Source organism: Micromonospora sp. MH99 (genome assembly GCF_021442385.1).
Taxonomy (GTDB): Bacteria; Actinomycetota; Actinomycetes; order Mycobacteriales; family Micromonosporaceae; genus Micromonospora.
The window spans coordinates 1-115,095 of the sequence record NZ_MUZA01000015.1 but is presented as its reverse complement, the minus strand read 5'-3'; the positions used below and the strand labels follow the sequence as shown (position 1 = coordinate 115,095).

Here is a 115,095-nt window from a genome sequence, read left to right as displayed (position 1 = left end):
GCCACCGCCTCCGCGCGCTGCGCCGAGCCGGCCTGCAGGCCGTGGTCGACGGTCACCAGACCGGCGGGCCGACCCAGCCGGGGCGCCACGAACACGGCCGCCGCCGCCAGGGCCAGCGAATCGGCCCCACCGGAACAGGCGACCAGCACCGGGCCGCCGGCCGGCAGCTGAGTCAGCGCGCGACGGACCGCCACCCGGATCGCGGCCACCGGCGGCGCGAGCGCGCCCATCGACTGACGGTCAGCCGGCGGCCGGTACGGTGCCGGCCGGCCCGTGCACGCGCTCCACCCAGGCGTCCGGGTCGCCCAGCTCGGACAACCGGGGCAGGGTGAGCGGCGAGTTGAAGATCGAGTTGAAGCCCGGCATGCCGACCCGCTCGACCACACCGTGCACGAACTTGCGGCCCTCGGCGTACTGACGCATCTTGACGTCCACACCGAGCAGCCGACGGATCGCCTTCTCCAACGGGTTACCCGCCTCGCGACGCCTGTTGAACGACGACCGGATGCGCTCCACGCTCGGGATCACCTGCGGGCCGACGCCGTCCATCACGAACTCGGCGTGCCCCTCCAGCAGGGTCATCAGGGCGGTGAGCCGGTCGAGGACGGCCCGCTGCGCCGGGGTCTGCACGATGTCCAGCACGCTCGTGCGGCTCTCCGGGTCACGGACCGCCTCGGACAGCGTCGCCACCCCGCGTCGCAGCCGCTCGACGAGATGCTCGCCGCCGCTGGACGAGGCGTCGACGAACGCCTGCACCTCGCTGAGGAAGTAGGCCCGCATCCACGGCACGGCGGTGAACTGCGTCCGGTGGGTGACCTCGTGCAGGCACACCCACAGCCGGAAGTCCCGGGGGTCGGCGCCGAGCTTGCGCTCCACCTCGACGATGTTCGGCGCCACCAGCAGCAGTTGGCCCGGGTCGGCGGAGAAGACCTCGTACTGGCCGAGCACCCGGCCGGAGAGGTAGGCCAGCACGGTGCCGGCCTGCACGCCGGTCAGCCGGGACCCGATCGCCTCGGTGAGCGCGCCGGGCGGCTTGTCACCGGACAGCCGGCTGACCAGCGGAGTGATCACCTCACGCAGCCCGGCGATGTTGGTGGCCGCCCAGTCCCTGCGGTCGACGACCCGCACCGGCGGGTGCGCCACCTGCGCCCGCAGCCCCGTGTAGTCGGCCACGTGCCCGGCCGCCTCCTCGGTCAGCCGACGCAGGTCGCCGACCACGTCGGTGGCCTCGGAGTACGACACCCGGGGGCCCGACTTGCTCAACGCCCCCGCGGTCGCGGCGGCCAGATCCCAGTCCACGAACTGCGCCATGAACCCACCGTACCCGCGTCGCGACACCCCGGCCCGGGCTCGCGTCGGCGATCGACGCCGGTCGCGGCCCCCGCACCGGCCGGGTGACCGGCCCGGACGAGGTCAGCGGTAGCCACGGCACGCCACCACCCCGCCCGGGGTGAGACCCGCCCCGACGCCCGTCAGCGGCAACCGCAGCCGGCCAGCGCGGCGGCGATGCGGTCCAGCGCCGGTTGGGCGGTGTCCGTCCCGCCGGGGACCTTGTCGGTGAGCACCGCGAACGTGAGCAGCCGGCCGTCGGCGGTGGTGACCAGGCCCGCGATGGCGTGCACCCCGGTCAGGGTGCCGGTCTTGGCGCGGACGGCGCCCGCCCCGGCGGCGGTGCCGGGAGCACCCCGGTACCGCTCGCCCAGCGTGCCGGACCAGCCGCCCACGGGCAGACCGCCGAAGACGCCGGCCAGCTCCGGGTGGTCCGGGCTGGCGGCCAGCCGGATCAGGTCGGTGAGCAGCGACGGGCTGATCCGGTTCTTGCGGGACAGCCCACTGCCGTCGGAGAGGGTGATCTCCTCGGCGGGCAGGCCCAGCGCCGCCACCTCGGCGTCCATCGCGGCGGCTGCGCCGTCGAACGAGGCCTTCTGGCTGCGGGCCAGCGCCACCTGGCGGGCCAGCGCCTCGGCCAGCAGGTTGTCACTCTCGCTGATCATGATGTCGACCAGCCGGATCAACGGCGGCGACTGCACCGCGCCCAGCTCCGTACCGGGAGGCGGGGTGCCACCGGCGGCGGTTGCCAGGGCCGGGGCCGTGCCCCGCTTGACGGTGCTGGTGGGTACGCCGAGCAGCCGGGCGAACGACCGGCCGGCGGCGAGGTCCGGCTCGGCGACCCGCTCGGCGCCGCCGGGCTCGGCGCCCGGGTCCTTGCGCGCACCGTCGGTCATCAGCGCGGTCACCGCGCCGCCGTACCCGCCGGTCGGGATGTCGTCGTCCCAGCCGGGGCCGTACACCGGGCCGGAGTAGATCGTGCCGTCGACGGTGACGCTGGTCGGGGCTGTGCCGCCGAGCGCGGTGCGCACCTGCGCGGCCAGGTCGTCCAGGCGTGCCGCGCCGGGGTAGTAGCCCTTCTTGTCGACCGCGAGCGTGGGGTCGCCACCACCGACGATCACCACCTCGCCGGGCTTGGCGCCGGCCACCGCCCGGGTGGGGATCCGGTACCCGGGTCCACGGGCTGCCAACACGGTCACCGCGGTCGCCAGCTTCGTCACCGAGGCGGGCACCGTCCCGTCGTCCGCCCCCTTGGCGAACAGCGTCTGACCGGTGGTCACGTCGGCCACCGAGACGTTCACCCGGTCGCCCAGGGCGGGCACACCGACCAACGGGTCCAGCGCGGCCCGTACGCCGTCGGGCGCGGGCAGCGGGGCGTTCGGGTCGGGCCCGTCCAGCACGTCCGCCGGGTCGGGTTCCGCGGCGGGGCCGGCGGCGGCCTGCGTGGACGCCGCCTCCTCACCCAACCAGCCGGCGACCGGGCCGGGCCGGGTCACCACGACACCGACACCCGTCAGCACGAGCAGCACCACCAGTGCCAGCACGGTCACCAGCCGCCGGCGGCGGCGTGGCGGGGACGGCGCCAGCGGCGGCTCGGCGTCGGCCGACGCCGGCAGCGCGGAGATCGGCGGGCCCAGCGGCGGTACGCCGGTCGGAATGCGGACAGTCGGGCCGTCACCGGACGGTGCGCCGGCCCGGGCCGGGCTGGCCGGGGCGGAACCTGCCGGGGCGGGGCTGGTCGGCGGTACGCCGTTCGGCGGGGCGCTCGTGGGACGGTCTCCACCGCCGAGGACCGGGAAGCGACCGCTGTTCGGCCCGGCGGAATTCGCCTCCGACGGGCGCCACGGCAGCGGCGGAGGCCGCTCGGGCACCGACTCCTCGGGCGGCCGGGGAAGGTGGGCGTCGGGCACCGGCACCCGTCCGGTGGCGCCGCCGGAGCCGGATCGTCCGGTACCACGCGCGGTGCCCCCGTCCGGGCGGTAGTGTGAATCTTCCCTCCCCACGACCCCCTCCTCCCCCAGCGAAAATCGGCTTGGGTGACACTACTTCGGTCCGAAGACTATGCGGCGGCCGGAGTCGGCGGGTGGGCATTCACCTGTCCGGAGGGTCGCCAGTGGTTCCGTTAGCCAGCGTGGGCAGACGAGGGAGCGTGCAGATGGATTTCGACGTGACGGTTGAGATCCCCAAGGGTCACCGGAACAAGTACGAGGTGGACCACAAAACCGGCCGCATCCGGCTGGACCGCACCCTGTTCACGTCCACCCAGTACCCGGCGGACTACGGGTTCATCGAGGAGACGCTGGGCGAGGACGGCGACCCGCTGGACGCGCTGGTGCTGGTCCCCGAACCGACCTTCCCGGGCTGTCTCATCCGCTGCCGGACCATCGGCATGTTCCGGATGACCGACGAGAAGGGCGGCGACGACAAGGTCCTCTGCGTGCCCTACGAGGACCCCCGCCAGGAGCACCTGCGCGACATCCACCACCTGGGCGAGTTCGACCGCCTGGAGATCCAGCACTTCTTCGAGGTCTACAAGGACCTGGAGCCCGGTAAGTCGGTCGAGGGCGCGACCTGGGTCGGCCGCACCGAGGCCGAGGCCGAGATCCGGGCCTCCTACCAGCGGGCCCGCGACGCCGAGGCGCGCGGCGAGTCCGCCCACTGACGAACGCTTACCGACCGGGCCCGGGAGCCGCTCAACCGAGCAGCCCCCGGGCCCGGTCGTACAGGTCGAGCACCGCGCAGGCGACCGGCACCACGGCGACCACCAGGGCCGTGTCGGTGAGGTCCGCGACCCTTGCGAGGTACGGCGAGACCGCTCGCCGGGCGTAGCCGGTGCCGGCGGCCACGGTCACCAGGCCCAGCGCCGCGCCACCGAGGACCAGCGCCAGCCGGCCGGTGTCGTCGGCCCGGTCGAGAAGCACCGCGCCCAGCACCGCGTAGCCGGCGAGTCCGGCGAGCACCGTCGGCACCCGGTGCCGCAGCGCCACGAACAGCCGCGAGCGCAGCAGCAGCACCGCTGAGACCACGGCCACCAGCACCGGGCCGGCGGTCCCACCGGCCACCCCGAGGATGACCGCCGCGCCCACCGCCAGCACGGCGTGCCCGAGCAGCATCCCGGTCAGCACCTCCTCGGTGCGGATGACGGCCGCGTGCACCCGACCCCGGTCCGGCAGGTCCCGGGGGCGCTCCGGCTCGGCACCCGACGCGGCGGCCGGCAGGGTGATCGGTGGTAACGGCAGCTTGCCCAACCGGATGGCGAGCAACGGGATCGCCCCCAGGGCGAACACCAGAGCGCTGAGCAGCACCGCCGCCGTGCCGGCGGGGGTCAGCAGCAGCGCGCCAAGCGCCGCGCAGGCACCCAGCAGACCGACAGTCACACCGGCCACGAAGACCCGCAGCCGGCTGGCCACCCCGAGCAGACCGACCAGCGCCACCAGCAGCAACGCCACCGAGCCGGTCAGCAGTTCGGGTGCGCCGACCCAGCGCACCGGCCCGAGCGGGCCGACCGGATCACCGGAGCCGATCGCGAGGGCGCCGGCGACGAAGGCGTACGGCAGGGCGTAGCCGCCGAGCGTCGCTCCCGCGGCGCCGTCGCCGTTGGCGCGGGAGGCGACCGCGCCGGCAACCGTGAGCAGCAGCGCCACCACCGCCGCCGCGAACCAGCCGCTGGGCAGCGTCGGACCGCCCGCGAGCAGCGCGAACAGCCCGACGGCGAGCGGCACGGCGGCACCGGCCAGACCGGCCACCCGGGTGGCGTCCGGTGACCACGCCCCACCCCGGCGGCGGGCGCCGTCGGCGATCGCCTCCACCACGTCGTCGTACTCCAACTCGGGCCAGTGGGCGCGGGCCGGCACCAGGTGCAGCACCTCGCCGTCGCGGACCCCCTGCGGCAGCAGCGCCTGCGCCGTCGCCAGCAGCGCCCCGTCGGTACGACGCAGCACCCAGCCGCCGTGCCGCTCGCCGTCGTCGGCCAAGCCCTCGCCGGCGTGTCGCAGCACGTCGGGCAGCAGCTCGGCCAGGGGCACCTGCTCCGGCAGTGCGACGTCGACCCGCCGTTGCGGCGCGCTGATGGTGACGCGGGCCAGCCCGGTTGTCATCGAGGGATCTCCATATCGACGGGGATCGGAGGCTGCGCGGACGACAGGACTTTACCTACGATGAGCCAGGCTCGGGTTACCCAGCGCTGTCAGGAGGCCGAGTGTCCACAGTCGTCATCAAGCGTCCGCCGCGCCGGCCGGCGCCGGAGATCCCCGTCGGCGAGCTGCCCGTCGAGGCGCCGCCGGAGATCCCCGCGGTGGCCGGCGGCCGGTGGCAGCAGATGCTGATGGTGCTGCCCATGCTCGGCGGCACGGTGGCGATGGCGATGATGTTCGGCCGAGGTGGCGGCGCCTACTCGTACGTGGTGGGCGGGATGTTCGGGCTCTCGTCGCTGGCGATGCTGGTCACCTCGTGGGGCAGCGCCTCGGGTACCCCGAAGAAGTCGGAGATGATGGCGGCCCGCCGGGAGTACCTGCGCCACCTGGCCACGCTGCGTCGCCGGGTCCGGCAGACCGCCGGGCAGCAGCGGGCCGGCCTCTACTATCGACACCCCGACCCGGGTCGGCTCTGGTCGACGGTGGACAGCCGCCGGGTCTGGGAACGCCGTCCCGCCGACCCGGACTTCGCGGTCGTACGCGTCGCCGTCGGGCCGCAGACCCTGGCCACCCCGCTCGTCGGACCGGTCACCCGGCCGCTCGAGGAGCTGGAGCCGATGACCGCCGGCGCGCTGCGCCGCTTCCTCGACGCGTACTCCGTGGTGCCGGAGCTGCCGGTGGCCCTGTCGCTGCGCAGCTTCGCCCGGGTGCACGTGCGGACCGCCGCCGGTGGTCCGGCCGGCGGTGAGCCGCCCATCGGCGACCGGGCCGCGCAGGCCCTGGCCCGGGCGGTGCTGACCCAGCTGGCCGTGTTCCACGCCCCCGACGAGCTGCTGATCGCGGTCTGCGCCGGCCCGGAACGCCGGGCCGACTGGGAGTGGGTGAAGTGGCTCCCGCACGCGCACCATCCCTCTCGTACGGACGCGCTCGGGCCGGTGCGGCTGGTGACCTCGTCGGGCGCGGAGCTGGAACGGCTGCTCGGCGACGTGCTGGCCAGCCGGTCCCGGTTCAGCCCTGCCGGACCGGCCACCGACGGCCCGCACGTGGTGGTGGTCCTCGACGGCGGTGACTTGACCGGCGCCACCGACCTGACCGGCGACGGCGGCATCGACGCGGTCACCGTGCTGGACCTGGACACTCCGCCGCCCCGCCTGCTCGACCGGTACGCGCTGCTGTTGGAGCTGCGCGGTCGGCGGCTGCACTCGTGGTCGGTGGAGGGGCACGCGGAGGTCGGCACCGCCGACCACCTCGACCTCGCCGACGCCGAGGCGGTCGCCCGGCGGTTGGCGCCGCTGCGGCTGGCCGGCGCGGCCCGCGGCCCGGACGCCCCGCTCCAGGTCGAGCTGGGTCTGCCGGAGCTGCTCGGCCTCGGCGATCCGGAGAGCTTCACCGCCGAGCAGGGCTGGGCGCCGCGCTCGGCCCGGGACCGACTGCGGGTGCCGATCGGGGTGGGTGTCGACGGCGGCGCCATCGAGCTGGACCTCAAGGAGTCCGCCCAGGACGGGATGGGCCCGCACGGCCTGCTCATCGGGGCCACCGGGTCCGGCAAGTCCGAGCTGCTCCGCACGCTGGTGCTGGGGTTGGCGGCGACGCACAGCAGCGAGCAGCTCAACTTCGTCCTGGTCGACTTCAAGGGCGGCGCCACCTTCGCGCCGTTCGACCGGCTGCCGCACACCGCCGCCGTGATCACCAACCTGGCCGACGCGCTGCCCCTGGTCGACCGGATGGTCGACGCGATCAACGGGGAGCTGGTCCGCCGGCAGGAGCTGCTGCGCCGTGCCGGCAACTTCGCCAGCGTGCGCGACTACGAGCGGGCCCGCGCGGCCGGCAGTCCGCTCGCGCCGCTGCCGTCACTGCTGCTGATCTGCGACGAGTTCTCCGAACTGCTCTCCGCCAAGCCGGACTTCATCGACCTGTTCGTGCAGATCGGCCGACTGGGCCGGTCGCTGGGCGTGCACCTGCTGCTCGCCAGCCAACGCCTGGAGGAGGGCCGGCTGCGCGGGCTCGACACCCACCTGTCGTACCGGATCGGGCTGCGCACCTTCTCCGCTCTCGAGTCCCGGACGGTGCTCGGTGTGCCGGACGCGCACGAGCTGCCCCGCTCGCCGGGCCACGGCTACCTGCGGGCCGGCACCGATCCGCTGGCCCGTTTCAAGGCCGCGTACGTCTCCGGAACGGTGCGCCGCCGCGCCGCGACGGCGGGGGCCTCGGCCGGCGGCGGCGCCCGCCTGCTCACGTTCACCACCCACGCCGTGCCGCTACCCGAGCCGGCCACCCCGGCCCTGACCATGGTCGCCGAGGACGAGGGCGATCGGGAGACCCTGCTCGACCTGCTGGTCGACCGGCTCGTCGGGCAGGGCCCGCCCGCCCACCAGGTGTGGCTTCCGCCGCTCGGCGAGCCACCAGCCCTGGACGAGCTGGTGGGCCCCGTCGAGGTGGACCAGGCGCGCGGACTCACCGTGGGCAACCCCGAGCTGCACGGCGCGCTGGGGGTGCCGGTGGCGGTGGTGGACCGGCCGTTGGAGCAGCGCCGGGACCTGCTCTGGCTGACCCTGGACGGCGCGGCCGGACACGTCGCGGTCGTCGGTGCGCCGCAGAGCGGAAAGTCCACCGTGCTGCGCACGCTGATCTGCGCGTTGGCGCTCACCCACACTCCGGCCGAGGCGCAGGTCTACTGTCTCGACTTCGGCGGCGGTGGCCTCGCGGCGTTGCGCGACCTGCCGCACGTGGGCGGGGTGGCCGGCCGCGGCGATCCGACCGCCGTGCGGCGCACGGTCGGCGAGATGACGACAGTGCTGGCCGAGCGGGAGCGCCGGTTCGCCGAGCTGGGCGTGGAGTCGATGGCCGCGTACCGGCAGCGTCGCGCCGCGGCAGGTACGACCAGCCAGCCGGGCACCGACCCGTTCGGCGACGTCTTTCTGGTGATCGACGGCTGGAGCACCGTCCGCGGCGAGTACGACGACCTGGAACCGCTGGTCACCGACCTGGCCACCCGGGGCCTGTCGTACGGGGTGCACGTGGTCGCCACGGCGCTGCGCTGGCTGGACTTCCGGCCGGCGATCCGGGACCTGTTCGGCTCCCGGTTGGAGCTGCGCCTCGGCGATCCGGCCGACTCCCTGGTGGCCCGGCGGGCGGCGGCGAACGTGCCGGAGCGCCCCGGCCGGGGGGTGACGGCGGAGAGCCTGCACTTCCTCACCGCGCTCCCGCAGCTCGCCGCCCCAGGCGGGGGCACCACCGACCTCGTCAAACGGATCGCCGACAGCTGGGCCGGGCCGGTGGCCCCCCGGGTCCGGCTCCTCCCGCCGGTGCTGCCGTACGCCGACCTGGACCTGGCCGCGACGACCGGGCTGCGGCTGCCGATCGGGATCGCCGAGGCGGACCTGCGGCCGGTGCTGCTCGACTTCGCGAGCGAGCCGCACTTCGTGGTCTTCGGGGACGCGGAGTGCGGCAAGTCGACGTTCCTGCGGGCGCTGGCCACCTCGATCACCACCCGGTTCGCGCCGGAGGAGGCCCGGGTGATCCTGGTCGACTACCGGCGCAGTCTGCTCGGCGCCATCGAGACGCCGCACCTCATCGGGTACGGCACGGCCGCCGCGCACACCGCCGACCTGGTCGAGTCGGCCGTCGGGTACCTGGAGCGGCGGGCTCCGGGGCCGGAGGTCACTCCGACGCAGTTGCGGGACCGGTCCTGGTGGTCGGGACCGGAGCTGTTCGTGCTCGTCGACGACTACGACCTGGTCGCGGCGGGGCCGGCGAACCCGTTGCGGGCCCTGGAGGAGCATCTGCCGCACGCCCGCGACGTCGGGCTGCACCTGGTGCTGGCCCGCCGCTCCGGAGGCGCGGGACGTTCCCAGTACGAGCCGATCGTGCAGCGGCTGCGGGAGCTCTCCACCGCCGGGCTGGTGATGGCGGGCAGCCCCGAGGAGGGTGCGCTGGTCGGCCCTGTGCGGCCCGGACCGCTGCCGGCGGGCCGTGGTCGGCTGGTCACCCGAAGGGAGGGCGTACGCCTCGTGCAGCTCGCACATCTGCCGCCACCATGACCTGTCTCCGTAGTTCCTCCCGTGACGGGTGGGGAAACCGGTAATCTCCGATCGTCGTGGTTCCGTCGGGATGAATGGCTGAGGATGTGACAGGGGTTCGGCACAGCGGTCCTGCAGTGGCCCGACGGGCCGGCCGGGCGCTGCTCGGTGTGGCGGCGATGCTCGCCGTCGCGGTCCCGGTCGCCGCACCTGTCGCCGCGCCCAGCAGCGGCGGGCAACTCGCCGGCGCACCGGTGGCGCTCGCCCCCGGTGACAGCGTGGCCCGCACCGACCAGGTCCGTGACGAGCAGTGGCAGCTCGACGAGTTGCGGGCCGACACGGCGTGGCGCAGCTCGACCGGCCGGGGCGTGACCGTGGCGGTGGTCGACTCCGGTGTGGACGCCAACCATCCCGACCTGGCCGGCCAGGTGCTGCCCGGCCTCGACCTGGTCGGGCCCGCTGGCGGCGCCGGTCCGGATCCGGTCGGTCACGGCACCACTGTCGCCGGCCTGATCGCCGGGCGTAACGACGACAAGCGGGGCGTGGTCGGCCTGGCGCCGGATTCCCGGATCCTCCCGGTCCGCGTGCTGGACGAGCGCAACAAGTACGACGACGCCCTGATCGTCGCGAAGGGTGTCCGCTGGGCGGTCGACAACGGCGCCCGGGTGATCAACCTGTCGCTGGGCGGCAGCGGGGACAGCCCGGCCCTGGCCGCGGCTCTGGACTACGCGTTCGCCCGGGACGTGGTCGTGGTCGCCTGCACCGGCAACCTGGCCACGTCGACCGACTCCAAGGTCTGGTACCCGGCTCGCGAGCCGGGCGTGATCGCGGTCGCCGGGCTGGAGCGCAGCAGCGACAACCTGTGGTCCGGCTCGATCACCGGCCGGGCGACGGTGCTCACCGCCCCCGCCACCGGCCTGGTCGGCGCCCGCCCGGCGGACGGGTACTGGCGGGTGCAGGGCACCAGCTTCGCCGCGCCGTTGGTGGCCGCGACCGCCGCGCTGGTCCGGTCCCGTTTTCCGGACATGCCCGCCGGCGAGGTGGTCAACCGGCTGCTGGCCACCGCCCGTGACCTCGGCCCGACCGGCCGGGACGACCGCTTCGGGTACGGGGTGGTCGACCCGGTGGCGGCGCTGACCGCGGACGTTCCCCCGGTCACCGTCAACCCGCTGGACGATCTGACCTCGCCGGGCGTGGTCGGCTTCGGTCCGGCCCCCGGTTCGGACGACAACGGCCCGGTCAGCGGCGCCGGCAGCGACCCGCTCGGTTTCACCGCCGGACGACAGCAGACCGGGTGGACGGCCCGACCGGCGGGCGCTCCGGCCGAATCCGCGCCGGAGCAACTGTGGACCGGTGTCGCGCTCCTCGCCGCCCTGGTGACCGGTGCGGCGCTGATGGTGCGCCGGTTCCGCCAGCGCAGTCGCTGAGCGTCGCGGACGGCAGGCCTGAAGGCGCGGCGGGTGGGGTAGAACCGTCCGCATGAGCACGCCCGCCGCACGTACCCTCGACACCGACCGGCGCCCGTCCTGGCGGCGTCGCCGCCTCGACCCGGACCACTCGTTGGGTCTGCGGCTGACCCTGGCGGCGACTGCGACGTTCCTGGTGCTGGTGCCGTTCGCCCTGCTCGCGCTGCTGGTGCTCGGTGCGTGGGGCCCGCTGCACCGGCTGGACACGACGATCACCGACGCGCTGCACGACCACGCGGTGCGCCACCCGGCCTGGGTCGCGCTGATGGACGTCTGGAGTGCGGTGTTCGCGCCCCTGCCGCTGCGGGTCGTGGCCCTGCTCGTGGTGATCTGGCTGCTGCGCCGCCGTGCCCGCCGGCTGGCCCTCTGGGTGGCCACGACGATGGTGGTCGGCGGGTTGATGGGTCCACTGCTCAAGTTGCTCGTCGGCCGGGACCGGCCGGAACTGCTCGACCCGGTGGCGCGGGCCGCCGGCTACTCGTTCCCCTCCGGGCACGCGCTGAACGCCACCCTGGCCGCCGGGGTGCTGCTGCTGGTGTTCCTGCCGTACGTCCGGCGCTGGGCCGCGCGGGTCGCGCTCTGGATCGCCGCACTGCTGCTCACCGTGGTGACCGGGCTGAGCAGGGTCGCGCTCGGTGTGCACTTCACCAGTGACGTGCTCGGCGGTTGGCTGCTCGGCGTGGCGGTGGTCGCGGCGACCACCGCCGCGTTCACCAGTTGGCGGGCGCACACCGGCCTCCGACCGGTCCGGCCGGTGCGCGACGGCGTCGCGCCCGAGGTCGAGCGGCAGCCGGACAAGACCTGAGGCGTGACGACGACGTCGATCGGGTATTGGCCGGCTCATGTCCGACACCGTGGTCCAGATCATCCGGCGGGTGCTGCTGCCGGTGTCCCTCCTGTTCGGTTTCATGGTGCTGCTCGGGGTGCTGATCACCCGCGTGTTCGAACGGACCTGGCCGTTCACCGTCGAGGACTCGGTGAATCGGGAGTTCGCGGGTGACCGCACCGGCGGCTGGAACGACGTCTCGCTGGTGTTCAGCACGCTGGCCAGCACCCAGATGATCGTCGTGGTGACCGTGCTGGTGGCCCTGGCGCTGCGGCTCTGGCTCAAGCGCTGGCGGGAGCCGCTGTTCCTGTGCGCGGCGGTGACCGGCCAGGCGTTGGTGTTCCTGTTCACCACGATGGTGATCGACCGGCAGCGGCCGGCGGTGGAGCACATGGACACCTCGCCGCCCACGTCGAGCTTCCCGTCCGGGCACACCTCGGCGGCGGTGGCCCTCTACGTCGGTATCGCGGTGCTGATGGCCCTGCGGGCGCGCAGCACCGGAGCGAAGGTCGCCTGGTGGACGCTGCTGCTGGTGCCGGTGGGTGTGGCGCTGACCCGCATGTACCGGGGGATGCACCACCCGAGCGACGTGGTGGCGTCCTTCATCAACGGCGGCACCTGCGTCGCGATCATGGCCCGGGCGGTGCTGGACCGGGGACTGCGCTGGGGACGCGCCAAGCTGCCGATGGCCGCCACGGCCCGGACCTGATCCGGCGCACCGCTCAGGTGCACTCGCCGGTGGCGACGGCCCGGTTGCGCTCGGCCCCGGCCAGCGCCACCGGCCGGGCCTCGGCGGCGGTCACGGCGAACCCGGTGTTGGGGTCGTCCGCCGCCGCCGCGAAGATCACGCCGAGCACCAGACCGTTGGCCGAGAGCAGCGGTCCACCGGAGTTGCCGCTGCGCACCAGCGCACGGATGGTGTAGATCTCCCGGGTGACGTCGCCGGATGAGTAGATGTCCGGCCCCTTGATCTTGTCGACGTCACGAACCCGGGCCGACTGCGCGTTGTACGGGCCGTCCAGTGGGAAGCCGAGCACGATGGCGTCCGAGCCGCTGCCCGCGTTGCCGGCGGCGAACCGCAGCGACGGGCCGGGCAGCCCCGGCACGAGCAGCACCGCCAGGTCGCGGTTCGGGTCGTAGACCACCACCTGACCGTCGTACCGCTCCCCGCCCAGCTCCACCGCCACCGAACGGGTGCCGGCGACCACGTGGGCGTTGGTCATGACCCGGTCGTCGGCGTACACGAAGCCGGAGCCCTCGATGCGGCGCGAGCAGCTGGGCGCGGAGCCGAGCACCTTGACCACCGAACGCTGACCGTTGACCACCACCTGCGAGCCGGCCAGCGCCGGGTCGGGCGGGTCGACCTGGCGGGCCCGGGTGGGCGTGAGACCACCGAAGACGTCCGGGAACCCGTCGGTGTCGACGGTGTCCTCCAGGGCGGTGGAGAGGCGGTGCGCCTCCTCCGGCAGGACCCCGTTCACCACGCCGATCAGCGCGCTGTTGCGCACGGCGGAGGCGAGCCAGGGCACCGACGACGACCCGAGCGGCACGGCGACCAGCCAGGCCAGCAGGAGCACCGCGAACAGTGAGACGAACGCCCCGCCGATGTCGTCGATACGCCGACCCACGTCGCTGGTGATCGTCTTGCGCAGGTGCGAGCCGAGCCAGCCGGCGAGCGCCTGCCCGATCACTGCCAACCCGAAGATCGCCACCAGTGAGATCAGCACCCGGGTGCCGGCGTCGACGAACTGCCGGGCGAACAGCGGCCCGAGTTGCAGGCCGAGCAGCAGCCCCAGAAAGAAGCCGGACAGCGACGTGATGCCGATGACGAAACCCTGGCGGTATCCGCTGATCGCGAACACGAGCATGAGCAGCAGCAGGACGAGATCCACGACGGACACGGGGTCCAGCGTACGGGCAGTGCGCCCGCCGGATGACCACCGCTTGCGGAAGGTGACCGCGTGGTCAGCGCAGGGCGGTCTCGTCGACGTCTTCGGTGCCGGCCGACGGCGCGGGAGTGGCCCCCGTGGGCGGCAGATCGACCAGCCGGCCGGGTGACCACGGGCGGGCCCAGCCACCCATGTCCAGCAGGGTCGCCAGCACTCCGGCGGTGAAGCCCCAGACGAGCATGCCGCGCGCCGAGAACGCCGGCCCCACCCAGCCGCTGGGATGGCGGACCCGCAGCCGGTTGGCGGGGTCGACCAGCTCGCGGACCGGCAGTCGCGCCACGTGCGCCACCTCGGCGGGCTCGGCCGGGTGCACCGGGTGCGGGTCGTGCCACCAGGCCAGCACCGGGGTGACCACGAAGTCGCTGACCGGGATCCACAACTTCGGCAGCTCGGCAAGCACGGTCACGCTGGCCGGGTCGAGGCCGACCTCCTCGTTCGCCTCGCGCAGCGCGGTGGCCCGGACGTCGGCGTCCTCCGGGTCGGCCGCGCCGCCGGGGAAGGCCGGCTGACCGGCGTGGTTGCGCAGGGTCGCGGCCCGTTGCAGGACCAGCACGTCGGGGCCGAGGTCGGGCTGCTCACCGAGGAGCACCAGCACGGCGCTCTCCCGGCCGCCCTCGGCGGGGGTGGTCAGCCGGGTGAAGTCCTCGGCGCGCGCGGTGCCCAGCCGGGTCAGCAACGGCTCGATCCATTCCGGCGGTCGGCGGGTCATGCCGGCACCGTCAGGCCGAGATGCTGGCGGACCAGCTTGGCGATCTGGGCGTCATCGAGAGCCCCGGTGGCGTCGATGTGCCGGATGCGGCCCTGCGCGTCGACGAAGAGGGTCAGCGGAATGGCGTTGCGCTTCAGTTCGCGCTGCAGCGCCTCGCCCTGGTCGACCAGGATCGGGAACCGGACGCCGAAGTCCTCGCCGATGGACTGGGCGCCGCTGCGGCTGTCCCGGCTGTTGACCCCGACCACCTGGAGCTGACCGGCGGCCCGTTCGCTGAGGCGTTGGAAAGCGGGCAACTCCTTGCGGCACGGCGGGCACCAGGAGGCCCACACGTTGATCACGGCCGGCCCGGCCACGTCGCGCAGCGCGACGGGCGCCCCGCCGGTGAAGCAGGAGAGCGTCAGCTCCGGCAGCTGCTGCCCGCCGGCGGTGGAAGTCGGCGTGCCGGGCGTGCCAGGGGCCGCTGTGCCCGAACCGGGCGACGCAGGGGTCGCCGGGCCGGAGCCGGGTGACTCGGCCGTGGGTGCCGTGCTCAGGGCGGCGCAGTCCCGGAACGGGGATGGCCGCTCGGCCGCGGCCGAGCGGGGGGCTGGTGCGTCGTCGGCCGGGTTGCCCGTGCAGCCGGCAACGGCCAGCAGCAGCGGCAGGACGGCGAGGGCGAGGCGGCGGTTCACGGCACCTCCGCGGCGACCGCCTGCGCCGGCACCAGCTCCGGGTCGACCCCGGCGGCCACCGCGAGGTCACGCGCGCGGGGGCCCTTGAGCAGCTTGGCGGCGGCAGCCGGCTCGGTCGGGCCGGTGCCGTACGAGGGGCACAGCTTCGCGAGCGTGCACGCCCCGCAGGCGGGCTTGCGGGCGTGGCAGACCCGTCGCCCGTGGAAGATGATCCGGTGCGACAGCATGGTCCAGTCGCGCTTCGGGTAGAGCGCGCCGATCGCGTGCTCGATCTTGACCGGGTCGGTCTCGGTGGTCAGCTGCCACCTGTGCACCAGCCGTTGGAAGTGCGTGTCGACAGTGATGCCGGGGACGTCGAAGGCGTTGCCGAGAATGACGTTTGCGGTCTTGCGGCCGATCCCGGGAAGCGTCACCAGGTCGACGAGCCGGCCGGGGACCTGACCGTCGTACCTGTCGACGAGAGCCTGCCCCAGCTTGAGCAGCGAGTCGGTCTTGTTGCGGTAGAAGCCGGTGGGCCGGATCAGCTCCTCCATCTCGCCCCGGTCGGCCCCGGCGTACGCGGGGGCGCTCGGGTAGCGGGCGAAGAGCTTCGGGGTGACCTCGTTGACCTTCTTGTCGGTGCACTGCGCCGAGAGGATGGTGGCGACGGCCAGCTCCAGGGCGTTGGAGTGGTCCAGTTCACAGTGCGCGTCGGGGTGCGTCTCGGCCAGCACCCGGCCGATCTTGCGGGCACGACGTGTGCGCCCGAGGTCGGTCTCGCTGGCACCGGGAGAGCTACTGGTCACGACGGTCAGCCTACGTCGCGCCCCGGACGTTCCTCCTCGGGTCAACCCGCCGTCGGCGCGGTGATCCTGCCCTGTCCGTCGAACCGGGCCCCACCCTTGGGGAAGTCGGCGCGGCTCAGCTCGGTGACCAGGCCCAGGCCGCGGTCGTCCGGGTCCATCGTCGGCTTGCCGGCGGAGTTCATGTACGTCGAGGTGAACGAGCCGCCGGCCCAGCTTCCGTCGGGCTTGAGCGACACCTTCAGCACACCGCCCCAGCCCAGCCGCCCGGTGTTGCTCAGCGAGTTGCCGCCACCGGCGAAGTTGCCCAGGCTGTACGCGATCAGGCGGCCCTGGTAGAACTCCATGCCGCGCAGCACGTGTGGCCCGTGCCCGACGATCAGGTCCGCGCCCGCGTCGATCATGGCGTGCGAGAACTTGACCGGGTCCCCCCGGTTCTCACCCAGGAACATCTCGGTGCCCGGCTTCACCCGGGTCTTGTCCGCTCCCTCGCCGCCCATGTGCACCTGCACCACGACCAGGTCGGCCATGGTGGCGGCCTTGGCGACCACCGTCTTGGCCGTGGCGATGTCGACCAGGCTGTTGGACCAGACGTACGACGAGAAACCCACCACGGCCACCTTGACGCCCTTGACGTCGACCACGGTGGTCTCGTCCGGGGCGCCGGTGTGCTTCAGGTCGTACTTCTCCAGCGCCTTCTGCGTGTTCTCGTAGCCCTTCGGCCCGTAGTCGTAGCCGTGGTTGTTGGCCTGGTTGAGCACCTCGAAGCCGGCGTCGCGCAGGTGCGCGGCGTACTCCGGCGGGGCCCGGAACTGGTAGCAGCGGGTGGAGTTGGCCCCGCACTTGCCGGTGCCGGTGTCCACCGTCAGCGGCTCCTCCAGGTTGCCCATCACCAGGTCGGCCTTGAGCGCCTGCTTGACCGAGTCGAAGAAGCCCTTGCCGCCGGCGGCGGGCAGCCGGCTCGGCGCGTTGCCCATGATGATGTCGCCGGTCGCGGAGAGCGAGATGGCGCCGCCCTCGCCCGACGCCGAGGCACCGCCGCTGGCCTTGGGGCCGGCCGTGCTCACCGGCGCTCCGGTGCCACCACCACCGGCGCCGGGCTGCCACACCGGGGCCTCCCCGCTGTCGGCACAGCCGGCGACGAGCAGGGCGGCCAGCAGCGCCGCGAGGCCGATGGCGACGCGGTGGAACGGGCGGGGCGCGAGGGGGGCGGAAGCGTACATCGTCCGCGACCCTACCGGCCGCTCAACGCGCCGACGAGGGCCGATCGGTCGGAAGTTCAGCCGGTCACCCGGTCCGACCAGGGCACGACCGGCCGGTCCCCGCCCGCGCGTACGGCGGCGTGCACGGCTCGGGCCAGCGGGGCGCCCCAGGTGGAGCGCGGCCCGCCGTACGCGGCCGGGGGGCCGTCCACCGGACAGAGCACGGTGACCGAGTCGGTGGGGGTGCCGGTCCCGGGCAACCCCAGCTCGAGGATCGCCTGCGTCTTCGCCTCGGTGGCGGTGGCGACGGCGTTGACCAGGGCCGAGTCGGCGAGCCGGGCCGGCACGTACACCACGATGTTGACCGTGCCCACCCGCTGGGCGAGGGCGGCCGGTTCCGGCGCGGCGGCGGGCACCGGGGTGCCGAGCCCGACCGTCGCCCAGACCCGCACGCCGGTGTCGGTCCGGGCGACCACCTCGGTCACGTCGACGCCGGTCAGCAGGCCCACCCCGGGCCCGTCGAGGGCCAGGTCCGCGGCGAGCGCGGTCAGGTGGGCGGCGGGGTCGTCCCGGTCGTACGACATGGGCACTGTCGCGTTCAGCACCCAGTGCCGGACGCCGACGCCACCGCCGAGCGGGCCGCTGCTGACCGCTCGCAGGGGCCTGTCGGCCCGCCAGACGAGCAGCGGAATGTGCCGCCCGTCTTCGGCGCGGCTGGTCAGGGTCGGGTCGCTCAGCACGTCGGGCAGGTTACGCCCACCGATCAAGATTCCAGGGCCGACCTCTGATTCGAGCTCACATGCGCCTAGACTTGGCGGCGCGCGAGGGGATCAGCGGACGGCGGCCCCGGCCGACGGACGGCACGCGTAACCGGAGGTGCGCGATGGATGAGGTACTGGCCCGCAGCGGGATCTTCCAGGGTGTCGACCCGGAAGCTGCCGAGGCGCTCGCCAAGGAGATGGAGACGATCGAGGTCCGCAAGGGCGAGATCGTCTTCAATGAGGGCGAGCCCGGCGACAGCCTCTATATCCTGCTGTCCGGGAAGATCAAGGTCGGCCGCCGGGCGGCGGACGGCCGGCAGAACCTGATTGCGGTGATGGGGCCGTCGGACATGGTCGGTGAGCTGTCGCTCTTCGACCCGGGTCCGCGTACGGCGACCGCCACCGCGGTGACCGACACCCGGCTGGTGCGGCTGCGCAAGCAGGCGCTGCGGCCGTGGCTCAACAACCGCCCGGAGATCGCCGAGCAGCTGCTCCGGGTGCTCGCCCGGCGACTGCGCCGGACCAACGACTCGCTCGCCGACCTGATCTTCACGGACGTGCCGGGCCGGGTCGCGAAGAACCTGCTCCAGATGGCCGGCCGGTTCGGCACGCGCGACGGCGGCGTGCTGCGCGTGACGCACGACCTCACCCAGGAGGAGATCGCCCAGCTCGTCGGCGCCTCCCGGGAGACGGTGAACAAGGCGCTCGCCGACTTCGCCTCGCGCGGCTGGCTGCGGCTGGACGGCAAGAGCATCATCATCCTGGACCCGGAGCGCCTGGCCCGCCGCGCCCGCGTCTGAGCGGTACGTCCCGTCCCCGCCTTCCATCGACGGGAGGCGGGGACGTTTCGTCTGCCCGGCGCAGAAATGCTGGCTCGCGGCGACCGAAGTGGTGAGGGTGGGGCCATGGTGAACAGAGTTGCGGTGCTCTCCGACATCCACGGCGTACTGCCCGCGCTGGAGGCCGTCCTGGCCGAGCCGGACGTCGCCGCCGCCGACCTCATCGTGCTGACCGGCGACATCGCGTCCGGTCCGCAGCCGGTCGAGGTGCTGGACGTGCTCGCCGACCTGGGTGACCGGGTCTGCTGGGTGGGCGGCAACTGCGAACGTGAGCTGGTCGACGCGCGGGCCGGCCGGCCCGCCGCTTTCGAGGTGTCCAACTGGGCGGCCGGGCAGCTCCGCGACGATCAGGTGGCCCGGCTCGCCGCGCTGCCGGCGACCGTGACGGTGGAGATCGACGGCCTCGGGCCGACACTGTTCTGCCACGCGACGCCCCGCGACGACGAGGAGGTGGTGCTCGTCGACTCCCGGATGGCGCGCTGGGAGGAGGTGTTCGCGGGCCTGCCCGCCGAGGTCGGGACTGTGGTCTGCGGCCACACCCACATGCCGTTCACCCGGCTGGTCGACCGGCGCCTGGTGGTCAATCCGGGCAGCATCGGCATGCCGTACGGGGGTGCGGGCGCGTGGTGGGCGCTGCTCGGGCCGGGCGTACAGCTGCGCCGCACCGCCTTCGACGTGGACGCGGCCTGCGCCCGGGTAACCGCGGATTCGGCGTACCCGGACGCCGCCGCCTGGGCCGACGAGTACCTGCGCTCCCAGCACAGCGACGCCGACGCCCTCGCCGTCTTCGGCCCGCGCGACGGCCGCTGACCCCCACCGATCCGACGCCGCACATCCCCTCGACCCCGCACGTCCCCTCGACCCGGCACATCCCCTCGACCCGGCACACCCCTCGACCGCGCACATAGCCGCGGATCCGGCGACTCAGCTGCGGCCGATGGACCTGCCCTGCTGCCTGTCGAGCTGCCCCAGGAGTGGGGCAGACCTGGGCGTCGCTGCCGCCCCACTCGTGGAGCAGCTCGACAGGGCACGGGTAGCGCAGATGGCGCACCGCCGCCGCCCCACTCCTGGGGCAGCTCGACAGGGCACGGAAGGGGCGGATGGCGCACCGCTGCCGCCCCACTCGTGGGGCAGCTCGACAGGGCACGGGGAGGGCAGTCGAGGTCGGCTCGACCGGAGCACGGCCGCCGACCCGGCTATAAAAAGTCAGTCTTGACTGTTTGTTTCGAAGGCCGCAGGCTGTTGCCGTGTCCGCCACATCAACGTCCGCCGCATCGACATCTGCCGGCGCGACGCGTGTTCCTCAGCAGGAGCGCAGTCGTGCCACCCAGGCCCGCCTGCTGGAGGCGACAGTCGACTGCCTGATCGATCACGGCTGGTCGGGCACCACGACCACAGTCGTGGCGGCGCGGGCCGGTGTCTCGCGGGGTGCGCAGCTGCACCACTACCCGACCAAGGCCGCGCTGGTCACGGCCGCCGTCGCCCATCTGGCCGAGCGCCGGGCCAACGAACTGCGCACCGAGGCCGAGGCGTTGCCAGCCGGCCCGCAGCGGCTCGACCGCGTGATCGACCTGCTCGGGGTGGCCTTCACCGGGCCGCTCTTCGTCGCCGCGCTCGAACTGTGGGTGGCCGCCCGCACCGACCAGGAGCTGCGCGACGCCCTGGTCCCGCTGGAGGCGACGGTCGGCCGGGAGATGCACCGACTCACCGTCGCCCTGCTCGGGGTCGACGAGCGCCGTCCCGGCGTCCGCGAAGCCGTGCAGGCCACCCTCGACCTGCTGCGCGGGCTCGGGGTGGCCAACCTGCTCAGCGACGACTCGGCCCGCCGCGCCGCCCTGCTCGCCACCTGGAAACGCCAGCTCGCCACCCTCCTCACGCCCTGACCCCGGCCACACCGGCCCAGCACCGACCGGAGGCATCATGGTCGACCTCAGTGACCTGCTCGCGGATCTGGCCGCCGAGTCCGCCGACCTGGACGCGTTGGTGGCGCCCCTGCCGGCGGCCGACTGGGCCCGCCCGACCCCGGCGGCGGGCTGGAGCATCGGGCACCAGATCGCCCACCTCGCCTGGACCGACCACGTGGCCCTGCTGGCCGCCACCGACGCCGACGCCTTCTACGCGACGGTGACGGCCGCGCCGGACCCGAACCGGATGGTCGACGCGGGCGCCGAGGCGTTCCTCGCCCCGCCCGCCGACCTGCTCGCCCGCTGGCGGGCCGGACGGGCGGCGCTCAACGACGCGCTCCTCGCGGTCCCGGCCGGCGAGAAGCTGCCCTGGTACGGCACCCGGATGTCGGCCGCGTCGATGGCGACCGCCCGGATCATGGAGACCTGGGCGCACGGTGAAGACGTGGCCGACGCCCTCGGTGTCGTCCGCCCCGCCACCGACCGCCTCCGGCACGTGGCGCACCTCGGTGTGCGTACTCTCGGGCACGGTTTCGCCGCCCACGGCCGACCGGCACCGGCGGCGCCGGTCCGGGTCGAGTTGACCGGACCCGGCGGGGAGACGTGGACCTGGGGCCCGGCGGACGCCGCCGACCGCCTGAGCGGTCCCCTCCTGGACTTCTGCCTGCTCGTCACCCGCCGCCGCCACCGCGCGGACCTCGCCCTGCTGGCCAGCGGCCCCGTCGCCGACGAGTGGCTCGACGTGGCGCAGGCGTTCGCCGGCCCGCCGGGCACCGGGCGCGAACCGTCGAGCCGACGCGGAGTCACGGCGTGATCCGCATCGGCAACGCTTCCGGCTTCTACGGCGACCGGTTCACGGCCTGGCGGGAGATGCTCGACGGCGGCGAGCTGGACGTGCTGACCGGTGACTACCTGGCCGAGCTGACCATGCTGATCCTCGGTCGGGACCGGCTGCGCGACCCCGACCTCGGCTACGCAAAGACGTTCCTGCGTCAGCTGGAGACGTGTCTGGGCACGGCCCTCGACCGGGGGGTGCGGATCGTGACCAACGCCGGCGGGTTGAATCCGGCCGGCCTGGCCGCCGCCATCGAGGCGCTCGCTGGCCGTCTGGGCCTGTCGGCCCAGGTGGGGTACGTCGAGGGCGACGCGCTCCGGCGGCCCGACGCGCTCACCGCGAACGCGTACCTGGGCGCGTTCGGGATCGCCGCCTGCCTCGACGCCGGCGCGGACGTGGTGGTCACCGGCCGGGTCACCGACGCGTCGTTGGTGGTCGGCCCGGCCATCGCCAGGTACGGGTGGGGTCGCGACGATCTCGACGAGCTGGCCGGGGCGACAGTCGCCGGGCACCTCCTGGAGTGCGGCGCCCAGGTCACCGGCGGCAACTTCAGCTTCTTCACCGAACTGCCCGACGGCGGGCACCGCCCCGGCTTCCCGATCGCCGAGGTGCACTCCGACGGCTCATCCGTGGTCACCAAGCATCCCGGCACCGGCGGTGCGGTCACCGTGGAGACCGTCACCGCCCAGCTGCTCTACGAGATCGGCGGGCCGGCGTACCTGGGACCGGACGTGGTCACCCGGCTGGACTCCGTGACGCTGCGCCCCGACGGGCCGGACCGGGTCCGGATCTCCGGCGTCCGGGGAACCCCGCCGCCGGCGACGCTCAAGGTCGGCGTCAACAACCTCGGCGGCTTCCGGAACTCGATGACGTTCGTCCTCTGCGGGTTGGACATCGAGGCGAAGGCGGCCCTGGTGCGGGGGCAGATCGAGGAGGCGGTGGGCAAGGACGGGCTGGAGTTCACGCTCGCCCGCACCGACCACCCGGACGCGGCCGACACCGAGGTCGCCAGCGCCCTGCTGCACGTACACCTGCGTGACGGCGACAAGGCACGGGCCGGGCGGGCCTTCTCGGCCGCGGCGGTGGAGCTGGCCCTGGCCTCCTACCCGGGCTGCACGCTGACCACCCTCCCGGGCGACGCGACACCGTACGGCGTCTTCACCGCCGACACCGTGCCGCAGGACGCGGTGGCGCACGTCGCGGTCCGGCCCGGCGGTGAACGGGTGCCGATCGCCCCGCCGGTCCGTACCGCCCCCACGGTGCGGGACGAGACCGTGCCGGGCGGCGGCGCGGCGGTCGACGGCCCGACCCGGCGCGGGGCGCTCGGCGAACTGGTCGGCGCGCGCTCGGGCGACAAGGGCGGTGACGCCAACCTCGGCGTCTGGGCCCGGACCGACGTTGGGTACGCGTGGCTGCGCGCCTGGTTGACGGTCGAGCGGCTGGCCGAGCTGCTGCCGGAGACGGCGTCGCTGTCGGTGCGGCGCTACGAGCTGCCGAACCTGCGGGCGGTCAACTTCGTGATCGAGGGTCTGCTGGGGGCCGGGGTGGCCGCGTCCACCCGGTTCGACCCGCAGGCCAAGGCGCTCGGCGAGCTGCTGCGCGCCCGGATCGTCGACCTGCCCGCCGAGGTGCTGACGGGGGTGGCGCGATGAGCATCGTGGACACCCCCGAACGGCGGCAGCTGCGCGAGCTGACCAGGGCCTTCGTGACCCGGGAGGTGCTGCCGCACCTGGACGACTGGGAGCGGGCCGGCGAGGTCCCCCGGGCCCTGCACGCGACCGCCGCGAAGCTCGGGCTGCTCGGCATCGGCTTTCCCGAGTCGGTGGGCGGCAGCGGCGGTGACCTGCTCGACTCGATCATCGTGACGGAGGAGCTGATCCGCGCTGGCGGCTCGTCCGGCCTGGTGGCGGCCCTGTTCACGCACGGCATCGCATTGCCGCACATGGTCGCCGCAGCCGGCGCCCGCACCGGCGGGTCGCTGGGCGGCCGGCTCGGCGGCACCCCGTCGCCGGCCGACGGCGGCCTGATCGAGCGGTACGTCCGGCCCACCCTGGCCGGCACGATGATCGGCGCGTTGGCGATCACCGAGCCGGACGGCGGCTCCGACGTGGCCGGCATCCGTACGACCGCCCGCCGCGACGGCGACCACTACGTGGTGAACGGGTCGAAGACGTACATCACCAGCGGGCACCGGGCGGACTTCGTGACCACCGCGGTGTGCACCGACTTTCCCGGCAGCGGTGAACTGACCCTGCTCGTCATCGACAAGGGGTCGCCCGGGTTCACGGTGGGGCGCCGACTGGAGAAGCTGGGCTGGCACTGCTCGGACACGGCGGAGCTGTCGTTCGTGGACGTGCGGGTGCCGGTGGCCAACCGGATCGGCGCGGAGAACACCGGCTTCCTGGCGATCATGCAGCACTTCGCCGCCGAGCGACTGTCGCTGGCGACCCAGGCGTACGGGACCGCGCAGCGCTGTGTCGAGCTGGCGGTGCGCTGGTGCCGGGACCGGGAGACCTTCGGGCGTCCGCTGGCCAGCCGGCAGCTGGTCCGGCACCGGCTGGCCGAGATGCACACGCGCGCCGAGGCGGCCCGGTCGTACGTGCACGAGGTGGCCGTCCGGGTGGCGGCGGGCGAGCCGGTGGTGACCGAGGTAGCGATGGCGAAGAACGTCGCGGTGGCCGCCTGCGACCAGGTCGTCGACCAGGCGCTGCAACTGCACGGAGGCTTCGGCTATCTGCGGGACGCCGAGGTGGAGCGGCACTACCGCGACGCCCGGATCCTCGGCATCGGCGGCGGCACCACCGAGATCATGAACGAGATCATCGCGAAGGGCATGGGCCTGTGACCACACTGGACAGCAGGGTGGACCCCGCCGCACCGGGGTACGCCGCGAACCGGACGGCGTTGCTGGAGCGGCTGGCCGAGCTGGACGCCGCGCTGGACCAGGCCCGGGCGGGCGGCGGCGAGAAGTACGTGGCCCGGCACCACAAGCGCGGCAAGCTGCTCCCCCGCGAGCGGATCGAGCTGCTGGTGGACGCCGACAGCCCGTTCCTGGAGCTGTCGCCGGTCGCCGCGTACGGCACGGACTTCCCGGTCGGGGCCAGCGTGGTCACCGGCATCGGCGTGGTCGAGGGCGTGGAGTGCCTGATCGTCGCCAACGATCCGACGGTACGCGGCGGCGCGGTCAACCCGTGGTCGCTCGCGAAGACCCGACGGGCCGGTGAGATCGCCCTGGCCAACCGGCTGCCGATGGTGAACCTGGTCGAGTCGGCCGGGGCGGACCTGCCCACCCAGGCGGAGATCTTCATCCCGGGTGGCCGGGTGTTCCGGGACCTGACGCGGCTCTCGGCGGCGGGCATCCCCACGGTCAGCGTGGTCTTCGGCAACGCCACTGCCGGTGGCGCGTACGTGCCGGGGATGTCCGACCACGTGATCATGATCCGGGACCGGTCGCAGGTCTACCTGGCCGGGCCGCCGCTGGTGAAGATGGCGACCGGTGAGGTCACCGACGACGAGTCGCTGGGTGGCGCGGCGATGCACGCCGGCACGTCCGGGCTCGCCGACCACCTGGCCGAGGACGAGCGCGACGGCATCCGGCTGGCCCGGCAGTGCGTCCGCCGGCTCAACTGGCGCAAGCAGGGGCCGTCGCCGCGTACTGCGGTGCCGCAGCCGCCGAAGTACGACCCGGAGGAGCTGCTCAGCATCGTCAGCGCCGATCTGAAGGTGCCGTTCGATCCCCGCGAGGTCCTGGCCCGCATCCTGGACGGCAGCGACTTCGACGAGTTCAAGCCGGCGTACGGGGACGCGTTGGTCACCGGTTGGGGCGAGCTGCACGGGTACCCGGTGGGGGTGCTGGCGAACGCCCGGGGGGTGCTGTTCAGCGCGGAGGCGCAGAAGGCGGCCCAGTTCATCCAGCTCGCGAACGCCTCGGACACCCCGTTGATCTTCCTCCAGAACACCACCGGCTACATGGTCGGCACCGAGTACGAGCAGCGCGGCATCATCAAGCACGGCGCGTTGATGATCAACGCGGTGTCGAACTCGACGGTGCCGCACCTGACGGTGAACCTGGGCGCCTCGTACGGGGCCGGCAACTACGGCATGTGCGGCCGGGCGTACGAGCCGAGGTTCCTGTTCACCTGGCCGAACGCGAAGTCGGCGGTGATGGGCCCGGCGCAGCTCGCCGGGGTGCTCTCCATCGTGGCCCGGCAGGCCGCCGCAGCTCGGGGGCGCGACTACGACGAGGACTCCGACGCGGCGATGCGGATGATGGTCGAGCAGCAGATCGAGTCGCAGTCCGGGGCGCTGTTCCTCTCCGGCCGGCTCTACGACGACGGGGTGATCGACCCGCGGGACACCCGCACCGTCCTCGGTCTCTGCCTCTCGGCGATCCACAACGGACCGGTGAAGGGCGCCGACGGCTTCGGCGTCTTCCGGATGTAGAGAGGCCACTCATGATCAACAGGCTGCTCGTGGCCAACCGGGGCGAGATCGCCCGCCGGGTCTTCGCCACCTGCCGCGCGATGGGCGTGCAGACCGTCGCCGTGTACTCCGACGCGGACGCCGACGCGCCGTTCGTCGCCGAGGCCGACCTGGCCGTACGCCTGCCGGGAAGCTCACCGACCGAGACGTACCTGCGGGTGGATCTGATCCTGGACGCGGCCCGCAAGGCCGGCGCGGACGCCGTCCACCCCGGCTACGGCTTCCTCGCCGAGAACGCCGAGTTCGCGGCGGCGGTGACCGACGCGGGGCTGACCTGGGTCGGGCCGCCGGCCAAGGTGATCGCCGCGATGGGCGACAAGTTGGCGGCGAAGGCGCTGCTCGCCGAGGCGGGCGTACCGATGCTGCCGAGCTGGACCGACGCCGACGAGGTCACCGACTTCCCGGTGCTGGTGAAGGCGTCCGCTGGCGGCGGCGGCCGGGGCATGCGGATCGTGCGGGACGCGGACGAGCTGGCGGAGGCCGTCGCCGGCGCCAGCCGGGAGGCGGCTGCCGCGTTCGGCGACGGCACGGTCTTCATCGAGCGGTACGTCGAGCGTGGTCGGCACGTCGAGGTGCAGATCTTCGGCGACTCGCACGGCACGGTGGCCGCCCTCGGGGTACGCGAGTGCTCGATCCAGCGCCGACACCAGAAGATCATCGAGGAGGCTCCCGGGGTGCTCCCGGGGGAGTTGCGCCCGGCGCTGCACGAGGCGGCGGTGTCCGCCGGACGTGCCGTCGACTACGTGGGCGCCGGCACCGTGGAGTTCCTGCTGGCCCCGACCGGTGAGTTCTTCTTCCTCGAGATGAACACCCGCTTGCAGGTGGAGCACCCGGTCACCGAGCTGACCGGGCCCGTCGGGCTCGACCTGGTCCGGTGGCAACTGCTCGTCGCCGAGGGCGTGCCGCTGCCGGAGCACCTGCACGAGCCGGGTGTACGCGGCTACGCGATCGAGGTGCGGTTGTGCGCCGAGGACCCGGCGCAGGGCTGGCGACCCGCGACAGGTGTGCTGCGCCGGTTCGCGGTGCCGGGGGTGGACCGGGAGTTCGGTGGCCTCCAGCACGCCGGCCTGCGGCTGGACTCCGGCGTCGGGACGGGCTCCGAGGTGAGCGTGCACTACGACTCCATGCTCGCCAAGCTGATCGCCTGGGCGCCGACCCGGGCCGAGGCGGCCCGGGCGCTGGCCGGCGCGCTGACCCGTGCCGAGCTGCACGGGGTGGCCACCAACCGCGATCTGCTGGTCCGGGTGCTGCGCAGCCCGGAGTTCGCGGCCGCGGCGATCGACACCGGTTTCCTGGACCGGCACCCCGAGGTCTTCGCGCCGCTGCTGCCCGCCGATCAGCTTCCGCTGACCGCCCTGGCGGCCGCACTGGCGGGTGCCGCCCAACGCCGAACGACCGCGCCGGTGCTCGGCGGGCTGCCCTCCGGCTGGCGCAACGTGCCCGCCGTACCGCAGGTCAGCCGCTTCACCGGCCCGGACGGCGAGATTGAGGTCCGCTACCGGCTGGACCGCACCGGCCGACTCGCCGACTGGTCCGCAGCGCCGCCCGGCGAAACGGTGGCGTTGGAGGGGAAGCCGCCGACGGTAGCGCTGGCGGAGGTCACCCCGGACCGGGTGGCGCTCGACGTCGACGGGGTTCGGCGCGCGTACCGCGTACACCGGGTGGGGTCGGAGATCTTCGTGGACGGCCCGGACGGGGCGGCGAGCCTCGTCGAGCTGCCGCGCCTCCCGCTGCCCACGGCGGCGGTGGCGGCCGGGTCGCTGCTCGCGCCGCTGCCCGGCGCGGTGACCCGGGTGCACGTGCAGGTCGGCCAGCGGGTCACGGCCGGCGAACCACTGCTCACGCTGGAAGCGATGAAGCTGGAACATCAGGTGCTGGCCCCGACCGACGGGGTGGTCATCGAACTCCCGGTGCCGGCCGGCGCTCAGGTGCGCACCGGCGCCGTCCTGGCCGTCATCGACGGCTCCCCCGCAAGCGACGACCCGACGCCGTCGAACCCCGAGGAGGACCCCCGATGACCTTCGACCTCACCCCCGAGCAGGACCAGCTCCGCGACGCCGTGCGGGCGCTGGGCCGCCGGTACGGCCACGGCTACTTCGTCGAGAAGGCGAAGGCCGGTGAGCACACCACCGAGTTGTGGGCCGAGGCGGGACGGCTCGGCTATCTGGGGGTCAACATCCCCACCGAGTACGGCGGCGGGGGCGGCGGCATCACCGAGCTGGCCATCGTCTGCGAGGAGCTGGCGGCGGCGGGGTGCCCGCTGCTGCTGCTGGTGGTCTCCCCCGCCATCGCGGCGACGGTGCTCGCCCGGCACGGCACCGAGGAGCAGCGCAAACGGCACCTGCCCGGCCTCGCGGACGGCTCGGCGAAGATCGTCTTCGCGATCACCGAGCCGGAGGCCGGTTCCAACTTCCACCGGCTCGGCACGGTGGCCCGCCGCGACGGCGACGACTGGCTGCTCAACGGCCGCAAGTGCTACATCTCCGGGGTCGACGAGGCCGGGCACGTCCTGGTGGTGGCCCGGACCGAGGACTCCTCCACCGGCAAGCTCAAGCCCGCGCTGTTCCTGGTGCCTACCGACGCGGCGGGGCTGACCAGGTCCAAGCTGGACATGGAGATCGTCTCTCCGGAGAACCAGTTCCTGCTCTACCTCGACGACGTGCGGGTGCCCGCCGACGCGCTGGTCGGCGAATCCCTGGACGCCGGGCTGCCGGCGCTCTTCGCCGGGCTCAACCCGGAGCGGATCACGGTCGCCGCGATGGGCGCCGGCACCGGTCGGTACGCCATCGAGCGGGCCAGCGAGTACACCGCCACCCGCAAGGTGTGGGGTGGCCGGAGCATCGGCTCGCACCAGGGGGTGGCGCATCCGCTCGCCCACGCGGCGGTGCAGGTGGAGTTGGCCCGCCTGATGATTCAGAAGGCGGCCACCCTGTACGACGCCGGCCGCGACCTGGAGGCCGGGGTGTCCGGCAACATGGCCAAGTACGCGGCCGGGGAGGCCGCCGCCCTCGCCGTGGACACCGCGGTGCAGGCCCTCGGCGGGGCGGGCATGACCACGGAGTACGGGGTGGCCACCCTGCTCGGCGCGGTCCGGGCCGGGCGGATCGCCCCGGTCAGCCGCGAGATGATCCTGAACTTCGTCGCCCAGCACGTCCTCGGTCAGGACAAGTCCTACTGACCTCAGCCGGGGGCGCGGCAGGCCGCGTCGATGCGGTGCACCGGGCGGACGCGGCGGCCCAACCCCTCCAGCAGCGAATCCTCGATGTGGAAGTCGTGGATCCGCAGCCGGTGCCGGGGCAGCTCCTCCTCGCTCGGGCAGAGCACCTGCGCGCGGACGAGGTCTACCGGCACGTACCGGACTCCGCCCCGTTCCTGCAGGATCACCATGTTGACGTCGTCGGTGGTCACCACGTGCCCCCGGACGTCCTCGGTCGGGCCGTTCTCGACGCCCACCGTGGTGACGGTGAGCGGGAGCACCGGTGTGCTGATCACCGGCAGCGCGGCCCAGACCAGCATGGCCAGCACCGCCACCTCGGTCAGCGACGCCAGCGGCCGGATCACCATGCCGGGCAGCGGCCCGGCGATGAACAGCGCCAACACCGGCGGCACCACGAGAAGTGCGAGCACCAGCAGCTCGCGCTGCCCGGCCGCGTCGCGCAGCGTCGGCAGCAGCAGCCAGCCGTACCCGGCGAGCAGCGCGACGATCACCGCCAACCGGGGTACGACCCACTCGTGCAGCCGGTCCGGACGAAGCTGGAACGCGGCGGCGAACGCCGGCAGCAGCAGCGGCAGGTAGAGCAGCGGCCAGGTGAGCAGGGCGAGCAGGAAGCTCGCCAGCACCACCCAGGCCGGGGTGAGGTCCGCCCAGCGGGCGAAGAGCGGGCGGCGACGGGTGCCCGGCGGCAGTCGGTCCACGCTCACGGCCAGCACCGCGCCGAGCGCGAAGACGGCGACCAGCCCGGTGGAGAGCAGTCGAGCCGCGGTGGTCAGGAAGCCCGCGAGCAGGTTGACCGGCCCGACGTTGGCGACCAGCAGCAGCGTGGTCTGCAGCTCCCCACCCGCCTCGACGCCGAGCCGGAGCACCGAGAAGATCGCCGGTACGCCCACGACCGCCGTCCAGAACGACTGGCTGGCCCGCGCCCGCCGCTCCGCCGGATCCCACCGCACCGGCACCTGCTCGACGTCGGCGACCGGCACTGCGGGTTCGGCCCGCGGCACACCGGCCGGCCACCCGCCGGGGTCCACCTCGACGTGGTCGGTCGGCACGGCGGGCCGGGGCGGCGGCACCGTGCCACCGGGGCTCGCGTCGCCGGTGGTGGTCGGCACCGTGCTCACCGCCGGGGCGCCTTGTCGTCGAAGTCGACAAGCTTCGGCACCTCAAGTGGCTGTGGCTGGGTCTTCTCGACGCGCAGCCACGGGCCCAGGGTCCGGTTGTACGCCGTCAGCCACGGGCTGGCCTGCCCGTTGCGGCCCTGCTGGTAGCTCTTCTGCAGAAAGAAGGCGACCAGGTCACGCAGCGCCGGATCGCCGATCGGCACGCCGATCCCCAACAGCTCGCTCGTGCCGAAGGGCAGATCGACGATCTCGAACTCCTTGGGGTACGTGGCCAGGAAGCCCGCGAGGATCGTCTCGTCCGAGCTGACCACGTCGTACCGGCCGGCGCGGATGCCTGTCACGCAGTCCCAGACGTCCTTCACCACAAGCGCCTTGACCTGGCGCTTCTCCAGCTCGGCCTCGGTGGTGGAGCCGCCGGTGGTGCAGACCTTGTAGGCCGGGTCGCGCAGGTCCTCGATGGTGCGGATCCTGTCCTTGAGCCGGACGGGCACCAGCACCTCCTGCGTGGTGACGAAGTACGGCCCGGCGAAGCTGACCAGCTTCTTGCGCTCCTCGGTCATCGAGAAGCTGGAGATCACCAGGTCGACGGTGCCGCCCTGCAGATACGGGATCCGGTCCTCGGTGGCTGCCGACACGAACTCCAACTGCTGCTCGCCCTGGTAACCGAGGGACGCGGCGATGTACCTGCCGATCTCGACGTCGAAGCCGACGTGCTGGCCGTTGCGGAGGTCGCCCATCAACGGCTCGTTGGTGGCGACGCCGATGCGCAGCTTCGACTGCCCGTAGATGTGCGACTCGCGCAACTTCTCCTGCACCGACGGCAGGTCCGGTTCCTTGCGGCTCTCGCAGCCGGCGGCGGCGGAGAGGGTGAGGGTCAGGGCGACCGCCAGTGTCGACGCGACCGAGCGGAGCCGGGACTGGGAACTGCGTACGTTCATGGGCGACCTCGCTGACGGAGCAGCCTGCGGAACACCGAGAGTAGCGAGACGAGTCCACTGCGTGTGCACGCCGACCGGTCAGGTCGGATGGTCCGTTCGATCGACACTGATCGGCGCGGCGGATCGCCTCTCCGGTTGACAGCAGGCCAGGCCGCGACATGCTGGAGGGGTGAGTCGACTGTCCAGGATCGATGCGCGGATGGTGGCGGCGGTCGCGGCGCCGGGTGCCGTCGCGCTGCTGGCCCTGCTTGTCGTTCTGCGCCGGCAGGACCTTCTCGGCGTGGTTCTCGCACTGCTCTGCGTGCTGCTGGCCATGGTCTCCGCGGTCGCCGTGTCCGCCGTCCGCCAGCGCGCCGAACCGGAGCCGGCGGACCAGCCACACGCCACCGCGCCGCCGGAGTTGATGCCGTACGGGATCGACGCCGACACGCTCGACGCCCTGGACAGCCGGGACGCGTTGCGTGCGGTGCGTGACCGGGGACGGGCGCGCGGCGGGTTCAGCGACCGGTGAGCGTGGGCGCGGTGAGCGCGTCGACGCCCCGCCCCGCCAGGCACCGGTAGACCCGGTCGACATTGCCGTCCACCGGCGGCAACACCTCCAGGTGCCAGCCGACCGGCTCGGCGATCTCCGTGGTCAGTCGGAACGTCGTGGCGCTGCACACCTGTCGTACCGGCTCGGCGGCGATCACCTCGTCGTAGGCCGCGCCGACGAGCTGCACCGGCAGGATGCCCTCGGCGTACGTCTCCCAGGTGTGCCGGCCGTCGCACGGGACGCGGGCCGCCTCGGCGCGGGCGCCGCGGATGCGTACCGGGCCGAAACACTCCAGCTCGGGCAGGCAACGGGCGCCGCTGGGCAGCGCGGTCGGCGCCCCGGCACCTGACGCGCAGCCGGGCAGCGGCCCGGTCGCCGGTGCCGCGACCTGGGTCACCGAGGGGGACGGGCCGGGCGGCGGGCCACCGCTCGCCAGCCAGGCCCCGGTGGTGGCCGAGGCGGCGAGCGCCAGCACCCCGGCGCCGCCGAGGAACCAGCGTCGTCGCCACCGCCGGCCGCCGGGAACGCTGGGGCGGGAGTCCTCGACCGGGGGGCGGGGCGCTGGCTGGCCGGTGCCGTACAGGCCGGACCGGCTCGGGCCACCACTGACCGGGGCACCGCTGATCGGTGAGCCGCTGATCGGGACGCCGCTCACCGGAGCGGACGGTGAGCCGAACGGCAGGTTGGCGAGCAGGTCGTGCAGTTCGAGGGCGGACGGCCGCTCGGCCGGGTCGTTGGCCATGCCGAGACGCAGCACGTCGATGAGCTCGTCCGGTACGCCCGGGAGGCCGGGAAGCGGCTGGTTGAACATCTCCAGCACGGTGACCAGGCTGGGGTTGCGCTCGGACTGCCAGCGGGGCGGCCGGCCGTGCATCACCGCGTAGAGGGTGGCGCAGAGCGCGTACACGTCGACGGCCGGCGACGGTGGGCTGTGGCTGAACATCTCCGGCGGCGCGTACGCCGGGGTGAGCACCTCCAGGGTGACCGAGGCGTCGCGCGCCTCGGCCAGCACGGCCAGCCCGAAGTCGGCAAGCACCGCCGAGTTGAAGTGCGAGTAGAGGATGTTCGCGGGCTTCACGTCCCGGTGCAGCACCCCGGCTCCGTGCGAGTGCGCCAACGCATCTGCGATCTTGATGCCGAGATCGCGGGCCTCCACCGGGCCGAGCGGCGAGCTGCGCATCCGCTCGGCGTACGACCCGTCACAGAGTTCCATGATCAGGTAAGGGTGCTGGTCGACGGTGACGCCCACGTCGAAGAGATCCACCACGTGCGGGTGCGACGACATCCGCCCGGCGGCACGCGCCTCGCGCAGGAAACGCGCCTGGTCGCGTTCGCTGTCCAGCGTGCGGTTCTCGACCTTGACGGCGACCTCTCGACCGACCGAGATCTGGGTGGCCTGGTAGACGGTGGCGTAGCCGCCTCGGGCAAAGACCCGCAAATCAGTCAGACCGGGCACGATCGGCACCGGCAAGCCGCCGGTCGGGGTGTCGGTCACCGCTCGAAAATACCCAACCCGGCCGGCGACTCAGCGCGCCGCGTCCGCCGGAGCGGCACCGGCCGCGCCGGGCGCCTCTCCGGTGCCTTCCGGCGCGTCGACATCGGCCGACGTGGAGGCGGCGGGCGCAGCGGGAGCGGAGGCGGGAGCGGGAGCGGGCGGAGCGGACGCCGGGGCGGAGGACGCGGCGGAGGCGGGAGACACGGCAGCGGTGTCGACGGCGGCCGGCGTGCCCCGGCGGGCGTCCATCCGCAGTCCGATCGCCGTGGCAACCGCGCCCAACCCTTCCCAGGCGGCCACGCCGAAGAACCGGTCGGGGGCGATGTCGGCCAGCACGGCGATGCTGAACACGGTGAAGGTCACCAGCCGGAAGACCACCGTGAAACGGTAGAACGCCCGCCACTCGGTGACCGTCGCGAGCAGGTAGTAGACGCCCATGTTGAACGACGCCATCGAGGACGCCAGCAGGAACGTGCCGGTGTAGTCGCCAGCGCCACGAGTCGCCGGCACCTCGAACCCGAGCAGACGCAGCTGCGCCTCCGGCCACAGCAACCCGACCGCGCCCATCACCAGCGCCAGTACGCCGAAGACCGCGATGGTCCAGCCCGCGACGGAACGCGGCAGCTTCATGATGGCCTCCCCAGGCACGGCGACGGTCGCCACTGTGGACCACCGCACGGTGGTGACACGCTAGCCCCTCGCCCCGACCACCACATCCCCAGAACCGCCAAAACCGCCCCACCTCACCCCTTGCGGCCCCACCCCCACCGCGCGGTGATCATGAAGTTGTTGCCACCGACGCCGGCGTGTCGGCGCAACAACTTCATGATCAACCGCGGGAGGCCCGGGTAGGGGCCGGGTGGGTGGAGTGGGGTTAGGGGAGGGTCAGGCGGGCTTGTAGGGACTTTGCGGCTGCTCGTTCGCTGCGTTGTTCGGTGGCGTACGCGAGGCGGACCGCCTCGTCGGCGCAGGACCGGGCCTCCGCCGAGTGGCCGCAGGCCGCCAGCGCCTCGGCGAGCACGCTCGCCGCGATCACCTGACTGCGTACGTCCTCGGCGGGCGCGGTGACCGCCCGTCTCGCCCAGTCCAGCGCCTGCTCCCGCTGACCGTGCGCGAGCAGCGCCGACGCGTACCGGGCCATGGTCTGGCGGCGGGAGAAGAGCAGCGAGGGCGCGTTGGCGGCGGCCGTCGCCACCGGGGCGAGCAGCCCGACCGCGGTCGCCGGGTCACCGGCGGAAAGCCGGGCGGTGGCCAGCAGCACCCGGGGCGCGACCTGCGCCGGCGCCTGCGGATTGTGCGGTTCGACGGCCGTCAGCACCGCCCGGGCGGCCTGCTCGGCGGTCTCGTGGTCGCCCATGTCCAGCGCCACGAAGCCGCGCAGCGTGCCCGCCATTCCGGTGAGCAGCGGGTGCGAGGTCTGGTCGGCGTACACCAGGGCGTCGGTGAGCAGGTCGGCCGCGTGCTCCGGCTCGCCCAGTCCACGGGCGACGACGGCCCGGACGACGAGCGCGAACCCGCGACCCCAGTCGTCGGACGCGGCGGCGAACTCGCGGTACGCCCGGCGGGCCTCCCGGTCGGCCTCGGCCAGCTCGCCCAACTCGGCGGTGGCGAAGGCGGCGACCGCGCGCAGCGTGCCCACCGCCCATGCCTCGCCGACCCGCTCGCCGAAGGGCAGGAAGACCTGCGCCATCCGGCACGCCTCCCGCAGCCGACCGGCGAGCAGCCGGGCGAACGCGGTGGTGCCCCGCAGCCAGGCCCGCCCGTACGGGTCCTTCAGCTCGGCGAAGAGCCGGGCGGCCCGGCCGAGGACGGCATCGGTGCCGGCGAAGTCACCCCGGGTCGTGGTCACCCAGGCCAGGTTCTGCAGCGACCAGGCCTGCCCACGCCGGTCCTGCGCGCCGAGGCTGACCTGGTACGCGGCGGCCAACCGGCTGCTCGCCTGGCTGAGCCGGCCGGCCACGAAGTCGCCCATGCCGAGCCGACGCATGGCGGACGCGCGCAGCGTGGGCAGCCCGCCGGCCGTGGCCACCTGCAACGCCTCCTGCCAGGCGGCCTCCGCCCGACCCTGGTCGCCGAGGGTCTGCTGGGCCTGCCCGGCGAGCAGCAGGGCGCTGGCACGGGTGGCTTCGTCCCCCGCGTTCGCGGCGATCTTCTCGGCGAAGGCGAGCGCGTCGGCGACCCGGCCGATCTGCAAAAGTGCACGGGCGTGCACCACCCGGTCGATCGCCGGTATCCCGTCGCGGGCCAGTTCGCTGGCGCGTTCGGCGTACTCGACGGCGAGCGCGGGCTCCCCGGCGGACAGCGACCGGCGGGCGGCCCGGCCGAGCGCGGCGATCCCGAGCGGGACCACGGCGCGGGCCGGCGCGTCAGGTCGCAGTTTCACCGCGTCGGCGAGCGTGGCGGCCCGCTGGACGTGCATGGCGACGAAGTCGTCGCGTGCCTCTTCGGTGAACCCGCCCACCGCACCGGCCGTGGCCCCGTCGACGGGCGCCGCCCAGCGGGCCAGCGCGGCGTGCCGCTCGGCCAGTTCCGCCTTGCTCACCCCGGCGTACGCGGCCTCCCGCATGAGCGGGGTGGCGAACGCGTAGCCGGCGCGGGTGCGGTGCAGCATGCGGCGCTGCAGCAGCTCCTCGACGGCCCGGTCGAACTCCACGGCGACCACGGCCGAGGGCCTCCCGTCGCGGCCGGCCCGCTGCTCGCGCAGCGCCTCCAGCGCTCCGGTCGGCACTGTGTCACCGACCACCGCCGCGTCCCGCAGGACGGAACGGGCGTCCGGTGGCAGCGCGTCGATGCGGGCGGCGAGGACTGCCGCGAGGTCCCGGGAGAGGAGCCGGCTGCCCAGCGAACCGGGTACGAGGCGCCAGCCGGCCGGCGCGGCCGGGTCACCGTCACCGGACGCCTGCCGCTCCGCGGTCAGCGCGCCGCGTTCGATCAGCAGGGTGACCAGCTCCGCCAGGTAGAACGGGTTGCCCTGGGCGGTGGCGAGCAGCCGGTCGGCGTCGGCCGGTGGCAGCTTCCCTCCGCCGAGGTAGCTGGTGAGCAGTCGGGCGGCGTCGGCGCCGCGCAGCGGCGGCAGGGAGTGCACCTCGGCGTCCGCGACGCGGGTCAGCGCGCCGGCGGTACGGACCAGCTCGGGGCGGCCGAGCAGCAGCACGAGCACCGGACCGGTGAGTCGGGAGAGGGCCAACCCGAGAGCGCGGATGGTCTCGGGGGTGGCGTCGTGCAGGTCGTCCACCACGATGACCAGGGGCGCCTCCGAGGCGAGCCCGCTGAGCAGGTCGGCGACCGCGTTCGGCACCGCCTCGGCATCGGCGGGCGAGGCGGCGGAGCTGCCCCACTCGCCGTTGTCGGCACCGCCGTGCGCAGGCAGTTCGGCGTAACCGAGCAGGGCGAGCAGCTGGTCGGTGGCGATCGGGGGCGACTCGCCGCCGGAGCGGGCGAGCCGCTGACCGAGCCGGCGCAGCCGCTCCTCCACTGCCGGCCGGGTCAGCGCGGTTGCCGCGTCACTGGGCAGACCGACCGCGGCACGGACCAGGTCTGCCAACGGCGCGAGCCTGCGCCGCTCACCGAAGGCGGCGCACCGCACCGAGAGCACCCGGGCGCCGGTGTGCGCGGCATACCGGCCGGCGCCCACGTCGTACCCGGCGGCGAGGCGCTCGACCTCGGCGGCGAACCGGGACTTGCCGATGCCCGCCTCGGCGGTCATCAGCAGCACCCGCGGGTCGCCCTGGTCGATCACCTCGGCGAGTCGGCCGGCGACCCGGCCGATCTCGGTCTCCCGGCCCACGTAGGGCGCCTCGTCGCCGAGACCCGACCGGGTGCCCGGCGCGTCCAGCAGGCCCAGCAGCTCGTACGCCTCGACCGGCTCGCGCTTGCCCTTGAGCCGCAGCGGACGCAGCGCCCGCCAGGAGGCGACGTGCCGGGTCGCGGCGGCGGTCCGCCCGCCGGCGTAGACAGCGCCGACCGCGGCGGCGTCGGCCAGCCGGGCGGCGGTGTTCACCGTGTCGCCGATGACCGTGTATTCGATGGCCGCCTGGATGCCGGCGATGACGTCGCCGGTGTTCAGGCCGACCCGCAGGCCGAGCGGTGCGCCACCGCCGCGCTCGTCGTCGAGCACCCGGCGGACGGCCCGCTGCATGGACAGGGCGGCCCGCATGGCCCGCTCGGCGTCGTCCTCGTGCGCCACCGGCGCCCCGAAGACCGCCATGATCCCGTCGCCGGTCAGCTTGTCGACGTGCCCGCCGAACGTCTTCACCGCCCCCGCGAGGGAGGCCAGCACCCGGTCGGTGACCGCGCCGACCCGTTCCGGGTCGAGGTCCTCCGACCAGGACGTGAATTCCGAGAGGTCACCGAAGAGCACGGTGACGACCCGACGCTCGGCCGCCGGCAACGTGGCGGCGGCCGGCAGCGCGGCACCGCAGTTGTGGCAGAACCGTGCGCCGGGGACAGCGACAGTTCCGCACACCGGGCAGGTCACATGTGCTCCAACCCACTGACCCCCGGCGCAGATTCCCCGGTGTCGACGCCCAGATACTCCAACTGGGCACGGACCGACCATTCCGCAGCCCACCAGAGCGAGCGGTCCACGTCGGCGTAGACCGCCGCGACCACGTCCGCGGGTGTCCGCGCGCCGGCGGCGACCGCCGCGCGGACCTGGTCGAGCCGGGCCCGGCGGTGGGCAAGATAGAAGGTGGCGGCGGCGGCGCAGTCGGCCAGCGCCGGGCCGTGCCCGGGCAGCGCCGGGATTCCGGCGTACGCGGACAGCAGCTCCAGGCTGCTCAGGTAGTCGCCGAGGTGCCCGTCGGGATGGGCCACCACCGTGGTGCCGCGGCCGAGGATGGTGTCACCGGTGAGCACCGCGCGTTCGTCGCCGTGCTCGACCAGGAAGCAGACCGAGTCGGCGGTGTGCCCCGGGGTGGCCAGCAGCCGGATGCCCAGGCCGAAGCCGCCCAGGTGCGCGTCGGTCAGGGGCGTGCCGCCGATGGCGTGCGCCGGGTCGACGGCGAGGACGTGCACCCCGCCGAGCAGTTCGCTGAGCCGGGCGGCGCCCTCGCTGTGGTCGGGGTGGCCGTGCGTGATCAGGATCAGCCCGATCGGGCCGTGTGCGGCGATCGCCGCCAGGTGTCCCTCGTCGGCCGGCCCGGGGTCGACGACCACCGCCGGGTCACCCGGTGCCGCGCGCAGCAGCCAGGTGTTGGTGCCGTCGAGGGTCATCGGGCCGGGGTTCGGCGCGCGCAGCAGTGTCACCCAGCTCGGCAGCCTGTCGGCCAGCGCCGCAGTCGCCCCCGTCACGTGCCCGCTCATGGCTGCGATCGTACGACCCTGCCCGCCACGTCCCGCGATCATGCACGTCCGGCCCCTGATTCGTCCGTGTTCAGGGCTTTCCTCCGGGCCAGCGGCGCATGATCGCGGGACGGTGGCGGTGCGGTCAGGTCAGGCGACCTCGACGATCAGTTCGATCTCCACCGGGGCGTCCAGGGGCAGCTCGGCCACCCCGACGGCGCTGCGGGCGTGGCGACCGGCCTCGCCGAAGACGGTGCCGAACAGGTCGGAGGCGCCGTTGATCACGGCGGGCTGACCGATGAAGCCGGGGGCCGACGCCACGAACCCGGTCAGCTTGACCACCTTGACCACGTTCTCCAGGCCAACCAGCGCGTCGACAGCGGCCAGCGCGTTGAGCGCGCACCGCTGGGCCAGGTCCTTCGCCTGCTCGGCGGAGATGCCAGCGCCGACCTTGCCGGTCGCCAGCAGCTTGCCCTCGGCGATCGGCAGCTGGCCGGAGACGTACACGTGCTGCCCGGACTGCACTGCCGGCACGTAGCTGGCCACCGGCGGCACCACGTCGGGCAGTTCGAGGCCCAGCTCGGCGAGCTTCGCGTGGGGACCGTTGCTCATCGCGTCACCCCGTGGCCCGCGACCGCGGTGCCGCGCCGCGCCGCGCTCACGCCTTGGGCCGCTTCAGGTACGCCACCAGCTGGTCGGGGTTGGGGCCGGGGACCACGGCGACGAGTTCCCACCCGTCCTCACCCCAGTTGTCGAGGATCTGCTTGGTCGCGTGGACCAGCAGAGGGACCGTGGAGTATTCCCACTTCTGCATCGCTGGAGGGCTCCCTCGTGGTGCGGACTTCGTCGGGCACAGCCTACGGTCCGCTGGCCGGACGAGGCGCGGGACGCTGCTCCGGCGCGGCCGGCAGCTCTCCACAGGGCCCCTCGTGCTCGTACCCCTGGGGGCAGCGCGACCGGTCGGGCAGCAGCAGGTCGCAGAAAACCCGGTGGCGGTTGTTCTGGTCGTCGGCGTTGGACACGGTGGTCTCGCCGGCGTCCAGCTCCGGCAGGAAGCCCAGCGACTCCGCGACGCGACCGGCCAGCACGGTCGCCGAGGCCAGGTCGGGCACCCGGATCGGCAGGTGGATGACGAACCCGGGCTCGTCGTCGTCCCGCAGCCGCTCGACGGGCTGGCTCGACATCCGGACCACTTCCGGGGGCTCCGGAACCCGACGGTACGACCGCTCGTTGATGGGCAGGCTGCCCAACGGCCCGCCGGCCACCTCGCCCACGGATGCGGGCCGGCGCTGCCGTTCGTTCGTCGGGAACTGGGTGCGAGGGATGTTGTCCGCGTCGCGCATGAACTGCCTCCGGTCGTACCTCTCGGACCACGCTTCCGGCCCGGACCATTCATCCGTTCCGGCCCCCCGCCCGGACGAAGGTAGGTCTCCGGCGGCGGTCCCGCCAACAGGACGCGCACGATCAGTCACCGAGAGTCACATATGTGACAGATGTCGGGCAGGAATCCCGACTGCGAGTGATCTCACGGTCTGGGTGATGCACGCCATGCCCACACACGGCGCGATAGGGGCGACACCGAACCGTCGGCTGGCCGCTACCCTTCCGGTCGGACGGTCGCACAGCGCCCGGCCGCCCGCTCGATCTCGCTCGGCGCCAGGGGTGGCGGCCGGGCGCCGCACCCCCGGGGGAACGAGATGACCCAACCGCCCAGCGGCGACCAGGCCGGCCCGCGCGCTCTTCCGTCGGCGACCCCGGATTCCGCCGGTCAGCCCGAGAAGACGGCCATCCCCGCACAGCCCGACCCGACCGCTTCCGGCCAGCCGGATCCGACGTCCGCCGGCCAGCCGATCCCCGGGCAACCCGGCCCGCGCACCCCAGTGGGCGAGCCCGATGCGGCGACAGTCACCTCACCCGGCCCGGTCGCCCAGCCCGCACCTCCCGCCCCGGCCGCCCCTTCCGGCTCGGCGGTCCCGTCCGGCCCGTCCGCCCAGCCAGGCCAGCTCGCCCTTCCGGGGCAGCCCGCTCTGCCCGGGCAGCCCGCGCCGGGGGGATTCCCCGCGCAGCCGGGCGTGCCGACCCAGCCCGGCCCGCCCGCTGGCCTTCCGCAGACCGATGTTCCGACCGGCACGCCGCAGTCTCCCGGCGCCCCGGGCGCGTTCCCGCCGCCCCCGCCCGGCTACCCGCCGTACCAGGGCACTGCCGAGCCGAAGAAGAAGCGCGGTCTGCTGATCGCGGCCATCGCGCTGGTCGTGATCATGGTGCTCTGCGTGGGCGGTGGCGTCGTGGCGTTCCTGACCCTGCGCAACGCCGAGTCCGGCGAGGGCGCGAAGGAGCCGGCGGTCGCCGTCGACGAGTTCCTGACGGCCGTGTACAAGGACCGGGACGCGACAAAGGCCGCCAAGCACGTCTGCGCCGCCTCCCGGGACGACAAGAAGATCGCGGCGAAGGTGGCCGAGGTGCAGAAGTACGCGTCCGAGTACCAGAACCCCCGGTTCAAGTGGGCCACCCCGAAGGTCGACAACCAGACCGGCGACCGGGCCACCGTCTCCACCCGCATCACCATGACCACCGCCGACGAGAAGGTGGCCGACCAGGACCTGCGCTTCACTGTGGTGCAGAAGACGGGTTGGTGGGTCTGCGAGGTCGCCTGACCGGCGAGCCTGGATAGGCTCGACGGGTGCGTGCAGCTGAGCGGCCGTCCGACCCGGCCGGTACCGGATGGTCGGCCCGCCTCCACGTGGTGACCGGCAAGGGCGGCACCGGCAAGACCAGCGTGGCCGCGGCGCTGGCCCTGGCGCTGGCCGCCGGTGGCCGGCGCACCCTGCTGGTGGAGGTGGAGGGCCGGCAGGGCATCGCCCAGCTCTTCGGCATCGACCCGCTGCCGTACGAGGAGCGTCGCCTCGCCGACGCGCCGGACGGCGGTGAGGTGCGCGCGCTCGCGGTGGACGCCGAGGAGGCGTTGCTCGAGTACCTGGACATGTTCTACAAGCTGGGCGCCGCGGGCCGGGCCCTGCGCAAGCTCGGTGCGATCGACTTCGCCACGACCATCGCTCCGGGCCTGCGTGACGTGCTGCTCACCGGCAAGGTGAAGGAGGCCACCACCCGCACCTCGGGGCAGCGGCGCGCGTACGACGCGGTAGTGCTGGACGCGCCGCCCACCGGTCGGATCGGCCGCTTCCTCAACGTCACTGCGGAGACGGCGCGGCTCGCCAAGGTCGGCCCGATCAAGACCCAGAGCGAGGGGGTGTCCGCGCTGCTGCGCTCCCCGATGACCGCCGTCCACGTGGTCACGCTGCTGGAGGAGATGCCGGTGCAGGAGACGGTGGACGCCATCGCCGATCTGACCGCGCTCGGCTTCGGCATCGGGAAGGTGATCGTCAACGGCGCCCGACCTCCGCTGCCGGCCGGCCCCGCGGTCACCGCCGCGGAACTCCGGCGCGGTCTGGTCGCCGCCGGGCTGCCTGCCGATCAGGACATCGTGGCCGGGTTGCACGACGAGGCGCGAGACCAGCTCATCCGGCGCGAACTGGAGGATTCGCTCCGCGCCGACCTGGTGGAGTTGGGGCTGCCGATGATCGAGCTGCCGTTGCTGCCCGACGGGGTGGACCGGGCGGGCCTCACGGCACTGGCCCGTGCCCTCGTCAGCGCCGATTGACTCACACCTGAGCTCAGCACGGGCGCATGGACCGACGCGGCCCGATACGCTCGATTGGTGCCTTCCGAAGACGCGGCGCCGCAGCTGGACGTCGACCAGATCCTCGCCGACCCGGGCGTGCGGATCGTCGTGTGCTGCGGTGCCGGCGGGGTGGGTAAGACGACCACGGCCGCGGCGCTGGCGCTGCGGGCCGCCGAACACCACGGCCGGCGCACGGTGGTGCTCACCATCGACCCGGCCCGCCGGCTGGCCCAGTCACTGGGCCTGACCGAGCTGGACAACACACCCCGCCAGGTCAAGGGCATCGACGTCGAGGCCAGCGGCGGTGAGCTGCACGCCATGATGCTGGACATGAAGCGCACCTTCGACGACGTGGTGCTCCAGCACACCGACCCGGCGAAGGCCGCGGAGATCTTCGCGAACCCGTTCTACCAGGCGATGAGCTCGACGTTCGCCGGCACGCAGGAATACATGGCGATGGAGAAACTGGGCCAGCTGCACGCCCGGGGCGAGTGGGACCTCATCGTGGTGGACACGCCGCCGTCCCGCTCCGCGCTGGACTTCCTGGACGCGCCGGCCCGGCTGTCCCGTTTCCTCGACGGCCGGATGCTGCGCCTGCTGCTGGCACCGGCGCGCAGCGGCGGACGGAGCATGTTCAACCTGGTCACGGCCTCGTTCGGGATGTTCTCGAAGGTGGTGCAGAAGGTGCTCGGCGCGCAGCTGCTCACCGACCTGTCCGGCTTCGTGGCCGCGCTCGACTCGATGTTCGGGGGTTTCCGGCAGCGGGCGGAGCAGACGTACCGCATCCTGCAGGCGCGGGAGACGGCCTTCGTGCTGGTCGCGGCGCCGGAGCCGGACGCGGTCCGGGAAGCCGCCTATTTCGCGGGCCGGCTGCGGGAGGAGAAGATGCCCCTGGCCGGCCTGGTGCTCAACCGCGTGCACCGACCGGCGGTCCCGGAGCTGGACGCCGAGCAGAGTCGGGCCGCCGCGGAGCGGCTGGCCGAGCTGGGTGGGCACGAGGCCACCGCCGACGTGCTGCGGGCGCACGCCGCGCTGGCCCGTCAGGCGGTACGCGAGCAGCAGGTCGCCGCACGGTTCACTGAGGCGTTCCCGGCGGTGCCGGCGGTGTCGGTGACGGCACAGCCCGCCGACGTGCACGACGTCGACGGGCTGCGGACGATCGGCGCGGCGATCAGCCGGTCGTGACCGGCGTCAGGTGGCCGCGCTGACGAGGATCTTGTCCTTGCCAGCCTTGTCCTTGCTGTTCTTCTTCATCGCTGCCTCGAACATCTTGCGCCAACTCGTCACCTGGGGGTGACGACGCAGCAACGCCCGGCGTTCGCGTTCGGTCATACCGCCCCACACACCGAACTCGATCCGGTTGTCCAGCGCGTCGGCCAGGCACTCGTACCGAACTGGGCAGCTCCGGCAGATCCGCTTCGCCACGTTCTGTTCGGCGCCCTGTACGAACAACGCGTCCGGGTCCCCGTTCTGACACGCCGCCAGCGACGGCCAGTCAGTGATCATGCCCATGTGTACACGTCCCCCCTTGCAGTACCTACCGACCTCGTTGCACGGCAGCCGGCAATTTCCCCCCGGTCGCCCGGCCGCCTTCCCCAAGGCGGTGCGGACGACATGTGGCGCTGTCGCCGCCATCATCATGCTCTGTAGTCGGCTGATTACGCAACGTTGTCGGCGAAATCCATCATTCCGGACACTCCCGGCTTCCCGGGCTCTCGACCGCCGGTTACCCCGCCGAGGTCGGCGAAAACGCTGCGGAGCCTCCGCCAAACGGTGGAGACTCGCGCCAGGTCACACGCAACCTCGTACGGGGGGTCATGCGTTTAGCACAACGAGGGCAGCGCACGCAGGAAATGGGGAAAGACGCCCAGGCGGCCCTCGTTCCCTACTCGCGTACCATGCCGAGGTGACCTGGATGCGGAAACGTGACCACAATGTGCTGACCAACGCCGCATCGCTGCTCATATGTGGCCTGTTGGCTGGCGTGGTGGTCGCTGCGGCGGCCTTCCCCGCGGTGGCGATGTCCGGCTTGGCCGCCAAGGCCGGGGCAGAGACATTCGGCAACCTGCCGACAGAGCTGACGGTGGCCCGCGCGCCACAGATCAGCTATCTGCTGGCGTCGGACGGCAAGACGCCGCTCGCGACGATGTACGACGAGAACCGTCGCGACGTGAAGCTCGCCGACATCTCGCCGTACATGATCAAGGCCATCATCGCGGCCGAGGACCACGACTTCTACAAGCACAACGGCGTCGACATCAACGGTGTCGCCCGCGCGTTCGTCAACAACCAGAGCGAGGGCTCCGGGCGCCAGGGCGCCTCGACGCTGACCATGCAGTACGTCCGGCTGGCCATCGCCTACTCGGCCACCCACCCGGCCGACGTGGTCGCCGCGACCGAGGACACCAGCGCCCGCAAGCTCCGCGAGATGCGACTGGCCCTGCAGGTCGATAAGGAGTTCTCCAAGGACGAGATCCTGACCCGCTACCTCAACCTCGCCTCGTTCGGCAACGGCGCGTACGGCATCTACGCCGCCAGCCAGGTCTACTTCGGCAAGCCGCCGAGCAAGCTGAAGATCGAGGAAGCCGCGCTGCTGGCCGGCATGGTGAAGGCCCCGACGACGAACGACCCGACCACCAAGAGCGGCTACCCGCTGGCGCTGGACCGTCGTAACTACGTCATCCAGAACATGGTCGACACCAAGGCCATCACCCAGCAGGAGGCCGACGCCGCCAAGGCGGTCAAGCTGAAGGTGCAGGACAAGCGCACCCCGAACGGCTGCGTCGCCACCAACGTCAACAGCTGGGGCTTCTTCTGCGACTACTTCTACCGCTGGTGGATGCAGCAGGAGACGTTCGGTTCGACCTCGTACGACCGTGAGCGGCGCCTGAAGAGCGGCGGTTACACCGTCGTGACCTCGATCGACGTCCAGGCACAGAAGGGCGCCGACGCGGCGGTCCGCCGGGCCAAGAAGGAGACCAGCAAGGAAGCCGCCATGGTCGCCGTGGTGGAGCCGGGCACCGGCCGGGTACGCGCGCTCGCGGTCAACCGGCAGTTCAAGTTGGACGATCCGAAGAATCCGAAGAACAAGATTTCCAGCGATCCGGCGAAGAGCAAGCGCGGCATCAAGGGCAACTACCCGGCGACGGTCAACCCGCTGCTCACCGGCGGCGACGGCATCGCCGGCTACCAGGCCGGCTCGACGTTCAAGATCTTCAGCATCGTCGCCGCGCTGGAGAAGGGCATCCCGCTCAGCTACTCGTTCAACGCGCCGCAGCAGTTCAAGTCGGAATACATCATCGACAGCAGCAGCCCGGCGGCCTGCCCCGGCACCCACTTCTACTGCCCGACCAACTCGGGCAAGAAGGCCGGCGGCGTGCAGAACATGTGGAGCGCCTTCGCCCAGTCGATCAACACCTACTTCGTGCCGCTTCAGCAGCAGGTCGGCGCGGAGAACGTGGTCGACGTCGCCAAGCGGGCCGGCATCCAGTTCCGGGCCAGCAACGACGCCAAGTTCGCCGCCACCAAGGACTCGGCCCACCAGTGGGGCGCCTTCACCCTCGGCGTCTCCTCCACCACTCCGCTGGACCTGGCCAACGCGTACGCGACGCTCGCGGCGGACGGCAAGTACTGCGAGCCGATCCCGGTGCAGGAGATCCGCGACCCGGACGGCAAGAAGCTGGACATCGCCAACCCGCGCTGCGAGAAGCGGTTCAGCACCGACGTGGCCCGCGCCGCAGTGGACGCCGCCCGCTGCCCGGTCGGCGACAACTCCAAGACCAGCAAGTGCGGCAACAGCCGTACGGCCGGCGTCGTGAAGGGCATCGTCGACGCGCCGGTGGCCGGCAAGTCCGGCACCACCGACTCGGAGAAGACCGCCGCCCTGGTCGCGATGACCAAGCAGTACGCGGTGGCCGGCATCATGGCCGACCCGGACTGGCCGCAGACAAACGTCAAGATGAAGCACGCCGAGAAGGACGGCATCAACCCGCCGGTGTACGAGACACTGCGGGACGCCATGAAGGGCAAGCCGCGGATCAACTTCGAGCCGCCGGGCCAGAAGATCTCCGAGGGTGACCAGCGCAGCATCCCGGACGTGAAGTGCCAGCCGGTGGAGACCGCCAAGTCCCGGATCAAGGGCGCGGGCTTCGAGCCGATCGTCTCCCAGACGAAGGTGACCTCCCCCTGCCCGGCGGGCACCGCCGCCGGTACCAACCCGGACGGGCGCACCATCAAGGGCGGCCCCGTCACCATCGAGATCAGCACCGGCGGCGGCGCCGCCGGCACGCCGCCGGCCAAGAAGCCGGGGCAGCCCGGCAACCCGCCAGGCCGCCCGGGCGGCTGATCAGCAGCAGTACGCACGAACGGGCGGGCACCCTCTGTGGGGGTGACCGCCCGTTCGCATGTCCGGACTGGGCGCTGGGGATCAGAGCCCGAGCTGTCGGCGTACCTCGGCGGCGACCCGACCACCCTCGGCCTGGCCGGCCACCGCGGCCTGGGCCGCCTTCATGGCCGGGCCCATCTGGGCCTTGCCGGTGAAGCCGCCCGCGGCGAGCGCCCCCGCGACCAGCTCGGTCAGCTCGGCGTCCGAGAGCTGCTTGGGCAGGTAGCGGTCCAGCACCTCACCCTCGGCGGTCTCCTTCGCGGCCTGCTCGGCGCGGCCCGCGTCGGCGAAGGCGGTGGCCGCCTCCCGACGCTTCTTGGCCTCCTTGGTCAGCACCGCGAGCACCTCGTCGTCGGTGAGCTCGCGCTTGGCCTTGCCGGCGACCTCGGCATTGCCCACGGCGGCCAGGGCCATCCGCAGCGTGGAGGTGGTCAGCTCGTCGCGCGCCTTGAGCGCGGAACGCATGTCGGCGGTGAGGCGGTCCTTCAGCGTGCTCATGGACGGTCAAACTACCCTGAACGCCATGCGAAAGCGCACACTATTCCGCCTCGCCGCCGGAACCGCAGCAGTCGGCGCGACCACACTCGCGTACGCGTCGCTCGTCGAGCGCAACATGTTCACCCTCCGGCGGTACGACGTGCCGACGCTGCCGGCCGACGCGGAGCCGCTGCGCGTGCTGCACCTGTCGGACCTGCACATGATGCCCGACCAGGCGCGCAAGCAGCGCTGGGTGGCGTCGCTGGCCGCCCTCGACCCGGACCTGGTCGTGGTCACCGGCGACAACATGGCGCACCCGGGCGCGGTGCCGGGCGTGCTGCGGGCGCTGCAACCGCTGCTCGACTACCCGGGCGCGTTCGTGTTCGGCTCCAACGACTACACCGGGCCGGTGCTGAAGAACCCGTTCACCTACTTCCTGCCCGACCGGGAGTACACCGAAGGCGTCGACCTGCCCTACGAGGAACTGCGCCAGGTGTTCACCGGCGCCGGCTGGGCCGACCTCAACAACGCCCGGACTACCCTCAAGGCCGGCGGCCGGGAAGTGGACCTCGTGGGCGTCGACGACCCGCACATCGACCGGGACGACTACCCTGCCGTCTCCGGCCGCGTCTCGTCCTCCGCCGACCTGTCGATCGCCGTGACTCACTCCCCCGAGCCACGGGTGCTCGACCAGATGGCCGCCGACGGCTTTGGCCTGCTGCTGGCCGGGCACACCCACGGCGGCCAGGTCTGCGTCCCGGGGTACGGGGCGCTGGTGACCAACTGCGGCCTGCCCCGCTCGATGGCACGTGGGCTGCACCGGTGGCCGGGATCGGACTCCTGGCTGCACGTCTCCGCCGGCCTCGGCACCCACCCGACCGCACCGATCCGCTTCGCCTGCCCCCCGGAGGCGAGCATCCTGACCCTCATCCCCCGCTGACCTGTCCCGCCGCGCCTCCCCGACCGCCCCCGACCGCCCGCCCCGCCGTCGCCCCGCCCTCGCCCCCGCCGTCGCCCCGCCGTCCCCCGCCGTCGCCCGCCGTCGCCCCGCCTCGCCCCAAGATCCGCGCAGTATCGGGGATGTTGCTGCCTCGCCGTGCCGGGAGGCAGCAACATCGGGGAAGTTGCGCGGATCTTGGCGGCTGCGGGCGTGATTCGGCCGGGTCGGGCGGCGGGGGTACCGAGTTTGACCATCGGGGCGGGTGGGCTACTATTTGTCGGCACGCCTCGGGGTGTGGCGCAGCTTGGTAGCGCGCTTCGTTCGGGACGAAGAGGTCGTCGGTTCGAATCCGGCCACCCCGACCAGAGGTAAGAGGGCACATCCGATCAATGGATGTGCCCTCTTGTGTCTGTCTGCGACGGTCCCCGCTCACGGCAACCCGTGCCGTCAGTCCTGCCGTTCGGTGCGCTCGATCTCGGTGAACGCGGCAGCCAGATAGTCGTCCAACGGCACGCCCGTCACCGCCAACAGGTCGGCCACGAGCAGCGGAGCATGCCGGGCCAGGGCCGCCGCGTCCGGCCGCGACTCGTCGCCCTCGGGGTCGTACACACCGAGGGCTCCGGCGAGCAGGACGAGCACCACGTGCGGATCGACGTCGCGACGCCACCGCATCGCGTCCTGCACGCAGCGGGTCAGCACCTGACGGATGTCGTCGCCGGCCAGCCCCTCCGGGTGGCCCTCCTCCAGCAGGAGCCGCACCACAGTTCCGAGCACCAGACCGGACCGCTCGTCGGCCGCGAGATCAACGACCGCCTCGTCGTACGCCTGATCGTCGCGGGCCTGGGCTGCGGCGACGGCCGCCGTGGCGGTCACCGCGATGGCGCGGGCGGTAGCGGGCAGGTGTCGCCAGGTGCCGGTCATCGGGCCAGCATCGCAGACCCGGCGGACACCGACGATCGCCGTGGGGTTGGTCACGCGGCGGCCCGGGAACAGCGTCGCCGCTGCAAAACGGTTCGCGGGGCGTCACACCCACCGAACAGAATGCCGGACATGCTGCGTCGATCCCTGCCCCGCCGTCCGGAAGCCCGCCGGATCCTCCTCGGCACCCTGCTGTCGGCGATCGGGCGGGGCCTGACCCTGCCGTTCCTGTTCATCTACCTCACCGACGTACGCGGGCTCACCGACACCCGCGCCGGTCTGGTGATCGGCTGGTACGGCGTCGTCACTCTGGCGTTGTCGCCGCTGGGCGGGACGCTCATCGACCGGTTCGGCGCGCGCCGGGTGGTGGTGCCGTGTCTCGTGATCGAGGCGATCGGCACCGGTTCGCTGGCGCTGGTCCACTCGACCGGCTCGGCCCTGCTCGTGATGACCGTGATCGCCGTCGGCAGCTCGGCGATCTGGTCCGGGCAGAACACCATCCTCGCCTCGCTCACCGACGACGGTGAGCGGCAACGGGTCTTCGGGCTGAACTTCGCGCTGCTCAACCTCGGCATCGGTATCGGCGGCATGACGTCCGGCGCGATCGTCGACACGGCGCGACCCGCCACCTTCCAGACGATCTACCTGCTGGATTCGGTCAGCTACCTGATGCCGGCTCTGATCCTGTTGACCCTGCCCGGCGTCGGCCACCGACTCGGCAGCCGCTCCGCCGGCGACGGTCCGTCGAGCGGCGGCTACCTGACAGTGCTCCGGGACCGTCCGTTCCGCCGGCTGGTGATCTTCGGTCTGGTCCTCACCACCTGCGGGTACGCCCAGGTCGAGGTCGGCTTCGCCGCATTCGCGGTACGCGTCGCCGAGGTGAACCCCCGGGTGGTGGCCTGGGCGCTCGCGGCCAACACGGTGATGATCGTGCTCGCCCAACTGCTGGTGATCCGCCGGATCGAGGGGCGTAGCCGCACCGGCGCGCTCGCCGTGGTCGGGGCGGTGTTCGCCGCCGCCTGGCTGGTCCTCGGCGTCGCCGGTGTGGTCAGCACCGGCAACGCCCTGGTGGCCGCCCTGTGCGTGGTGGCCTGCTCGGCGATCTTCGGCCTCGGCGAGACGCTGCTGTCGCCGGTGATGCCGGCGCTGACCAACGCGCTCGCCACCGACGAGCTGCGCGGCAGGTACAACGCCATGAGTTCGATGATCTTCGGGATCAGCGGTGTGATCGGTCCGGTGACCGCCGGCCCGCTCATCGGCGCGGCCAACGGCATGGTCTGGGTCGCGGTGGTGGTGGGCGGCTGCCTGGTCGCCTCGCTCATCGCGCTCTCCCTGCGCCGACTGCTCACCACCGATCAGGACGGCCGCCCGACGATCACCGCGCCCGCCCCGGCGCCCGCCCCCGTCTGACCCGACGCGGTAGCCGCGTTCGGATGCGCGGGCAGCCAAGACCGCGGGCGGGGCGGCGTCGTGCGCGTCCGTGCGTCCGTGCGTCCGTGCGTCCGTGCGTCCGTGCGTCCGTGCGTCCGTGCGTCCGTGCGTCCGTGCAAGATCATGCTCGATCCTGGATGTAGTGGCATCCCTACGCCCGAAGGCCACTACAACCAGGATCGAGCAGGATCTTGCGGAGGCGGGCCGGCCGGCGCTGCCCGGCGCGGGCAACGCGCAGGGCGCGGGCAACGCGCAGGGCGCGGGCAACGCGCAGGGCGCGGGCAACACGCGGGACGGCAGCAGGGCGCCGCGGCCGCCGGTGCCCGGAGACGGGTCGGGCCCCGGAGCGGGTGCTCCGGGGCCCGATCGTGCGGGGTACGCCGTCAGGCGGCGGGGACCTCGGCGGTGGTGCGGATGCGGTCGAGCGTCGGGGCGGAGACCGGCGACTGCGCGGTCAGGTACGCCACGAACGCGTCCAGGTCGATCTGGCCGGTGACCTGGTTGGTTCCGGCGGTGAGGGCGCTGAAGCCGTCGCCGCCGCCGGAGAGGAAGTTGTTCACCGTCACCCGGTAGGTGGCGGCGGCGTCGACGGCGGTTCCCCCGATGGTGAGGCTGCCCCGGACCACGCGGGTGCCGGCGCACGGGTCCGCCGCGGGAGCGGTGGCGCCCTTCAGGTCCACGACGTAACCCACGGTCGAGGACGGGTACAGCACCCGACCGGTCACGAACTGCTGCTCCAGTACGCAGTAGAGCTGCGCGCCGGTCAGATCCAGCGTCACGAGGTTGTTGGCGAACGGCTGCACAGTGAACGCCTCCTCGTAGGTGACCGGGCCGGCGTCCAGGTTGGCGCGTACCCCGCCCGGGTTCATGAAGGCGGCTACCGCGTTCTGCTCGTCGTCGGTGGCGGCGAGCTGCGCGTCGGCGATCAGGTTGCCCAGCGGCGACTCGCCGCACGAGGCCGGCACCGCCGCGGAGCAGGTGTCGAGCAGGTTCTCCTGCGTCTTGGTGATCGCGGTGGTGGTCTCGCCGACCTGGCGGTCGGCGACCGGGCCGAGCACCGTCTTGTACCTGTCGATCAGCGCGGTCTGCTTCGGGTCCTTGGCGACGTCCCGGGTGACCACCACGTTGTTCGCGGCGGCCGAGAGCACGTCCCCGGACCGGCGGTCGATCTTCAGGTCGATGTCGGTGACCAGGCGGCCGAACGAGCTGGCGCTGGTGACCAGCTTGCCGTTGATGTTGCAGTTGTACGCCTGGTGGGTGTGGCCGCTGACCACCACGTCGATCGACGGGTCCATCCGGTTGGCGATGTCCACGATGGGGCCGGTCATGCCGACGCAGTCGTTGATGCCACCGGTCGCCGCCTGGGTGCCGCCCTCGTGCAGCAGCACGACGATCGTCTCCACGCCCTTGCGGCGCAGCTCACGGGCGTACCGGTTCGCGGTTTCCGCCTCGTCGGTGAAGGTGAGGCCTGCGACGCCCTGCTGGCTGACGATCTCCGGGGTGCCCTCCAGGGTCATCCCGATGAAGCCGACCTTGACGCCCTGCACCTTGTGGATCGCGTACGGCGCCATCAACGGCTTGCCGGTGGCGGTCTTGAAGGCGTTGGCGGACAGGTACTGGAAGCCGGCCCCCCGGTACGGGGTGCCGTCGGCGCAGCCGTCCACCGGGTGGCAGCCGCCGTTCTGAATCCGCAGCAGCTCGGCGGCGCCCTCGTCGAACTCGTGGTTGCCGACGCTTGCGTAGTCGAGCCCGGCCATGCTCAGCGCCTCGATGGTCGGCTCGTCGTGGAACGCCGCGGAGAGCAGCGGGGACGCGCCGATCAGGTCACCGGCGGCGACGGTGATGGTGTTCTTCTTCTTGGCGGCGGCGCGCAGCTCGGCCAGGTGGGTCGCGAGGTATTCGACACCGCCCGCGGGCTGACCTGCGATGGTGCCGTTGGTGCTGCTCGGGGGTTCGAGGTTGCCGTGGAAATCGTTGAGAGCGAGCAGGGTGACGTCGACCGGCTTCGGTCGCGCGTCGGCCTGCTCGGGAGTGGTGGCGACCGCGCCGAGCGCTGCCACCGCGAGCGCGGTCAGGCCGACAGCGGCCCGACGCATCCCGGGTATGGACATGGAACTCCTCGTGAGAATCGGCGCGTGCGGTGGCCGGCCTGTGGGTCGACCGGGCCGCCGACCGACGCCGTCGGAAGGGTCGGTCGCGGATGGCGGCGGTTGGGAATCGCCGCCCGCACCGACAGCCTCTCATCCGGACGCCGGTCGGTCGAGCCGGGCAGCGGATCGAAGCCGTTCCGCCGACAGCAGGTCAGAGCTGCGGATACGCCGGCATCGGCGCACGGGTCGACATGGCCCGTGGTCGACGGCGGTCTGCCGGACATTGTCGGTCCGCTGGTCTAGAAAGGACGGGACGGCAGACGCGGATGGAGGCGGCATCGTGAGCGGAACAGCCCCAACGGTGGAGCAGGTGCGATCGGCGGACGGCACGCCCATCGCATACGAGCGGTCCGGGGCCGGACCGGCGATCGTCCTGGTGGGCGGCGCGTTCAACGACCGCGGCACGACCCGGGCGTTGGGCGAGGCGCTGGCACCGGACTTCACCGCCGTCGGCTACGACCGCCGCGGGCGGGGCCACAGCGGGGACACGGCGCCGTACGCGGTCGATCGGGAGATCGAGGACCTGGCCGCCGTTGTCGACGCGGTCGGTGGCAGCGCGGCCCTCTACGGGATCTCCTCGGGCGCGATCCTGGCCGCCCTCGCTGCCGCACAGGGCCTGCCGTCGACCGGGCTGGTCCTGTTCGAGCCGCCCTTCCAGGTCGGTCCGCATGTCGGCATCCGGGAGGACATCTCGGCGCGACTCACCGAGCGGATCGCCGCCGGCGACCGGGACGGCACGGTGGAGATGTTCCTCCTCGAATCGGTGGGCCTGCCGGCCGAGGCGGTCGCCGGCATGCGGGCGCAGCCGATGTGGGAGTCGTTGGCCGCGATCGCGCACACCCTGCCGTACGACGCGCTGGTGAGCGCCGGTGGCGCCCTCCCGGTCGACCGGCTGGGAGCGATCACCACCCCGACGCTCACGGTGGACAGCACCGGCAGTCCACAGTGGCTGCGCGACGCGAGCCGCGCCACCGCCGAGGCGATTCCGGGCGGCCGGTCGATCAGTCTCGACGGCGGCTACCACGAGGTGCCGCCCGCCACGCTCGCCCCCGCGCTACGCGAGTTCCTGCTCGGCTGACGACCCCGGACCGCGTGGGCCCGAACCACGCGGCCCCTCATAAGTCAGTCGGTGGCGAGCGCGTCGGTGACCAGGGTCGTGACGGCGTCGGGCGGCCAGCAGTCGACGACTCCGGGACGCTGTGCCAGGTAGTCGACGATCCGCTCGGCGGGCCAGCCGTGTGACTCGCGCAGCCCTCGGGCGATCATGCGCAGGTAGGTCGGTGCCGGTGGCCGGCAGCGCACGGCCGACGCCGGCTCGGGGGCGGTGAAGGTGAGCATCGGAACGCCGGCGCGCAGCCCGGGGCAGATCAGGGTCTCGTAGCGGCCCGGGCCGAGCGTCGCCCGCCCCTTCGCGACGGCGGTGTCGACAGCCGCGCCGGTCGCCGGAATGAGGTCGGCGGTGTCGCCCGTCGGGCGGTACATCTCCTGGGCGGCGATGTCGGTGAACTGCTCGATGGTGACCAGGTAGGCCCGGGCGGCGGCCTCGCCCGGCAGCTGCGGGTCGTAGAACGCCATCCCGCCGGTCCACGCGCCGGACTCCCCGGCGAAGTAGATCCCGCCCGGCAGCCACACCGGCGCCGACCGGCTCGGCGGACGAGGGTCGCGGCAACCCGGGTACGTCCGCCGACCGCCGGGCGGGCAGCCGCCGACGATGTACCAGGCCAGCCGGGCGGCGTGCATGTTCGAGCCGTACGCGACGTACCAGACGGTGTCGGGCATGGGCGGCGGGCTCAGAAGCCGCAGGTCTGGCCGGCCGAGTGGCTGACCTGCACGACGTGGGTCGCGCAGCCGTCTGGCTCGATGCGGTGCAGCAGGAAGGCGGTCGGCTCGGCGACCCAGCCGATCACCTCGTCGGTGGCCATCGTGAGGGTGCTCTGCTTCCAGGTGCTGGGTGCCACGGTGAGCATCGTGCCGGCGTACCCACTGGTGACCGGACGGTGCAGGTGCCCGGCGGCGACCCGCACGACGTGCCGGTGCCGGCCGATCACCTCGGCCAGCGCGGGCCCGTCGGCGAGCCGGATGGCGTCCGCCGCCGGGATGCCGACCGCGACCGGCGGGTGGTGCAGGAAGATCGCGGCGGGCACGTCGGGCCGACCGGAGAGCACGCCGTCGAGCCAGGCGAGCTGCTCCTCGCCCAGGTTGCCGCCGCCGCTGCCGGGGGTGAGCGAGTCGAGCACGACGACAGTCGCCGCCTCGTGGTCGACGTGGTAGTAGGCGGAGAACCCACCGCCGAGCCAGGGTGTGCCGCCGAACGCGTCGAGCAGAGACTCCCGGTCGTCGTGGTTGCCGGCGGCCAGGTACACCGGCAGCGGGAATCGGCCGATCAGCTCGCGCAGCGCCGCGTACTCGTCGGGTCGGCCGTGGTCGACCAGGTCGCCGGTGATGACCACGCAGTCGGGTCGCGGGCGTAGGGCCAGCACCCGGCCGAGCGCCCGGTGCAGCCCGGCGGCGGGCTCGGCGGCGAGCAGGCCGGTGGTCACGTGCGGATCACTGAGCTGGGCGATGAGCATGAGTGCTCGCCTCCTCGGCGACGGGAGTTCCACGCTATCGCCCGCCGCTTCTTCCCACAGGCTGCGTCCACAGCCTGTGGATAGCACATGTGTACGAAGCTCGGGGCGGTCCCGTCGGCGTGGGTACGCTTGATCGCGCAGAACCCTCCCCTACCTGGAACGACGTGCGAGTGGATCATCAGCGAGTCATCCGTGACGTCACCGTCGGCCTGTCGATGGCGTCGACCGCGCCGGAGGCCTGCCGGCGGACGGTCGCCGCGCTGTCGCGCCACACCCCGGCCACCATCTCGGTGCTGCTCGAGGCCCACGACCGGCTGCGGTGCGTGGCGGCGACCGGTGCATGGCAGGTCTTCGCGACCGTTCCGGCGCGCACCGGGATCGTCGGCCGGGTGTACGCCACCGACGTCGCGGCGGTCGTCCCGGACGTCACCGCCGACCCCGACTACCTTCCGGTACGCCCGGACGTGACCGCTGAGCTGTGCGTGCCGGTGCGCGACCCGGCGGGCCGGGTGTTCGGCGTACTGGACCTGCAGTGGAGTGGGCCGGTCGACCTGGAGCCGTGGCAGGAGACCGCGCAGCGGCTGGCGGCCCGGCTCGGCGCGCGCATCGCCGCGCTGGGCGGCCCTCCGTCGGAGAGCCGGAGCGAGAAGCTGCTCCGGCACGCCGCCGCGCTCTCCGCCGCGCCGACCGAGGAGGCCGTGATCAGCGCGGCGACCTCGGCCGCCCGGGAGGTGTCCACCCTCTCCACCGCGGTGCTGCTGATCGGCGGCCCGGAGGGCGCCCAGCTCGGGCCGCTGGCGCTGGCGGGGTGCGAGTTGGAGACCCGCATCCGGGCCGAGTTGGCCGAGGCGGGGCCGGAGGCTCTCGGCCGGATGATCGACCGGGCGCACCGGTACGGCGCCGGTTACACACTGGGCGAGGCGGGCCACCCGCCGACTGAGGACTACCGGCCGCTGACCCGGGCCGGGGTACGCACGCTGATCGCCGTTCCGGTGGGTCCACCGGACGTCGGTGGGGCGCTGCTCGTCGCCGACGAGCGGGCGCTGCGGCCGGACCCGACCACGGTCAGTCTGATGGAGCTGCTCGCCGGGCAGGTGTGGACCAGCCTGGACCGGCTGCGTACGCTCGCCCGGCTGCGGGAGCAGGCCAGCTCGGACCCGCTGACGGGGCTGCGGCACACCGGCCCGTTCGGGCAGCGGATTGCGGCGGCCACCCCGGGGCGTACGGCTCTGCTGGCGATCGACGTGGACGGCTTCAAGACGGTCAACGACACGTACGGCCATCAGGCCGGCGACCAGGTGCTGGTCGGGTTGGCGCGGGCGCTGGAGGGGGCGCTGCGCCACGGCGACGAGCTGTACCGGATCGGCGGCGACGAGTTCGTGGCGGTGATCGAGGTGAGCCGTCCGGAGGAGGCGGTCCGGATCGCCGAGCGGCTGACCGAGGCCGCTCGCCGGACCGGTCGCACGATCAGCGTGGGCGTCGCCCTCCCCCGCCCCGGCGAGTCCCCCGACCGCACCCTACGAAGGGCCGACCAGGCCCTCTACGCGGTAAAGCGCCAAGGCCGAGACGGAGTCCACCTCGCCGCGGCGTGAACCTCCCCGCCCCGCGCCCCCCGCCCCGCGCCCCTCGCCCCTCGCCCCTCGCCCCTCGCCCCTCGCCCCTCGCCCCTCGCTACGTCGATCATGGAGTTGTGGTGGGGACGTTCACCCCTTCCGGGGCTAAAACGCCCACCACAACTCCATGATCGACACGTGGAGCGGGGCGGAGCGAGGGGCGGGGGCGACGGGGTGTGGGCGGGGCTAGGGGGTGCGGAGTTCCTTGGCCAGGAGTTCGGCGATCTGGGCCGTGTTGAGGGCGGCGCCCTTGCGGAGGTTGTCGCCGGTGACGAAGAAGTCGAGGGCGCGCGGGTCGTCCAGGGCGCGGCGGATGCGGCCGACCCACGACGGGTCGGTGCCGACCGCGTCGATCGGCATCGGGAATTCACCGGCGGCGGGGTCGTCGACGAGGATCACGCCGGGGGCGTTACGCAGCGCCTCGCGGGCGCCCTCGGCGTCGACCTCGGTGGCGAAGACCGCGTGCACGGCCACCGAGTGGGCGGTGACGACCGGCACCCGGACGCAGGTGGCGGACACCTTGAGGTCGGGCAGGCCGAGGATCTTCCGCGACTCGTTGCGGATCTTCATTTCCTCCGACGACCAGCCGCCGTCGGCCGGCGAGCCCGCCCAGGGCACCACGTTGAGCGCCAGCGGCGCCGGGAACGGGCCGAGGTCGTCGCCGACCGCCTGGCGGACGTCGCCGGTACGCGAGCCGAGCGCGCGATCCCCGGCGACCTTGGTGAGCTGGTCGTGCAGGATGTCCACGCCGGCCTTACCGGCGCCGGAGACCGCCTGGTAGGAGGCGAGCACCAGCTCCCGCAGGCCGTACTCGCGGTGCAGGGGCGCGACCGCGACGATCATCGCGAGGGTGGTGCAGTTGGCGTTCGCGATGATGCCCCGGGGCCGGTTGCGGACCTGCTCGGGATTGATCTCCGGGACGACCAGTGGGACGTCCCGGTCCATCCGGAAGGCGCCGGAGTTGTCCACGGCGATCGCGCCCCGGGCGACGGCGATGGGCGCCCACTCGGCGGAGACCTCGTCGGGCACGTCGAACATCGCCACGTCGACCCCGTCGAACGCCTCCGGGGTCAGCGCCTGGACGACGATGTCCTCGCCCCGGCAGCGCACCCGCCTGCCGACCGAACGCTCGGAGGCGAGGAGCCGGATCTCACCCCAGACGTTGCGACGCCCGCTGAGCAGCTCACACATCACGGTGCCGACGGCACCTGTCGCTCCGACCACGGCGAGGGTGGGCAGCGCCGTCATCGGCGCTACCTTCCCGTCCCGGCGTAGACCACGGCTTCGGTGTCGCCGCCCAGCTCGAACTGGTCGTGGATGGCGCGGACCGCGGCGTCGAGGTCGGTGTCCCGGCAGACGACGGACACCCGGATCTCGGAGGTGGAGATCATCTCGATGTTGACCCCGGCAGCGCCGAGCGCGGCGAAGAAGCCGGCGGCCACACCGGGGTGCGAGCGCATGCCGGCACCGATCAGGGAGACCTTGCCGACGTGGTCGTCGTACAGCAGGCCCTTGAACTTGACCGGCTCCTGGATCTTGCTGAGGGCGGCCATCGCGGTCGGGCCGTCGGCCTTGGGCAGCGTGAACGAGATGTCCGTCCGGCCGGTGCCCTCGGTGGAGACGTTCTGCACGATCATGTCGATGTTGATCTCGGCGCCGGCGACGGTGTCGAAGATCCGCGCGGCGGCACCCGGCTCGTCGGGCACGCCGACGATCGTGATCTTGGCCTCGCTGCGGTCGTGCGCGACCCCGGTGATCAGTGCCTGCTCCACGGAAAGGTCCTCCATCGATCCGGTGACCATCGTGCCGGTGTTGGTCGAGTATGACGAACGGACGTGGATCGGCAACCCCGCCCGGCGGGCGTACTCCACGCTACGCAGGTGCAGCACCTTCGCACCGCACGCGGCCAGCTCCAGCATCTCCTCGTAGGTGATGTCCCGGATGTGGCGGGCGTTGGGCACGATCCGCGGGTCGGCGGTGAAGATGCCGTCCACGTCGGTGTAGATCTCGCAGACGTCGGCGTGCAGCGCGGCGGCGAGCGCCACGGCCGTGGTGTCCGAGCCGCCGCGGCCCAGCGTGGTGACGTCCTTGGTGTCCTGCGAGACGCCCTGGAAGCCGGCCACGATGACCACCGAGCCCTCGTCGAGCGCGCCCTTGAGCCGCCCCGGGGTGACATCGATGATCCGCGCCCGGCCGTGCACCGAGGTGGTGATCACGCCGGCCTGCGAGCCGGTGAACGAGCGGGCCTCGTACCCCAGGTTGTGAATCGCCATGGCCAGCAGGGCCATCGAGATCCGCTCCCCGGCGGTGAGCAGCATGTCCAGCTCGCGGCCCGGCGGCAGCGGGCTGACCTGGTTGGCCAGGTCGAGCAGCTCGTCGGTGGTGTCCCCCATCGCGGAGACCACCACCACCACGTCGTCGCCGGCCTTGCGGGCGGCGACGATGCGCTCGGCCACCCGCTTGATCCGCTCGGCGTTGGCGACGGAGGACCCGCCGTACTTCTGCACAACGAGTGCCACGACGGTGCACTCCCTCCCAGTGACCCTGAGCGTGCCGACGCCGCCGGAACCGGGGCCGGCGGCGCGTGTCAGACCCCATGAGGGTATCCGGCGGGTCACGGCGGCGGGTCGGGTGATCCCACCATCCGGCCCGCGCGGCCGTCCGGGCAAGGCGGGTGGCCAGGTCCGCGAGTTCGGGCGGTACGCCGAAATTCCGTGCCCGACACGCCGGGGCGGACGGCTGCCCGCCGCTGCCCACACCTGGCCCGCACCCACCAGAATGGGCCGGTGCCCGTCCTTCACCGCTCGGCCAGCCGCGTGCTCGGGCCGCTCGTGTTCGCCCTGCCGGCAGTCCTGGTCTCCTGCACCAGCGAGCAACCTCCGCCGCCTCCGCCGCCGGCCGATCCCGGGCCGGTCGAGGTGGACGGCGCCCGGGACGAGCTGGCCGCCCTGGCCGCCGCCGCACAGGATCGCCACCTGGTGGCGCGGTACGTGTTCGGCCGGACCGGCCAACCGGACCGCAGCATCGTGTTCACCAGCGCGAACGACGGCAGTTGGCGGGTCGACGTGCCGGGCGGGGCGCTGGGTGGCACCGCCGACGTCTCGCTGGCCGCCACCGGCGACGGGCTGTTCCAGTGCGCGCTGCCCTCGACCGGTCACCCGGAGCCGGCGCGCTGCGTACGCCTCGGCGAACGGGACGACGCGCTCCCGCGCCGGGTGGACCCCCGGATCCAGCATCCACTCACCGATTGGCTGGACGTGCTGACCGACCGGCGCGCGCCACTCGCGGTGGCCGTGGCCGCCACGCCCAAGGGGCTGACCGGGGCCTGCTACTCGGTGGACTCCACCTCCGCCTCGCTGAACGCGCCGTTGGACGTCGGCATCTACTGCTACGACACCGACGGCACGCCTACCGGCGTCCGGACCGAGGCCGGCACGCTGCGGTTGGCGGCCCCGCCCGGCCCGGCGCCCGCCACCGTGCAGCTCGCCGGGCCGGTGGTGGTGGACGCGGAGCCCCTCGACACCGCCGCCCCTCCGACGCCCGACCCGACAGTCAGCCCGAGCGCGGGAACGCCCTGATCTTCATACCGTTACGGGTGCTTTTGCCCACATCCGGCGAGCCCACGTTGAGTGGCGAATCACCCATACAGGACAATTCTCGGCATGGCTGACCTGACCCCGCTGCTCGCCTTCCGCTGGAGCCCTCGGGCCTTCGACCCGAGCGCCACCCTGACCTCGGACGAGGCGGCCTCGCTGCTGGAGGCCGCGCGGTGGGCGCCGTCGGCGGACAACGGGCAGCCCTGGCGGTTCGCCCTCGGCCACCGGGACGACCAGAACTGGAAACGGATCCTGATCAACCTGCCCGCCGACGACCAGGGCTGGGCCCGGCACGCCGCGACCCTGGTGGTCGGCGCGCACACCGGCGGCGACGCCGAGCGGGCCGCGTACGACCTCGGTCAGGCGATGGCCCACCTCACGCTCCAGGCCACCGCGCTCGGTCTGCACGTCCGCCAGCTCGTCCGCTTCGACCGGGCCGGCCTCGCCATCGAACTCGACCTGCCCGGCGGCGTCCGACCGCTGGTGGTCGCCGCCGTCGGCCGGCTCGGCGACCCGTTCGCCCTCCCGGCCGAGCTGCGCGCCCGGGAGACCGGCCTGCGGCACCGTCGGCCGGTCGCCGACCTGCTGCTCGCCTGATCACCCGACCGGGTCGGCCGCCCCGCTGGCCCGCAGCAGAACCTCTGCGGCGTCGGTGTTGCGGTAGAGGACGTGCCGACCCTGTCGAGACCGGCTGACCAGGCCGGCGGCATGCAACGCGGCCAGGTGCTGCGAGACGTTCCCCGCGGACATCCCGGTGCGGCGGGCCAGGTCGGTGGTGGTGGTGGCCGTGTCGAGCAGGTGCAGCAGCGCGGCGCGGCCGGGGCCGATCACCCGTGCCAGCGGGTCGCCGGGCGGTGGCGCGGTCGCCTCCCAGAGCGTCCCGACCGCCCGGACCGGGTACGCGCCGGCCGGCAGCGAATCCTCCAGCAGGTTCCACAGCACCTGCCGCCCGCTGAACACCGTCGGGTTCAGCGCCAGCCCGCGACCGCGCAGGTCGAAGTCCCGCCCGAACGTGTCGTCGCTGATCACCCGGTCCCCGTGCCAGTGCAGGCTCGGGTGGAGCTGCTCGAAGAACCGACCGGCGCCGTTCTCGGCGAGCTGGGCGGCGCGGTACGCCACGTCGGCGTCGAGCAGCGCCCGCATCCGCTGCCAGTCCGGGGCGATCGCCTCGTCGTGCCAGACCCGCACCGCGTCGACGAGCTGCGGCAGCAGCCCACGGGGGTCGGTGAGCAGCGCCTGCCCGAACGGCTTGAGCGGCCGGCTCGGAATCGTGGCCAGCAGGTCCTGGACCACCACGCTCGGCGGCGTCGCGGCGATCTGCTCAAGCTGCTCGGCCATCTCCACGTTCGGCCGGGCCGCCGGGGTGAGGAAGTCGGGCAACCAGCGACCCCGCCCGACCAGGTGCGTCAGCGGTCCGACCCGGGCGGCCACCTCGGGACGGCGCAGGGTCACCCGGGCCCGGTCGATCCAGGGCAGGTGCACGGCGTAACGGACCGGGCTGGCCATCGCCCACATGCTCATGACCGTCTCGTTGACCGGCGACACGGCGAGCCGCACCCCCGCGACGTCGGCCAGGCTGAACCGCAACTCGGACACACGCACCACCTCGGGAGCAGGATTCGGTCCAGCCTAAAAGGCTCGACGGTCCCCGTGGGGGCGCGGTTCACTCCCCCCATGGGGGCCAGAGACACCATCCGCACCGCTGTCCAGAACGTCGTACCGCCTGCCGGGTTGACCCGCGCGCTGGCCGTGCAGGCCATGATCTACGCCGTCGGCAGCGGCCTGTTCCACGCGGGCAGCGCCGTCTTCTTCACCCGGGCGCTCGGGCTCAGTGCCGCCCAGGTCGGGCTGGGCCTGTCCATCGCGGCGGGGGTGTCGCTGCTCGGCACGGTGCCGCTGGGCGGGCTCACCGACAGGTACGGGCCGCAGCGGGTCTGGGCGGTCGGGCTGGTGCTGGACGCGGCGCTCTTCGCCACGTACCCGTTCGTGGGCGGCTTCGCGAGCTTCCTCGCCGTGGTGGTGGCACTGGCGGCCGTGGACGCGTCGACCGGCGTAGCCCGCCAGGTCTACTCGATCAACGCGCTGCCCCCGGCCGAACGGGTCACTGCGATGGCGTACCAGCGTTCGTCGCTGAACATCGGATTCGGGCTGGGCGCGGTGATCAGCGGCCTGGTGCTGGCGGTGGACACGATCGAGGCGTACCGGGCGATGGTCTGGTTCATCGCGGCGGTGATCCTGGTGACGGCCCTGTTCGTCCGGCGACTGCCCCGGCTGCCGCAGGTGACCCGGCCGGTGGAGCCGATGAGTCGGCTCGCCGTGCTGCGGGACCGCCCGTTCATGACGGTGTCCCTGCTCTCCGGGCTGCTCACCGCGCACGGAGTGCTCTACCTGACGGTCATGCCGCTCTGGATCCTCACCCACACCGACGCCCCGAAGACCGTCATCGCCGCGCTGGTGCTGCTCAACACGGTACTGATCGTGCTGCTCCAGGTACGCGTGAGCCGGGGCGCCGACACCGCCGCAGGCGCGGCGCGGGCCTCCCGTCGTGGGGGCCTGCTGATCGCCGCGGCCTGTCTGGTCCTGCCGATCTCCGGGGTCACCCGGGGCCCGCTCACCGTCGTGGTGCTGGTGGCCGCCGCGACGTTGCTGATCCTGGCCGAGCTGATCCAGTCGGCGGGTGCCTGGGGGTTCACCGCCACCCTGCCGCCGGCCGGCCAACGTGGCGCGTACGTGGGGGCGTTCCGGCTCGGCGAGCAGGTGCAGTACCTGATCGCCCCGGCAGGGCTGACCGCGCTCGGCGTGACCACCGGCGGCTGGGGATGGTTACCGACGGCAGCGATCTTCGTGCTGCTCGGAGTGGCGATCGTGCCCGCGGTGGCCTGGGCTCTACGGACGCCGAGGCTGGGCGCCGAGGTCGACGAGCCGGCAATGACTCCGGTCCCATAGTCCGGACCTACCTTTCCACCCTCCGTTCCATCACGTAGGGTGACCTGGTCATGTGGCAGGCGCTTCTTCTCCTTAGCCGCCGCGACGAGGCCTGACCGGCCGGCACCTCGTCGCGGAGTCGCATCGCGCCGTCCAGCACATCTGAGTTTCCTCTCGGCACCGCCGCGCACCGTCGCCCGGCACCTCGCCGACACCTTCCGATCTGCTGACGCCACATGTTCCAGGGAGCACTCTGAGATGGCTCAACCTGTCACCGACGCCGATACCGATCCGATCGCCCGGCAACGCCCGAGCCGGATGCCGTACCACCGCTACCAGCCGTACCGGGAGCAGTTCCGGATCGACCTGCCGGACCGCACCTGGCCCACCCGTACCGTCGAGGCCGCTCCGCGCTGGTGCGCCGTGGATCTCCGGGACGGCAACCAGGCGCTGATCGACCCGATGTCGCCCGAGCGCAAGCGGCGGATGTTCCAGCTGCTGGTCCAGATGGGCTACAAGGAGATCGAGGTCGGCTTCCCGTCGGCCAGCCAGACCGACTTCGACTTCGTCCGGCAGCTCATCGAGCAGGACATGATCCCGGAGGACGTCACCATCCAGGTGCTCACCCAGTGCCGGGAGCACCTGATCGACCGGACGTTCGAGTCGCTGCGCGGCGCCAAGCGGGCGATCGTGCACTTCTACAACTCGACCTCCACCCTCCAGCGGCGGGTGGTCTTCGGCCTGGACAAGGACGGCATCGCCGACATCGCCACCACCGGCGCGCGGCTCTGCCAGAAGTACGCCGAGATCCACACCCCGGACACGGAGATCTTCTACGAGTACTCGCCGGAGTCGTACACGGGCACCGAGCTGGAGTACGCGCTGGAGGTCTGCAGCAAGGTCATCGACGTGATCGACCCGACGCCCGACCGGCCGCTGATCATCAACCTGCCGGCCACGGTCGAGATGGCCACCCCCAACGTGTACGCGGACTCGATCGAGTGGATGCACCGGCACCTGCCGCGTCGCGACAGCGTGGTGCTGAGCCTGCACCCGCACAACGACCGGGGCACCGGGGTCGCCGCCGCCGAGCTGGGCCTGCTGGCCGGCGCGGACCGGATCGAGGGCTGCCTGTTCGGCAACGGCGAGCGCACCGGCAACGTCGACCTGGTGACGCTGGGGCTCAACCTCTTCTCCCAGGGCATCGACCCGATGATCGACTTCTCGAACATCGACGAGATCCGGCGGGCCGTCGAGTACTGCAACCAGCTGCCGGTGCACGAGCGCCACCCGTACGCGGGCGACCTGGTCTACACCGCGTTCTCCGGCTCCCACCAGGACGCGATCAAGAAGGGCTTCGACGCCCTCGCCGCCGATGCGAAGGCGGCCGGCGTGCCGATGGACGAGCACACCTGGGCGGTGCCGTACCTGCCCATCGACCCGAAGGACCTGGGCCGCACCTACGAGGCGGTCATCCGGGTCAACTCGCAGTCCGGCAAGGGCGGCGTCGCGTACGTCATGAAGAGCGAGCACCAGCTGGACCTGCCCCGCCGCCTCCAGATCGAGTTCTCCGGGGTCGTACAGCAGGTCACCGACCACGACGGCGGCGAGGTCGACCCGCGCGCCATGTGGGAGATCTTCGCGACGCACTACCTGCTCGACCACCAGCCCGACCCGGCGATCCGGTTCGGCGGCTACACGATCGGCACCACCGACGGCAAGGTCGAGATCGAGGCACAGGTCGGCGTGGGCGGCGAGCAGCGCTCGCTCGCCGCGGTCGGCAACGGCCCGATCGACGCGTACGTCAACGCGCTCGGTTCGGTGGGGGTGGGCGTCCGGGTGCTCGACTACCACGAGCACGCGCTGTCCTCCGGTGGCGACGCGCAGGCCGCCGCCTATGTGGAGTGCGAGGTGGACGGTCGGACGGTCTGGGGTGTCGGCACCGACGCCAACATCGTCACCGCATCGATCAAGGCGGTCACCAGCGCGGTCAACCGCGCCCGCGGCTGACATGCCCGCCACGCCCCCGAAGTCGGTCTACTTCGGGGGCGTGGCGGCGGGCATCTGGTGGCAGGGCTGCGACGGTGGCGCCGCGCGCGGGGGCCGGTGCACCAGCACGAGGGCCAGCACCGCTCCGACCAGCAGCAGCCCCGCACACCAGGCCAGCGCTCCCCGGAACGCGTCGGTCAGCTCGGCCTTCTGCTCGTAGCCGCCGCCGGACAGGCCGACCAGCAGCGGCAGCGCGGCCACGGCGAGCAGGCCACCGGCCCGGGACGCGGCGTTGTTGAAGCCGCTGGCCACCCCGGAGAAGCGGTCCTGCACCGCCGCGAGCACCGACGCGGTCAGCGGTGCCACCACCAGGGTCAGCCCGAGACCGAAGAGCAGCACCCCGGGCAGCACGTCGGTCCAGTACGACGCGCCGGGGCTGACGCCGCGCAGCAGCAGCAGACCGATGGCGGCGATCACCGGCCCGACGGCAAGCGGCAGCCGGGGGCCGATCCGCGCCGACAGCGCGCCCGCCCGGGCCGACCCGATGAGCAGCAGCACCGTCATCGGCAGCAGCGCGATCCCGGTGCGAAAGGCCGACCACTCGACGACGTTCTGCAGGTAGACCGCGAAGAAGAAGGTGAACCCGCCGAGCGCCGCGTAGACCACCACGGTGAAGATGTTCAGGACGGAGAAGAGTCGGCTGCTGAACAGCCCGGTGGGCAGCATCGCCGTGTCGCCGCGCCGCCGTTCCAGCAGCACGAAGGTCACCGCGGCCACCACCCCGACCAGCGCGGCGATCAGCACCGACGCCGAGGTGAAGCCCCGGGCGGGCGCGTCGATCAATGCGTACGTGACGCCGGCGAGCGCGAGCGCGCCGAGCAGCGCCCCGGCCACGTCGAACCGGCGTCGCGTCCGGTCCGGCCCCTGCGTCCGGGAGGCGTTCTCGTCCCGGCTCTCCGGCACCCAGCGGACGGTGGCCAGCACCACCAGCACCGCGAGCGGCAGGTTCAGGAAGAAGATCCACCGCCACGACAGCGCGTCGATCAGCCAGCCACCGAGGAACGGGCCCAGCGCGGTGGACACACCGGACAGCCCGGCCCAGGCGCCGATCGCCTTGCCCCGGTCGTCCGGGTGGAAGCTGGCCTGGAGCACCGACAGGGAGCCGGGGGTGAGCAGCGCCCCGCCGGCGCCCTGGAGGAACCGGGCGGCGATCAGGGTGCCGGTGCCCTGGGACAGCCCGCACAGCACCGAGGCCACGGTGAACCACACCACCCCGATCAGGAAGACCCGTCGCCGACCGAAGCGGTCCCCGAGAGCTCCACCGAGCAGCACGAACGCCGCCAGCATCAGCAGGTAGCCGTTCACGGTCCACTGGAGATCGGCCACGTTGGCCCCGAGATCCTGGCCGAGTTTCGGCAGCGCGACGTTGACGACGGTGCTGTCCAGGAAGACCATGCCGGAGGCGAGCACCGCGGCGAGCAGCGTCCCCCGGCCGGCGGCGGTGCCCATCCGCAGAGCGGGCGACGGTACGGCTGTGGTCATCTCACCAATCTGCCTTGCAGGATGTGGGAGACGCCACGAAACGCCGAAACCATGCCCGGGTACTGTGCGCAATCGCCGGGAGCCCGCAAGCTGGAGAGGTGTCGTCTGTGCGTACCAGATCAGGACAGCGCGCGGCGGTGACCGCGCTCGTCGCGGCGCTGGCGCTCGGCGTAGCCGGTTGCGTCCCGCCCGAGGAGCCGGAGGGAACGCCGGCACCGGGTGGCGGCGGCAACGCCGTCGAGCAGTTGGGCCAGCTGACCGTCGCCACCGCCGGCTCGATGAAGGGTTACAGCCGGGAGCGCTTCCCGCACTGGCGGGACACCGGCAAGAACTGCGACGTGCGGGACAGCATCCTGCAACGCGACGGCAAGGACGTGAAGCTGTCCGGCTGCAACGTGGTCGGCGGCCGCTGGGAGAGCGTGTACGACGGCCGCAGCGCGACCGATCCCTCCGACGTGGACATCGACCACACGGTGCCGTTGGCCAACGCGTGGCGCTCGGGCGCGGACGAGTGGGACAACGCCAAGCGGGGTGACTTCGCCAACGACACGACACGTCCGCAGCTCATCGCGGTTTCCGCGTCCTCCAATCGGGCAAAGGGTGACCAGGATCCGTCCCAGTGGAAGCCGGCGAACCGGTCGTACTGGTGTCAGTACGCCAAGGACTGGGTGACGGTGAAGCACTACTGGAAGCTGACGGTGACGAGCGCCGAGAAGAGCGCCCTGACCGACATGCTGGAGGGCTGTTGATGAGCGAGGAACCGGCGACAGACGCCAAGACGGCGGCGGACACGGCCCCGTCCGCCGCCGGGATGACCGCCGACGGCACCGGCGACACGCCGGCCGCGGTGCCGGGCGCCGGCATGGTCGCGGACTCGACCGGCGCGAGCGCGCCGCAGAGCCGGACCGCCGACATCGTGCCCGGACCGGGCGGGGTGATGACCGACGAGGTCGGCGTCGTCACCGGTGAGCTGACCCTGCGCACCGAGTACGCGGACGGCAAGGTCACGCTGCGGGTGCAGTACAAGGACGCGGACGAGTGGTACGCGGTGACCGGCGGATCGGTCGCGCTGGCCGATCCGGCGGGGCTGGACGCCGTGCACGCCGTCGCGGTGGCCCTGCTGAACCGTCCCGAGGGCTGAGGCCCCGTACGCAGATCCGGGGCCGTCCGTCGTGGACGGCCCCGGACCGCGTCACGGGGTGGGGATCAGTTCGCCCGGCGGGTCGACGGGACCGGTGCCATCGGTCGGGCGCACCAGCTCCACCTCGACCTCGTGCGGCCGGATCCGACCGGCGGCGATGTCCTCGGCGAAGTGGCAGGCCACCCGGTGCCCACCGACGACGTCCCGCAGCTCCGGTCGCTCGCTCGCGCAGCGGGTCGGCTGCGCCCACGGGCACCGGGTGTGGAACCGGCAGCCCGACGGCGGGTTGCTGGGCGACGGCAGGTCGCCGGCGAGCAGGATGCGCTCGCGGCGGTCCTCGACGACCGGGTCGGGCACCGGCACCGCGGACATCAGCGCCCGGGTGTACGGGTGCATCGGCTCGCGGTACAGGTCGTCGCTGGACGCCTCCTCGACGAGACCGCCGAGGTACATGACGCCCACCGTGTCGGCGATGTGCCGGACCACAGCCAGGTCGTGCGCGATGATCAGGTACGTCAGACCGCGCTCGTTCTGCAGATCCTCGAGCAGGTTGAGCACCTGCGCCTGGATCGACACGTCCAGTGCGGAGACCGGCTCGTCGGCGACGATCAGGTCCGGGTTGAGCACCAGGGCCCGGGCGATGCCGATGCGCTGGCGCTGACCGCCGGAGAACTCGTGCGGATACTTGCTGAGGGCGGACGCGGGCAGGCCCACCGCCTCCAGCGTCTCGCGCAGTCGCCGGTTCGTCTCGGCCTTGTCGCCGGCCAGCCCGTGCGCCTTCAGGCCCTCCACGAGCAGCGACTCCACCGACTGTCGAGGGTCGAGACTGGACAGCGGATCCTGGAAGATCATCTGCATGCGGCGGCGGGCGTGCCGCATCGCCTCGCCCTTGAGGGCCCGGACGTCGGTGCCGTCGAACACGATCTCACCGTCGGTGGGCTCGACGAGCCGCAGCAGGCCACGACCCAGCGTCGACTTGCCGCAGCCGGACTCGCCGACCAAGCCGTACGTCTCGCCCTTGCGGATGCTCAGTGACACACCGTCGACCGCGTAGACGTACCCGACGGTCCGGTCGAAGAGCAGACCGCTCTTGATCGGAAAGTGGACCTTGACGTCGCGCAGCTCGATCAGCGGGGTGGTCTCTTCGGTCATCGGGCCGCCACCTCCTCGGAGACGGGGTTGTTGCAGCGCAGGTCGCCGCCGGTGGCGGTCGGTTCGAGCGGCGGAGGCCCCTCCAGGCACGCGTCCACGACGTTGTCGCAGCGCGGCGCGAACGCGCACCCCTCGGTCCACGGGATGTTGTCGGCGACCGACCCGCGGATCGCGTGCAGTCGCTCGCCGCGCGGGGAGTCCAGCCGGGGCACCGAGTTGAGCAGCCCGTGGGTGTACGGGTGCCGGGCGTGCGCGAACAGCTCGTGCCGCCGCGCCCGCTCGATCACCTTGCCGCCGTAGAGCACGTTGACCGTGTCGCAGAGCCCGGCCACCACACCCAGATCGTGCGTGATCATGATCAGTGCGGTGCCGCTCTCGTCCACCAACTGCTTGAGCAGCGTGAGGATCTGCGCCTGGATGGTCACGTCGAGCGCGGTGGTGGGCTCGTCGGCGATCAGCAGCCGGGGCTTGCAGGCCAGCGCGATGGCGATCAGGGCGCGCTGGCGCATGCCCCCGGAGATCTGGTGCGGGTACTCGCTGAGCCGCCGCTGCGGGTCAGGGATCCCGACCGCGTCGAGCAGGTCGCGAGCCTCGCGCAGCGCCTGCTTGCGGTCCCGGCCCTGGTGGCGCTCCAGCACCTCGGCGACCTGCACACCGATCGGAATGACCGGGTTCAGCGACGACAGCGGGTCCTGGAAGATCATGCCGATGTCCCGGCCGCGCCGGTCACGCATGTCCCCCGGTCGCAGCTTCAGCAGGTCGGCGCCGTCGAACAGCACCTCTCCACTGACCTTGTTGCCGCGCTTGGGCAGCAGACCCATGATGGCGAGGCTGGTCACGCTCTTGCCGCAGCCGGACTCGCCGACCAGGCCGACGGTCTGCCCCGGCTCCACCGTGAAGCTGACCTTGTCGACGGCGTTGAAGGGTCGCTCGCCACGCCGCTGGAACACGACGCTCAGGTCACGTACGTCGAGCAGACTCATCGAGTCACTTCCTCACTGCTGTGGTTCATCGCTCGCGATGCACACACGGCGGTCACCGCCGGTTCTTCGGGTCGATGGCCTCGCGCATCGCCTCACCGAACAGGGTGAAGCCAAGCGCCACCACGATGATCGCCAACGCCGGGTAGTAGGCCAGTTCGGGGCGTACCTCGAAGTAGCGCACGCCGGCGTCGCCGAGCATCGCGCCCCACTCGGCCCGGTCCCGATCGGGGTCGCCGAGGCCGAGGAACGACAGCGACGCGGCCTCGATGATCGCGACGGACAGCGTCAGCGTCGCCTGCACGATCACCGCGGTCATGGCGTTGGGCAGCATGTGCCGCAGCACGATGCTGCGCTGCTTGACGCCCAGCGCCCGCGCGGCCAGCACGTGATCGCTCTCCCGCTGGGCGAGCATCGAGCCGCGCAGCAACCGGGCGAAGATCGGCACGTTGACGATGGCCACCGCCATGATGACCGTCCACTGGCTCGACTTGCTGGCCAGGGCGACCAGGGTGATCGCCAGCAGCAGGGCGGGCAGGGCCAGCATCACGTCGGTGATCCGCATGAGGATGTTGTCCAGCCAACCGCCGACGGCGCCGGCGATCGCGCCCAACACCACGCCGATGGTGAGCCCGATGAGGGTGGCGAGGACACCGACGAAAAGGGTCTGCCGGCTGCCGTAGACCAGGCGGGACAGCAGGTCCCGGCCCAGCTCGTCGGAACCGAGGGGGAAGCCGTCCATGGGCCCGGCGATGTTGTTCGGGGTGAGCTGGTCAGTCAGCGCGTCGAAGCGCTGCACCGGGTCGTGCGGGGCGATCAACGGCGCGAAGATCGCCACCAACACGAAGAGCGCGATGATGATGGCGCCCACGATGGCCGCCGGGTTGCGGCGCAACCGACGGAACGCGTCGCGGAACAGGCTCACGCCGCCGGGGGCGGCGGTCGACTGCGCCAGCTCGTCCAGGCGAGCCTTCTTACGGTCACTGAGGCGGTTACGGCCCGCGTCGGACGCCTGCTCCTTGCTGCTGCGGGGAGCCGGGGCACCGGCCTGCGTGGTTGGTTCGGTCATCGCACACGCACCCTCGGGTCGATGAAGGCGTAGGAGAGGTCAACCACCAGATTGACCACCACGAAGACCAGGGCGGACAGCAGGATCAGCGCCTGGAGGATCGGGTAGTCGCGGCTGCCCGTGATCGAGTCGGTGATCAGCGTGCCGAGGCCACCCCAGTTGTAGACCTTCTCGGTGAGGACCGCGCCGGACAGGAGCGCGCCGGTCTGGAGGCCGATGGTCGTGACCACCGGCAGGAGCGCGTTGCGCAGGATGTGCCGGCCCCGGACAGTGCGCTGCCGCAGGCCCTTGGCCTCGGCCGTGCGTACGTAGTCCTCGTTGAGCACGTCCAGCACGCTGGCGCGGGTCATCCGGACGATGACCGCCAGCGGGATCGTGGCGAGCGTGAACGCCGGGAGGATCAGGTGCCAGAGCGCGTCGGCGGTGGCGTCGAACTCCCGGGTGAGCAGGCTGTCCAGGACGAAGAAGCCGGTGATGTTGGTGTTGTCCAACCCGATGCTGACCCGGCCGGACGGCGGGAACCAGTGGATGTTCTGGGTGAAGACGTCCTTGAGCAGGTAGCCCAGGAAGAAGATCGGGATCGAGACGCCGAGCAGCGTGCCCACCACCGTCAGGTGGTCGAGGAGCCGGCCGCGCCAGCGGGCGGCGAGATAACCCAGTGGGACGCCCAGCCCGACCGCGATGAGCATCGCCGTGAGGGCGAGCTCCACGGTGGCCGGGAAAGCCCGGCTGATCACTTCGGTGACGGGGTCGCCGGTGCGGATCGAGTTGCCGAAGTCACCGGTGAGGATCCGCTGCATGAACTTGCCGTACTGCACGAGGATCGGCTGGTCGTAACCGAGCGCCTTGGTCAGCAGGGCACGGGTCTCGGGGGTCGCCCGTTCACCGAGCAGCGCGTCGACCGGGCCACCGGGCAGGTTCCGCAACCAGACGAAGATCAGCGCTGACAGGGCTATCAGCGTCACCACCAGCTGTAGCAGGCGGCGGACTATCACTCGCAACATCTCTCACACACCAGACTCTCGATAGTCGCGGAATCGGCCCGGGCGGGGGAAACCCCCAACCCGGGCCGATTCCGCCTACGGCGTCAGCCGATTGACGTCACTTCTTGACGCTGACGGTGTTGAACCGCTCGTCAGTCAGCGGGCTGGCCTTCAGGCCCTCGACGTCCTTGGTGACGACGATCGCCGGCGGCGCGTGCCAGACCGGCACGGCCGGCAGCCACTTGGCGGCGATGTCCCGGTTGACCTGCTCCCAGGCGGCCTTCTTGCCAGCGTCGTCGACGGTGCCGTCGGCCTTGGCGATCGCGTCGAACATCTCGGTCATGCCCTGGTCGCCGAACTCGGCCTTGCCCCGGCCGAAGAACGTGCCGACGAAGTTGCCCGGGTCGTTGTAGTCACCCGTCCAGCCGAGGATGTGCAGGTCCTGCTTGCCGAACGTCTGCACGTCGTCCTTGAAGCCGCCGTTCCACGGGCGAGGAACGCCGTTGACCTTGATCCCCACGGCCTGGAGGTCGTTGGCGAGGATGGTGAAGATCTCCTGCGGGTTCGGCATGTACGGCCGGGAGACGTCCGGCGGGTAGTAGAAGTTCAGCGTCAGGCCCTCGGCGCCGGCCTCCTTGAGGAGCTGCTTGGCCTTGTCCGGGTTGTACTCGTACTTCTGCACGTCCGGGGCGTAGCCGAGCACGGTGTCCGGCATGAACTCGTCGGCGACCTTGGCGCCGGTCGGGCCCTTGGTCTGTGCGAGCTGCTGGCGGTTGAGCGCGTAGGCGATCGCCTGCCGCACCCGCAGGTCCTTGAGCTTCGGGTTCTTCTGGTTGATGCCCAGGTAGAGGATGTTGAACGCCGGGCGGGCGATGACCTGGAAGCCCTCGTCGGAGAGCGCCTTGGTGTCGGCCGGGGCCGGGAAGTCGATGCCCTGGACGGTACCGGCGCGCAGCTCCTGCTTGCGGGTGTTCTCGTCCTTGATGATCTTGATGATCATCTTGTCGACCTTGGCCTTCTCACCGAAGTAGTCCGGGTTCCGGTTGAGGGTGATCTCGCCCTTGGTCTTGTCCCAGCCACCGAAGGTGAACGGGCCGGTGCCGACCGGGTGCTCGTTGGCGAACGCGCTGTACGCGAACGAGTCGCCGTTCTGCTTCACCGTGTTGGCGTCGTACTTCTTCAGCGCCTCGGGGCTCGCGATCGAGAGCGAGGTGAGCGCGAAGGCACCCGGGAAGGCACCCTTGTACTTCTTGAGCGAGAGGACGGCGGTGCCGTCGTCCTTGGCCTCGCACTTGTCGTAGATCGACTCGCTGGCGCCCTCAGCCTCGTTCTTCGCGAAGCCGCCGAAGACGTCCATGTAATAGATCATGTTCGCCTGGGCCGCGGCGCCCTGCATGTTGTACCAGCGGTCGAAGTTGTAGCAGACCGCCGCCGCGTTGAAGGGGGTGCCGTCGTGGAACTTCACGCCCTGCCGCAGCTTGAAGGTCCAGACCTTACCGGTCGGGTCGTGCTCCCAGCTCTCGGCCAGGCCGCCGGTCAGCTCCGCGGTGCCCGGCTTGTGGCTCACCAGGGTGTCGAACATCTGCCGGACCGGCCGGAACGACTCACCGTCATCGTTGAAGATCGGATCGAAGTTCTTCGGGTCACCGGCACCCGCGAAGATGAAGGTGCCGCCGGTCTTGGCCTCGCCACTGTCGCCGTCGCGATCGCTCTTCGCGCAGCCGGCCGCGCCGACCGCCAGAGCGGCAACGGCCGCGATGGCCATGGCCGATTTAAGCCTTCTCGCCTGCATCTCTCACCTCTGTCATGCGCATGACCACGCCGAGCTGTGGCTCGGTCCGTGTGCGGGAGGCTATGACATGTAACACCGGAAGCGGAACGGCCGTCAGGCAATCGCTACCAAGCCGACACCTTGTGCGGACGTCTGACAGTCGACGGCACGGGGAATACATCGAGCGACACATGAATCCGACGCCACGACGCCAGCCGTCGACGCCTGTCGTCGACGACCCCGGGGTGCGTCAGGAGGGCGACGGCCAGGCCACCGGCGGTGGGCAGTCGGCCAACCGCTCGACGGCCGAACCCGCCGTGGCCGTGCCCAGGTCGTGGAAGGTCACGCGGTGGCAGGCGTTCACGTGACTCACTCCGAACACCACGCCGAAAGGGGCGGAACCGTACACGGTCACCACCAGGGGGTCAGGTGCCCGGCGGACCTCCTGCACCTCGACCTGGGTGCCCTCCGCGACCGCCGCCAACCGTTCGTCGGTCGGCGCCGGATCACCGGTGGCGACCACCGCCGCGCCGTACGCCTGGGCGTTCCGGGTCACCGCGGCTTCGGCCTCGGCTTCCCCGGCACGGGTGTCCGCGGCCATTCGTCGGCTTCCCACCTCGATCGCCCCGAGGACGCCGGCGAAGGCAAGCGCCACCACGGCCACCAGCACCGCCGGGGCCCAGGACTGCCGGGCCGGCCGCTGCCTCGCCACTTGCCACCTCCCTGAGGTACGCCGGTGGGCCCGCGCTCGTCGCACGGACCCACCGGAGTCACCTCAGTTGTACCGGCCGCCGACCACCCCGACGGCGTACGGCGTCAGACGGCTCGGCGCCCCTCGAAGGCCCGGCCCAGGGTGATCTCGTCGGCGTACTCCAGATCGCCGCCGACGGGCAGCCCACTGGCCAGCCGGGTCACCGCGATCCCCATCGGCTTCACCATCAGCGCCAGATAGGTGGCGGTCGCCTCGCCCTCCGTGTTCGGGTCGGTGGCCAGGATCAACTCCCGGACCGCCCCGCCGCTCAGCCGGGTCATCAGCTCCCGGATGCGCAGATTGTCCGGGCCGATCCCCTCCAGCGGATTGATCGCACCGCCGAGCACGTGGTAGCGACCGCGAAACTCACCGGTCCGCTCGATGGCCACCACGTCCTTGGGCTCCTCCACCACGCACAGCACCTCGTCAGTGCGGCGCTGATCGCGGCAGATCCGGCACTGCTCGGACTCGGCCACGTTGTAACAGGTCGTGCAGAAGCGCACCAGCTCCTTGACCTTGCGCAGCGCGCCGGCCAGCCGGTTGACGTCGGCCGGGTCGGCCGACAGGACGTGGAACGCGATCCGCTGGGCGCTCTTCGGGCCCACGCCCGGCAGTCGTCCCAGCTCGTCGATCAGATCCTGGATGGCGCCTTCGTACATCTGCCGGCTCAGAAACCGGGCAGGCCGAGGCCGCCCATGCCGCCGGCGACCGGACCCATCTTGCGCTCGGTCAACTCGCGCGCGGCCTCGGCGGCGTTGTGCACGGCCGCGACCACCAGGTCCTCAAGCGTCTCCACGTCGTCCGGGTCGACGGCCTTCGGGTCGATCTTGATGGACTTCAGGTCACCGGAGCCGGAGACGGTAGCGGTGACCAGCCCTCCGCCGGCCGTGCCGGTCAGCTCGGCCTCGGCCAGCTCGGCCTGGGCGGCGGCGATCTGCTGCTGCATCTTCTGCGCCTGCTTCAGCATCTGCTGCATGTTCGGCTGTCCACCTGGGCGCACGGATGGCTCCTTCTCGCACTCGTCTGCTCGGCCGCCGACCAGCCTAACCGCTGGGACCGACCCCGCCCCGCCCGGTGCGTCCGCCCACGCCGGGCCGTGCCGGCGCTTTACCGCCGCCCGCTCGGACGACCCGCGAGGTATGGCTGGCACCACCGGGAACCGGCCATCTGCGGGTAGTGCGTCGGCACCCCCCGCGCTGGTCTGCTCGACAGCATGAACCTCAACCCCACGGGCCGGGTCGGCGCACTGTGCTGGGTGGTCGCCGCACCTGTCTTCCTCGTCGCCAGCCTGGTCACCGGCCTGCGTTGGCGCGAGCCGGCCTACAGCTGGGCCAGCCACAACATCAGCGACCTCGGCAACGTCCACTGCGGCAGCTGGGACACCACCCGGCCCCGGTACGTCTGCTCCCCCTGGCACCCGTTGATGAATGCCGCGATCCTGGCCACCGCCGTGCTGCTCGCCGCCGGGCTCCTGCTGACCTGGCGGTTACTCGGTCGCGGCGCGGTGGTGCGCTCGGCGCAGACGCTGCTGCTGCTGTCTGCCGGTGGGTACGCCCTGGTGGCCCTCTATCCGGCGGACGTCGACGAGAACCGGCACGTCCTCGGCGCGTTCCTGATCATGGGCCTGGGCAACATCGGGCTGCTCCTCGCCGGCTTCGCCCCGCACACCACGATGCTCGGCCGGTGGCGAGCGCTCACCCTTGCCGCCGGGCTGACCGCGCTGGCGGGGACTGTGCTGTTCTTCGCCCAGCAGGGCCTCGGGATCGGCGTGGGCGGCATGGAACGCGTGGCGGTGCTGCCCTTTCCCGTGTGGGCCTGCTGCCTGGGTGCCCTGCTCGCCGAAACCCCACCCGTTAACGTCGCCCAGGAACCCGCGAGCCACATCGCTTCATGATCGACGGGCCGGGTGTCAGCGGGCGTCCACCTCGTCGATCTTCTCGGCGCCGAAGGTCTCCCGGAGCAGCCGTACCGCCTGTTCCTCGCTGGACTCCCGGGCCGTCTTCTCGTCGATGACCTCGTCCAACGGTTCGTCGCCCGGGTCGAACCCCTCATAGGTCGGTACCGCCGCCGACGCCCCGCCACCCGGGCGCCTACCGCGCTGCGGGCCGTCGAAGTCCGGGTCGTAAGGCGGTTCGCCGGCCCATTCGGCGTCCGCGACGGGCCGGGCCGCCGATGCGGTACGCGTACCGCGCCCCGCCGCCGCCGCTCGTGCGGCGGCGATGGCGCTGCTCACCGGTGCGCCACCGGCTGACGCCGGCTGCCGGGCCCCCGGCGTCGGGTTGCCCGCCCGGGCGTCCGGCTTACCGGTCACCGAGCCGGAGCCGCCGGGGCCACCCCCGTTCACCCCCGGGCCGAAACCGTTCGCGGCGCCGTTCGATCTGGTGTGGGCCGCGTCGGCACCGTTCACGCTTGTCGACGCGGGTGCGGATGCGCCGCCCGAGGCGGAGTCGCTGTCGTCCACCGCGGTGCCGCCCGGTCGGGCGGCCTCCGGCCAGTCCTCGTCATCGGTCGCCGGGGCGGCGGGAGCACTGCCACCGGGGCGCGCAGCCTCCGGCCAGTCGTCCTCGTCGTCAGCAGCCGCCGGGGTGTTCGTCGCGCCAGCCGGGGCGGCCGTGTTCACCGAGGCCGGAGACGTGTTCGTGGGGGCAGATCGGACATCCGCCGGAGCAGTCGGCGCGGCGGCAGCCGGCGCGGCCGGGGTCGGGGCCGGCGTGCCCGGGGTCGGCATGGACTGCTGCGCGGCAGTGGTCGGCACGGTCGGGGCCGACGCAGTCGACTGCGGGGCAGCGGTCGGCGTCGGCGCAGTCGACTGCGGGGCAGCCATCGGCGCGGTCGAGGTCGAGGCAGTCGACTGCGGGGCAGCGGTCGGCGCGGCCGGGGTCGGCGCGGTCGGCTGCGGGGCAGCGGTCGGCGCGTTCGAGGTCGGCGCGGAGGACTGCGGGGCAGCGGACGGCGCGGCCGGGGTCGGCGCGGTTGGCTGCGTGGTAGCGGTCGGGCGGAGTGGCGCGGCCGGCTGGGAGCGCGGCGGGCCGGACAGCGCCACGCCACCCCGCTCGCCGGCCACCTCGCAGCGGATCTGCCAGCGTCCGCCCAGCTCCTCGTAGAGCGCGTCGGTGAGCACCGCCGCGTGGTCGGCCATCATCTTGGCCAGCACTGTGGACTTCACCGTCAGCACCAGCATGTCGCCGTCGAGTTCCCGCACCACCGCGTCGCGCATGAGGGCGGCGATCCGCTTGTTGGTCCGGTTGACCTTGCCGACCACGTCGGGCCAGACCCGGCGGACGGCCACCGCGTCCAGTGCGGCGGCCGGCGCACCGGGGCGAGGCGGCACGGGTGTCGCCGGGTCGGGCAGCACGGCCGACGGCGGCACCACGCGACGCGGGGGCGTGCCCGGTCCGGCGGGCGAGACGGGTGCGGTGGCCGGGTCAGCGGAGGTCGACGCACCGGGTGAGGCCGGAATCGGTGAGTCGGCGCCCGAGGGCGCGTACGAGGCCGGTGCGCCGGAAACGCGAGCGCCCGAGCCGGCGGCACCCGAACCCACCACGCCCGAGCCGGCGGCGTCGGCGGCCCGAGCGCCAGGGGTCGGGGACGCGGTCGGGTCGACGTCCCACGGCGGTGCGGAGGTCGGGGCGTTCACGGGCGCCGGGGTGGCGGCAGCCGGGATCGGAGGGGCGTGCTGTGGGCGTACTCCTTGGGGGGCTGCTGACGCGGAGCCGGCGGTGGCCGACGGCGCGTCGGTGCCGCCCAGGGTGAGCCGGCGTTCCATCCGTTCGAGGCGCTGGAGGAGGCCGCCTGCGGAGTCGTCCACGCCGGGCAGCAGCATCCTGGCGCAGATCAGCTCCAGCAGCAGGCGGGGCGCGGTGGTGCCGCGCATCTCCACCAGGCCGTCGTGCACGATGTCGGCGCAGCGGGAGAGCGTGGCCGGGCCGAGCTGGGACGCCTGGGCGGCCATCCGCTCGATCTGGTCGGCGGGGCCGTCGATGAGGCCCTTCGCGGCGGCGTCCGGCACCTGCTGGAGCACGATGAGGTCGCGCAGCCGTTCCAGCAGGTCGGAGGCGAACCGGCGCGGGTCGTGCCCGGCCTCGGCGACCCGGTCGACGGTGGCGTACGCGGCGGCGCCGTCACCGGCGGCCAGCGCGTCGCACATCTCGTCGATCAGCGCGGCGTCGGTGACCCCGAGCAGCGCGGCGGCACGGGCGTAGCTGACGCCCTCGGGACCGGCGCCGGCGATGAGCTGGTCGAGCACGGAGAGGCTGTCCCGGGCGCTGCCCCCACCGGCGCGAACCACAAGCGGGAAGACCGCCGGTTCGACGGCGACGCCCTCGGCCTGGGTGAGCTGCTCCAGGTACGGGCGGAGGATCTTCGGCGGGATCAGCCGGAACGGGTAGTGGTGGGTCCGCGACCGGATCGTGCCGAGGACCTTCTCCGGCTCGGTGGTGGCGAAGATGAACTTGACGTACTCCGGGGGCTCCTCGACGAGCTTGAGCAGGGCGTTGAAGCCCTGGGTCGAGACCATGTGCGCCTCGTCGATCACGTAGATCTTGAAGCGGCTGCTGGCTGGCGCGAAGAACGCGCGCTCGCGCAGCTCACGGGCATCGTCGACACCACCGTGGCTGGCCGCGTCGATCTCGATCACGTCGATGGAGCCGGCGCCGTCGATGGCCAGTGAGCGGCACGACTCACACTTGCCGCACGGCTCGGGAGTGGGGCCCTGCTCACAGTTGAGCGAGCGCGCGAGGATCCGGGCGCTGGAGGTCTTGCCGCAGCCACGGGGGCCGGAGAAGAGGTAGGCGTGGTTGAGCCGGCCGCTGCGCAGCGCCTGCGACAACGGCTCGGTGACGTGTTCCTGCCCGATGACCTCGGCGAAGGTACGTGGCCGGTACTTGCGGTAGAGCGCCAGCGTCACTCGTCCCGCCTCCTCTCGACCGAGCCATTCTGCGCCGGTCGGGCGCGGGTGACCACCCACCCCGCCGGGCAGCTTGGGTTACCCCGGGTTGCCGCGCTTGATCGACTCCATCTCGGCGACGTGGCGGTATCCACGGCCCAGAACAGCCCCACATCGGCGACCTGGAGTGGATCAAGGCCCCGGAGACAAAAAGGCCTCCCGTGCACCCGGCAGAGCTCGCTTATCCTTGCTGCCTTCCGGCCCTGGGGAGGTTCACGAGATACCGCCGCACGGGAGGTGAGCCCAACCCTACCCGACGGCTCGTCGATCTTCAGGGGGTGGTGGGGTGGCCCGACCGACGGGGGCCTGTATCCTGGCTCGCGGAGGATTCGCCTAGAGGCCTAGGGCGCACGCTTGGAAAGCGTGTTGGGTTTACACCCTCACGAGTTCGAATCTCGTATCCTCCGCTCGCCTGAGCAGCAGCAACGCCCAGCAGACCGATAACAGGTCGGCTGGGCGTTTTTGTTGTGGTGTCATCGACGCCATGGCGGAGACCGCGTGGGAGTGGGACGAGACGTTGTACGCGGGCAGCGCCCGCCACTACAGCGTGGGCCGGTGGCCGTACCCGCGGGAACTCGCTGAGACCATCGGCAGCGCGCTCGACCTGGACGGCACCGGCCACCTCCTGGACGTCGGTTGTGGCCCGGGGTCGTTGACGTTGCTGCTGGCGCCCCTGTTCGAGGTGGCGGTGGGGGTGGACGCCGACCGGGACATGCTCACCGAGGCGCAGCGGTGGGCCAGCGAGGCCGGGGTCATCACCGTCGAGTGGCGGCACCTGCGCGCCGAGGAGTTGCCGGCCGACCTGGGTACGTTCCGGGTGGCCACGTTCGCCCAGTCGTACCACTGGATGGACCGGCCGCTGGTGGCCCGGCGGGTCCGCGACATGCTCGCGCCCGACGGGGCCTGGGTCCACGTCAGCGCCAACACCCACCAGGGCGTGAACGGCGACGACAGGTTGCCCTACCCGCGACCGCCCTGGCCGCAGATCGACGAGCTGGTCGCGCGTTACCTGGGGCCGATCCGCCGGGCCGGTCGGGGAGCACTGCCCGCCGGCACCCCCGGGGGCGAAGCGGAGATCATGCTGGCGGCGGGCTTCGCCGGCCCCACCCGACTGACCGTCGAGCAGGGGATGGTCGTGGAACGGTCGGTGGACGAGGTGACCTCGGCGGTGTTCTCGCTGTCCAGTTCGGCGCCGCACCTGTTCGGCGACCGGCTCCCCGCCTTCGAGGCCGACCTGCGCGACCTTCTGACGACGGCGGCGCGAGACGGCCTCTTCGCCGAGCGCCGCCAGGACGTGGGCGTCACCATCTGGCGACCCTGACAAGTGGCTAGCGACCCCGACGACATCGCGGCCATGATGGCGGCATGGGAGAACGTGCGCGGCGAGGCGCTGTCGCACTGGCAGTCGGTCGATCTGATGACGGAAGTGGCGGAGACATGGAGCTGAACGGCGCGCAGTGGCGCAAGAGCAGTCGCAGCAGCGGCAACTGCGTCGAGGTCGCCGACAACCTGCCCGGCGTGATTGGCGTACGCGATTCCAAGGACCCGAGCGGTCCGGCGCTCGCCTTCGCGCCGACGGCGTGGCGGGCGTTCGTCACCCAGCTCGCCCGCCGCGCCTGACGCCCGCGGAGGGCTCACCGCCGCAGATCTTGGACAGTTTCCGTTACAGGCGAACGGAAACTGTCCAAGATCTGCACTGGTGTCAACGGATCATCGATGGCGGGGCGACCCAGCGCGGCCTCGCGGACGGGAGACGGCAATGAGGGTGGTCTTCGTGCATGGCGCCTGCGTCCGCGACGGGGAGTGGTGGTGGCGGCGGGTCGCCGCCGCGCTGCGCGCCGACGGCCTGGACAGCGTCGCGGTCCGGCTGCCGAGCTGTGGCGAGGTGGCGGGCGCCGAGCCCGACTTCGCGGCGGACGTCGCCGAGACCCGACGGGTGCTGCGCGAGGTCGGCCCGGCGGTGCTGGTGGGGCATTCCTACGGCGGGGTGGTCGCGACCGAGGCCGCCGACGCCGGCGAGGTCGCTCATCTGGTGTACGTCAGCTCGTTCCTGCCGGACGTCGGGCAGGCCCTGGCTCACCTGGGCCCGGCGGAGCCGGCCCCCTACCTGGACTTCTCCCCGAACGGCACGTTCGGCGTACGGCGTGAGTTGGTGCGCGAACTGTTCCTTCAGGACTGCGACGAGCAAGCCGTCGAGGGGGCGGTCGCCCGCCTGACCCGGCAGGAGGCGTCAGTGCTCACCGCCGTGGTCGGGCATGCGGGTTGGCGTCACCTGCCGTCGACGGCTGTCGTCTGCGCCGAGGACCGCGCCACGCCGCCCACTCTGCAACGCCTCCAGGCGGCCCGCGCGACCCGGACCGTCGAGCTACCCACCGGCCATCATCCGATGCTCTCCCATCCACAACTGCTCGCCGACACCGTGCGGGCCGTCGCGGTGCCGCCGGGACGGGTCTGACCGCTTCGGATCGCCGGCGACACCGGTACCGTTCCCCTCACCGGCGGCACCCCGGAGAACCGTCGTACACATGTTCTATCCACAGGCTGTGGACGGCGGAGGGTTCGATGGGTTACCAGCTCAGCGCGGTGGTCGCGGACGCGGACCTGCTCCGCGAGCACACCGTCGAGCTGGATCACGCGGTCCTCGGCGAGCTGCGGCAGGATTTCGCGCTGCTGCCGATCACGCCGCAGTTGGTGGTGGAGCTGACCGGTTCGCTGCCGGATTACGCGACCGACGACCGCAGCGCCGCGCACCCGTTCGAGCTGGTGCTGTCGCCAGCGCTTGCCGACCTGGTGGCCTCCTGGTCGCGGTCGGGGCCGGTGGCGTACGTGGAGGCCGAGTTCGGCGGTGGCATCGGTCACCAGTCGGCCGCGGTGTGGCTGGGCGGCGCGCTGTCCTGGGGGCCGCGCTTCGACGACGTCCTCGACGCGCCGCGCGAGGAGTGGCCGATCAACGCGGCGTTGGTTCAGCTCGGCGTCGAGCGGGGAGCGTGGATCGACCCGTTCGCCGAGGTGGGGTTGCACCTGGAGCGCAACACCGACGGCTGGCTGGCGCACGGACGGCGGCGACTCAGCGCCGACTACTGGGACGAGCTTGTCGAGCAGTGGGAAAACCAGTAATCCGGCGACGGGCAGCAACCTGAGCGGCCCCGTCCCGTTGGGGACTGGGGGATTCCATGAAATTGCGACAATTCGCGTTTATTGCCATGCTGCTGACCGCCGCCTCGATCGCGGGCAGCGGCCCGCCACCGCCCGGCCCGATGCCACCGAACCGACCCGCCGGCAACGTCGAGGTCATTGACCTGAACGGCCTGCGCAACATCGAGTTCGGCGACACCGAGGCCGAGCTGACCCGCCGGGGCGTCCTGCGTACCGACCAGGACGCCTGTGGACCGGTGCTCACCGGCCACGACACGGTCAGCCCGGTCTTCATCGAGGACAGGTTGGTGCTGCTCTGGGTCGGTGACCCGATGCGCACACCGGAGGGCATCACCGCCGGCTCGCCGGTCGACGAGGTCTGGGCCCGCTACCCGTCCGTCACGCGACTGCCCGCTCCACAGGGGACGCACCGGCTCGACGGGCTGCTCGCCCGCAGCGGCGACCGCGCGTACCTGTTCCTGCACGACGGGCGCACGGTCCGAAAAACCATCGCCGGGTACGCCGATTGGGCCCGCCGACTCTTCGACGAGGGCGCTGCTCCCTGCTGAACGTGTCGTAGGTGGGTGTAACCCTCTCGGCTACGAGGACGCCTGAGATATCGGCCGGCTTAAGATCCCCGCCGGCCCGGTGACCGTCTCCAGCACGCGTCCCCGTCCTTCCCTGTTCCCGGAGCAAGACAAGGAAGACATGGCCAACCACATGTTCCATCCCACGGTCCGCCGAACGCTGCGAACCGGGGCCCTCACCACCGCTGTCGTCGCGTCGATGCTCACCGCCCTTCCGGCTGGTGCGGCTGCCGCTCCGCCCAGGCCGGCCGACATCGTCCTGGGCCTGCTCGCCGATCCTGGCGAAGTCGCCCCGGCTGGTGGACGCGTCCGCCTTCAGGTCTCGGTCCAGAACGCGGGGGGCACCGAGGCCACCGGTCTGACCGTGAAACTGCAGATGCCGGCCGGCGTCACCCTGAGCGCGGGCGACGCGCTCAACGGTTGGACGTGCGACACGGCCACCGCCAGGTGCGCGTCGGGCGACCTCGCCGCCCGCGCCAGCACCCGGTTCGACCTCTGGGCGACCGTACCCTCGGGCACGGACGGTCAGGCGGTGACCGTCTCCGCCACGGCCGCCACGCGCAGCCGCGAGTCGTCCACCACCAACAACAGCAGCGCCGCCACCATCAGGTACGCGGCGAAGCCCGACCTCGCCTTCTCCTTCCAGAAGTGGGAGACCGACATCTCCGCACTGGGCGGCAACGGCGGACGCGCTTCCGTGGGCGCCTGGGCGACGAACGTGGGTACGGTCAGCGCCCCCGGCGCCCGCTTCACGTTCCACATGCCACCGGGCGCGTACGCCGGTCCGTGGACCGGGAGCGACCCGGACTGGGCGTGTGACTTCTCTACCTCGACCTGGGTCTGCGAGAACGACCAGGAAATCCGGCCCGGCCAGACCGCGTACTTCAACTTCTACCCGTACTTCCCGGCCGGCGCGGTGGGTGACACCCGGACGGTGACCGGCTCGGTGTCGACCATGGCGACGGAGCGGACGCTGGACAACAACAGCGACACGGTCACCTTCACGTACGTCCAGCCTCAGCCGGGTGACCTCAACGTCTACGGCCTCGACGTGGTCGCCACGGAGGACCTGCGCGCGAACCAGGAGTTCGAGGTGTCGACGTCCATCGGCACCGAGGGCGGCAGCCCTTCCGAAGGCGTCGTGATCCGACTCCCCCTCCCGCCGACCGTCGAGTTCCTCTCCGTCGACGCCGGCAACCCCGCCTGGACCTGCGCGGTACAGGGGACGGGCGACCGTGCCGTCGAATGCTCCCGCGCGCACTGGGACATCGGCACGGACCTGCTCAGTCTGCAGGTACGGCTGCGGGCCCAGCCCGGGACGCCGCCCGGCCCGCTGACCTTCTCCGTGACCGCCTCCGCGAGCACGCAGGAGTCGTCGACCGACAACAACAGCGCCTCGGACACCGTCACCTACATCGCCGAGGGGGCCGTCGTCGGCCGCGTCTGGCTCGACGTCGACGGTGACGGCCAGCGTGACGCCGGAGAGCCGTTGGCCTTCGACAAGATCACCGGGCTGACCGTCGTACCGGAGACGGGCTCGCTGCCGTGGGACTGGCAGGGCATCTACACCAACACGGTCACCGGCACGTACTGGGGCGGACGCCTGAAGCCGGGGCGGTACGCCGTGAAGGTCATCCTGTCGGACGGCAGCACCACCCGGTTCACCACGCCCGACACGGGCGACGACGCCACCGACTCGGACATCGTCACCTATGTCGGCGGCTACTACCCCTACGGTCTGAGCGCCCAGGTCGAGGTGCGGGACGGCGCCGAGACCACGGTGGACGTCGGCATCCTGCCGCAGTCCTGACGCCGGTGGGTCGGCAGTCCGACCTGGGCTGAGGGCCCAAGCGGAACGCCCGGCCGATCCCCACGGATCGGCCGGGCGTTCTCGCCTCTACGAGCGGTGGCGGTGGGATTCGGATCCCGGCGTGATCCGGACTTCTAAGACACGCCCTGACCAGGGTCGACATGCGCGGGCGGGCGCGCACCCGAGACGGCGGCGAACCCGGCGAGCGCGATCTCGGCCGTCTGACGCAGATCTTCCCGAGCAACCCCGGCAGCGGCGTGAATCGCCTGCCCCTCGGTGACGCTCATGACGAAGCGGGCGAGCGCGGCCGGATCGGCGTCGGCGGGTAGGTCGCCCTCGGCGACGGCGCGGGTGAACCGGTCGGCGAGAGCGAGCTCACCGGCCAGGCGACTGCTGGCGAGGAACCCGGCGACAGCCGCGTTCTCGCTGGAGCAGGCGGTGCCGCCCTGGATCGACAGGCACCCGGCCGGCCGGTCGGGCCGGGTCACGGCGAGCACGTTCTCGCGCAGCAGAGTGGCGACGACCTCGTACGCGGTGGGTTGGGCGAAAGCGTGCCGCGCGTACTCCATGTCCTGTTCGGCGTAGCGGGTCACGGCCTTGCGGAACAACTCCTCCTTGCTGCCGAAGGCGGCGTAGAGGCTGGGCTTGTTGATGCCCATGGCGGCGGTGAGGTCGCTCATCGAGGCGCCCTCGTACCCCTGGCGCCAGAACACCTCCAGCGCGCGCTCCAGCGCCTCGTCGGCGTCGAAGCCGCGCGGTCGCCCTCGTTGTGGCACGAACCACCACCTCCCGCGACTCATCCTACCCGCGCCTGAACCGATCGGTACAGAAATTTGCGGCGCGGGTCAGCGGTTGCTACGGTCGGATCAGTACCGCTCGGTACACAATTCATGAGGGAGATCAATCGTGGGACAGCTCGACGGCAAGACCGCCCTCGTCACCGGGGGCACCACGGGCATCGGCCTGGCCACCGCCCGCCGCTTCGCCGCCGAAGGCGCGTACGTCTTCATCACCGGCCGCCGTAAGGGCCCGGTGGACGAGGCCGTGGCCAGCATCGGCGCCAACGTCACCGGCATCGCCAGCGATGTCAGCAAGCTCGACGACCTGGACCGGGTCATGCGGGCGATCGAGGAGCGGGGCGCCGGGCTGGACGTGGTGTTCGCCAACGCCGGCGGTGGGGAGTTCCGTTCCCTCGACTCGATCACGGTCGAGCACGTCGCCACCACCTTCGACACCAACATCTACGGCACCATCTTCACCGTGCAGAAGGCCCTGCCCCTGCTCAACGAGGGTGCGTCGATCGTGCTCACCGGCTCGACCGCCGCCAGCAACGGCACCCCGGCGTTCAGCGTCTACGCCGCGTCCAAGGCGGCCATCCGCTCGTTCGGGCGGACCTGGGCCGCCGAGCTGATCGGCCGGAAGATCCGGGTCAACACCCTGGTGCCCGGCTCGACCGAAACACCGGGACTCGCGGGCCTCGCGCCCAGCCCCGCGGAGGCTCCCGGGCTGCTGAAGGCCATCGCCTCGGGCGTGCCCATGCAGCGCATGGCCCACCCGGACGAGATCGCCAACGCCGCGCTCTTCCTCGCCTCCGACCAGAGCAGCTTCATGACCGGCGGCGAGCTCTTCGTCGACGGCGGCGAGCAGCAGCTCTGACGCGGAAACGCCCGGTCGATCCTCGCGGATCGACCGGGCGTTTCTGCACTACAGAGCGGTGGCGGAGGGATTTGAACCCTCGGAGGGCGTTAACCCTCACACGCTTTCGAGGCGTGCTCCTTAGGCCGCTCGGACACGCCACCGCCGACGAGGGTACAGGACCGCCGGTTCGGACGCCGAACCGGTATCGCCCGGGCCGGCCTGGCAGGATCTTTGCCATGAGTACGCACATCGGCGCGAAGCCGGGCGAGATCGCCGAGCGGGTCCTGATGCCGGGTGACCCCCTGCGGGCCAAGTGGATCGCGGAGACCTACCTCGAGGGCGCGACCTGCTACTCGACGGTTCGGGGCATGCTGGGCTTCACCGGCCGCTGGAACGGCGTCGAGGTCTCGGTCCAGGGCTCCGGCATGGGCATGCCGTCGGCCTCCATCTACGCCCACGAACTGATCAACGAGTACGGCGTGAAGACGCTGATCCGCGGCGGTTCCTGCGGTGCCCTCAGCACCGACCTGCAACTGCGCGACGTGGTCGCGGCGATCGGGTCGTCCACCGACTCGAACATGAACCGGATGCGCTTCGACGGGCTGATCGACTACGCCCCGGTGGCCGACTTCGGTCTGCTGCGTACCTCGGTCGAGGTGGCCGAGCGGCGCGGCATCAGCATGCACGTCGGCCCGATCCTGGCGGCGGACGCCTTCTACACCGACCGGCCGGACCTCTACGACACGCTCGCCGACTACGGCGTGCTGGCGGTGGAGATGGAGTCGGCGGCGCTCTACACGATCGCCGCCCGCTTCAAGGCCCGCGCGCTGACCGTGCTGACCGTCAGCGACCACATCAAGACCGGCGAGAAGACCACCTCGGAGGAGCGCGAGCAGACGTTCAGCCAGATGGTCGAGATCGCGCTCGACACGATCATCGCCTGACCCTCAGGGCCGCAGCGCCGCCAATGAGCGTGATGACTCACAGGCATATTGATGCCGCAGAGTCATCACGCTCGTTGGCGCACGGCCCCTGCCGACGCGACGCGCCACGCAGCGCAGCGCTGCGACGCGCCACGCCGCGCTGCGACGAACCGAGCCGAGCCGAGCCAGCGGTGGAGCCGCGAGCAGGCGGCGCGCGCCGGTCACGTCGGGCGGCCTGGGCGGAAGAGGGCGCGTTCAGCGGAAGAAGGCGCGCAGGACGGCTGCGGTCTCGGTCTCCAACACGCCGCCGTAGACCTCGGGGCGGTGGTTGAGCCGGCGGTCGCGCAGGACGTCCCAGAGGGAGCCGGCGGCACCGGTCTTGGGCTCCCAGGCGCCGAAGACGACTGTGGAGATCCGGGCCAGCACCAGCGCGCCCGCGCACATGGTGCACGGCTCCAGGGTGACCACCAGGGTGCAGCCGTCCAGTCGCCACCGGCCGGTGCGCTCGGCCGCACGGCGCAGGGCAAGCACCTCGGCGTGGGCGGTGGGGTCGCCGGTCAACTCCCGCTCGTTGCGCCCGATGGCCAGCTCGGTGCCGTCCGGGCCGTAGAGCACCGCGCCCACCGGCACGTCGTCCACGTCGGCCGGGCCCGCGTCGTCGCCGGCCGTCGGGCCGGTGACGGCGACCTCCAGGGCCCGGCGCATCCACAGCTCGTGCCGCTGCCGCCGCCCGAGGTCACCCGGGTCGGCCAGCTCCTCGTGCGCGCCCGGACCGGCCCGACCCACCGCGCCGGGCGTCGGCTGGCCCGGGCGCATCGTCTCCAACAGCGGATCGGTGGCGTCGGCCGGCTCCGCGCCGCCCGCGGGGACGTTCCCACCGTGTGCTGCCGACCCGGCGGGGTCAGACCTCACGCAGCTCCTCGACCTCGTCGGCGCAGCCGAGCACCTCGCAGATCTCGGCGGTGACGTCCGCCGGCAGCATCCCCTCGGTGGCGCAGAGCGTCAGCAGCTTCTGCGCGGAGATGCCCAGGTTGGCCAGCAGGTCGGCGTCGCCCACCGGATCGGCCTCCGGATCGACGGCGGGCTGCTCGCTCTCGTCGTCGCCGCCGGCGGCCGGGCGGGGCTCGTCGTCGCCGTCGAGCCCGGTCACGGACGTCTTCAGGTCACCGACCAGCAGCTGGCCGAGCCGGGACTCCTCGGCGAACGCCGAGTCCGAGCCGAACACCCGCAGATCCTCGCCCTCGTCGAGACGCAGGATCACCAGGTACGCGTCGTCGGCCTCGACGAACAGCAGCGACACGTCGGCTTCCTGGTCGACGTCGCGCAGCCGGTCGGCGACCTCATCGATGTCGGTGGCGCCCCGCAGGCTGACCTCGGCGGCGGTCCAGCCACTGTCGTCACGCACCACGGCCGCAGCGAAGTACGACACGGTTCCCCCAAAAGCCCTCGGCACAGCGCCGACTCGTCAAGGGTGCACGTTAGCCGGTCGGGTCGGCGGGCGACCGGTCAACGCCCCGAGACGCCGGCCAAACCTGACAAAGTCGGATCAGCCGGCTACCCGACGGCGGGTGGCGATGAGCTGGCGCAGACGCTCGGTGCGCTGTCGCTGCGGCCGGCTGCGCTGGCGTACCGCCCGAGCGCCCGCCAACTCGGCGAGCAACTGGAGGCGGCGGCGGTTGCGATCCGGGTCCTGCCGCGGGGTGGTCCAGGCCATAGTGCCGAGGGTGCCGAGTATCGACAGCCACGTCAAGACGGCGTTCGCTACGCAGCCAACCGGGCACGCGCCGCAGTCGTCCGCCGCCGGATCCGGGCCGGTCGGAACACGCTCACCACATCGGCCAGTCACCGCTGGTCGCCCAGCGGACCGCCACCACGGCGGCGGCGATGCTCCAACCACCAGCGGTGACGATGGCCACCCCGGTGGCCACTCCGCGATCGCCGTAGCGGACCAGCACCAGAGCCGTCAGCCACGCCAGCAGGCCGGCCACCACAGTCCACCACGCGTACCTGGCGACGTCGGTGCCCAGCAGCCCGAACAGCAGCAGCCAGGCAGCCGCAGCGCCACCTCCGGCGGCGACACCGCCGCCGGTCACCGGGTGCGGTTCGCGGTAGGTGGGTCTGGTCGGCGGCCCGGCCGGAAAGAGCCCGGACGGGGTACGCGGCGCCGGGCGGGCGGGACCGGGATCCGGGACGGGGTCGGGTCGGGCGATGGTCATCGGCTGCCCTCCCCTCACGCGCGTCGCTCGTGCCCACGGTACCGGTCTGTCAGGATGACCGAATGCCCTCGCCGACGATCGGTCGCCGCGTGCGTCCGGCGTACCCGATCCTGTTGCTGCTCGCCCCGGTGCTGGCCGCCGGCTGCGCGACCACCCGGCCGGGAGTGCCGCCGACCGGCGCCGCGCCGTCGTCGTCGGCGGTCTGGGAGACCGGTGAGCAGCCGGCGGCGCCGACGGCCCCACCGACGACACGCCCGGCCAGCCCGACGCCGTCGTCGGCCAGACCGTCGCCGACCGCACCCCGCGCCGGGCTCCGGCACGTTTTCCCGGTACGCGCCGACAACGTGGATTACCACACGACGCACGGGGCGTACCCGGCAACTGACGTGTTCGCCGACTGCGGTGAGCCGTTCGTGGCGGTGACCGACGGCAAGGTCCTGGAGGTGAGTCGTGTCGACAGGTACTCCAAGAGTGGGCCGCAGGGCCCGGACAACGGCGGCCTGTCGGTGTCGCTGCTCGGCGACGACGGCGTGCGCTACTACGGCTCGCACCTGAGCGTGGTCGGCTCCGGCGTCGAGGCGGGGGTTCGGGTCCGTGCCGGCCAGCAGCTCGGCAAGGTGGGCCGCACCGGCAACGCCAACAACGTCTGTCACGTGCACTTCGGCATCTCGCCGCCGTGCACGGGCAAGGACGGGTGGTGGATCCGGCGCGGTGTGCTCTGGCCGGCGCGCTATCTGGACTCGTGGCGGCGCGGCGGCAACCGGGAGCCCGCCGCCGAGGTGACCGCGTGGCAGCGCGAACACGGCTGTCCGAAGGCTCCCTGACGCGGCTCGTACGCACTAGGTTCGGTGGGATGAGCGCCCGGGACCCCATTGCCGACCTGCGCCGGATCGCGTTCCTGCTGGAGCGTGCGAACGAGGCCACCTACCGGGTGCGGGCGTTCCGTTCGGCGGCGAAGGCGCTGGCCGGCCTGCCGGCGGCCGAGGTGGCCGAGCGGGCCGGCAACGGCACGCTCACCGAGCTGGCGGGCGTGGGGGACGTGACGGCCCGCTGTGTGGCGGAATCCCTGGCCGGCGAGGAACCGGTGTATCTGCGCCGGCTGGTGGCGACCGAGGGCAGCGACCTGGACGCCGAGGCCACGGCGCTGCGCGCCGCCCTGCGCGGCGACTGCCACACCCACTCGGACTGGTCCGACGGCGGCTCCCCGATCGAGGAGATGGCGCTGGCGGCGGTGGAGCTGGGCCACGAGTATCTGGTGCTCACCGACCACTCGCCCCGTCTCACTGTGGCACGAGGGCTGACCGCCGAGCGGCTGCGCCGGCAGCTCGACCACGTGGCGCAGGTCAACGCGGCGCTGCCGGAGGGCTTCCGGATCCTGACGGGGATCGAGGTGGACATCCTCGCCGACGGCTCACTCGATCAGGACGACGACCTGCTGGCCCGGCTGGACGTGGTGGTCGGCTCGGTGCACAGCGGCCTCAAGGACGAGCGGGCGAAGATGACCCGCCGGATGCTGGCGGCGGTCGCCAACCCGCACCTGGACATTCTCGGTCACGTCACCGGGCGGATGGTGTCGTCCCGGCCGGCGGGGGTGACCGGCCCGGGTGATCGGGGGCACCGGGCGCGGACCAGGAACGAGAGCGACTTCGACGCGGACGCGGTCTTCGCCGCCTGCGCCGAGCACGACACCGCCGTTGAGATCAACTCTCGGCCGGAGCGGCAGGACCCGCCGAAGCGGCTGATCCGCCGCGCCCTGGAGGCCGGCTGCCGCTTCGCGATCAACACGGACGCGCACGCGCCCGGTCAGCTCGACTGGCAGCGGTTCGGCTGCGAGCGGGCGGCCCGCTGCGGCGTCCCGGCCGACCGGGTGGTCAACACCTGGTCGGCCGAGCAACTGGTGAAGTGGACACGCGACCGGGCCTGACCGGCGGCCCGGTCGGAGTCACCTGCGGGCGGGTTCGGCGGCGGGCGTGGCGGGTGCGCCGACGCCGACCACCGGGCGCGGCTTGCGACGGCCGAACAGGCCCTGCGCGACCGCGACCCCCAGCAGCACGATGAGCGCGCCGACCGGCTGGTGCCAGTTGAGCCGCTCGTCGAGCACCACCGCGCCGATCAGCACCGCGAAGATCGGAATCAGGTACGTGACGGTGGAGGCGGTGCTCGCGCCAGCCACCCGGATGTTGCGCATGTTGATGACGAAGGCGAGCCCGGTGCCGAGCGCCCCGAGGGTCAGCACACTGGCCACCACCTTCGGCGACAGCTCGGTGGGCAGCGGCGGCGCACCCGCGACGAACGGGGTGACGACGGCGAGCTGGACTGCGGCGAGCAGCAACTGCGCCGTGGACAGCGACAGGCCGGAGTGCGAACTGCCCGCGATGAACCGCTTCTGGTACGGAATGGCGACGCCGTAGCAGGCGGCCGCGCCGAAGCACATCAACTGCCCGACGAAGTGCGCCCCGCCGATGCCCTCCCAGACCCCGAGCACCACGAGCACGCCGAGGAAGCCCAGCCCGAGGCCGATCGCGCGGCGCACGGTCAACCGCTCGGTGCGGAACACCAGCACCGCGAGCGGCAGCACGATCAACGGCGTCGTCGCGTTCCAGATGCCGGCCAGCATCGACTCGACTCGCTGCTCACCGTAACCGAAGAGGGTGAACGGGACGGCCACGCCGAACGCGGCGACGACGAACAGGTGCGCCCATACCCGGGGCTCGCGCGGCAGCCGGTCGCGCAGCACCGCGAGGACGACCAGCAGGGTCAGCGCGCCGGCGACGACGCGGTAGAGAGTCAGCTGGACGGGGTGCAGCTCGGCCACGCCGACCTTGATGAACAGGAAGCTGGAACCCCAGATGGCGGCGAGGGCGAAGAAGCCCGGCAGCCAGGCACGCAACGGCGCCTTGTCAGGAGCGATGTCGGTGGTCACCCCTGACACTCTGCCGGACGGGTACGACAAAGTCCCGCGACTTTCCGCACTCTGGATCTGCTGCCTGAACACGACAAACGTCGTCGACATCCAGGCGGGGTGGTCACGTAGTGTCGCACCGTGGGACGAATTGATGAACTCGCCAACCGCTACGTGGCCGAGTGGGCGCCGTTGAGCCCCACCGGCGCGACCTACGTCGGCATCGCCGGCCATGACGACAAGCTCGACGACCTCTCGCCCGAGGGTTACCGGGCCAAGGCGGACCTCACCCGCCGCACACTCTCCGAACTTGAGGTGACCGAGCCGGACACCGAGGCGGAACGCACCGCCAAGGAGGCCATGCAGGAACGACTCGGCCTCGACCTGGCCCGCTACGAGGCCGGCGAGACGACGAGCGAGATCAGCGTGATCGAAAGCGGGCTGCACGAGGTCCGCATGGTGTTCGACCTGATGCCTACCGCGACGGCCGACGACCAGGCCAACATCGCCGCCCGGCTCAACGGCCTCGCCGGCGCGCTGGAGGGTTACAAGACCACGCTGCGCGAGGCGCTCGCCGACGGGCGGGTCAGCTCGAAGGTGCAGCTCGCCGAGGTGGCCAAGCAGTGCGACACCTGGACCGACCCGACCGGGGACAACTTCTTCCACGGCCTCGTCGAACGGCTGGGCGCGGATGGCACGCTCGGCGCCGAGCTGCGCCGGGGCGCGGCGGCGGCCACCGCGGCGACCGCCGAGTTCGGCCAGTTCCTGCGTGCCGAGTTGGCCCCGCACGGGCGGGACAAGCAGGCCGCCGGCCGGGAACGCTACGAACTCGCCTCGCAGTACTTCCTCGGCGCGAAGGTCGACCTGGACGAGACGTACGCCTGGGGCTTCGCGGAGCTGGCCCGCCTGGAGGCGGAGATGCGGGTCGTGGCCGGGCGCATTGCCGGCTCGGGCGCGACTGTCGACGAGGCCGTGGCCACGCTGGACGCCGACCCGGCGCGGACGATCCAGGGCAAGGAGGCGTTCCGCGACTGGATGCAGACGCTCGCCGACAAGGCGATCGACGAGCTGAACGGCACCCACTTCGACATCCCGGAGCAGGTCAGCCGGATCGAGTGCTGCCTCGCACCCACGAGTGACGGGGCCATCTACTACACCGGCCCGAGCGAGGACTTCTCCCGGCCGGGCCGGATGTGGTGGGCGGTGCCGCAGGGCATCACCGACTTCTCCACCTGGCGGGAGGTGACGACGGTCTACCACGAGGGCGTGCCCGGTCACCACCTTCAGGTGGCGCAGACCGCCGTCCGGGCCGACCTGCTCAACCGCTGGCAGCGGCTGCTCTGCTGGGTCTCCGGGCACGGCGAGGGCTGGGCGCTCTACTCGGAGCGGCTGATGGACGAGCTGGGTTACCTGGAGGATCCGGGCGACAAGCTGGGCATGCTCGACGGCCAGGCGATGCGCGCCGCCCGGGTGATCGTCGACATCGGTATGCACCTGGAGTTGGAGATCCCGAAGGACAACCCGTTCGGCTTCCACCCGGGCGAGCGGTGGACGCCCGAGCTGGGCTGGGAGTTCATGCGGGCGCACTGCCGGGTGCCGGACGAGAACCTGCGCTTCGAGCTGAACCGCTACCTGGGCTGGCCGGGGCAGGCGCCGTCGTACAAGGTGGGTGAGCGGATCTGGTTGCAGGCCCGCGAGGACGCCAAGGCCCGCAAGGGCGCCGACTTCGATCTGCGGGAGTTCCACCGGCAGGCGTTGGACCTCGGCGCGCTGGGCCTCGACCCGCTGCGCAAGGCGCTGGCCCGACTCTGAGCCGGTCGACGACGGGTGCCGACGCGCCGACCGCCGGCACCCGTCGCGGCCGTACCCGGTCCGGTCGGCCGCCCACCACTCAGGCGAGGGTGAGGGCCAGCGCCGGCGTCGCCGTCAGGGTGTTGCTCGTGACGTACGCCAGGTCGATGACCGGGTCGGTGAAGGTGATCGGGATGGGTGACGTGACCGGGAGGCCGTTCGGCAGCGGCAGGTCCGGCGTCAATGTGATCTTGATGCCGAGCAGCCGGCCGACGAACCGGGTGGCGTAGAAGGCCACGTCACCGCTCACGGTCAACCGGTCGGTCGCGTACCGCTGGTTGCGCCCCTGCGGGCCGTCCGCGCTCAGCAGGAAGTCGTCGGTCACCGCCTCCCCCATGCTGAACTTCAGCACCTTGAGGGTGCCTTTCTCGGTCTGCAGGTCGGTGATCCCCTCGAACCGCAGACCTGTCATCCGCACCGAACTCCCGGTGAGCTTGGACGGCGTCTGCGCCACCCTGGGCAGGTTCGGGTCGGCGGCGATGCGCGGCAGGGGCTTGCCCGGCTCGACGGTGCCGGGCTTGGCCGTACCGGGCGGCGTCGCGCCCGGGCGGCCCGGCCGGCCGGGCGTCGGGCAGGCCGTGGCCCCGGGACGGGGAGTCGGTGTGGCGGTCGGCTTCGCCGAGGGCGGTGCGGTCGGGCTGGTCGTCGGCGTCGCGGCCTCGCGGCGGTGGCCGCCGGTGAGCAGGTCACCGATCCCGTCCAGGATGTCGGTGACGATGTTGCCGTCCCGGTGTGGGCTCGCGCTCGGTGCCGGTGTCGCGGTCGGCGCGCTCGCAGAGGGCGACGGAGTCGCCGGCCGGGACGGGGTGGGGCAGACGCTCGCGACGGGAAGGGTGGGGGCGGCCTGCACCGGGCGAGGCTGGGCGGCCAGTACGGCGGTGGCGAGGCCGAGCACCACCAGGGCGACACCGAAGGTGCGTGGATCGACGGCACGGCCGGACCCGTCCGCGTCGGGGTCGGCCACCGAGGCCGTCCGGCCGTCGGTCGCGTGGGCCTGGGCGATCCCGGCCGGCTCGGAGTCGGCGCCCCGCTCGGTCCGGCGCTCGTCCGGTTGCTGCGGCACCTCGCCCGCACCAGCCGGCACGACGACGGTCGACTCAGCGTCGGCCGGCACGACGACGGTCGAGTCAGCGTCGGCCGGGTCAGCGACGGTCGAGTCAGCGTCGGCCGGGTCAGCGACGGCCGGCTCGGTGGAGGTCGGGGTAGGGGCGGCGGACGCCGGTCGGGTCGGTGTCCAGGCGAAGGCGAGCGCGCTGCCGACGATGCCGAGCAGCAGGCCGACGAAGAACCCGCCCAGGTTCAGCCCGATCAGCGCGTAGACAGCGGTGACCGCCGCGACGATCGAGTAGAACAACCGCTGCGCCGGGGTGAACCAGAGCAGCACGCCGCAGGACACCAGGATGACCGGGATCAGCAGGGAGAGCAGCCCGGTGGCTCCGCTGTGGAAGCTCAGGCCGTTGATGGTCATCCGGGTGGAGGCGAACATCTCCACCCCGGCCAGGATGGTGAAGAGGCCACCCCAGAACGGGCGGCTCCGTCGCCAGCGGCGGAACGTCCGCCACGCCTGGGCCACACTGCTCGGCCGGACATGGGACGGGTTGGCGGTTGTCACGTACTCCTCCTGGCGGAGCGGGGACGGGGGCGGGGCGCCCGCGGCGGTCGTCACCGCGGGCCGCGCTCAGCTCAGAAGCACTCCTTGCCCTTGGCGTCGTCGCCCACGTTGACCTTGAGCCGCAGGCCGACCAGGTTGAAGGTCGCCGCGGTCGTGTACCGGGACACCTGCTGCAGGTTGGTGATGGTGACGTGGTCGGCGTTCTGGCCGAACGAACCCTTCTCTGCCGTCGGGTTCAGGTCGGTGGCATCACGACCAATCTTGATCTTGGTGAACGTCGCGTTGCCGTCGAGCGAGTCCATCGCGATCAGCAGGTCCTCGGCGTGGGCGGGCTGCTTGCCCTCCCCGGCGTTGATGGTGAGCACCACCGGCAGGCCTGGCAGGTCGGCGCGGACGGACTGGCAGAGGTTGTAGAGGTCGGCGCTGCTGATCTCGGAGAGCGCGATCGGGTGCACCGCGCCACTCTTGCCGTCCTTGCCCTTCTCCTTGACGATGCCGCCGTACTGCTTGAAGCCGTCGCCCTCCAGACGGTCGGCACCGATCTTGAACGTCTGCCCGGAGACCGTGATGTCGGACGCGATCGCGCCTGTCGACATGCCGAAGAGGATCGCGCCGGCAGCCGCCGTGGCGGGCACCATCATGGCGGCGAAGCGCCGCCACCGCGTACGACCCTGATTGTCTAACCGATCCTGCACGGGTTCCTCCTCGGGTGGATGTGCGCGGCGGCCGTTCGCGGCGGCCCACGCCGGGCCCGTCATCTATTACCAGCGGGTAACGATCGAGCCTGATCGTGCACCCGTTGCGGCGCGGCTCACAACCCCCTGATTACCGGGCGGTAACACGGTGGCGACCGTGAGGCAGGGCGGTATCACGAAGTGTTCAGATCATCTCGGGTACATAAGCGCTCATAAGCACACCAGACACCGCGTAAGGCATCACCGTCACGACAGAGAGCGACCGAAGCATCGACGGATTACAATCAGGTAACGGATGTAAAGTTCGCAGGTCAGGGCGAGCCGTTCGGACCGGCCTCCCCGCCCGAACATCCGCGCGTGCGCGGATGCAGGTCGATCCCGACGGCCCCCGGGATGCCCTAGGGTTTCGGCGTGAATCTGAACGACGTACGACGCGACTGGACCAAGCTGGGTGCCGAGGATCCGCTCTGGGCCGTGCTCGTTCAGCCCGGCAAGCGGGGCGGCCGGTGGGACGTGGACGAGTTCCTGGCCACGGGTCGCGCCGACGTCGAGGAGACGGCCACCTGGCTCGGCCAGCTCGGGCTGCCCACCCGCTGGGAACGGGTACTCGACTTCGGCTGCGGCGCCGGGCGGTTGTCGCAGGGGCTCGCCCCGCACGCCGACGAGGTCGTCGGCGTCGACATCGCGCCACCCATGCTGGAGACCGCCCGACAACTGGACCGGAGCGCCGGGAACATCCGCTTCGTCCTCAACGACGCACCGGACCTGAGCCAGTTCCCCGACGGCCACTTCGATCTCGTCTACAGCGCCCTGGTCCTGCAACACCTGCCGCGGCCCGCCATCGACAGCTACCTCGCCGAGTTCCTGCGCGTCCTGCGACCCGGCGGGATCGCCGTCGTGGGGCTGCCGACCGAGCCGGCGCGTACGGCCAAGGCCCTCATCTGGCAGGTCGTGCCGTTCCGGCTGATCAGCTGGGCGCAGCGCCGGCTCCTGGGCTATCCGGCGCCGATGAGCATGACCGCCGTGCCGGACGCCGACATGGTGCGACTGGTGGCCGCGCACGGTGGGCACATCGTCGGGCAGCGCCCCGACCTGCCGTACACCGAAGACTGGGTGTGCACCCGCTACGCCGTGCGGCGCGACCAGCAGGCCTGAGACGCGAGGGCCGGCCGACCCGGAGGTCGGCCGGCCCTTCAGGTCGGCGTGCGGTGGTGCGGTGGTGTGGTTGTTACGGCTCGCTGCGCTCCACGGCGTGCCGGCCCCCGGTCGGCGCCGTGGTCTCCTCGACCGGCTCCGAGGACGCCTGCGCCGGCAGGTCGGTCGTCGGTCGGTCGTCGGCGGCCGTCGGCGACGCGTCGGACCTGCGGCGGGTAGCCCGGATGATGATGAACAGACCGAGCAGGACCAGGGCGAGGCCGACGAGTCCGAGGACGATCGGCACCACGGTGGTCAAAAGGTTGATCTGGTCACGCGCGTCCTTGGCAACCTTGGCCTGCTGCTTCTGGGTGTCCTCGGTGAAGGCGAGGGTCGCGTCGATCATCTTGACCTTGTCCGCGCCGGCCGCGTCACGCAGGGTCTGGGCCTGCTTCTCCTGGCCCTTGACGATGACGCCGCTCGCCGGCTCCACCCACAGGGTGCGGGTGTTGGTGTAGAAGAGACCGGCGGTCACGGTGGGCTCGGTCGAGCCGACCAGCCGGCCCGGGACATCGATCTGCTTGATCTGGATCGGCTCGGCCGTCATCTCGAACTTGTAGACGGTCAGGCCCTGCAACTTCTCGGTGCTCACGTACTTGGCGGGGTACGCCTTGCGCGCGGTGTTGTCGAAGTACTGGTAGGTCTTCTTCTCGGTGCCGAACGGGAAGGTGTAGGTCAGCCCCTCGTGCTTGAAGGCCGTTCCGTTGATGTCCTCGGCGCAGCAGGCCACCGCCTCGGCGGTCCGCCGGTCGACGGCAACCCGGTCCGTGTTGACAGTGATCTCGGCCTTGCTGGCGTCGTCGATCACCCGGACGCCGACGTTGAAGACCGCGCGGTCATCGTTGCCGGCCCCGACATCGCCCCGCACCGCGCGGTGGGCTGTGAGGTTGACCCCGCTGCGCTCCGACAGGGTGGGGAAGTCGAAGACTGTCGCGTTCTCGGCCTTCGACACCGTCACCGAACTCTGATCAAGGGGCACCTTGACGAGAGCGGGCGCGACGGTCAACGGCGTCGCCACCGCCCCGGCGATCAGGAACGCGCCCGCCGCCACCAAGACGGCACCCGACGTAGGTCGCATGTAACTCCTCCCCTTGTAAAGACTCGACTGGCGGCTGACAGTACATGACGGGGCCGATTTCGGATATGGTCCGACGCGGCCTTCGGAAGACACACCGACTCCGGTGGCACGTGGCCGTCCGGCCACCCCGCCAAATGGGATGTTGAGGAACTGTGAGCCGACCCGTCAGACCCGACGCGAGCAACGGACAGGTAGGCGAGTCCGCGTCAAATACCGTCCGTTCGGATGGTTGGTTGCCGGCATTGGAAGGACTCCGCGCGGTAGCGGTACTGTGCGTCGTCATCCACCACGTCTCTTTTCTCAGCGGGTTGACCAACTCGTTCGCCCGCCTCGGAGGTGTGCTGGCCAGACTGGATGTCGGGGTGGCGATCTTCTTCGCGCTGTCCGGCTTCCTCCTCTACCGGCCATTCGCGCACGCCACCATTCATTCGCAGCCGCACCCGCCGGTTCGGCGATACCTCTGGCACCGCGCGCTGCGCATTTTGCCCGGCTACTGGGCAATGGCGGTTGTCGCACTGCTGTGGCTCAACATCGATTACCTCAGGTCGGTCTGGGACTGGGCAGTTCCCTTCCTTCTGGCACAGATTTATCAGCCATTGCGACTTCCGGTCGGGATGGAACAGACCTGGAGCCTGGCTACGGAGGCGACTTTCTACCTGGCGCTGCCGGTGATAGCGGTGCTCGGTCGCCGAATGGGCGGCCGGACCCCGCTTCAGCGAGCCCGGCGCCAACTGGCGCTCGGCGCCGTGCTCGTCCTCGCCGGCCTCACCTGGAACGCGTACGCGCACAGCCCCGACTCGCCACTGCCGGGGCTCGCGGTGCTCTGGCTACCCGCCTTCCTCGACTGGTTCGGCATCGGCATCATGCTGGCCGTGCTCGCCTCCTGGCCCCCGAGCACGACCTCCCCGGTGCTCCTCACCGGACTGACCGGGAGCGGGCCCGGGCGAGGCGACGAGGACCTGTGGTCCGCCACGCCTCGCGGGCTGCGCGTCTTCACGTTCGCCCCGGGTACGTCGTGGCTCATCGCCGGCGCGCTGCTGTGGATCGCCAGTACGCCGATCGCCGGCCCACGCGGGGTCGAGCCCACCAGGCCGATCGAGTCGACCATCGAGCACCTGGTGTTCCTGCTCGTCGCCTGGTTCCTGATCGCCCCCCTCGTCGGCCCGGGCGCGGGCGGGGTGGCGCGGGCGTTCCTCGACCAGCCGGTGATCAGGTTCGTCGGTCGGATCTCCTACGGCATCTTCCTCTGGCACCTCCTCGCCCTCGAGGTCTGCTTCCGCCTGATCGGGTTCACCCGGATGAACAGCTCGTTCTGGGTGCTCCTCGTGCTCACGCTGGCCCTCACCATCCCCGCCGCGGCGGCCACCTACTACCTCATCGAGCGGCCGACGCAGCGACTGCGCAGATTCCTTGCGCGGCGGCACAACCGACGCGGGCCCGGAATCGTCGCGGCCGACACCCTGCTCCAGACGCCGGTGCCCGCGTTGCAGGCGGCGGGTCCAGCCGAGCGCCCGGCCCTCCCGGCGCGACTCGTAGCGCCCGCGGACCCGGCGGAAGCGCAGCACCAGGGCGGCGATCGCGACGAGGAGCAGGCCGGTCGGAACCGTGACCAGTAGGTCGGCCAGCCGGTCCGAGGAGATCCGGGGCTGCCACCAGCGCTGGGTCCCGTAGGCCGCCAGCCCCACCGCTGCCGGCACCCAGATCCAGCTGGGGCTGGGCATCCGGCGTCGGTGCAGCACCACGACCACTGCGGCGCAGCCGAACCCGACCAGGCCCCCCAGCAGCGCCGGCACCCCCAGTGCGAGCACCGGAGCGGTGGGCATCGTCGCCGGGACGATCGGGTACGACTGTCGGTGGCGACGCGCGGGGAGCAGGGCTGCGACGACCAACAGCAGCAGCAGTCCCCCGCCGATGCGCAGGACGAGGGCGTACCGCTCCCCGGGGGTGAAGTCCAGCTCCACCCGGCCAGCCGCGCCGGCCGGCACGAACCACGCCTGCTTCCACCCGTCCAGCCGGGTCGGTACGAGCCGGACCCCGTCGAGGGTGGCCCGCCAGCCCGGGTTGGCGTTCTCCGGTACGACCAGGTAGCTGCCGCCGCCCGCCCCGACCTCCACCGACCGGCGCTGGTCGTTCCAACCGAGCACGGTCAGTGCCCGGCGGGGCGGCTCGGCGGCGGCGGGGCGCTGCGGCGGTTCACCGGTCAGGATCACGCTGTCGACGACGAACCGGTCCAACGGAGCCGAGACCTCGTTCGGGCCGGCGCGCAGAGCGACGCGGTCCTCGTCCGCCCTCGCCGTGGTCTTCGCCCCGGGCTTCGGAGCGGGGACGCAGGCGCGGTAGCGCAGCGGCTGCAGATCCCGCAGATCCCGCAACGTGCCAGTGGCCGTCGTCGGCACCGTCGCGCCGTTGATCACGATCGTCGGTCCCGCACCGCAGGGCAACGTCACCGTCTGGGAGAGGTCACGCGGCTGGTTGACCTCGGGCCCGCCCTCCACGTCCACCCCGCTGAGGCCGACGGGCAGCGGCTGCGGCTCGAACATCGCCGTCGACCGGCTGACCCGCGGCACCGTCAAGGTCACGGCCACGACGAGGCTGCGGGTCCGCAGGGCGGGGAAGCGGGCGACGCCGTCCAGGCCGACAGTCACCTCCCGGATGCCGTTGTCGCCGGTGATCCGGACCGTCCTGGGTGGCGCCGCGACGAGGCTCGGCGCGAACCGCAGCCGCACCCAGCTCACGTTGCGCACCTCGGGCCAGCTCAGTCGTATCGTGGGCTGCGGGTCGTTCGGGTCAGCCCACCAGGCAGTGCCGTCGTTCCCGTCCGACAGCGCCCTCGACGAGGCGACCGGGTCGGCGAACCACGAACTCGACGTGCTGACCGTTTCGCCGCCCACCGTCTCGTCGTACACGGCGAGTGCGGTGGCGGGCGTGGCGCGCGCCAGGCCGGTGAGGCGGGGGGCGGAGGCGGCCGGCAGGTCGAAGCGGCGGGGCACCAGGCCGGTCTCCTCGCCCTGACGGATCAGGTCGGGAGCGCACAGGTAGTGGTCGTCGACGACGACGCAGGCCGGCCGGTCCACGGCCTTGCGGGCGAGGGCGACGACCTCCGGCGTCGGGGTGGCGTCGGGCAGCGCCGGCAGCCGCAGGTACCGCTGGGGACTCACCCCGGGCACGCGCAACTCCCGGATGCCCGCGCGCCGTCCCGGAACGTCGAAACCCGCGACGCCGTCGATGGTCACCCGAACCCAGCTGGTACGCCCCGACGGCAGCGCCAACCGCAGCGGCGCCCGCCCGGCGTCAACAACCGAGTGCACGTACGTCCCGCCCGCGGTGCTGACCTGGATCCTGGTGACCGGGGCGCCCACGACCTCGTCGTCGACCACCTGCACCTCCACCGACCCGGCTTGGATCCTCTCGGCGAAGCGGACCTCCATCCACTGGCCCACGGGTTTGCGCGCGCCGTCGGAGAGCCAGAAGGTGCCGCTGTCGCCGTCCACTGCCGCGAACGGCGTGGCGGAGGGGTCGCGCAGCCCGGCCGGGCCGGTGACGTCCGCCGCGCTGGTGGACGCTCGGACGTCGGCGATCCCGGCGTAGCCCGACGAGGTGACCGCCGAGCGCCATGCCGGGTCGAGGATGTCGTGGGCCGTCCGGGCCGAGTCCGGTCGTTCCTCGGTGGTCAACGTCCGCGAGGTGTTGCCCCGGACCAGCCCGAAGTCGACCTCCCGGTTGCGCAGGCTGTCGGCGAGGACCGTGCCTCCGCTCTCGGCCTCCGGAGCGTCCCCGTCGAGGATCACCGGCCGGTCGCCGAGCACGCCGGCGTCGCTGAGGTCCAGCAGCGTCTCCGGTGCGCCGACCAGGTTGAGCGGCTGCGCCGCGTCGGCCAGCGTGGCCTTGGGGGTCGGCCGGTCCACCTGGTAGATCTCCACCGCCCGGTACGGCTCGTGCAGCCCGTAGTCCCACGCTCCGGCGAGGTCCGGCCGCACGCCGCTGCTCGGGCCGAACGCGGCGACCCGGAACAGTCCGGGCGCGCTGTTCAGCGTCCGGTGCACGAGGACCGGCCAGGCGAAGCCTCCGACCGGCTGGCGGAGGTCGTTGCGGACGAGCAGGTACCGCACACCGAGCCGACCGAGCACGTCCGCCAACCCGGGGGAGGCGGTACCGGCGGCGAGCCGCTCGTCGATCGCGGAGAGCAGACGGGCGTTGCCCGCCGATCCGGCCGGCACCAGTGACCGCACCGCCCACGGCGAGTCCAGCAGAGGCTGGACCGGCTCGTCCAGCGAGCGCCCCCAGTCGTACTCGGCGAAGTTGCTGCCGGGCACGAGCAACGTCGTGCCGGGTCCGGCGTGCCGGTCGAGCCAACCGGTCGCCTGCCGCCAGTGCTCGGGCAACCCCCAGAAGCCGCCGCCGGCCGGGAGGCCCGCGCTTGCCGCGCCGCTGGTGACCGCGAGGAGCGCGATGGCGGTGGCGCCCAGGGCCACGCGCCGGGGCGCCATGTTGGTGGGTCGCGTGAACCGGCGGATGACCGCGATCCGGCCGACGGTGTCCAGCATGTGCGCGGTGGCCAGGGCCAGTGGCAGGCGGAGCACGACGTCGAACTTGTGCAGGTTGCGCAGCGCGGCGAGCGGGCCGTCGAGGGCCTCCCGGACCGTCGTGGCGAAGGCCGCGCCGCCGTCGGACAGGTTCCCGGCGGTCAGGGTCAGCAGCCCGACCAGTGCGCCGACGAGCAGGAAGCGACGCTCCGGCAGGTCCCGACGGGCCAGCCCGGCCAACCCGAGGCAGGCGATCAGGCCGGTGAGCACGACCATCCAGGACGTCGTGACCAGCGCCCACCCGGAGCGCCACCAGGGCACACCGTCGACGGCCAGGTAACCCACCCAGTGGGTCGCGCCGCGCACGGCCGAGGGGAGCGACGTCACGCTCGTCGTGACCGCCGCGCTCTCGGTGTACGGCAGGAACGGGAACCCGTAGCGCTGCAGGAGCAGCAACGGCACCAGCCACCAGAAGGTGGCCGCGACCACCGCGACAGTCCACGCGGCCAGCAGGCGGATCCGTCGCCAGCCGGGCGCACGCGTCACCACGAAGAGGAACGCCGGCAGCACGGCGCACGCGGCGGCCGCCCCGTTCGCCCCGCCCATGCAGAGCACTGCCAGCCCGCTGAGCGCCGCCGCCCGCCGCAGCGAGCCACCCGCCGCCCCCTTGACCAGCGGCAGCAGCACCCACGGCGCGACGCAGTACGGCAGCAGCTCCAGCGAGACCGTGCCGACCAGGGACAGCGCGCGGGGCGAGAGCGCGAACACCACGCCGGCCATCAGCCGTGACGCCGGACCGCCCAGGTCCAGGGCACGCGCCAGGCGCACCACACCGGTGAGCGCCACGCAGAGCAGGGTGGCCATCCAGAGCCGCTGCACGAGCCAGGCCGGCAGGCCCATCGCCTCGCCGAGGAGAAAGAACGGCCCCATCGGAAAGAAGTAGCCGACCGCCTGGTTCTGGAGCGTGCCGAACTGCCAGTCCGCCGTCCAGAGGTGCGCCGCCCGCGCGAGGAAGCCGCCCGGGTCCAGGGCCATGTCCAGCTTCGTGTCCGGCACGATGAGCCCGGGTTCCTGGGTGACGCACAGACCGATCAGCGCGAGGCAGACCAGCAGCTCACGCAGGCGCCACACCGCCAGGGACACCGTCGCGGACGGTATACCGGCGGTGCGGCGAGCGGTCGACCAGGCGGTCAGCACTGCCGTACCGGAACTCCGGTGAGCAGTTCGTCGCCGCTGGCGTCCCGCTCGCTGATGTGCTCGGGCGCGACGCCCGCCTCGACGAGCACCTGCCGGACCGCCGCCGGAGCGGCGGCCGGCACCAGGATCCACAGGCCGTGCTCGTCGGTCGCCACGTGTCGGGTGTACGGAAGGAGGGGGGACACCCGGGCCAGGAGGCTCTCCGGCTCGTCCGTCCGGACCAGGAGGGACGCGTTGCGCGCCGCCCACGGCACCCGGCGCGGCGCGAGCAGGTCGCCGAGGACCGCGCGGACCCGCCGCCCGGTGTCCGCCCAGCGGAACGCCCCGCTCCACTGCCGACACTCGGCGGCCATCCGCTCGGCCTCGCCCGGAGCCGCGAGGGAGTCCAACGCCCGGTCGAGGCCGACGGCCAGGTTGCCCGCCGGGTCGTCGCCCTCACCGACCAGCCATCCGGTCCGGGCCGGCCGTACGGCGTCGCGCAGCCCGTCGACGTCGAACGCGACGGTGGGCAGCCCGGCGGCGGCCGCCTCCACGACCACCAGACCCCAGCCCTCACCCCACGAGGCCGAGACGTGCAACCACGCGCTGGCCAGCAGCGCGTCCCGCTCGGCGGAGGGCAGGTGACCGTGCACCGTGACGACGTCGGCGAGCCCACGCTCGGCGACCTGCCGACGGATCGTCGCCACGTCCGGCCCGCCACCGACGACGTCCAGGCGCAGGTCGGGCCGCTGCGCCCGGAGCTGGTCGACGGCGTCGAGCACCAGATCCACCCGCTTGTGCCGGGTCACCCGGCCGACGCAGACGACCCGGGGTCGCGGGTCGCGAACGCCACTGCCGACGACCGGCGGTGTCGCCGCGTCCGCACCGTTGGGTACGACCACCACCGGGCCGGCCCAGCGGAGCCGGTCCCGTACGGCCACTGCCGTCGACGGTGAGACGGCGAGCGTCACCCCCCGGCGGTAGACCCGTCGGGCGACCGGCCCCTCCAACCACGCCCCGAAGCGACCGACGAGCGGGCCGAAGTAGAGCCGGAACTGGCGGTCGTGCACGTGGTGGATCACGCAGACGACCGGCACGTCAGCCGGCAGGACCGCCGGGCTGAAGAACGGTATGCCGTTCTGGCAGTCCACGACGGCGTCGAACTGACGGCGGCGTCGCGCGAGCCAGCCCAGCACCCGGGGGTAGATGCTCCACCGCCCACCGACCCGGACGATCCGGATGCCGTCGCGGGTCTCGTCGCCGGGCTGGCCGTCCGGACGCGCGGTGACGAAGGTGACCTCCGCGCCGGCGGTCACCAGGTCGCGGGCGACCTGCCAGGCGTAGACCTCGGCGCCGCCAGCGTCCGGATGCCACGGGTCCTTCCAGTTGAGCACCGCGATCCGTCGACCCGCGACCACCGCGTCGGTGGTGGGAGCCGCAGCCGCCGGAGAGTGTCCGACACTCACGGCCGCAATCCAACGGCAGCGCCCCCGGTCACGTCAGTGCCGACCGGCAGGGCGACGACCGGCAGCGGCATCGCGGGTGCGACCTCCGCCCGGCGCAGCCGCCAACTGATCTTCGCAACGTCCACGAAGCTCTGCCAGCCGTGGCGGGCCGGGGAGAAGCGCGAGCCGGGCACGTCCACCCAGTTGACGGGGATCTCCACCAACCGGGCGCCCGCCCGCTCGGCACGGCCCAGCACCTCCACGTCGAAGGCGAAGCCGCCGCACCGCAGGGGTGCGAACGACCGCCGCGCCACGTCGTTGCGGAAGAACTTGAACCCGCACTGCGTCTCGCCCACGCCGCGCACCACCTGCCGCACGGCACCGCGGAACGCCACCGCGCCCCAGCGCCGGAGCAGGCTGTGCCGCTCCTGCACCACCGACTCGGGGTGCGCCCGCGAACCGACCACCGCGTCGGCGCCCTCGACCAGGAGGCTGAGCACCTGGCCGAGGGTGTCCGGCGCGGTGGCCAGGTCCGCGTCACAGAAGCCGACGAAGCGCGCGTCGCTCGCCAGCACACCGGTACGTACCGCGAAGCCCTTGCCCGGTTCCGCGCACCAGAGCAGCCGGACGGGCACCGGGCCGCAAGGGGCGCCCGTCACCACCTCGGCGGTTCCGTCGGTGCTGGCGTTGTCGACAACTGTGACCCGGCAGGGCACACCGAGGCCGGCCAGCGCCGCCCGGAGCAGGACCAGGGTTTCGGGCAGCCGCAGTGCCTCGTTGTACGCCGGCACCACGACGTCGAGTACTACCGCATCTGACGACACGTCAGGAGGAAGGACCTCCATGAAAGGCCGTCAGCGCTCGCCGTACACGATGATGGGCTGTTCGACGTTCGCCGGCTTGGTGTTGGTGTTGGCAATGGTGGACGTCCCGATCGAGACGGCCGCAATGCCCAGCACGGCACCCACCGCCGCGGCGACGACCGCGATCAGGAGGGGATTGAAGGTTGCCTTCATTGACGGTCCCTTCGTCTTAAGTGACCGCACAGTAACATGCGTCGTCGGCGTGCGGCCGTGTGCGAAAGGGTGATCAACAGGGTGGCCCCGAGTATCGAATACCCCAACGCCGGACCAATACCGACACTCCCCGTCGAGCCGGTAGAACCGTCACCAGGCAGGCGAAGCAGGATCAGCGTCCCGTCCCGCTGGACCACCTCGGCACCTGCGAAACGACCCTCGACCTCGGCCGCGCCGGGCTGATCGGTCTGGATGAGGACGTACCGGACGCCGAGCCGACGCAGGCCCGGGACCGGGTCACCGGGCACCGCCAGCGCCTGCGCCACCCGGTCGGCGTCCCGGCTCTCCCCGCGGATCCGGTCGCGGCCGACCAGCACGTCCTGGTCCCCGATGACCGGCCGGCGGAACGCCCGCGGCGCCGGGTCGAGCATCGGGACGTTGCCCGCCCAGCGGTAGGCGCGGAACGACGCCCACGGCAGTGAAACCAGGCTGCCGCCGGCCGGATCCCGGTTCACCACCTCGCGGACGGCCGACCACTCGGCGGGGTACCGGACCGTGTCGAGCTGGCCGCCGAGCCCCCAGGCCAGGCCGGGCAGCAACGCCACCGGAGCGATCATCACCAGCGGGGCCAGCGGCCGGGCACCAGCCGCCACGAGCGACTCCACAAGCATGCCGAGGCCGACCGCCTGCACCAGCGCCAGCGGGGCGAGCAGTCGGGCACCGTCCCGGACGGCGCCGGCCAGCGGAACGTGCTCGACCAGCGTGACCATCCACTGGGCGCTCACCGGCCAGGCCGGCAGAACGGCGATCGCGGTGCCCACGGCCGCTCCGACGAGCAGGCCCCACCACGCGGCCGACGGCCACCGGCGACGGACCAGCGCGTACCCCCAGACCGCCGCCGCGGCCAGCACCAGCGCGAGCAGGGCGACCGGCCACCGCTCCCGCCCGATGGCTGCGGCATGACGGCTCCAGACCCCACCGAGGGTGGCGACGCTGCCGAGCACACCGAGCGGTGTGTCCGCGCGGACGGCGAAAGCGGCGACGCCCCGCTCGTCGAGATCGACGACACCACCCCGGTTCGTCAACGCCACCAGCCACGGCGCGGTGAGGCCGGCGAGCGTCGCCGCCCCCGCGACCAACGCCCGCCACCGCCGCGCCAGGGCCAACGCCGGAGCGCAGGAGACCACCGCCGCCAGCACCAGCGCCGGACCGCCCAGCACCACCGCCAGCCCACCGGCGACGGACCAGCGCCGGCCCGGACCGATGCCGCCACCCGGCGGCCGCAGCACCCCGAGCACCCAGGCGTACGCCCACGGCAGGGCCGCGTACCCGGCGATCACCGCCCACTGACCGAGATGCAGCCGCCCGTACACCCAGGGATTCCAGACGTACGCGAGCCCGGCCGCGACCCGCGCCACCGGGTGGCTGACGGGCGCCAGGCGGGCCGCGCCCACCGCGGCCAGGGCCAGGCAGCCGGCCAGCAGCACCTTCTCCGCCACGTCGGCGGGCAGCAGCTGGGCCAGACCGACCGCGAGCAGTTCGCTGGGCACCGCCCGGGGCAGCTCCGTGCCGCTGCCCCAGACCATCGCGCCGAACGGCGGGTCCGGCACGAACACCAGGTCGTACCGCAGCACGTAACCCCGGCCCAGCACCGGCGCGAGGATCGCGAGGACCACCCCGACGCCGAGCGCCACCTCCGGCCACCACCGACGCAGCACGACCCGGGCCCGCGGCGGCGCCGGTCGGAACTCCGGTGATCCTCGGCGCACACGGACCCCCACAGACCTGGACGGGAAGCGGGCCCGACGTCGCTCCCGGGGCTCCGGACAGCACTCTAGGCACAGGCGGGCGCGGGCGGTAGCTTGCCTGACTACGTCGACGCGCGACTCCGTGACGACGACGCGAAGCTCGGGGCGTGCACCGGTCCCCGGCGGAACCGACATGAGGCGCGATGACAGAGACGACGGCCGGCCCCGGCGCGGGCCGACTTTCCGCGGCGGGGGCGGCGGTGGCCGGTGCCGCGATGGTGACGAACGGGCTGGCCTACCTGCTCCCGATGCTCGGTGCCCGGCACCTGGCGGCCGAGGGCCTGAGCGTCCTGGCCACGGTCGCGGCCCTCGTCGCGATCGCCGGCGTCGCGGGTGTCGGCCTGCAGATGGCGGTCGCGGTGCACCGGGCCCGGCATCCCGGCGCACCGACCAACCGGGTCACCCTCGTCACGACCGCCGTCGCCGCGGGCGCAGTCGTCGTGGCCGCGCCGCTGATGATGACCGCCCTGCGGCTGTCGCTGACGGTCGTGGCGCTGGTCGCCGGCACCACGGTCGCGGTCGTCCTGTCCGCGCGGTGGCTCGGCGAGTTGCAGGGGGAGCAGCGCTTCCTCCGTCTCGCGTGGGCGATGGGCGTGGTCGCCGCCGGGCGGTACGGCGGCATGATCGTCGCGCTGGTCCTCGGCGCCGATGTCGTCGACACCCTGGTCGCCGGCATGGTGACCGCATACCTGGTGCTGCCCGCGCTGGTCTGGATCGCCCGACCGGCCCGCCCCGCCAGCCCGGACGGGTCCGCCGCCATCGGTGCCGCCCTACGGATCCGGCAGGTGACCAGCGCCGGCACGGCGGCGCTCGCGATGCTCGCCGTGTCGTACGCGGACCTGATCTTCGCGCGCCAACTGCTGTCGCCGGCCGACTCCGGCGCGTACGCCGTCGGCACCGTGCTCACCAAGGGGGCCCTCTGGGCGCCGCAGGTGATCGTGGTGCTCGCCCTTCCCCGCCTGGCCGTCGGGGACAACCGCGTCCGCACGGCAGTGCTCGCGATCGTCGGGGCCTGCGGCGCCGTGCTCGTCGCCGCCTCGGCCCTGGCCGGCGGCCTCGCGTTCCGCCTGGTGGGCGGCGAGAACTACGCCTCCCTGGGCGAGTACGCCCCGTTCTTCGCCGCCACCGGCGCGCTCTACGCGCTGGTCTTCGCGGTCGTCAACGCGAAGATCGCGGCCGGTGCGCGGTGGCCGTCCGCGCCACTGTGGGTCGCGGCGGTCGTCCTGGCCGTCCTGACCATGGCCGTCGCACCCCGCACGTTCCAGGGGATCATGTGGTGCGCTCTCGGCACCGCCGCGGCGACCGCGCTGGTGATGATCCTCAGCCTGCCGTCAGCCACCGGCCCAGCAGGTGGTGATCTATCGAGTCCACCCGGCCGAGCCGACGACCTGCCGCGACCCGCTCCCGCAGCTCCGCCCGCGTGAACCAGCGCGCCTCCAGCAACTCCACGCCGTCCACGCACACCTCGTCGGACGTCGCGGTGGCCCGGAAGCCCACCATCAGCCCGGCGGGGAACGGCCACGCCTGCGACCCCTGGTAGGTCACGTCCGTGACGGTGATCCCCGCCTCCTCGGCCATCTCCCGGCGGACCGCGTCCTCCAGGCTCTCGCCGATCTCGACGAAGCCCGCCAGCGTCGAGTAGGAGTCCTGGGCAGCGCCGGCGTGCCGGGCCAGCAGGCAGCGCTCCGGCGAGCCGGGCGCCTCGACCAGCACGATGATCGCCGGCTCGATCCGGGGAAACAGCAGCCGACCACACTCCGCGCCGGAACAGGTCCGCACATGCCCGCCACCGCCGGCGACGGCCGCCGCGCCGCAGGTGCCGCAGTACCGCTGCTGCCGGTGCCAGTGCAGCAACCCCCGGGCGTACGCCTGGACCGCCGCGCCCGCCGGGTCGAGCCGCCCGACCAGGGCCCGTACGTCGACCGCCCGCGTCGCGCCGGCCATCTCGACGGCGGACGGCTCGCTGAGCCCGGAGAGGTCCACGGCGAACACCGCGACGTCGTTGTCGAGCCCCAGGAAGGCGGTCTCGGCGGCGGCCGACCGGACGAGCGACGCGCGCTCGGCCGTCAACCGGACCGGCCCGACCCCGTCGACCAGGCAGCGGTCGCGCCACAGCGGCAGCACCACAGTCGTCGGGTCGGTCAGCAACGCGTCCAGTCGAGCCGCGTCGGTGCGCACCGCGCCCGCCCGGTCCAGCCAACCGCCGCCGTACGCCAACACCCGCTCCGCAGCGTCCACCCCGCCACCGTGCCACGGCGGCGACCGGGCGTCGGCACCGACCCCGGCTCCGGGTCCCTCCCGTCCCACGCGACACGCCGAACGACACGCGGTGGCAGCGCAGAGCGGGCGCAGCCGGCACGGACGGCCGAGCATTGGTTACCGTGGTGTCCTCCGGGAGGGGGGACCTCCCGTGGCACCTGGCGATCGAGGTTGCAGTGACGCTGTACGGCGACAAACGTCCACCCGCCGACGACCGACCCACCGTGCAGGTCACCGCGGTCACCTGGCCGGACGACGGACCGGAGGCGGTCACACCGCCCACGGTCACCGGCGAGCCGGACACCGGTGGACGCCGTCCGCGCCGGGTGCGGATGCTGCTCGCGGCCGGCGTCACCGGCGGCGTCCTCGCCGCCGTGGCGGGCGCCGGCGCCTGGGCGTACGCCGGGGACGTGCCCCGGGGCACCAGCGTGCTCGGCGCCGAGCTGGGCGGCCGCAGCCGCAGCGCCGCCGACCGGGAGTTGCGGGCCGAGCTGGCCCGGCGGGCGACGGCGCTCGCCGCGCCACTGCGGGTCACGGTCGGGGAGCGCACCGCCGAGATCAACCCGGCCGATGTGGGGCTGGGCGTCGACGTGGCGGCCAGCGTGGCCGCAGCGGCCGAGGCCGACGCGCACCCGGTCAGCCGGCTGGTCGGCTCCCGCACCGTCGACCCGGTGGTCACCATCGACACCGCCCGGCTGGACGCGGCCCTGCGCAAGGTGCTCGGCGACCAGGTCCGCCCGATGACGATGCCGGCGATCACCTACCAGGGCACCACCCCGAAGGTCGTACGCCCCAAGCCGGGGCTGGCGTTCGACCCGCAGCGCTCCGCCGACGCCGTCCGCACCGGATGGCTGGCCGGCACCCCGGTCACCGTGCCGCTCGTGGAGAGCCAGCCGGCGACCACCGCCGAGGAGCTGGACCGGCTCGTCGCCGAGTTGGCCAGGCCGGCGGTCGCCGCGCCGGTCACCCTGCGCACCGGCAAGGGCTCCGTGCGGGTGCCACCGGCGGCCATCGCGAAGAGCCTCCGGTTCACCGCTGACAAGGCCGGCAAGCTCACCCCGGCGGTCGACGTCAAGCGGCTGCGCGCAGCCCTCGGCGACGACCTGCTCGCGATCGAGGTGCCGCCGAAGAACGCGTCGATGACCATCTCCGGTGGCCGCCCCAAGGCCACCGACGGTCGTCCCGGCCAGCAGCTCGACAGCGCGGCCCTGGGCCGTGACCTGTTGGCAGTGCTGCCGAAGTCGGACGGACGCGAGGTGACCGGCGAGCTGAAGGCCACCCCGCCGGAGCTGACCGCGGAGAAGCTGGCCGGCCTGGGCATCAAGGAGCGGGTCTCCACCTTCACCACGCGGTTCACCGGCGGCATGGCGTCGTCCCGCAGCCAGAACATCGCCACCATCGCCAAGGAGGTGGACGGCACTGTCGTGCTGCCGGGCAAGACGTTCTCCCTGAACGGGCACACCGGCGAACGCGGCTACGAGCAGGGCTACCGGGACGCGCCGGTCATCCTGGACGGCAAGCTGGTGCCGGGTGTCGGCGGCGGCACCTCGCAGTTCACCACCACCCTGTTCAACGCCACCTACTACGCGGGCCTGGAGGACGTCGAGCACAAGCCGCACTCGTACTGGTTCGACAGGTACCCGGCCGTCATCGAGTCGACCATCTTCTGGCCCAGTCTGGACTTCAAGTTCCGCAACAACACCGAGTACGGCCTGCTCATCGACACCTCGTACACGTCGAGTTCGGTGACCGTCTCGATCTGGAGCACGAAGATCTACGACAGCGTCAAGACGGAGTACGGCCCTCGACGCAACATCACCACGCCGAAGGTCATCCACCTCGAACCCGGCCCGACGTGCATTCCGAGCAACGGCATCAACGGTTTCACCCAGGACGCCTTCCGGGTCATCAAGAAGGGCGGCGTGGTCGTCAAGCGGGAGAAGTTCACCTGGCGCTACGACGCGGAGCCCCGCTACGTCTGCGGTCCCAAGCCATCCTGAGCCTGGCCGGCCGTCCGCACCCCGTGGTCAGAATGTGGCGATCGGGTTGACCGGGCTGCCGGACGTGCCGGCGAAGCGGACCGGCGCGACGGCGAGCTGAAAGTCCCACTGGCCCAGCTCGGCGGCCGTCGCCGTGCACGCCTCCAGGTCGCAGTTGTCGAGCAGCCACAGACCCATCGCGACAAGACTCACGGCGTGCACCGGCATCAGCACGTCGTCGTACCCCGACGGCTGAACGTCCTGCGGACTGTCGGCGCCGATCAGCGCGACCTGCCGTTCGTGCAGCCACGGCAGGCAGGACGCGTGCCAGCCGGCCTGGGTGAAACCGCCGGCCGCACCGGATTCGTGCCGGAAGCGGCCGTGGCCGGTCCGCAGGAGCACCGCATCGCCGGGACGCACCTGGACACCCTGGCGGCGCTCGGCCTCCTCCAGGTCCTCGGGAGCGACACCCTGGCCCGGCTCCAACCACCGCACACCGCGGGCCCCCGCGACGTCCAGCAGCACGCCACGCGTGACGATCCCGTCCGCCGCGGCGGTGACGGCCGCCCACGCCGATCCCGTCGCGGCGTCGACCAACGAGTGTGAACGACCGTTGTACATCGTGCCGTCCCAGAAGAGGTGGCACGGCGAGTCGAGGTGGGTGATGGTGTTGCCGTGGAAGGTCATGCCGATTCGCTCGGACGAGAAGCCCCACCGCCGGTCGGCGTGGAAGGCGGCAACCGGCATGTTCTCCGCGCCCGGCATGTCGGCGGCGCACGGGCACGACATCGTCGCCCGCTCCATCTCCTCCGGTACGGCGACCTCCCACGCGCAGGACACGCTCCGGCCATGGCGTACGGCCCGCGCCGCGGCCAGCCGGACGTCGTCGGTGATGTGGTTCAGCGTGCCGAGTTCGTCGTCGTCACCCCACCGTCCCCAGTTCGACAGCGTGTCGAAGTATCCGAGCACGTCGTCCTGAGTGGGCATCGGTCGCTTCGGGGGCGTCCCCGCATCGACATCTCCGGTCACGCGGTCTGACCCTTCGCATCGGCGGACGGCAGCGGAACAAGGCGCTCTTCCTGTACTCGGATCTCGGCCCGGTACCGGGTCGCGGCGGGGTGCCACATCTCCTCGAACGGCCCCATCACCTCGCCACCGACACCGCGGCGACGACCACGGACGCCCAGCCACGCCAACGCACCCAGCACCGCGGCAACGCAGCAGGCGAAGACCAGGAGGATCAGGAGCTCATCCACACGACCGAGCCTAGTGGCCGTCTGCATGCCCACACCACGCCCGACGCCGGAGCCAGGTGACGGTGGACTGTTAACCCAGACTCAGGTTGTGCTCCTCAAGCGCGCTCTGAATGATCTCGAGGGCTTTCGGACCCATGCCATGCAGCTTGGCCAGCTCAGTACGCGGCACCCCGGCAAGCTCACTCAGAGCCGTGTAACCAACGTTGTTCAAGGCCCGCGTCGCTGGTGCACCGATCTTGGGCAGGGTGCCGAGGGAAGAGTCCACGCTCCTCATGATGTCGGGTCCGGTCCACAACTGCACCGTCACCACGTGTCGCACCGCGATCCGCCCCAGCCACGTCCACGCCGAGGCCAATTGACGTTGGAGTTGTAGGCCAGGCACGCAGAAAAGGCCACCCCAATGGGGGTGGCCTTTTCTGGAAGATTGTCCGGCGGTGTCCTACTCTCCCACACCCTCACGAGTGCAGTACCATCGGCGCTGGAGGGCTTAGCT

Annotated in this window: 98 protein-coding genes, 3 tRNA genes, 1 other RNA gene and 4 pseudogenes; 48 read left to right on the top strand and 58 right to left on the bottom strand. The window is 72.5% G+C overall.

Annotated features, from left to right (window positions below; genetic code table 11):
• The 3 genes and pseudogenes from B0E54_RS11250 to dacB all read right to left on the bottom strand — a co-directional run.
• Nucleotides 1-230: pseudogene (locus B0E54_RS11250) on the bottom strand (ATP-binding protein); the annotation flags it as partial.
• Between the two features lie 10 nt (nt 231-240).
• Nucleotides 241-1,311, bottom strand: coding sequence for a zinc-dependent metalloprotease (locus tag B0E54_RS11245; RefSeq protein WP_234583302.1), 1,071 nt, complete (start codon nt 1,309-1,311; stop codon nt 241-243).
• A gap of 161 nt (nt 1,312-1,472) precedes the next feature.
• Complete coding sequence (gene dacB / locus B0E54_RS11240; protein ID WP_374109261.1) at nt 1,473-2,945, bottom strand: D-alanyl-D-alanine carboxypeptidase/D-alanyl-D-alanine-endopeptidase; 1,473 nt, start codon at nt 2,943-2,945, stop codon at nt 1,473-1,475.
• A 539-nt stretch (nt 2,946-3,484) separates the two neighbouring features.
• Here dacB and B0E54_RS11235 point away from each other — a divergent pair.
• On the top strand, nt 3,485-3,991 hold the full coding sequence (locus B0E54_RS11235; protein WP_234583300.1) for an inorganic diphosphatase: 507 nt from the start codon (nt 3,485-3,487) through the stop codon (nt 3,989-3,991).
• 31 nt (nt 3,992-4,022) lie between these two features.
• Here the strand turns inward: B0E54_RS11235 and eccD are convergent, their stop codons facing one another.
• Nucleotides 4,023-5,426, bottom strand: a complete 1,404-nt coding sequence (eccD, locus tag B0E54_RS11230; protein ID WP_234583299.1) for a type VII secretion integral membrane protein EccD — start codon at nt 5,424-5,426, stop codon at nt 4,023-4,025.
• Between the two features lie 101 nt (nt 5,427-5,527).
• On the opposite strand from eccD, the gene eccCa reads away from it, so the two are divergent.
• The 4 genes from eccCa to B0E54_RS11210 all read left to right on the top strand — a co-directional run bounded on the left by eccCa (nt 5,528) and on the right by B0E54_RS11210 (nt 12,482).
• A complete protein-coding gene (gene eccCa / locus B0E54_RS11225; protein ID WP_234583298.1) occupies nt 5,528-9,502 on the top strand; it encodes a type VII secretion protein EccCa in 3,975 nt (1,324 codons plus the stop codon).
• 74 nt (nt 9,503-9,576) lie between these two features.
• On the top strand, nt 9,577-10,908 hold the full coding sequence (mycP, locus tag B0E54_RS11220; protein WP_234583297.1) for a type VII secretion-associated serine protease mycosin: 1,332 nt from the start codon (nt 9,577-9,579) through the stop codon (nt 10,906-10,908).
• Between the two features lie 52 nt (nt 10,909-10,960).
• A complete protein-coding gene (locus B0E54_RS11215; RefSeq protein ID WP_234583296.1) occupies nt 10,961-11,752 on the top strand; it encodes a phosphatase PAP2 family protein in 792 nt (263 codons plus the stop codon).
• 37 nt (nt 11,753-11,789) lie between these two features.
• Nucleotides 11,790-12,482, top strand: a complete 693-nt coding sequence (locus B0E54_RS11210; RefSeq protein ID WP_234583295.1) for a phosphatase PAP2 family protein — start codon at nt 11,790-11,792, stop codon at nt 12,480-12,482.
• 13 nt (nt 12,483-12,495) lie between these two features.
• Here the strand turns inward: B0E54_RS11210 and B0E54_RS11205 are convergent, their stop codons facing one another.
• The 6 genes from B0E54_RS11205 to B0E54_RS11180 form a co-directional block, all read right to left on the bottom strand.
• A complete protein-coding gene (locus tag B0E54_RS11205; RefSeq protein ID WP_234583294.1) occupies nt 12,496-13,674 on the bottom strand; it encodes a MarP family serine protease in 1,179 nt (392 codons plus the stop codon).
• 64 nt (nt 13,675-13,738) lie between these two features.
• Nucleotides 13,739-14,431: a CoA pyrophosphatase gene (locus B0E54_RS11200; RefSeq protein ID WP_234583293.1), complete on the bottom strand. Its 693-nt coding sequence runs from the start codon at nt 14,429-14,431 to the stop codon at nt 13,739-13,741.
• Nucleotides 14,428-15,105, bottom strand: coding sequence for a TlpA disulfide reductase family protein (locus tag B0E54_RS11195; protein ID WP_234583292.1), 678 nt, complete (start codon nt 15,103-15,105; stop codon nt 14,428-14,430). The genes B0E54_RS11200 and B0E54_RS11195 overlap by 4 nt, the downstream gene beginning before the upstream one ends.
• Nucleotides 15,102-15,890 (bottom strand): endonuclease III, encoded by a 789-nt coding sequence (nth, locus tag B0E54_RS11190; RefSeq protein WP_234583291.1) that lies wholly within the window; start codon nt 15,888-15,890, stop codon nt 15,102-15,104. Before nth ends, B0E54_RS11195 begins: the two co-directional genes overlap by 4 nt.
• A gap of 41 nt (nt 15,891-15,931) precedes the next feature.
• Nucleotides 15,932-17,110 carry a CapA family protein gene (locus tag B0E54_RS11185; RefSeq protein WP_234583290.1) on the bottom strand — a complete coding sequence of 393 codons (1,179 nt, stop codon included), beginning with the start codon at nt 17,108-17,110 and terminating at the stop codon, nt 15,932-15,934.
• Between the two features lie 56 nt (nt 17,111-17,166).
• Nucleotides 17,167-17,829 (bottom strand): adenosylcobinamide amidohydrolase, encoded by a 663-nt coding sequence (locus B0E54_RS11180; RefSeq protein WP_234583289.1) that lies wholly within the window; start codon nt 17,827-17,829, stop codon nt 17,167-17,169.
• A 143-nt stretch (nt 17,830-17,972) separates the two neighbouring features.
• Between B0E54_RS11180 and B0E54_RS11175 the strand changes: the two genes are divergently transcribed.
• The 9 genes from B0E54_RS11175 to B0E54_RS11135 all read left to right on the top strand — a co-directional run bounded on the left by B0E54_RS11175 (nt 17,973) and on the right by B0E54_RS11135 (nt 29,088).
• Nucleotides 17,973-18,650 carry a Crp/Fnr family transcriptional regulator gene (locus B0E54_RS11175; RefSeq protein WP_007466162.1) on the top strand — a complete coding sequence of 226 codons (678 nt, stop codon included), beginning with the start codon at nt 17,973-17,975 and terminating at the stop codon, nt 18,648-18,650.
• Between the two features lie 105 nt (nt 18,651-18,755).
• Nucleotides 18,756-19,499 (top strand): metallophosphoesterase, encoded by a 744-nt coding sequence (locus tag B0E54_RS11170; protein ID WP_234583288.1) that lies wholly within the window; start codon nt 18,756-18,758, stop codon nt 19,497-19,499.
• A 437-nt stretch (nt 19,500-19,936) separates the two neighbouring features.
• Nucleotides 19,937-20,572, top strand: coding sequence for a TetR/AcrR family transcriptional regulator (locus tag B0E54_RS11165; RefSeq protein ID WP_234583287.1), 636 nt, complete (start codon nt 19,937-19,939; stop codon nt 20,570-20,572).
• Between the two features lie 37 nt (nt 20,573-20,609).
• Nucleotides 20,610-21,407 carry a TIGR03084 family metal-binding protein gene (locus tag B0E54_RS11160; RefSeq protein ID WP_234583286.1) on the top strand — a complete coding sequence of 266 codons (798 nt, stop codon included), beginning with the start codon at nt 20,610-20,612 and terminating at the stop codon, nt 21,405-21,407.
• A gap of 56 nt (nt 21,408-21,463) precedes the next feature.
• The gene (locus B0E54_RS11155) at nt 21,464-23,080 is read left to right on the top strand and encodes an acyclic terpene utilization AtuA family protein (RefSeq protein ID WP_234583307.1); all 1,617 of its coding nucleotides are present in this window, start codon (nt 21,464-21,466) and stop codon (nt 23,078-23,080) included.
• Nucleotides 23,077-24,273 carry an acyl-CoA dehydrogenase family protein gene (locus B0E54_RS11150; RefSeq protein ID WP_234583285.1) on the top strand — a complete coding sequence of 399 codons (1,197 nt, stop codon included), beginning with the start codon at nt 23,077-23,079 and terminating at the stop codon, nt 24,271-24,273. Before B0E54_RS11155 ends, B0E54_RS11150 begins: the two co-directional genes overlap by 4 nt.
• Entirely contained in the window at nt 24,270-25,871 is a 1,602-nt protein-coding gene (locus tag B0E54_RS11145; protein WP_234583284.1) for a carboxyl transferase domain-containing protein, read from the top strand. The genes B0E54_RS11150 and B0E54_RS11145 overlap by 4 nt, the downstream gene beginning before the upstream one ends.
• Nucleotides 25,872-25,882: 11 nt before the next feature.
• Complete coding sequence (locus B0E54_RS11140; protein WP_234583283.1) at nt 25,883-27,928, top strand: biotin carboxylase N-terminal domain-containing protein; 2,046 nt, start codon at nt 25,883-25,885, stop codon at nt 27,926-27,928.
• Nucleotides 27,925-29,088 (top strand): acyl-CoA dehydrogenase family protein, encoded by a 1,164-nt coding sequence (locus tag B0E54_RS11135; RefSeq protein ID WP_234583282.1) that lies wholly within the window; start codon nt 27,925-27,927, stop codon nt 29,086-29,088. The genes B0E54_RS11140 and B0E54_RS11135 overlap by 4 nt, the downstream gene beginning before the upstream one ends.
• Before the next feature lie 2 nt (nt 29,089-29,090).
• Here the strand turns inward: B0E54_RS11135 and B0E54_RS11130 are convergent, their stop codons facing one another.
• Both B0E54_RS11130 and B0E54_RS11125 read right to left on the bottom strand, forming a co-directional pair.
• A complete protein-coding gene (locus tag B0E54_RS11130; protein WP_234583281.1) occupies nt 29,091-30,245 on the bottom strand; it encodes a hypothetical protein in 1,155 nt (384 codons plus the stop codon).
• A complete protein-coding gene (locus B0E54_RS11125) occupies nt 30,242-31,183 on the bottom strand; it encodes a transporter substrate-binding domain-containing protein (RefSeq protein ID WP_234583280.1) in 942 nt (313 codons plus the stop codon). The genes B0E54_RS11130 and B0E54_RS11125 overlap by 4 nt, the downstream gene beginning before the upstream one ends.
• A 169-nt stretch (nt 31,184-31,352) precedes the next feature.
• Between B0E54_RS11125 and B0E54_RS11120 the strand changes: the two genes are divergently transcribed.
• Nucleotides 31,353-31,694: a hypothetical protein gene (locus B0E54_RS11120; protein ID WP_234583279.1), complete on the top strand. Its 342-nt coding sequence runs from the start codon at nt 31,353-31,355 to the stop codon at nt 31,692-31,694.
• On the opposite strand, the gene B0E54_RS11115 is transcribed toward B0E54_RS11120, so the two are convergent.
• From B0E54_RS11115 to B0E54_RS11085, 7 genes and pseudogenes are all read right to left on the bottom strand, one after another.
• The gene (locus tag B0E54_RS11115; protein WP_234583278.1) at nt 31,681-33,210 is read right to left on the bottom strand and encodes a serine/threonine-protein kinase; all 1,530 of its coding nucleotides are present in this window, start codon (nt 33,208-33,210) and stop codon (nt 31,681-31,683) included. The genes B0E54_RS11120 and B0E54_RS11115 overlap by 14 nt on opposite strands.
• Before the next feature lie 168 nt (nt 33,211-33,378).
• A pseudogene (locus B0E54_RS11110) lies at nt 33,379-33,840 on the bottom strand (hypothetical protein); the annotation flags it as partial.
• Nucleotides 33,841-34,084: 244 nt separating this feature from the next.
• Nucleotides 34,085-37,687, bottom strand: coding sequence for an adenylate/guanylate cyclase domain-containing protein (locus tag B0E54_RS11105; RefSeq protein ID WP_234583277.1), 3,603 nt, complete (start codon nt 37,685-37,687; stop codon nt 34,085-34,087).
• Entirely contained in the window at nt 37,684-38,514 is an 831-nt protein-coding gene (locus B0E54_RS11100; protein WP_234583276.1) for an MBL fold metallo-hydrolase, read from the bottom strand. Before B0E54_RS11100 ends, B0E54_RS11105 begins: the two co-directional genes overlap by 4 nt.
• A gap of 129 nt (nt 38,515-38,643) precedes the next feature.
• The gene (locus tag B0E54_RS11095; protein ID WP_234583275.1) at nt 38,644-39,105 is read right to left on the bottom strand and encodes a RidA family protein; all 462 of its coding nucleotides are present in this window, start codon (nt 39,103-39,105) and stop codon (nt 38,644-38,646) included.
• Nucleotides 39,106-39,151: 46 nt separating this feature from the next.
• Nucleotides 39,152-39,307 (bottom strand): DUF4177 domain-containing protein, encoded by a 156-nt coding sequence (locus B0E54_RS11090; protein WP_007466198.1) that lies wholly within the window; start codon nt 39,305-39,307, stop codon nt 39,152-39,154.
• 43 nt (nt 39,308-39,350) lie between these two features.
• The gene (locus tag B0E54_RS11085; RefSeq protein WP_234583274.1) at nt 39,351-39,836 is read right to left on the bottom strand and encodes a hypothetical protein; all 486 of its coding nucleotides are present in this window, start codon (nt 39,834-39,836) and stop codon (nt 39,351-39,353) included.
• A gap of 684 nt (nt 39,837-40,520) precedes the next feature.
• Between B0E54_RS11085 and B0E54_RS11080 the strand changes: the two genes are divergently transcribed.
• From B0E54_RS11080 to B0E54_RS11070, 3 genes are read left to right on the top strand one after another with little or no spacing between them, the layout of a single operon-like run.
• On the top strand, nt 40,521-41,147 hold the full coding sequence (locus tag B0E54_RS11080; protein ID WP_255786835.1) for a hypothetical protein: 627 nt from the start codon (nt 40,521-40,523) through the stop codon (nt 41,145-41,147).
• Nucleotides 41,148-41,173: 26 nt separating this feature from the next.
• On the top strand, nt 41,174-42,151 hold the full coding sequence (locus B0E54_RS11075) for an ArsA-related P-loop ATPase (RefSeq protein WP_234583273.1): 978 nt from the start codon (nt 41,174-41,176) through the stop codon (nt 42,149-42,151).
• Nucleotides 42,152-42,205: 54 nt separating this feature from the next.
• On the top strand, nt 42,206-43,357 hold the full coding sequence (locus B0E54_RS11070) for an ArsA-related P-loop ATPase (protein WP_234583272.1): 1,152 nt from the start codon (nt 42,206-42,208) through the stop codon (nt 43,355-43,357).
• Nucleotides 43,358-43,363: 6 nt separating this feature from the next.
• On the opposite strand, the gene B0E54_RS11065 is transcribed toward B0E54_RS11070, so the two are convergent.
• The gene (locus B0E54_RS11065; RefSeq protein WP_007466209.1) at nt 43,364-43,684 is read right to left on the bottom strand and encodes a WhiB family transcriptional regulator; all 321 of its coding nucleotides are present in this window, start codon (nt 43,682-43,684) and stop codon (nt 43,364-43,366) included.
• Between the two features lie 403 nt (nt 43,685-44,087).
• Between B0E54_RS11065 and B0E54_RS11060 the strand changes: the two genes are divergently transcribed.
• Nucleotides 44,088-46,517, top strand: coding sequence for a transglycosylase domain-containing protein (locus tag B0E54_RS11060; RefSeq protein WP_234583271.1), 2,430 nt, complete (start codon nt 44,088-44,090; stop codon nt 46,515-46,517).
• Between the two features lie 81 nt (nt 46,518-46,598).
• Here B0E54_RS11060 and B0E54_RS11055 read toward each other — a convergent pair whose 3' ends face one another.
• Nucleotides 46,599-47,054, bottom strand: a complete 456-nt coding sequence (locus B0E54_RS11055; RefSeq protein WP_234583270.1) for a GatB/YqeY domain-containing protein — start codon at nt 47,052-47,054, stop codon at nt 46,599-46,601.
• 25 nt (nt 47,055-47,079) lie between these two features.
• Here B0E54_RS11055 and B0E54_RS11050 point away from each other — a divergent pair, with 25 nt between their 5' ends.
• Together B0E54_RS11050 and B0E54_RS11045 are read left to right on the top strand one after the other, a co-directional pair.
• Complete coding sequence (locus tag B0E54_RS11050; protein WP_234583269.1) at nt 47,080-47,973, top strand: metallophosphoesterase; 894 nt, start codon at nt 47,080-47,082, stop codon at nt 47,971-47,973.
• A 288-nt stretch (nt 47,974-48,261) separates the two neighbouring features.
• Nucleotides 48,262-48,338, top strand: a tRNA-Pro gene (locus B0E54_RS11045).
• Nucleotides 48,339-48,420: 82 nt separating this feature from the next.
• On the opposite strand, the gene B0E54_RS11040 is transcribed toward B0E54_RS11045, so the two are convergent.
• A complete protein-coding gene (locus B0E54_RS11040; RefSeq protein WP_234583268.1) occupies nt 48,421-48,894 on the bottom strand; it encodes a hypothetical protein in 474 nt (157 codons plus the stop codon).
• Nucleotides 48,895-49,023: 129 nt separating this feature from the next.
• Here B0E54_RS11040 and B0E54_RS11035 point away from each other — a divergent pair, with 129 nt between their 5' ends.
• Nucleotides 49,024-50,301, top strand: a complete 1,278-nt coding sequence (locus B0E54_RS11035; protein WP_234583267.1) for an MFS transporter — start codon at nt 49,024-49,026, stop codon at nt 50,299-50,301.
• 404 nt (nt 50,302-50,705) lie between these two features.
• Here the strand turns inward: B0E54_RS11035 and B0E54_RS11030 are convergent, their stop codons facing one another.
• A complete protein-coding gene (locus B0E54_RS11030; protein ID WP_234583266.1) occupies nt 50,706-52,433 on the bottom strand; it encodes a bifunctional UDP-sugar hydrolase/5'-nucleotidase in 1,728 nt (575 codons plus the stop codon).
• Between the two features lie 319 nt (nt 52,434-52,752).
• Between B0E54_RS11030 and B0E54_RS11025 the strand changes: the two genes are divergently transcribed.
• Nucleotides 52,753-53,550, top strand: coding sequence for an alpha/beta fold hydrolase (locus B0E54_RS11025; protein ID WP_234583265.1), 798 nt, complete (start codon nt 52,753-52,755; stop codon nt 53,548-53,550).
• A gap of 44 nt (nt 53,551-53,594) precedes the next feature.
• Here the strand turns inward: B0E54_RS11025 and B0E54_RS11020 are convergent, their stop codons facing one another.
• On the bottom strand, nt 53,595-54,251 hold the full coding sequence (locus tag B0E54_RS11020; RefSeq protein ID WP_234583264.1) for a histone deacetylase: 657 nt from the start codon (nt 54,249-54,251) through the stop codon (nt 53,595-53,597).
• An 11-nt stretch (nt 54,252-54,262) separates the two neighbouring features.
• On the bottom strand, nt 54,263-55,042 hold the full coding sequence (locus tag B0E54_RS11015; protein WP_234583263.1) for a phosphodiesterase: 780 nt from the start codon (nt 55,040-55,042) through the stop codon (nt 54,263-54,265).
• A gap of 170 nt (nt 55,043-55,212) precedes the next feature.
• Here B0E54_RS11015 and B0E54_RS11010 point away from each other — a divergent pair, with 170 nt between their 5' ends.
• The gene (locus B0E54_RS11010) at nt 55,213-56,634 is read left to right on the top strand and encodes a diguanylate cyclase (protein WP_234583262.1); all 1,422 of its coding nucleotides are present in this window, start codon (nt 55,213-55,215) and stop codon (nt 56,632-56,634) included.
• A gap of 207 nt (nt 56,635-56,841) precedes the next feature.
• Here B0E54_RS11010 and B0E54_RS11005 read toward each other — a convergent pair whose 3' ends face one another.
• Together B0E54_RS11005 and B0E54_RS11000 are read right to left on the bottom strand one after the other, a co-directional pair.
• Nucleotides 56,842-57,903 carry an aspartate-semialdehyde dehydrogenase gene (locus tag B0E54_RS11005; protein ID WP_234583261.1) on the bottom strand — a complete coding sequence of 354 codons (1,062 nt, stop codon included), beginning with the start codon at nt 57,901-57,903 and terminating at the stop codon, nt 56,842-56,844.
• A gap of 5 nt (nt 57,904-57,908) precedes the next feature.
• The gene (locus B0E54_RS11000; protein ID WP_234583260.1) at nt 57,909-59,174 is read right to left on the bottom strand and encodes an aspartate kinase; all 1,266 of its coding nucleotides are present in this window, start codon (nt 59,172-59,174) and stop codon (nt 57,909-57,911) included.
• Between the two features lie 267 nt (nt 59,175-59,441).
• Here B0E54_RS11000 and B0E54_RS10995 point away from each other — a divergent pair, with 267 nt between their 5' ends.
• Both B0E54_RS10995 and B0E54_RS10990 read left to right on the top strand, forming a co-directional pair.
• On the top strand, nt 59,442-60,233 hold the full coding sequence (locus tag B0E54_RS10995) for a hypothetical protein (RefSeq protein WP_234583259.1): 792 nt from the start codon (nt 59,442-59,444) through the stop codon (nt 60,231-60,233).
• 84 nt (nt 60,234-60,317) lie between these two features.
• Nucleotides 60,318-60,848: a nitroreductase family protein gene (locus tag B0E54_RS10990; RefSeq protein ID WP_234583258.1), complete on the top strand. Its 531-nt coding sequence runs from the start codon at nt 60,318-60,320 to the stop codon at nt 60,846-60,848.
• On the opposite strand, the gene B0E54_RS10985 is transcribed toward B0E54_RS10990, so the two are convergent.
• A complete protein-coding gene (locus B0E54_RS10985) occupies nt 60,849-61,847 on the bottom strand; it encodes an ArsR family transcriptional regulator (RefSeq protein WP_234583257.1) in 999 nt (332 codons plus the stop codon). It lies immediately after the preceding gene.
• A 78-nt stretch (nt 61,848-61,925) separates the two neighbouring features.
• Between B0E54_RS10985 and B0E54_RS10980 the strand changes: the two genes are divergently transcribed.
• A complete protein-coding gene (locus B0E54_RS10980; RefSeq protein WP_234583256.1) occupies nt 61,926-63,197 on the top strand; it encodes an MFS transporter in 1,272 nt (423 codons plus the stop codon).
• A 237-nt stretch (nt 63,198-63,434) separates the two neighbouring features.
• A complete protein-coding gene (leuA, locus tag B0E54_RS10975) occupies nt 63,435-65,186 on the top strand; it encodes a 2-isopropylmalate synthase (protein WP_234583255.1) in 1,752 nt (583 codons plus the stop codon).
• A gap of 27 nt (nt 65,187-65,213) precedes the next feature.
• Here leuA and B0E54_RS10970 read toward each other — a convergent pair whose 3' ends face one another.
• Nucleotides 65,214-66,707 (bottom strand): MFS transporter, encoded by a 1,494-nt coding sequence (locus B0E54_RS10970; RefSeq protein ID WP_234583254.1) that lies wholly within the window; start codon nt 66,705-66,707, stop codon nt 65,214-65,216.
• Nucleotides 66,708-66,814: 107 nt separating this feature from the next.
• Here B0E54_RS10970 and B0E54_RS10965 point away from each other — a divergent pair, with 107 nt between their 5' ends.
• Entirely contained in the window at nt 66,815-67,456 is a 642-nt protein-coding gene (locus tag B0E54_RS10965) for an HNH endonuclease family protein (RefSeq protein ID WP_234583253.1), read from the top strand.
• Nucleotides 67,456-67,848 carry a hypothetical protein gene (locus tag B0E54_RS10960; RefSeq protein ID WP_234583252.1) on the top strand — a complete coding sequence of 131 codons (393 nt, stop codon included), beginning with the start codon at nt 67,456-67,458 and terminating at the stop codon, nt 67,846-67,848. Before B0E54_RS10965 ends, B0E54_RS10960 begins: the two co-directional genes overlap by 1 nt.
• A 51-nt stretch (nt 67,849-67,899) precedes the next feature.
• Here B0E54_RS10960 and B0E54_RS10955 read toward each other — a convergent pair whose 3' ends face one another.
• The 8 genes from B0E54_RS10955 to B0E54_RS10920 form a co-directional block, all read right to left on the bottom strand.
• On the bottom strand, nt 67,900-69,000 hold the full coding sequence (locus B0E54_RS10955) for an ABC transporter ATP-binding protein (RefSeq protein ID WP_234583251.1): 1,101 nt from the start codon (nt 68,998-69,000) through the stop codon (nt 67,900-67,902).
• Nucleotides 68,997-69,983, bottom strand: a complete 987-nt coding sequence (locus B0E54_RS10950; protein WP_234583250.1) for an ABC transporter ATP-binding protein — start codon at nt 69,981-69,983, stop codon at nt 68,997-68,999. The genes B0E54_RS10955 and B0E54_RS10950 overlap by 4 nt, the downstream gene beginning before the upstream one ends.
• A 52-nt stretch (nt 69,984-70,035) precedes the next feature.
• Nucleotides 70,036-71,049, bottom strand: a complete 1,014-nt coding sequence (locus B0E54_RS10945) for an ABC transporter permease (RefSeq protein WP_234583249.1) — start codon at nt 71,047-71,049, stop codon at nt 70,036-70,038.
• On the bottom strand, nt 71,046-72,053 hold the full coding sequence (locus B0E54_RS10940) for an ABC transporter permease (RefSeq protein ID WP_234583248.1): 1,008 nt from the start codon (nt 72,051-72,053) through the stop codon (nt 71,046-71,048). Before B0E54_RS10940 ends, B0E54_RS10945 begins: the two co-directional genes overlap by 4 nt.
• A 97-nt stretch (nt 72,054-72,150) precedes the next feature.
• Nucleotides 72,151-73,824, bottom strand: coding sequence for an ABC transporter substrate-binding protein (locus B0E54_RS10935; RefSeq protein WP_234583247.1), 1,674 nt, complete (start codon nt 73,822-73,824; stop codon nt 72,151-72,153).
• 229 nt (nt 73,825-74,053) lie between these two features.
• The gene (locus B0E54_RS10930) at nt 74,054-74,515 is read right to left on the bottom strand and encodes a hypothetical protein (RefSeq protein WP_234583246.1); all 462 of its coding nucleotides are present in this window, start codon (nt 74,513-74,515) and stop codon (nt 74,054-74,056) included.
• Between the two features lie 104 nt (nt 74,516-74,619).
• Nucleotides 74,620-75,213: a recombination mediator RecR gene (gene recR / locus B0E54_RS10925; RefSeq protein ID WP_234583245.1), complete on the bottom strand. Its 594-nt coding sequence runs from the start codon at nt 75,211-75,213 to the stop codon at nt 74,620-74,622.
• 8 nt (nt 75,214-75,221) lie between these two features.
• Nucleotides 75,222-75,530: a YbaB/EbfC family nucleoid-associated protein gene (locus tag B0E54_RS10920; protein ID WP_234583305.1), complete on the bottom strand. Its 309-nt coding sequence runs from the start codon at nt 75,528-75,530 to the stop codon at nt 75,222-75,224.
• A 237-nt stretch (nt 75,531-75,767) separates the two neighbouring features.
• Between B0E54_RS10920 and B0E54_RS10915 the strand changes: the two genes are divergently transcribed.
• On the top strand, nt 75,768-76,448 hold the full coding sequence (locus tag B0E54_RS10915) for a DUF998 domain-containing protein (RefSeq protein ID WP_234583244.1): 681 nt from the start codon (nt 75,768-75,770) through the stop codon (nt 76,446-76,448).
• 15 nt (nt 76,449-76,463) lie between these two features.
• On the opposite strand, the gene B0E54_RS10910 is transcribed toward B0E54_RS10915, so the two are convergent.
• Together B0E54_RS10910 and ffs are read right to left on the bottom strand one after the other, a co-directional pair.
• Entirely contained in the window at nt 76,464-79,460 is a 2,997-nt protein-coding gene (locus B0E54_RS10910) for a DNA polymerase III subunit gamma and tau (protein ID WP_234583243.1), read from the bottom strand.
• Nucleotides 79,461-79,649: 189 nt separating this feature from the next.
• Nucleotides 79,650-79,739, bottom strand: an RNA gene (gene ffs, locus B0E54_RS10905) — signal recognition particle sRNA small type.
• An 82-nt stretch (nt 79,740-79,821) separates the two neighbouring features.
• Between ffs and B0E54_RS10900 the strand changes: the two genes are divergently transcribed.
• From B0E54_RS10900 to B0E54_RS10870, 8 genes and pseudogenes are all read left to right on the top strand, one after another.
• Nucleotides 79,822-79,906: transfer RNA gene (locus B0E54_RS10900), tRNA-Ser, on the top strand.
• Nucleotides 79,907-79,983: 77 nt separating this feature from the next.
• The gene (locus B0E54_RS10895; protein WP_234583242.1) at nt 79,984-80,820 is read left to right on the top strand and encodes a class I SAM-dependent methyltransferase; all 837 of its coding nucleotides are present in this window, start codon (nt 79,984-79,986) and stop codon (nt 80,818-80,820) included.
• Nucleotides 80,821-80,829: 9 nt separating this feature from the next.
• Nucleotides 80,830-80,946 (top strand): annotated as a pseudogene (locus B0E54_RS32430) (XRE family transcriptional regulator); the annotation flags it as partial.
• Nucleotides 80,937-81,119 (top strand): DUF397 domain-containing protein, encoded by a 183-nt coding sequence (locus B0E54_RS10890; RefSeq protein ID WP_234583241.1) that lies wholly within the window; start codon nt 80,937-80,939, stop codon nt 81,117-81,119. The pseudogene B0E54_RS32430 and the gene B0E54_RS10890, both read left to right, overlap by 10 nt.
• A gap of 139 nt (nt 81,120-81,258) precedes the next feature.
• Nucleotides 81,259-81,954, top strand: a complete 696-nt coding sequence (locus B0E54_RS10885) for an alpha/beta hydrolase (RefSeq protein ID WP_234583240.1) — start codon at nt 81,259-81,261, stop codon at nt 81,952-81,954.
• 107 nt (nt 81,955-82,061) lie between these two features.
• A complete protein-coding gene (locus B0E54_RS10880; RefSeq protein ID WP_234583239.1) occupies nt 82,062-82,616 on the top strand; it encodes a hypothetical protein in 555 nt (184 codons plus the stop codon).
• A gap of 92 nt (nt 82,617-82,708) precedes the next feature.
• On the top strand, nt 82,709-83,203 hold the full coding sequence (locus tag B0E54_RS10875; RefSeq protein WP_308195347.1) for a hypothetical protein: 495 nt from the start codon (nt 82,709-82,711) through the stop codon (nt 83,201-83,203).
• A 139-nt stretch (nt 83,204-83,342) separates the two neighbouring features.
• On the top strand, nt 83,343-85,031 hold the full coding sequence (locus B0E54_RS10870) for an SdrD B-like domain-containing protein (RefSeq protein WP_234583237.1): 1,689 nt from the start codon (nt 83,343-83,345) through the stop codon (nt 85,029-85,031).
• A 134-nt stretch (nt 85,032-85,165) separates the two neighbouring features.
• Here the strand turns inward: B0E54_RS10870 and B0E54_RS10865 are convergent, their stop codons facing one another.
• Nucleotides 85,166-85,807, bottom strand: coding sequence for a TetR/AcrR family transcriptional regulator (locus tag B0E54_RS10865; protein WP_234583236.1), 642 nt, complete (start codon nt 85,805-85,807; stop codon nt 85,166-85,168).
• A 130-nt stretch (nt 85,808-85,937) separates the two neighbouring features.
• On the opposite strand from B0E54_RS10865, the gene B0E54_RS10860 reads away from it, so the two are divergent.
• Nucleotides 85,938-86,687 (top strand): SDR family oxidoreductase, encoded by a 750-nt coding sequence (locus B0E54_RS10860; protein WP_234583235.1) that lies wholly within the window; start codon nt 85,938-85,940, stop codon nt 86,685-86,687.
• Nucleotides 86,688-86,743: 56 nt separating this feature from the next.
• Here the strand turns inward: B0E54_RS10860 and B0E54_RS10855 are convergent.
• Nucleotides 86,744-86,830 (bottom strand) — tRNA-Ser (locus B0E54_RS10855).
• A gap of 75 nt (nt 86,831-86,905) precedes the next feature.
• Between B0E54_RS10855 and deoD the strand changes: the two genes are divergently transcribed.
• Entirely contained in the window at nt 86,906-87,613 is a 708-nt protein-coding gene (gene deoD / locus B0E54_RS10850; RefSeq protein WP_234583234.1) for a purine-nucleoside phosphorylase, read from the top strand.
• Between the two features lie 234 nt (nt 87,614-87,847).
• Here the strand turns inward: deoD and B0E54_RS10845 are convergent, their stop codons facing one another.
• The 4 genes from B0E54_RS10845 to B0E54_RS10830 form a co-directional block, all read right to left on the bottom strand.
• Nucleotides 87,848-88,408: a nucleoside deaminase gene (locus tag B0E54_RS10845; protein WP_234583304.1), complete on the bottom strand. Its 561-nt coding sequence runs from the start codon at nt 88,406-88,408 to the stop codon at nt 87,848-87,850.
• Nucleotides 88,409-88,493: 85 nt separating this feature from the next.
• Complete coding sequence (locus B0E54_RS10840; RefSeq protein WP_234583233.1) at nt 88,494-89,021, bottom strand: tRNA adenosine deaminase-associated protein; 528 nt, start codon at nt 89,019-89,021, stop codon at nt 88,494-88,496.
• A gap of 117 nt (nt 89,022-89,138) precedes the next feature.
• Complete coding sequence (locus B0E54_RS10835) at nt 89,139-89,306, bottom strand: hypothetical protein (protein WP_167626078.1); 168 nt, start codon at nt 89,304-89,306, stop codon at nt 89,139-89,141.
• 112 nt (nt 89,307-89,418) lie between these two features.
• Nucleotides 89,419-89,808, bottom strand: a complete 390-nt coding sequence (locus B0E54_RS10830) for a hypothetical protein (protein ID WP_234583232.1) — start codon at nt 89,806-89,808, stop codon at nt 89,419-89,421.
• 62 nt (nt 89,809-89,870) lie between these two features.
• Here B0E54_RS10830 and B0E54_RS10825 point away from each other — a divergent pair, with 62 nt between their 5' ends.
• Together B0E54_RS10825 and B0E54_RS10820 are read left to right on the top strand one after the other, a co-directional pair.
• Nucleotides 89,871-90,632, top strand: a complete 762-nt coding sequence (locus B0E54_RS10825; protein WP_234583231.1) for a M23 family metallopeptidase — start codon at nt 89,871-89,873, stop codon at nt 90,630-90,632.
• A 29-nt stretch (nt 90,633-90,661) separates the two neighbouring features.
• Nucleotides 90,662-91,732 (top strand): PHP domain-containing protein, encoded by a 1,071-nt coding sequence (locus B0E54_RS10820; protein WP_234583230.1) that lies wholly within the window; start codon nt 90,662-90,664, stop codon nt 91,730-91,732.
• A gap of 18 nt (nt 91,733-91,750) precedes the next feature.
• Here the strand turns inward: B0E54_RS10820 and B0E54_RS10815 are convergent, their stop codons facing one another.
• Nucleotides 91,751-92,731, bottom strand: a complete 981-nt coding sequence (locus B0E54_RS10815) for a DMT family transporter (protein WP_234583229.1) — start codon at nt 92,729-92,731, stop codon at nt 91,751-91,753.
• Nucleotides 92,732-92,851: 120 nt separating this feature from the next.
• On the opposite strand from B0E54_RS10815, the gene B0E54_RS10810 reads away from it, so the two are divergent.
• Nucleotides 92,852-94,522, top strand: coding sequence for a DUF885 domain-containing protein (locus B0E54_RS10810; protein ID WP_234583228.1), 1,671 nt, complete (start codon nt 92,852-92,854; stop codon nt 94,520-94,522).
• Between the two features lie 79 nt (nt 94,523-94,601).
• Here the strand turns inward: B0E54_RS10810 and B0E54_RS10805 are convergent, their stop codons facing one another.
• Both B0E54_RS10805 and B0E54_RS10800 read right to left on the bottom strand, forming a co-directional pair.
• Nucleotides 94,602-96,173 (bottom strand): DUF6114 domain-containing protein, encoded by a 1,572-nt coding sequence (locus tag B0E54_RS10805; RefSeq protein WP_234583227.1) that lies wholly within the window; start codon nt 96,171-96,173, stop codon nt 94,602-94,604.
• A 71-nt stretch (nt 96,174-96,244) separates the two neighbouring features.
• Nucleotides 96,245-96,868, bottom strand: a complete 624-nt coding sequence (locus B0E54_RS10800) for a DUF6230 family protein (protein ID WP_234583226.1) — start codon at nt 96,866-96,868, stop codon at nt 96,245-96,247.
• Between the two features lie 411 nt (nt 96,869-97,279).
• Here B0E54_RS10800 and B0E54_RS10795 point away from each other — a divergent pair, with 411 nt between their 5' ends.
• A complete protein-coding gene (locus B0E54_RS10795) occupies nt 97,280-98,023 on the top strand; it encodes a class I SAM-dependent methyltransferase (protein ID WP_234583225.1) in 744 nt (247 codons plus the stop codon).
• 73 nt (nt 98,024-98,096) lie between these two features.
• On the opposite strand, the gene B0E54_RS10790 is transcribed toward B0E54_RS10795, so the two are convergent.
• Entirely contained in the window at nt 98,097-99,140 is a 1,044-nt protein-coding gene (locus tag B0E54_RS10790) for a DUF3068 domain-containing protein (protein ID WP_234583224.1), read from the bottom strand.
• A gap of 152 nt (nt 99,141-99,292) precedes the next feature.
• On the opposite strand from B0E54_RS10790, the gene B0E54_RS32900 reads away from it, so the two are divergent.
• Nucleotides 99,293-100,756, top strand: coding sequence for an acyltransferase family protein (locus tag B0E54_RS32900; protein ID WP_374109260.1), 1,464 nt, complete (start codon nt 99,293-99,295; stop codon nt 100,754-100,756).
• A gap of 2,034 nt (nt 100,757-102,790) precedes the next feature.
• On the opposite strand, the pseudogene B0E54_RS32895 reads toward B0E54_RS32900, so the two are convergent.
• The 5 genes and pseudogenes from B0E54_RS32895 to B0E54_RS10760 form a co-directional block, all read right to left on the bottom strand.
• Nucleotides 102,791-104,794 (bottom strand): annotated as a pseudogene (locus B0E54_RS32895) (alpha-(1->3)-arabinofuranosyltransferase family protein); the annotation flags it as partial.
• 59 nt (nt 104,795-104,853) lie between these two features.
• Nucleotides 104,854-106,305: a glycosyltransferase family 4 protein gene (locus B0E54_RS10775; RefSeq protein ID WP_234583221.1), complete on the bottom strand. Its 1,452-nt coding sequence runs from the start codon at nt 106,303-106,305 to the stop codon at nt 104,854-104,856.
• A complete protein-coding gene (locus B0E54_RS10770) occupies nt 106,302-107,108 on the bottom strand; it encodes a glycosyltransferase (protein WP_234583220.1) in 807 nt (268 codons plus the stop codon). Before B0E54_RS10770 ends, B0E54_RS10775 begins: the two co-directional genes overlap by 4 nt.
• A 30-nt stretch (nt 107,109-107,138) precedes the next feature.
• Nucleotides 107,139-107,300 carry a hypothetical protein gene (locus tag B0E54_RS10765; RefSeq protein ID WP_234583219.1) on the bottom strand — a complete coding sequence of 54 codons (162 nt, stop codon included), beginning with the start codon at nt 107,298-107,300 and terminating at the stop codon, nt 107,139-107,141.
• Nucleotides 107,297-109,069 carry a hypothetical protein gene (locus B0E54_RS10760; RefSeq protein WP_234583218.1) on the bottom strand — a complete coding sequence of 591 codons (1,773 nt, stop codon included), beginning with the start codon at nt 109,067-109,069 and terminating at the stop codon, nt 107,297-107,299. The genes B0E54_RS10765 and B0E54_RS10760 overlap by 4 nt, the downstream gene beginning before the upstream one ends.
• A 182-nt stretch (nt 109,070-109,251) precedes the next feature.
• Here B0E54_RS10760 and B0E54_RS10755 point away from each other — a divergent pair, with 182 nt between their 5' ends.
• Nucleotides 109,252-110,532, top strand: coding sequence for a polysaccharide biosynthesis protein (locus B0E54_RS10755; RefSeq protein WP_234583217.1), 1,281 nt, complete (start codon nt 109,252-109,254; stop codon nt 110,530-110,532).
• Here the strand turns inward: B0E54_RS10755 and nudC are convergent.
• On the bottom strand, nt 110,429-111,346 hold the full coding sequence (gene nudC, locus B0E54_RS10750) for an NAD(+) diphosphatase (protein ID WP_234583216.1): 918 nt from the start codon (nt 111,344-111,346) through the stop codon (nt 110,429-110,431). The genes B0E54_RS10755 and nudC overlap by 104 nt on opposite strands.
• A gap of 197 nt (nt 111,347-111,543) precedes the next feature.
• Here nudC and B0E54_RS10745 point away from each other — a divergent pair, with 197 nt between their 5' ends.
• Nucleotides 111,544-113,367: a VanW family protein gene (locus B0E54_RS10745; protein WP_234583215.1), complete on the top strand. Its 1,824-nt coding sequence runs from the start codon at nt 111,544-111,546 to the stop codon at nt 113,365-113,367.
• A 27-nt stretch (nt 113,368-113,394) separates the two neighbouring features.
• On the opposite strand, the gene B0E54_RS10740 is transcribed toward B0E54_RS10745, so the two are convergent.
• From B0E54_RS10740 to B0E54_RS10730, 3 genes are all read right to left on the bottom strand, one after another.
• The gene (locus B0E54_RS10740; RefSeq protein ID WP_234583214.1) at nt 113,395-114,333 is read right to left on the bottom strand and encodes a cyclase family protein; all 939 of its coding nucleotides are present in this window, start codon (nt 114,331-114,333) and stop codon (nt 113,395-113,397) included.
• Nucleotides 114,334-114,371: 38 nt separating this feature from the next.
• Nucleotides 114,372-114,602 (bottom strand): hypothetical protein, encoded by a 231-nt coding sequence (locus B0E54_RS10735; RefSeq protein ID WP_234583213.1) that lies wholly within the window; start codon nt 114,600-114,602, stop codon nt 114,372-114,374.
• Nucleotides 114,603-114,672: 70 nt separating this feature from the next.
• A complete protein-coding gene (locus B0E54_RS10730; protein WP_234583303.1) occupies nt 114,673-114,876 on the bottom strand; it encodes a helix-hairpin-helix domain-containing protein in 204 nt (67 codons plus the stop codon).
• Between the last annotated feature and the right edge of the window lie 219 nt (nt 114,877-115,095).

Excerpts from the sequence above, each read along its gene's own strand:
- B0E54_RS11185 (WP_234583290.1), bottom strand. The coding sequence starts at position 17,110 with ATGTACGCTTCCGCCCCCCTCGCGCCCCGCCCGTTCCACCGCGTCGCC.
- B0E54_RS11095 (WP_234583275.1), bottom strand. The coding sequence starts at position 39,105 with ATGAGCAACGGTCCCCACGCGAAGCTCGCCGAGCTGGGCCTCGAACTG.
- B0E54_RS11160 (WP_234583286.1), top strand. The coding sequence starts at position 20,610 with ATGGTCGACCTCAGTGACCTGCTCGCGGATCTGGCCGCCGAGTCCGCC.
- B0E54_RS11245 (WP_234583302.1), bottom strand. The coding sequence starts at position 1,311 with ATGGCGCAGTTCGTGGACTGGGATCTGGCCGCCGCGACCGCGGGGGCG.
- B0E54_RS10820 (WP_234583230.1), top strand. The coding sequence starts at position 90,662 with ATGAGCGCCCGGGACCCCATTGCCGACCTGCGCCGGATCGCGTTCCTG.
- B0E54_RS11125 (WP_234583280.1), bottom strand. The coding sequence starts at position 31,183 with ATGAACGTACGCAGTTCCCAGTCCCGGCTCCGCTCGGTCGCGTCGACA.
- B0E54_RS11170 (WP_234583288.1), top strand. The coding sequence starts at position 18,756 with ATGGTGAACAGAGTTGCGGTGCTCTCCGACATCCACGGCGTACTGCCC.
- B0E54_RS11100 (WP_234583276.1), bottom strand. The coding sequence starts at position 38,514 with ATGAGCGGGCACGTGACGGGGGCGACTGCGGCGCTGGCCGACAGGCTG.
- eccD (WP_234583299.1), bottom strand. The coding sequence starts at position 5,426 with ATGACAACCGGGCTGGCCCGCGTCACCATCAGCGCGCCGCAACGGCGG.
- B0E54_RS11055 (WP_234583270.1), bottom strand. The coding sequence starts at position 47,054 with ATGAGCACGCTGAAGGACCGCCTCACCGCCGACATGCGTTCCGCGCTC.
- B0E54_RS10830 (WP_234583232.1), bottom strand. The coding sequence starts at position 89,808 with ATGACCATCGCCCGACCCGACCCCGTCCCGGATCCCGGTCCCGCCCGC.
- B0E54_RS10825 (WP_234583231.1), top strand. The coding sequence starts at position 89,871 with ATGCCCTCGCCGACGATCGGTCGCCGCGTGCGTCCGGCGTACCCGATC.
- B0E54_RS10920 (WP_234583305.1), bottom strand. The coding sequence starts at position 75,530 with ATGCAGCAGATGCTGAAGCAGGCGCAGAAGATGCAGCAGCAGATCGCC.
- B0E54_RS10950 (WP_234583250.1), bottom strand. The coding sequence starts at position 69,983 with ATGAGTCTGCTCGACGTACGTGACCTGAGCGTCGTGTTCCAGCGGCGT.
- mycP (WP_234583297.1), top strand. The coding sequence starts at position 9,577 with ATGGCTGAGGATGTGACAGGGGTTCGGCACAGCGGTCCTGCAGTGGCC.
- B0E54_RS11200 (WP_234583293.1), bottom strand. The coding sequence starts at position 14,431 with ATGACCCGCCGACCGCCGGAATGGATCGAGCCGTTGCTGACCCGGCTG.
- B0E54_RS10835 (WP_167626078.1), bottom strand. The coding sequence starts at position 89,306 with ATGGCCTGGACCACCCCGCGGCAGGACCCGGATCGCAACCGCCGCCGC.
- B0E54_RS11175 (WP_007466162.1), top strand. The coding sequence starts at position 17,973 with ATGGATGAGGTACTGGCCCGCAGCGGGATCTTCCAGGGTGTCGACCCG.
- recR (WP_234583245.1), bottom strand. The coding sequence starts at position 75,213 with ATGTACGAAGGCGCCATCCAGGATCTGATCGACGAGCTGGGACGACTG.
- B0E54_RS11135 (WP_234583282.1), top strand. The coding sequence starts at position 27,925 with ATGACCTTCGACCTCACCCCCGAGCAGGACCAGCTCCGCGACGCCGTG.
- B0E54_RS10980 (WP_234583256.1), top strand. The coding sequence starts at position 61,926 with ATGGGGGCCAGAGACACCATCCGCACCGCTGTCCAGAACGTCGTACCG.
- B0E54_RS11155 (WP_234583307.1), top strand. The coding sequence starts at position 21,464 with ATGCTCGACGGCGGCGAGCTGGACGTGCTGACCGGTGACTACCTGGCC.
- B0E54_RS10755 (WP_234583217.1), top strand. The coding sequence starts at position 109,252 with ATGACAGAGACGACGGCCGGCCCCGGCGCGGGCCGACTTTCCGCGGCG.
- B0E54_RS11005 (WP_234583261.1), bottom strand. The coding sequence starts at position 57,903 with ATGACGGCGCTGCCCACCCTCGCCGTGGTCGGAGCGACAGGTGCCGTC.
- B0E54_RS10955 (WP_234583251.1), bottom strand. The coding sequence starts at position 69,000 with ATGACCGAAGAGACCACCCCGCTGATCGAGCTGCGCGACGTCAAGGTC.
- B0E54_RS10940 (WP_234583248.1), bottom strand. The coding sequence starts at position 72,053 with ATGTTGCGAGTGATAGTCCGCCGCCTGCTACAGCTGGTGGTGACGCTG.
- B0E54_RS11060 (WP_234583271.1), top strand. The coding sequence starts at position 44,088 with ATGCGGAAACGTGACCACAATGTGCTGACCAACGCCGCATCGCTGCTC.
- B0E54_RS10945 (WP_234583249.1), bottom strand. The coding sequence starts at position 71,049 with ATGACCGAACCAACCACGCAGGCCGGTGCCCCGGCTCCCCGCAGCAGC.
- B0E54_RS11215 (WP_234583296.1), top strand. The coding sequence starts at position 10,961 with ATGAGCACGCCCGCCGCACGTACCCTCGACACCGACCGGCGCCCGTCC.
- B0E54_RS11035 (WP_234583267.1), top strand. The coding sequence starts at position 49,024 with ATGCTGCGTCGATCCCTGCCCCGCCGTCCGGAAGCCCGCCGGATCCTC.
- leuA (WP_234583255.1), top strand. The coding sequence starts at position 63,435 with ATGGCTCAACCTGTCACCGACGCCGATACCGATCCGATCGCCCGGCAA.
- B0E54_RS11065 (WP_007466209.1), bottom strand. The coding sequence starts at position 43,684 with ATGGGCATGATCACTGACTGGCCGTCGCTGGCGGCGTGTCAGAACGGG.
- B0E54_RS11235 (WP_234583300.1), top strand. The coding sequence starts at position 3,485 with ATGGATTTCGACGTGACGGTTGAGATCCCCAAGGGTCACCGGAACAAG.
- B0E54_RS10935 (WP_234583247.1), bottom strand. The coding sequence starts at position 73,824 with ATGCAGGCGAGAAGGCTTAAATCGGCCATGGCCATCGCGGCCGTTGCC.
- deoD (WP_234583234.1), top strand. The coding sequence starts at position 86,906 with ATGAGTACGCACATCGGCGCGAAGCCGGGCGAGATCGCCGAGCGGGTC.
- B0E54_RS11015 (WP_234583263.1), bottom strand. The coding sequence starts at position 55,042 with ATGCTCATCGCCCAGCTCAGTGATCCGCACGTGACCACCGGCCTGCTC.
- B0E54_RS10890 (WP_234583241.1), top strand. The coding sequence starts at position 80,937 with ATGGAGCTGAACGGCGCGCAGTGGCGCAAGAGCAGTCGCAGCAGCGGC.
- B0E54_RS10730 (WP_234583303.1), bottom strand. The coding sequence starts at position 114,876 with ATGAGGAGCGTGGACTCTTCCCTCGGCACCCTGCCCAAGATCGGTGCA.
- B0E54_RS11050 (WP_234583269.1), top strand. The coding sequence starts at position 47,080 with ATGCGAAAGCGCACACTATTCCGCCTCGCCGCCGGAACCGCAGCAGTC.
- B0E54_RS10845 (WP_234583304.1), bottom strand. The coding sequence starts at position 88,408 with ATGCGCCCGGGCCAGCCGACGCCCGGCGCGGTGGGTCGGGCCGGTCCG.
- B0E54_RS11210 (WP_234583295.1), top strand. The coding sequence starts at position 11,790 with ATGTCCGACACCGTGGTCCAGATCATCCGGCGGGTGCTGCTGCCGGTG.
- B0E54_RS11140 (WP_234583283.1), top strand. The coding sequence starts at position 25,883 with ATGATCAACAGGCTGCTCGTGGCCAACCGGGGCGAGATCGCCCGCCGG.
- B0E54_RS10870 (WP_234583237.1), top strand. The coding sequence starts at position 83,343 with ATGGCCAACCACATGTTCCATCCCACGGTCCGCCGAACGCTGCGAACC.
- B0E54_RS11085 (WP_234583274.1), bottom strand. The coding sequence starts at position 39,836 with ATGCGCGACGCGGACAACATCCCTCGCACCCAGTTCCCGACGAACGAA.
- B0E54_RS10960 (WP_234583252.1), top strand. The coding sequence starts at position 67,456 with ATGAGCGAGGAACCGGCGACAGACGCCAAGACGGCGGCGGACACGGCC.
- B0E54_RS10990 (WP_234583258.1), top strand. The coding sequence starts at position 60,318 with ATGGCTGACCTGACCCCGCTGCTCGCCTTCCGCTGGAGCCCTCGGGCC.
- B0E54_RS10915 (WP_234583244.1), top strand. The coding sequence starts at position 75,768 with ATGAACCTCAACCCCACGGGCCGGGTCGGCGCACTGTGCTGGGTGGTC.
- B0E54_RS10790 (WP_234583224.1), bottom strand. The coding sequence starts at position 99,140 with ATGCGACCTACGTCGGGTGCCGTCTTGGTGGCGGCGGGCGCGTTCCTG.
- B0E54_RS10880 (WP_234583239.1), top strand. The coding sequence starts at position 82,062 with ATGGGTTACCAGCTCAGCGCGGTGGTCGCGGACGCGGACCTGCTCCGC.
- B0E54_RS10970 (WP_234583254.1), bottom strand. The coding sequence starts at position 66,707 with ATGACCACAGCCGTACCGTCGCCCGCTCTGCGGATGGGCACCGCCGCC.
- B0E54_RS10740 (WP_234583214.1), bottom strand. The coding sequence starts at position 114,333 with ATGCCCACTCAGGACGACGTGCTCGGATACTTCGACACGCTGTCGAAC.
- B0E54_RS10765 (WP_234583219.1), bottom strand. The coding sequence starts at position 107,300 with ATGAAGGCAACCTTCAATCCCCTCCTGATCGCGGTCGTCGCCGCGGCG.
- B0E54_RS11150 (WP_234583285.1), top strand. The coding sequence starts at position 23,077 with ATGAGCATCGTGGACACCCCCGAACGGCGGCAGCTGCGCGAGCTGACC.
- B0E54_RS11020 (WP_234583264.1), bottom strand. The coding sequence starts at position 54,251 with ATGCCCGACACCGTCTGGTACGTCGCGTACGGCTCGAACATGCACGCC.
- B0E54_RS11040 (WP_234583268.1), bottom strand. The coding sequence starts at position 48,894 with ATGACCGGCACCTGGCGACACCTGCCCGCTACCGCCCGCGCCATCGCG.
- B0E54_RS11030 (WP_234583266.1), bottom strand. The coding sequence starts at position 52,433 with ATGTCCATACCCGGGATGCGTCGGGCCGCTGTCGGCCTGACCGCGCTC.
- B0E54_RS11090 (WP_007466198.1), bottom strand. The coding sequence starts at position 39,307 with ATGCAGAAGTGGGAATACTCCACGGTCCCTCTGCTGGTCCACGCGACC.
- B0E54_RS10885 (WP_234583240.1), top strand. The coding sequence starts at position 81,259 with ATGAGGGTGGTCTTCGTGCATGGCGCCTGCGTCCGCGACGGGGAGTGG.
- B0E54_RS10895 (WP_234583242.1), top strand. The coding sequence starts at position 79,984 with ATGGCGGAGACCGCGTGGGAGTGGGACGAGACGTTGTACGCGGGCAGC.